This is a genomic window from Pseudonocardia sp. ICBG1142 (assembly GCF_020496255.1).
Classification (GTDB): Bacteria; Actinomycetota; Actinomycetes; order Mycobacteriales; family Pseudonocardiaceae; genus Pseudonocardia.
This window is the reverse complement of record NZ_JAHLJC010000032.1, coordinates 1-114,960: the sequence shown is the minus strand read 5'-3', so window position 1 is coordinate 114,960 and position 114,960 is coordinate 1. Positions and strand designations below refer to the sequence as shown.

Below are 114,960 nucleotides of genomic sequence, written 5' to 3'. Positions count from 1 at the left end.
CCCAGGTGGTGCCGCGCATGCCGCCGATGAGCACGTAGGCGATCATCACGACGCCGACGACGGCGATCACGACACCCTGGGCGAAGGCGCCGGAGATGCCGAGCAGCAGCGACACCAGCGCACCGGCGCCGGCCATCTGCGCGAGCAGGTAGAAGAACGACACCGCGAGCGTCGAGGTGGCCGCCGCGGCGCGGATCGGGCGCTGCTTCATCCGGAACGCCAGGACGTCGCCCATGGTGAAGCGGCCGGTGTTGCGCATCAGCTCCGCCACCAGCAGCAGCGCGACCAGCCACGCGACCAGGAACCCGATCGAGTAGAGGAAGCCGTCGTAGCCGTTGATCGCGATGGCACCCGCGATCCCCAGGAACGACGCCGCCGACAGGTAGTCACCGGCGATCGCGAACCCGTTCTGGGTGCCGGAGAAGCCGCCGCCCGCGGTGTAGAAGTCGGCCGCGGTCTTCTTCGCGTGCCGGTTGTTGACGTAGAACACGATCCCCAGCGTCACGACGACGAACGCCAGGAAGATCGAGATGTTGAGGGCGGGGTTGCTGTCCGCCGTCGCCGCCAGGACTGTCGTGCTCATCGGGTCCCCTCGATCTCGCCGCGGAGCTTCGACGACAGTGGGTCGAGCACGCGGTCGGCGTAGCGGATGTAGACCACGGTGATCGCGAAGGTCGACACGAACTGCAGCAGCCCGAGGATCAGCCCCAGGTTGATGTTGCCGAGCACCGGGGTGGCCATGAAGTCCGTCGCGAAGCTCGCGAGCAGCACGTACAGCAGGTACCAGGCCAGGAACCCTGCGGTCACCGGGAACACGAACCCGCGCAGCCGCCTGCGCAGCTCCTGGAAGTCGGGGCTCGCCTGTGCGGCGGCCCAGTCGGGAGCGCCCGGCGTCGGATCGCCGGGCTGCTCGTCGGACTCGGTCGTACTCACGTATGCCTCCTTGCACAAGCCACGCACGGCCACGGGACCGGACCCAGGAAAGGGCCTTCGGGCCGTGTGCGGAACCCCACACGCACGCTCCGGGCGACCCAAGATGCAAGCGGCCGACGACCGGACGATCGAGCGCGGCACCGGACGACGAGCGGTCTTGACGACGATGTCGCCGCTACGCTAAAGCGCTCACTCTCGATCGGCCAGATGGAGCCGTAGCATCGTAGCTTCCGCGTCCGACGGAGCGTGATCGCCCAGTGACACTGCGATCATGACGAGGAACGCGCAGGGCACCGACCACAGCGCCGGCTGGGCGAGCAGCATCCCCGCGGTCCCGCCGAGCCCGAGCGCGGCACCCAGTGCCATCGAGCCGAGCGTCGCGAGGAGCCCGGTGACCATCCCGGCGTAGGCGCCCCGCGCGGTGAGCCCCTTCCACCACAGGCCCAGCACCAGCAGCGGGCAGAACGTCGACGCCGCGACGGTGAACGCCGAGGTCACCGCCGCGCTGACGTCGACGCGCACCATCAGCAGGGCCGCCGGGACCACGGCAGCCGACGCGGCCAGCGCGGTCAGCCGCAGCCGGCGCAGTCCCGAGGGCATGAGGTCGTGCGCGAGCGCGCCGGACAGTGCGAGGAGCAGCCCGAGCGAGGTGGCCAGGAACGCGGCGAAGGCACCCGCGGTGAGCATCGCGGTCAGTGCCGCCGCGGTGCCGCCGCCGGTGACCCGCCCGGGCAGCGTGACGATCGCGGTGTCGGTGCCCTGCGAGAGGTACAGCTCGGGGGTGAGCACCGTGCCGAGGAGCCCGTAGACGATCGGGAACAGGTAGAACGCGCCGAGCATCGCGACGGTGATCGCCGCGGTCCGCCGGGCCCCGCGCCCGTCCGGGCTGGTGTGGAACCGCACGATGATGTGCGGCAGCCCCATCGTCCCCAGCGCCGTCGCGACCAGCACCGACCAGGTCGTCAGCAGCGGCGAGGTGTCGGCGGCGCCGAGCAGCGGCAGCGCCCACTCGGCGCCGCCGGGCACCGGCAGCGACGCGTGGTCGCCACCCAGCTCGGGCACAGCGGCGCCGTCGGGGAAGACCCAGACGGAGTCGGCGGCGGCGTGGTGCGGGCCGGGGGCGAGCGGGACCGGCGCCCCGTCGACGACCACGACGGTCGGCTCGGTCAGCACCAGCTCGGTGTCGAGCCGGAAGTCGACCGGGGTCGCGGCGGTGAACCGGGTGAACTCCGGCGGTGCGGCCATGTCGGCCCGCAGCGCCGGGCCCGCGAGCAGCAGCAGCCAGATCGCGGGCCCGGCGAACAGCAGCAGCTTGAGCGCGAACTGGAACGCCTGCACGTAGGTGGCCGCGCGCATCCCGCCCAGCGCCAGGGTCAGCCCGACGGCGAGCCCGGACACCACGACCCCGACCCAGTAGTCGACGCCGGACACCAGCGTCAGCAGCTGCCCGGCCGCGACGATCTGCGGCACCAGGTAGAGGACCGCGATCACCACGACGACCACCGCGCAGAACCGGCGCAGCGACCGCGACCCGAGGCGGGCCTCGGCGAACCCGGGCACGGTCAGCGCGCCGGAGCGGCGCATCGGCGCGGCGACCAGCGCGAGCATCAGCAGATAGCCCGCCGCGAACCCGACCGGGTACCAGAGCGCCCCGGTGCCCTCCTTGATCACCAGCCCGGCGACGCCGAGGAACGAGGCCGCCGACAGGTACTCCCCGGAGACCGCGGCCGCGTTGAGCATCGGCGAGGTCCGCCGGGACGCGACGAGGAAGTCCGAGGTGGTCCGCATCGCCGCGACGCCCCGTGCCCCGATCAGCACCGTGACCAGCAGCAGGGTGACGACTGCGGCGGCCGTCACGGGCGTTCCGCGCGTTCGGCCCGGCGCAGGTGCCACCACGCCAGCAGACCGAGCAGCGGGTACGGCAGCCAGGCGACCGCGATCCAGCCCAGCGGGAGCCCGCCGACCCGCCACCGGGCCAGGTCCGGCGCGAGCCGCAGCAGCACCGGCAGCCCGAACAACAGCACCGCGGCGCAGGCCAGGGTGACCACGGCCCGGCGCAGCTGGGCCCGGCGCAGGCCGCGGGCCCGCTCGGCCAGCCCCGGGTCGAGCGCCGCGGCCGGCTGCGGGCGCGGTACGGCCGTGGCCCGCTCGGGCGGTGCGCTGACCGCGACCCGGCGCGGGCGGGAGCTCACGGCAGCCCCCGGCCGCTTCCCTGGCCCCCGCTTCCCTGGCCGCCGCCGTCGCCGTCGGGGCCGCGGTGGCCGTCGAGCGCCCCGGCGGTGGCCGCGGCGAGCAGCTGGTCGCGCAGGTCCCGGGCGTGGCGACGGCTGACCGGCACGTCACCGGCGTCGGTGTGGGCGAGGAGACCGCCGCCGGCGTCACTGCGCAGCTCGCGGACCGCGGGCAGGTGCAGCAGGAAGCTGCGGTGCACCCGCACGAAGCTGTGCGGGTCCCAGTGCTCCTCCAGCCGCGACAGCGGGATCCGCACCAGGTGCGAGCCCTCGGGCAGGTGCAGTCGCACGTAGTCGCCGTGGGCCTCGACGAAGCGGACGTCCTCGCGGCGGACGTAGCGGCTGCGCCCGGCGGCCTCCACCGGCAGCACCGCGAGCTCGTCGACACGGGGCAGCGCGGGCCCCGGCGGCTCCGGAGAGCGCGCACCGGGGGCGCCCGGCCGGGCGGCCGAGCGGCCCGCCCGGGCCCGGTGCACCCGGCCGAGCGCGTCCGCGAGCCGGTCCGCACCGACCGGCTTGAGCAGGTAGTCGACGGCGCCGAGGCCGTACGCGGCGACGGCGTGCTCCTCGAACGCCGTCACGAAGACGATCTCCGGCGGGGTGGCCATCGCGGCCAGCACGCCACCGAGCTCCAGGCCGTCCATCCCGGGCATGGTGATGTCGAGGAAGACGGCGTCGAACCGGCCGGTGGGGATCGCGCGCAGCGCCTCGACCGCGCCACCGGCCCGGGCGACCTCGCCGACGTCGGGCGCGTCGGCCAGCAGCGCGCAGATCTCGTCGAGGGCGGGGGCGACGTCGTCGACGGCGAGCACCCGCAGCGGTGCGGCGGAGGGGACCACCTCAGATCACCACCCCGGGCTGGAATCGCGGGATCCGCAGCACGATCCGGGTGCCCGCGCCGGGCGCGGTCTCGATGACCAGGCCGTGGTCGGGGCCGTAGACCGCGCGCAGCCTGCGGTCGACGTTCACCAGCGCCAGCCCGGCCCCCTCGGCGGTCCCGGCCAGCACGTCGCGGGCGTGCTCGGGGCTCTTGCCCGGACCGTCGTCGTCGACGGTGATGACGCAGACGTCCCCCTCGGCCTCGCCGCTGACCTGCACCAGCCCGCCGTCGGCGGAGCGCTCGACGCCGTGCTGCACCGCGTTCTCCACCAGCGGCTGCAGCGCCAGCACCGGGACCGGCACCGGCAACACCTCGGGCGCCACCCGTACCTGCACCCGCAGCCGCTCGCCCAGCACCGCGCGGGCGAGGGTCAGGTAGGCCTCGACCGACCGGAACTCCCCGGCCAGCGGCACGTAGTCGCCGCGTGCGGCCAGCGAGTGCCGGATGAACTCGGCGAAGGTCTCCAGCAGGTCGCGGGCGCGCGCCGGGTCCGAGCGGACGAACGAGGCGATCGTGGTGAGCGCGTTGTAGACGAAGTGCGGCGAGATCTGGGCCCGCAGCGCGCGCAGCCGGGCGGCCTCGGCCTCGGCCTCGCCGTCGGCGAGGCGGGCGCGTTCGAGGGCGTCGGCGACGAAGGCGGCGGCCCGGCGGGCGGCGGCGGACCCGACCTCACCGGCCAGGACGAGCACCGGCCCGTCGCCGACGGGCAGTGCGGTGCGGCCGGCCTCGGTGAGCCGCCGCCCGCGGGTCCGCCCGGCGAGCGCGAGGCCGTCCGAGCGGCCGGGGCCCCACCAGGAGTCGGGCAGGCCGGGCCGGACCAGGCCCGCGGCGTCGGCACCGCAGAGCCCGGCGAGCCTGCGCAACGCCTCGGTCGCGGCAGGGGACCCGGCCGGTTCGCGCAGGCCCGCGGCCACGGCGACGCCCGTCTCGAGCGTCTCGGTCGGGTCCGGACCCGGTGCGGCGGCGCCGCGGAACCGGCGTGCGCTCAGCCGCGGCCGCAGCGACGTGCGCGCGGTCGGCGTCGCACGTTCGTGGTCCCCGTCGGCCGACACCTGAGTGAGGATAGGGCCCGCGCGGTCGGTGCGGCGCGACCTGGGCGCTAGCCTGCGCAGGTGATCGGCTCCACCCGGCTCAGCGCACTCGACCCGCATGTCGAGGGTGCGCTGCGGATGCCGGACACGCGGTCGGGTCCGGTGCGCTCGCTGATGACCCGCCTGGTGATCGCGGTGTTCGCGCTCGGCGCGACGACGTTGATCGTCTTCTTCGGGCGCGACGGCTACCTCGACAACAACGGTGCGGGCGAGATCTCGCTGCTCGACGCCCTCTACTACGCGACGGTGTCGCTGTCGACGACCGGCTACGGCGACATCGTCCCGGTCAGCCCGATGGCCCGCGGCATCAACATCGCGGTGATCACCCCGTTGCGGGTGCTGTTCCTGATCGTCCTCGTCGGCACGACCGTCGAGCTGCTCACCGAGCGGTCTCGGCAGTCGTTCCGGATCCAGCGCTGGAGGTCGCGCGTGCGCGAGCACATCGTCGTCGTCGGCTACGGAACCAAGGGTCGTGCGGCGGTGGAGACGCTGCTGGGCGACGACGTGGACCCCGGGAAGATCGTCGTCGTCGACACCGACCGGGCGCGGCTGGACGTGGCGTCGGGGCTGGGGCTGGTCACCGTGTCCGGCAACGCGACCCGGTCCGCGGTGCTGCGCATCGCCGGGGTGCAGCTGGCGACGACGCTGGTCGTCGCCCTGGACCGCGACGACACCGCGGTGCTGGTCACCCTGACCGCCCGCGAGCTGTCCAAGTCCATCTCGATCGTCGCCGCGGTGCGCGAGGCGGAGAACGTGCACCTGCTCCGCCAGTCCGGTGCCAGCTCGGTCATCGTGTCCGACGAGACGGCCGGCCGGCTGCTGGGCGTCGCGACCCGCTCGCCCGCGGTCGTCGAGGTGGTGGAGGACCTGCTCACCCCGGACGCCGGCTTCGCGATCTCCCAGCGCCAGGTCGAGCCGACCGAGGTCGGCGGCTCGCCGCGGCACCTGCCCGACATCGTGCTCGGCGTGGTGCGCGGCGAGCAGCTCCACCGGGTGGACTCCGCCGCCGTCGACGCGCTCGAGCGCGGCGACCAGCTGCTCTACGTCCGCAAGGCGACCCCGCCGGACGAGGAGTAGACCTCTCGGCCTGAATCGGCCCCTTGACCTGAATCGGACTTCAGGTCGCACGGTGGTGACCATGCGATCACCGACCGGCTACACCGACCTCCCCGGGCTGATGACCCGGTTGACCGGCGACGAGAAGCACGAGGCCGCCGCGACCTCCACCCTCGACGTCCTCTGGGTCCTCTACGACCGCATCCTGCGCGTCGACCCGCAGCACCCGGACGACCCCGACCGCGACCGGCTCCTGATCTCCAAGGGGCACGGCCCGATGGCGCTCTACGCCGTCCTCGCCGCCCGCGGCTTCCTCGACCCCGCGACCTTCGACCGGTTCGCCGCGTTCGACTCGAACCTCGGCCACCACCCCGACCGCACCCTCGTGTCCGGCGTCGAGATCTCCTCCGGCTCGCTCGGGCACGGGCTCGGCCTGGCCGTCGGCACCGCGCTCGGGCTGCGGCTGGCCGGGCGCGACGCACGCACCGTCGTACTGCTCGGCGACGCCGAGTTCGACGAGGGGTCCAACGCCGAGGCCGTCCAGTACGCCGGCCGGGCCGGCCTCGCCGGGCTGACCGCGGTCGTCGTCGACAACAGCTCGGCCTCGCACGGCTGGCCCGGCGGGATCGCCGCGCGCTTCGCGGTCGAGGGGTGGGCGACCGTCGACGCCGACGGCCGCGACCACGACGCGCTGGAGCGGGCGTTCCGCACCGACCACGCCGACCGGCCGCTCGCGGTCGTCGCCCACGTCGAGCCGAAGGGGAGTGTCCGATGACCGGCTTTGCTCTGCTCACCGATACGCAGCACGCCACCACCTCCGAGCCCACGACCCCGCCCGACCTGCGGGAACGCTTCTACGGCCTGCTGCCGGAGCTGCTCGCGTCCGACCCGCGGGCCGTCGCGCTGCTGGCCGACATCGGCGCCGGCTACATCGAGGCACCGGCCGCCGTCGCCGACCGGGTGATCAACCTCGGCATCCGCGAGCAGCTGCTGGTCTCCGCCGCCGGTGGGCTCGCGCTGGCCGGGATGCGCCCGGTCGTCCACACCTTCGCGCCGTTCCTCGTCGAACGGCCCTACGAGCAGCTCAAGCTCGACCTCGGCCACCAGGGGGTCGGTGCGGTGCTGGTGTCGGCCGGCGGGTCCTACGACATGGCGGGCGCGGGGGAGACCCACTTCGGCCCGCGCGACGTGCCGCTGCTCGACACCCTCGAAGGCTGGACCGTGCACGTGCCCGGGCACGCCGACGAGGCCGAGGCGCAGCTGCGCGCCGCCCTGCCCGGCGACGACCGGGTCTACCTCCGGCTGTCGGGCGCGTCCAACGCGCGGCCGTACGGCACCGGGCCGTCGATGACGGTGCTGCGCCGCGGGAGCCGGGGGACGGTCGTCGCCGTCGGGCCGCTGGCGGACCGGACGCTCGCCGCCGTCGAGGGGCTCGACGTGACCGTGCTCTACGCGCCCACGGTGCGCCCGTTCGACACGGCGACGGTGCGCGCCACCCTGTCCGAGCCGGACGTCGTGCTCGTCGAGCCGTACCTGGCCGGGACCTCGGTGCGGCCGGTGGCCGAGGCTCTGCGCGACGTGCGGCACCGGGTGCTCGGACTCGGGGTCGGCGCGGCCGAGCTGCGCCGCTACGGCAGCCCGGACGACCACGACGCCGCCCACGGCCTGGACGTCGCGGGCATCCGGCGATCGGTGACGCGCTTCCTCTCGTAGGGTCGGGGCCGTGCGTCTGGCCACCTGGAACGTGAACTCCGCGAAGTCCCGGCTGCCCCGGCTGCTGCCGTGGCTCGACGAACGGGAACCCGACGTCGTCTGCCTGCAGGAGACCAAGCTCTCCGACGACGACTTCGCCGCGAGCTTCGACGAGGCACTGGCCGAGCGCGGCTACGCGTGGGCGCACCACGGCCAGGGCCGGTGGAACGGTGTCGCCCTGCTGTCGCGGGTGGGGCTCGACGACGTCGTCCGCGGCCTGCCCGACGAGCCCGTCTTCACCGAGGGCGGGCTCGCCGAGCCGGACGCGCGCGCCGTCACCGCCACCTGCGGCGGACTGCGGGTCACCTCGGTGTACGTGCCGAACGGCCGCAGCCCGGAGGACCCGCACTACGCCTACAAGCTGCGCTGGCTCGCCGCGCTGCACGACCAGGTGGCGGCGGGCGACCCGGACTCGACGGTCGTCGCCGGGGACGTCAACATCGCCCCCACCGACGACGACGTCTGGGACCGGTCCCTGTTCGACGGCGCCACCCACGTCACCCCCGCCGAGCGGGCCGCGCTCGCTGCGCTGCTCGGGACCGGGCTGCGCGACGTCCTGCGCGAGCGCTGGCCCGACGAGCGGGTCTTCAGCTACTGGGACTACCGGGCCGGCCGCTTCCACCAGGACCAGGGGATGCGGATCGACCTCGTGCTGGCCGGATCGGGCCCGGCCGACCGGCGCGCCGCTGTGTGGGTGGACCGCAAGGCACGCAAGGGGAAGCTGCCCAGCGACCACGCCCCGGTCGTCCTGGACCTGGACGAAGCCCCCGACGGCGACGTCGGGCCGGTCGTCCCGCCGCCGTCGGCCCCGGCGCCGCTCAGCCGTCGGCGATAGCCACTCGCCGCCCGCCAGGTCCGCCGCGCGGTTGGAGCTGCGCCACATGGGGTAGGGCGATAGCCCATAAGGCCTAGCAGTGACTCCCGGGGGATGACTCGCATGACGCGTAGGACCATGACCAGCCCGCGCCGGATCAGCCGCACCGTCGGTGCCGCCGTCGCCGCGGCCGCGCTCGTCGGACTGACCGCCTGTGGTGGCGAGACTCCGCAGGTGCCGAACCTGCCGGACAACCTGCCGCAGGTCCCGGGCGTCGGTGACCCGCGCCAGGCGTTCGGCGACGCCCACCAGAAGGCCCTCGGGCTCGCCGCGCTCGGCGGCATCGGCCTGGAGCAGGGTGTCGGGAACACGGTCAAGGAGCTCGCGCCGCAGGTGCAGGGCGAGGGCCAGCAGCTCAACGACAAGCTGCGGGGGCTGGCGTCGGCGATCGGCGTCTCGCTGCCCGACCAGGTCTCCCCGGAGATCCAGGCCCAGGTCGACGACCTGAAGGCCCGCACCGGTGAGCAGTTCGACCAGGGCTGGCTGCAGGCCGCGCAGGCCCAGGTCGGAGCGCTCAGCGACCAGGCCCAGCAGCTGCTGAACGTGCCCGGCCTGCCGCCGGAGCAGCTCGACCAGGCCCGGGCGCAGCTGACGAACCTGGGTGAGCTGAAGACCAAGCTGGACCAGACCGCGGCCGAGGCCGGCGCCACGACCCCGGGCTCGGGCTCGGGCTCGGGCTCGGGCTCGGGCAATGCTGACGGGAACGGCGCCGACGGGAACGCCGCCGGAAACGGGACCGCGCCCGGCAACGGCTCCGGCAACGGCTCCGGCGACGGGACTGCCTCCGGTTCCGGCTCGCCCGCCGTCGACGCCGGTACCGGCGGCCAGGCGGCGTCGGCCTCCGACGTCGCGCTGCCGGTCGCGCTCGGCGGTGCCGGGCTGCTGCTGCTCGTCGCCGGCGCCATCCGGCTGCGTCGCGCCCGCGCGTGACCCGTCGGCGCCGGCGCCCGGCCGGGGGCGTCCGGGGAGCGGCCGCGCTGCTGCTCCTCGGCGTCGTCCTGCTGGGCTCCGGCGCCGGTCTCGCGCTCGGCGGTGACTCCCGCCTGGAGGCGAGCGACCTCGGCGCGGTCCCCGCGGAACCCACCGCCGCGACGCGCGCGGTGCCGGCGGCCCGGGTACTGCCGGTCCTGGCGCCGCCCGACCCGGTCGCGGTGCCCGGGGCCCCGGCCCCGATCGCGCCGCGCGAGCCGTGGACCGTCTCGGCGGTCTTCCCGCGCCCCGCGGCCGGGCCCGGCGCCGCGGCGCCGCCGGTCGTCCCGGCCGTCCTGGAGCTCCCCGCGCGCGGCCTGGCCGCACCCGTCGACGCGGTCGGCACCGCCCCGGACGGCGGGATGGTCGTCCCCGAGCAGGTGCGCACGGTCGGCTGGTGGGCACCCGGCGTCCTGCCGGGCGGCACGACCGGGAGCGCCGTGATCGCCGGCCACGTCGACTCCCGCACCCAGGGCATCGGGTTCCTGTCGGTGCTGCCGCAGCTCGTCGTGGGCGAGCCGGTCGTCGTGCGTGGTGCCGACGGCCGCACCGCCGGCTACCGGGTCGTCGCGCGTCGCGAGTACGGCAAGCACGACCTGCCCCGCGAGGTGTTCCGCCGCGACGGCGACCCGCAGCTCGTCCTGATCACCTGTGGCGGGGTGTTCGACCCGGCCGCACGGAGCTACGAGTCGAACATCGTCGTCTACGCCGTCCCGGAGCCCTGATCCGTCGCCGGCCCTGCTGCGTCACGGTGAGCAGAGCGGCCTCACCGGATACCCGGTCGGCCCCTCGCCGGCGACCGCCTACCCTGACCTGCGTGAGCAGCACCGTGACCGCCCCGCAGGAGACGACCGAGGCCCCGGAGTACGCCGCCGTCCGTGAGGCCGCGCAGCGCGCCCGGGCCGCCGCCCCGGCCGTCCGCGCGGCGGGCGAGGGCCGGATCGACGACGCCCTGCGCGCCGCCGCGTCGCTGATCCGGGACCGGGCGCACGAGCTGCTCGAGGTCAACGCCGCCGACGTCGCGACGGCCGAGCGGAACGGCATGGCCGCGGGTCTGCTCGACCGGCTGCGCCTGGACCCCGAGCGGCTCGCCGGCATCGCCACCCAGCTCGAGGTGCTCGCCGCGACCCCCGAGCCGCCCACCGAGTGGCCGGTCCGCACGCTGGAGACCGGCGAGCGGGTGTTCGAGCGACGCATCCCGGTCGGCGTCATCGGCGCGGTGTTCGAGGCCCGACCGAACGTGACGGTGGACGTCGCCTCGCAGGTCCTCAAGGCCCGCAGCGCCGCCGTCCTGCGCACCGGGTCGGCCGCGCTCGGCAGCGCCACCGCACTCGTCGAGCAGGTGCTGCGCCCCGCACTGGCCGACGCCGGGCTCCCCGAGGCCGCCGTCCAGCTCGTCCCGCTGCCCGGCCACGCCGGCGCCGAGGCACTGGTCGGGCTGCCCGACCTGGTGCCGCTGGTCGTCGTCCGGGGTTCCGGGGACGTCACCCGCAAGCTGTCGGTGCTCGGTGCGACCGCGGGCACCCGGGTGCTCGCCCACGCCGACGGCGGCGGGGTGCTCTACCTCGACGCCAGCGCCACCGAGGCCGACGTCACGCGGCTGGTCACCGACTCGACCGACCGGCTCGGCGTCTGCAACCGGCTGAACCTGCTGCTCATCGACCGGCCCGTCTACGACACCCTGCTGCCGATCGCGAAGGCCGCCCTCGTCGCCCGCGGCGTCGCGCTGTCGCTGCCCCCGCACGACCACCCGCTCGGCCACGAGTGGGCCCTGGACCCCGGGGCGGAGGCGCACGTGACCGTCGCCGTCGTCGACGGGCCGGACGACGCCGCCGACACCGCCGCCCGGGAGACCTCCGGCCTGGCCGCGACGATCTGCGCCGCCGACGAGCAGGTCGCCCGGCGCTTCATCGACCGCTACACCGGCACCGGGGTGTTCTGGAACGCGCCGTCGCGGCTCCTCGACGGCTACAAGCTGCTCGGGCTGCCCGAGACCGGCATCAACGTCGACCACACGCCCGGCCCGCGCGGCCCGGTCACCTACCGCGACCTCGGACTGCGCCAGTTCGTGATCCTGCCGCCCGAGCACGCCTGACCGGGCAGGTTGTCGGGGGTGGGGGATAGCCTCGCTCCCGTGTCCGTGATCGCCGACAAATCCGCTCTCGAGCTGCACCGGGCCACGCTGGCCAACGGGCTGCGCGTGCTCGTCGTCCCGGACCCGGCCACCCCGGTGGTCGGGGTCTCGGTGCACGTCGACGTGGGCTTCCGTTCCGAACCGGAGGGCCGCACCGGCTTCGCGCACCTGTTCGAGCACCTGATGTTCCAGGGCAGCGAGAGCCTGGAGAAGCTGGAGCACTTCCGGCAGGTCCAGTCCGCGGGCGGGATCTTCAACGGCTCGACCCACCAGGACTACACCGACTACTTCCAGGTGCTGCCCGGCGCGGCGCTGGAACGGGCGCTGTTCCTGGAGGCCGACCGGCTGCGGGCCCCGAAGCTCACCGTCGAGAACCTGCGCAACCAGGTCGACGTCGTGAAGGAGGAGATCCGGCTCAACGTCCACAACCGCCCCTACGGCGGGTTCCCGTGGATCCTGCTGCCCCCGGTCCTCTACGACACCTTCCCGAACGCGCACAACGGCTACGGCGACTTCTCGGAGCTGGAGCAGGCGAGCCTGGACGACGCGGCCGCGTTCTTCGACACCTTCTACGCGCCGGGCAACGCCCTGGTCACCGTGCACGGCGACCTGTCCGAGCACGGTGTCGACGGCACCCTGGCCCTGGTCGAGCGGCACTTCGGGGACATCCCCGCCCGGCCGGTCCCGCAGCGGCCGTCGTTCGCCGAGCCCGCTCCCGGTGCCGAGCGCCGGCAGGCGGTGGCCGACGCGCACGCCCCACTGCCCGCGCTCGCGCTCGGCTACCGCGTCCCCGACCCGGCCGCCGAGCCCGACGCGTACCTCGCCCACGCCATGCTCGCCACCGTCCTGGCCGACGGCGAGGCCTCGCGGCTGCAGCGCCGCCTGGTCCACGGCGGCGCCGACGGGGCGGCCCTGGTCACCGACGTCTCGGCGTCCAACGGCCTGATGGGCGGCCCGTTCGACGCCCGCGACCCCGACACCTTCACCATCACCGCGGTGCACCCGGCCGAGGTGTCCGCGGACCGGGTCACCGCCGCGGTCGACGAGGAGCTGGACCGTCTCGCCGAGCAGGGCCCCGACACCGAGGAGCTGGCGCGCCAGACCGCCCGCTGGGTCGCCGCCCTGCACCGCGAGGACGACCGCGTCATGTACCGGATGCTCGGGCTCGGCGCCCGCGAGCTGCTCTACGGCCGCGCCGAACTCGCCGTCGAGCTCCCCGGCAGGCTGGCTGCGCTGACCGGTGCCGACGTCGCCGCCGCGGCCGCCCGGCTGCGGTCCTCCGGGCGGGCCGTCCTGCTGGTCGAGCCGACCGCCGAACCGGCCGGGGACGGCGACGCGTGAGCGCCCCGACCCGTCCCGGCACCGTGAACCACACCGAAGGGGGCCCTGCGTGAGCGCCGCCCGCACCCACCGCAGCGCGGAGGAGATCGGCCGCACCGAGCGCGGCCCCCGCCCGCTGCCCGCGCTCGGCCGGACCAAGGAGGTGCCGCTGCCGGACGTGCTCACCGAGACCCTCCCGAACGGGCTGACCGTCCTGGCCGCCCACCGCCCGGGGGTCCCGCTGGTCGAGACCGTCCTGCGGATCCCGGCCGCCTCTCCGGAGCCGGTCGCCGACGCCGCCCGCACCGCGGGCACCGAGGTGCTCGCCGAGACCGTCCTGACCGGCACCGCGGGCCGCGACCGGATCGGCATCGACGACGCACTGGCCTCGGTCGGCGGGGAGCTCGGCGTCGCCGTCGACCCGGAGTACCTGCAGGCGGGGGGCTCCGCGCTGGCCACCGGACTGCCGACGGTCCTCGACGTCCTCGCCGACGTCCTCACCGGCGCCACCCATCCCGACGCCGAGGTCGCCCGTGAGCGGTCCCGGCTGGCCGAGCGGATCGCGGTCGCCCGCGCGCAGCCCCGCACCGTCGCCCGCGAGGCGCTGATGCGTCGCCGCTTCGGCGACCACCCGATCGTCTCGGAGATGCCGACCGCCGAGGCGGTCGCCGCGGTGACCCCGGAGCGCGTGCGGGAGCTGCACGCCGACGTCGTCGTCCCGGACGGCGCGAGCCTGGTCCTCGTCGGCGACATCGACCCCGAGGCCGCGATCGCCGAGGTCGCCCGCCGGCTCGGGGGATGGACCGGCGACCACCCCGCCCGCTCGCTGTCCGCCCCGCCGATGCCGCAGGCGGGCGACCTGGAACTGGTCCACCGGCCCGGCTCCGTGCAGTCCCAGCTGCGCCTCACCGCGCCCGGCCTGGACCGCACCGACGAGCGCTACACCGCCTTCCAGCTCGCGAACCTCGTGTTCGGCGGCTACTTCTCCTCGCGCTGGATGGAGAACATCCGGGAGGACAAGGGCTACACCTACGGCGCGCACTCCGGCCAGGAGTTCGTGCCCGGCGGCGCGGTGCTCGGCCTCGACGCCGACGTCGCCTCCGACGTCACCGCCGCCGCCCTGCTCGAGACCCGCTACGAGCTCGGCCGCATGGTGGCGGTCCCGCCGGCCGAGCAGGAGGTCACCTCGGCTCGTCGCTGCGCGATCGGCTCGCTGCTGATCTCGTTGGACAGCCAGTCCGCGCTGGCCGGCACCCTGTCCGCGCTGCACGCCGCGGGGCTCGACGTCGACTGGCTCCGGGACCGGCCGCGCCGGCTGGAGGAGGTGACCGTCGACGAGGTCGCCGAGGCCGCCACCGCGCTGTTCGCGCCGACCCGGTTCACCGGGGTGATCGTCGGGGACGCCGACGTGATCGGGCCACCGCTCGCCGCGCTCGGCGGCGTGGTCCGCGGAGGCGGGCGATGAGCCGCGGGGACTTCTCCCTGACCGAGGAGCCAGTGCTGTCGCGCAACGCGCTGTCCCGCGACGAGAACCGGCGCCTCGACCCCGGCTACGTGCGCGACACCTGGGCGACGGCACGCGTCGTCGTCGTCGACGAGTCGGGCCGCACCCCGGTCGACTGGGAGGTCGAGCCGGGCCGTGAGTTCCGCGAGGTCGACGCCGCCGCCTGGGACGACGCGGCGGGCCGCGGCGGGCACGTCCGCACCCGCGCGGGCACCGACGTCGCCGTGGAGCCGCCGGCCGAGGCCGTGCTGCTCGGCGAACGCGACGGCGTCCCGTACTGGGCGGTGCGTGTCGGGACCGAACGCACCGCCGACAGCGACATCTTCACCGGCGAGGGGGAGTGGGCCGACCTGCGCGCCGCCGGCGCGTTCCTCGACCCGCTCGGATCGGGGCTGCTCACCGGTGCGGTCGCCACGCTGAACTGGCACGACCGCGCCCGGTTCTGCGCGATCGACGGCACCCGCACCCGCCCGCACAACGCGGGCTGGGCCCGGGTCTGCGACAACGGCCACGAGGAGTACCCGCGCACCGACCCGGCGATCATCTGCCTGGTGCACGACGGCGCGGACCGCGTCCTGCTCGCCCGCCAGCCGATGTGGCCGGCCGGGCGCTACTCGGTGCTCGCCGGGTTCGTGGAGTCCGGCGAGTCGCTGGAGGCGTGCGTGCACCGCGAGATCTCCGAGGAGGTCGGCATCGCGGTGTCCGACGTGCGCTACCTCGGCAGCCAGGCGTGGCCGTTCCCGCGGTCGCTGATGGTCGGCTTCCACGCGATCGGGGATCCGGACGTGCCGCTGACCCCGCAGGACGGCGAGATCGCCGACGCCCTGTGGATCACCCGGGACACGCTGCGGGCGGCGCTGGCCCGCGGCGACTGGGGCTCCCGGGACGAGCCCGACCCCGGCGACGGCCCGGTCGTCATGCTGCCGGGCAAGGTCTCGATCGCGCGCACCATGCTGGAGTCCTGGGCAGCCGCCGGGGGCTGACCCTCAGACGAAGCGACGGCCCGCCCCGGTGAGGTACCGGTGGCGGGCCGTCGCGCTCCGTGGTGGGAGATCAGGGGAGGTGTCAGACCCCGAGTCGGGTCTTCACCTCGGAGAAGCTGGGGTTCGTCGCGACCGACTCGTCCGGGAACACGACGGTCGGCACCGTGCGGTTGCCGCCGTTGGCCTTCTCGACGAACGACGCGGCGTCCGGCTCGCGCTCGATGTCGATCTCGCGGTAGCCGATGCCGGCCTGGTCGAGCTGCAGCTTGAGCCGACGGCAGAAGCCGCACCAGCTGGTCGTGTACATCGTCAGGTCCGCCATGTCGGGTACAACCGGCCGGCTCCGCGGATTCTTCCCCGCCGGCTGTGACCTGCCCGGCACCCGGACGGGCGGGACGGGCGACCCGTGACCGTCGGGGGTGGGTGTCAGGATGGGTGGGTGCCGTCCCGATCCGCCGCCCGCCCCGCCCGTGCGACCCGCGCCGTGCCGGACCCGGCGGCCCCGGTCGGCGCGGACGGTCTGGACCCCGAGCAGCGGGCCGCGGTGTACGCACCGCGCGGCCCGGTGTGCGTCCTCGCGGGGGCGGGCACCGGCAAGACCCGCACGATCACCCGGCGGATCGCGCACCTGGTGACCTCGGGCCACGTCGCCGCCGGCCAGGTACTGGCCGTCACCTTCACCGCCCGGGCCGCGGGGGAGCTGCGCACCCGGCTGCGTGCCCTGGACGCGTCCGGGGTGCAGGCCCGGACGTTCCATGCCGCCGCGCTGCGTCAGCTGCGCTACTTCTGGCCGCAGATGGTCGGTGGCAGCCCGTGGCCGCTGCTCGACGGCAAGCTGCGGCTCGTCGGCCAGGCCGCCGCCCGCGCGCGGGCCGGAACCGACTCCGATGCGCTGCGCGACCTCGCCTCCGAGATCGAGTGGGCGAAGTCCACGCTGGTCGCCCCGTCGGACTACGCGGCCGAGGCCGCCCGCCGCCGTCGCGACACACCTGGCCCGGCCGAGCAGGTGGCCGCCGTCTACGCCGCGTACGAGGAGCTGAAGAACGCGAGCGAGCAGCTCGACTTCGACGACCTGCTCCTGCACACCGCGATCGCGCTGGAGGAGCACGGCGGCGTCGCCGAGGAGTTCCGGTCGCGCTACCGGTGCTTCGTCGTCGACGAGTACCAGGACGTGACCCCGCTGCAGCAGCGCCTGCTCGACGCCTGGCTCGGCGACCGCGACGACCTGACCGTCGTCGGCGACGCCAACCAGACGATCTACACCTTCGCCGGCGCCTCACCCCGCTACCTGCTGGAGTTCCCGCGCCGCTTCCCCGACGCCGCCGTCGTGCGCCTGCAGCGCGACTACCGCTCCACCCCACAGATCGTCGGCTGCGCGAACCAGCTGATCGGCGCGGCCCGCAACCGGCCCGCCGGGTCCCGGCTGCAGCTCGTCGGGCAGCTCCCGCCGGGGCCCGACCCGGACTTCTCCGAGCACGAGGACGAGGCAGGGGAGGCCGCCGCCGTCGCGGGCCGGATCCTGACCCTGATCAACGACGGCACCGAGCCGTCGGAGATCGCGGTGCTCTTCCGGATCAACGCCCAGTCCGAGGCGTTCGAGCAGGCCCTGTCCGACGCCGGGGTGCCCTACCAGATCCGCGGCGGCGAGCGGTTCTTCAACCGCCCCGAGATCCGCCGGGCGATGCTCGCGTTGCGCACCGCGGCGCCGGACCAGCGGCCGGGCACCGACCTCGTCGACGTCACCCGCGCGGTGCTGACCGCGCGCGCCGGGCTGACCGACGAGCCGCCGAAGGGCGCCACCCTGCGCGCGCAGTGGGAGTCGCTGCTGGCGCTGGTCGGCGTCGCCGAGGAGCTCGCCGCGGTCGAGCCGCAGGCCGACCTGCACCGGCTGTGCGTGGAGCTGGAGACCCGCGCCGACCACGCGCAGGCGCCGGTCGTCAACGGCGTCACACTCGCCTCGCTGCACGCCGCGAAGGGCCTGGAGTGGGACGCGGTGTTCCTCGTCGGGCTCGCCGACGGCACCCTCCCCATCGGCCACGCAGGTGACGACGAGGCCGCCGTCGAGGAGGAACGCCGGCTGTTCTACGTCGGAGTCACCCGCGCCCGGCGGGTGCTGTCGATGTCGTGGTCGCTGTCCCGGGCCTCCGGGCGCGGACCGAAGCGACGCCGCTCGCGGTTCCTCTACGGACTGATCCCGGACTCGCACCCCGCGTCCCGTGTGGCCGGCGAGCGCCGCCCCGGGGGCGCCCGGCCCAAGTGCCGCGTCTGCGGGACCCCGCTGTTCGGCACCACCGCCACCAAGCTCCTCCGCTGCGACGACTGCCCGTCCGATGCGGACCTGGAGCTGCTGGACAGGCTGAAGCAGTGGCGGGCGGCGGAGGCGAAGGCGCAGGACGTGCCCGGTTTCGTCGTGCTCACCGACGCCACGCTCACCGCGATCGCGGAGCAGCGGCCGGCCGGCCCGTCGGCCCTGGTCGGCATCCCGGGGATCGGTGCGGCCAAGCTGGACCGCTACGGCGACGAGGTGCTCCGGGTGCTCGCCGAGCACGAGGCGGAGGGGGCGCGACCCCCTCTTCGGTAGGGATCTGCGTGAACTTCCGGCGAGACTTCGAATAATCGGTTGCCGTGCCGTGTGCGGCACTTCTAGTGTCGTCGGCACCAGGTGGAGCGCCACGCTCCCGACACAGACGCGTCGCGCGGGAGACCGCGGGCGGAACCGGAGGAGGTGACGAGATGGGCACGATCAACACGACCGACCTGATCGGCACCGCCCTGTCCGTTCCGGCCCCGGTGTGCGTCCCGGAGCAGACCGTCGTCGCGCACGACGTCGCTCACGCGGGCATCGCGGTCACCGCGGAGTCCGGCGTCCGTCGTCGTCAGCAGGGGGTGGCGCTGCTCGCGCCGTCGACGCCCCGTTCCACGGGTGAGGTGTACCCGCAGGGCGGCATGTCGGTCGCGGTCGCCGGCCCGATCTTCGATGACAAGTGCACAGCTGCGTTCGTTCCCGGGCGCCGAGGGGGTACCTGACCTCCTCAGCACCCAGCGAGTCCCATCGGGGCCGCGGAACCCACGCACACGGGTTCCGCGGCCCCGATTTTTTTGTCCCAGATTCCGTCCCGAGAGATGACACACCCTGACCAGACCGGTCCTGACCTGTAGCAGAGAAGTTCGATCGAGGAGGTCGATCGTGTACGTGCGATCCGTTCCGTGTGACGGCGGAATGATCACCGAGCAGTCCGGCGCCGGCGTCGGACCCGACCAGGTGCGGCTCCGGTCGGTGCCGAGCGGGCCGTCCGGCCGCGGCTCGGCCCTGCCCTGCCGCAACGGCGACGCCGACCTGTGGTTCGCCGAGGCCCCGGCCGAGCTGGAGGAGGCCAAGTCCCGCTGCGGCGGCTGCCCGCTCCGGCAGGCCTGCCTGGACGGCGCGCTGGAGCGTGCCGAGCCGTGGGGCGTGTGGGGAGGCGAGATCTTCGACCACGGTCGGGTGATCCCGCGCAAGCGCCCGAGGGGGCGTCCCCGCAAGGCCGACCTGGAGCGCGACCGGGCACTGGCCCTGGCCGCGAGCCGCTGACCACAGCACCACCGGCGCGACCCGCACCGCGGCACCGCCGACCCACCAGACCCGAGGAGACCGACATGAACGACCTGAAGCCGGCACCGGCCGTGCGACCGATGTCCCACACCGACCGTTCGTCCCACCTCGTGAACCAGGAGAACGTGATGACGCTCATCCAGGAAGCGTTGGCGAGATCCCATCAGCAGGAAGCGCAACGGGTGGCGGCCGAGCACCGGCTCGCGCGCCGGATCACCGCGGGCCGCGGCTGGTCCTGGATCGCGGCCTGGGCCGCCTCCCGAGCCGAGCGGGCGCGGCTGCGCGCCGGCTGATCTGCGGCCGACCCCTCGGTGCCCCGTCCGGACTTGCGTCCGGGCGGGGCACCGTCGTGTCCGGGGCCTGCCGTGCCGCGGGTGGGAGGGTGCCTGCTCGTCGCTGTGCTCTGCTCACCGATACGCAGCACCGCAGCTCAGGGGGCCTGCGAGCCGGCGAAGGCGTCGGCGAACTCCGGCGACGGGGCGATCTCGGTGATCACGTCGACCAGCACCCCGTCCGGCCCGGCGACGATGAAGTGCCGTTGTCCGAAGGCCTCGTCCCGCAGCGGGAGGAGGGCCTCCAGGCCGCCGCGGACGACGAGGCGGTCCCATTCGGCGTCGACGTCGTCGACCTCCATGTTCACCAGCATCCCGCCGGCCGACCGGCCGCGGTACGCCGCCGAGATCGTCGGATGGTCCCGGTCGAGCAGGGCGAGCTCGAAGCGCCCGCGCCGAAGACTGACGTACCAGTCGGCGTCGAAGACGCTCTCGAATCCCATCGGCCCGGTCCAGAACGCGCGGGCGGCCGGGAGGTCGGCCGTCGCGAGGACCGGGTAGCAGCTGTGGAGCACGGTGCACCCTCTTTGCGTACCGTCGGTATGTGAGCAGAGTCAGCATACCATCGGTATGTCAATCGGGTGATGGCGCAGCCGCCCGGTCCGAGTGAACCGGATGCCGAGTCGTCGGGGTGGCACCTGGCCGACGCGCCGGGAGAACCCGGCGGGCGCGCAGTGGTGGCGGGCCGGGCGGGCCGCGCTCGACCGGGCGTCACTGGCTCCGCGACGAACCCGGAAACAGCGCTCACCTGCAGTGCTGCGTATCGGTGAGCAGAGCAAAGCGACGACAGCACACCCCTGCCCGGAGGACCGGTGGAGCGAGGGGAGGGGTCAGCCCGTCGGGGCGTCCGGCTCGAACATCTCCGGCTGCCACTCGGCGACGATCTCCCGCAGCCGCACGTGGGAGTCGAGCTGGCACAGGATGCCGACGGTCCCCATCGTCACCCGGTGCACCAGCAGGAACCGCGGGGGCAGGTTCAGCGACCGGCCGATGGCCGCCTCCGGGCTGCGGAGGTCACCGACCCGCTCGGCCTGCTGCTGGATCCACCGGCGGCTGAAGTGGAACTCCTCGGTCCCCAGCGGTTCGGTGAAGGGCGCGAGGTAGCCGAGGATCTGGTCGGACTCGATCCGGGCGCCGTCGCGGACGAACCCGGCCGAGCGCATCAGGGACATCAGGTCGCCGCTGCGCCTCTCGAGCGCGTACTTGGTCATCGTGACCAGCTCGGGCGGCATGCCGTCGGGCATCCGGGCGACAGCACCGAAGTCGAGGACGAGCAGGCGGCCGTCGTCGAGGATCCCGAAGTTGCCGGGGTGCGGGTCGGCGTGCAGCAGGTGCGCGCGGTCCGGCGCGGAGTAGTGGAAACGGGCCAGCTGGTTGCCCGCGTGGTCGCGCTCCTCGCGGGTGCCGTCACGGATGATCGAGGCCAGCGGACGGCCCTGCACCCACTCGGTGATGACGGCCTTGGGCGCGGACCCGACCACGCGGGGGATCTTCACGTCCGGGTCGTCCTCGTAGAACGCGGCGAACTCGCGCTGGTAGGCGGCCTCGTCGCGGTAGTCGAGCTCCTCCTCCATGCGGTCCTTGAGCTCCGCGACCAGCGGCTTGATCTCCATCCCGGGGACCAGCGGCTGCAGGATGCGGCTCATCCGCCCGAGCTGGCGCAGGTCCGAGCGCAGCGCCTCCTCGGCGCCGGGGTACTGCACCTTGACGGCGACCTCGCGGCCGTCGCGCTTCCAGACCGCGCGGTGCACCTGGCCGATGCTGGCCGAGGCGGCAGGGGTCTCGTCGAAATCGGCGAACCGGGACCGCCACGACCGCCCGAACTGCTGGGTGAGCATGTAGTCGACGTCGGCCATGGGCATCGGCGGCGCCGCGGCCTGCAGCTTGGTGAGTGCCTCGCGGTAGGGCTCGGCGTACTCGTCGGGTACGGCCGCCTCGAACACGCTCAGCGCCTGCCCGAACTTCATCGCTCCGCCCTTGAGCTCGCCGAGCACCTCGAACAGCTGCTCGGCGCTCTTGGCCGCGAGCTGGGCGGCGATCTCGTCGCGGTCACCACCGGTGAGACGGCGCCCGAATCCTGCCGCGGCACGTCCGGCGACGCCGAGCGGGAGGCCGGCGAGCTTGGCGGTGCGCGAGACGGTCCGTCGGGGAATGTCGCTCACACCATGATTGTCCACCCGGCCGGGGTGGTCCCGCACGGCGCGGTGGGCCCCGACGCACCGTCCGGTACCGGCCCGGCCGCTGTGCCGCAGGGGCAGCCGGGGCGTCGGAACCCCGGTCGGGTGACGACCGTCGCCGCCTCCGCGTCGACCTCCAGCACCGCGCCCCACGACGCGGGCGGCGCCCCGCCGCGTACCGGCCCGTCGACGGCGGCGAGCACCTGACCGACCGCCACCGCCGCCGTCGCGACCAGCACGTGCGGTGCCGCCGACGACGGCACCCCGGCCGTGCCGGGCGCCCCGGCGCAGTCGGGACACGGCCCCCGGCCGGGCAGGACGAGCGGCCCGACCGCGCCGCAGCCGTCGCGCAGGGCCACGAACAGATGCTCCATCGGCGACTCCGGCTGCAGCGGTCCGTCGCCGACGAGCACCACCAGGTCCGCGGGGACCCGCCGGGGCGGATCGGTGCCGACGCCCGCGTCGCGCAGGAAGGCACGTAGCTCGACCTCGCGGTCCCGGCCCGGCCCCACCGGCAGCCCGGCCAGGACGTCGTCGGCGCCCGTCACGCCGTGGACCTGCGGGTACAGCTGTCCGATCCCGGCCCGGGCCAGCCCGGCGACGACCGCCACGGCGAGTGCGTCCGCGCCCCGGACCTCGACGAGCGTGCCCTCCCGGCGCCGCCGGACCCGGTCCTCGACATCGGGGTCGGCGAGCAGCCCCGCCCGCCACAGGACGGCGAGCAGCACCGCGACCTCGTCGTCGCCCCGGGTGAGCGCACCGGTCGCACACGGCCCGTCGACGAGCCGGTCCAGTGCGGCGACGGCGGCGGGGGACAGCTCCTCCAGCAGCCGGGCGCGCGGTGGACCGGACCCGATCCGGCGGGCCCGCGGCCCGGCGGGGAGGACGGCGAGGTGGGCGGCGAGCGCGAGCCGTGGGGGCAGTCCGGTCACCCGGGCCACGGTGCCCGGTCCGCGTGGCGACGGGGCCGGAACGCGTCCGCGCCGTTCGCACCCGCGAACCGCGGCGGCCTACCCTGGAGCCATGGCGAGTCCCCCGGTAGAGGTCCGACGCAGCGCCCGCCGGAAGCGCATGGTCAGTGCCCGACGGGAGGGGGAGCGGCTCGTCGTGTTCATCCCGGGCTGGATGTCCGCCGAGCAGGAACGCGACTGGGTCGCGGAGATGGTGAAGCGGGTCGAGGCGAGCGAGGCACGTCGCCGCTCACCGGGCCGCGACAACGACGAGGCCCTGATGCGCCGCGGCCAGGAGCTGTCGAAGCGCTGGCTGGAGGGGCGGGCGCGGCCGTCGTCGATCCGGTGGGTGCCGGTGATGCGCACGCGCTGGGCATCCTGCACCCCCGACGACGCCACCATCCGGATCAGCGAACGCCTGCGGGACGCACCGGGCTGGGTCGTCGACTACGTGCTGGTGCACGAGCTGGCCCACCTGCTGTCCGCCGCGCACGACGACGTCTTCTGGTCCTGGGTGCGCCGCTACCCGCGCACCGAGCGGGCCATCGGCTACCTGGAGGGCCTCAACGCCGCCGCCGAACTCGGCATCAGTGGTGTCGACGGCGACCCCGCCACCGCCGACGAGACCGACGGGTCCGCCGACGCGGACGGAGAGGTCGGCGGGTTCGGCGGGACCGGCCCCGGGGTGGAGCCGGTCCGCGCGACCGGGACCTGAGCCGGGCTCAGGAGCCCGACCGGCCCGGCCCGTCCTCGCCGTCGGTGCCGTCGGTGTCCTCCGAGGAGGGCTTCTCCGACGGCCCGGACGCCTCGGCCCTCTTGTCCGCGTCGTTCTCCGCGTCCTTCTCCGCGTCGGCCGCCATCTGGCGCTCCAGCTCGGCGATCGGGTCGTCCGGGACGGCCCCGCCGGCCGTACCGCCGCGCACGAAGGCGGCCGGGTCGTCCAGGTCGTCGGCCGACGGGATCAGGTCGGGGTGCGCCCAGACGGCGTCGCGACCCTCGACGCCGCGCTCGGCGCCCAGGAGCTTCCACAGGTCCGCCGCGGCCCGCAGCTTCCGCGGCCGCAGCTCCAGCCCGACGATCGTCGCGAACGCCTGCTCCGCGGGTCCGCCCGAGGCGCGACGGCGACGCATCGTCTCGCGCATCGCCTCGGCCCCGGGCAGTCGCTCGGACAGGGCCTCGGCGACGACGGTGTCCACCCAGCCCTCGATCAGGGCGAGCAGGGTCTCGAGCCGGGCCAGCGCCGCCTTCTGCGCCGGGGTGTCCTCCGGCTCGAACATGCCGGACTGCATGGCCTCCTGGATCGACTCCGGGTTCGACGGGTCGATCCCGCGGGCGAGCTCCTCGATCCGTGAGGTGTCCACGGTGATGCCGCGGGCGTACTCCTCGACGGCGCCGAGCAGCCGCTCGCGCAGCCAGTGCACGTGGGTGAACAGCCGCTGGTGGGCGGCCTCGCGCGCGGCGAGGAAGAGCGTGACCTCGCCGGCCGGGCGGTCCAGGCCCTCGGTGAACCGGGCGACGGCCTCGGGCAGCAGGGCCGACGTGCGCTCCGGGCCGACCGGGATGCCGAGGTCGGTGGAGGTCAGCACTTCCTTGCCGAGCTGGGCCAGGCCCTGGCCCAGCTGGCTGCCGAACGCCATCCCGCCCATCTTGCCGAGCATCCCCAGCATCGGGCCGGCCGCGCCGCGGACCTCCTCGGGCAGACCATCGACCCAGGCCGAGGACAGCCGCGTCGCCACCGGGTCGCAGAGCCGCTTCCAGGTCGGCATCCCGGCCCGCACCCAGTCCGAGGGCGTCCAGGCCTTCACCTCGCCGCCGGAAGAGGGGAACGACGTCGCCGGGTCGAGCCACAGCTCCGCGAGCTTCACGGCCTCGGCGACCCCGCTGCGCTGGGCGTCGGTGAGCGACGACGTCGACTGCGCGAGCTGCTGGGTGGCGATCTGGGCGGCGAGGTCGTAGTCGACGGGCCCGCCGTCGCCCGAGCCGCTGCTGGAGAGCATCTGGCCGAGCTGGGACAGCATCTGGCCGAGCTGGCTCATGTCGAACTGGCCGCCGCCGGGCATGCCCGGCATGCCGGGGAGCCCGCCCATGCCGAAGGCCGCGAACGGGTTCTGGCCCGCGCCGCCGGACGGCCCCGAGGGGTCGTCGGACTGCGGGTGCGACCCGAAGCCGAACGGGTCCTTCGGGCCCTCGGGCTCACCCTTCCCACCCGTGCCCGACGCACCCCCGTCCTTGCCGGAGGCGTCGCCGGAACCCGAGTCGGGCTGGTCGCCGGGCTCGCGGTCGGGGTCACGGTCGGCGGGGCCGAAGCCGAAGGGGACGTCGCTCATAGCGTCCACCGTACGCGGGGCCGGGGGGTGGTCGCCGCCCCACGGCCGGTGGATCGGGCCTGGTGGGGCCGTGTTCGCTGCGGGCGGACCGGGGAACTAGGAGCATCCGGCGGGCGTACCGCCGGTGTCGAGGGTGGTCAGCGCCCCGACCGCCTCGTCGAGGGTCCCGACCCGCACCAGCTGCAGTCCGTCGGGTGCGTCCTCGGCGGCCTCGGCGCAGTTCGCGGCCGGCACCAGGAACGTCTGCGCACCGACCTCGCGGGCCTTCAGCATCTTGAACCGGATGCCGCTGATCGGGCCCACCCGGCCCTCCGCGTCGATGGTGCCGGTGCCGGCGACGAACCGGCCGCCGGTCAGCGGGCCCGGGGTCAGCTTGTCGACCAGCGCCAGACTGAACATGAGGCCGGCCGAGGGGCCGCCGACGTCGCCCAGGGAGATGGTCAGCTTCTGCCCCTCGGCGGGGGAGGTGGCCGGGGTGATGCCCAGGAAGGCCCGCGCCGGGTCGTCCGGGTGGGCGGCCGGGGTGACGGTGACCCGGCGCGGCGCGGCGTCCCCGCGCCGGATCGTGAGGGTGACCGGCTCCCCGGGGCGCGCGGCACCCATCGCGTCGAGCAGCCCCTGGACCGAGGTCACCGGGGTCGCGCCGACGGCGCGGATCTCGTCGCCCGGCTCCAGCACCCCCGCCGACGGCGAGCCGGGGGTCAGCGCGCCGACCGTGACCCGGGTCGGCAGGTGGAGGTGGTTCAGCGCCGCGGCCTCGGCGTTCGCGATCGAGCCGTCGAACTCCTGCTGGTTGGCCTGCGTGACCTGCTCGGTGGACTCGCCGGGCGGGTACAGCGACCAGCGCGGTGCGAGCCGGTAGGTGCCCGAGGCCCACATGCCCAGGGCCCGCAGCGTCGAGATCCCGTCGGTGACGCCGACGGTGGTCATGTTCAGGTGCCCGGTCGTCGGGTAGGTCGGCAGCCCCTCCGCCGACACCACGGGCGTGCCGTCCACCTCGCCGAGGGTGTCGAACGTGGGCCCGGGCCCGAGGGCGACGACCGGCGCGGGGACCACCGTCCCGACCGCGGTGAGGGCCAGCAGCACGAGGACCGCGGTCACCCACGTCGAAGATCGAACGCCCACGGGACGGAACCCTACGATCGTGCGACGGCGGGGGTGCGCCCGACCCCGGTCCGTCCTGCGACGATGCGGGCCGGGGTGCCGGTGCCGAGCTGCCCGATGTGTCGTTTTCGTCCCGACACGCCGGGACCCGACGGCGACTTCACCGAACCTCCGTACAGTTGCCCTCGGAGAACCGTGCCGTCACCCCAGCCGGCCGCGCTCTCCACGTGTCGTACCCGAACTGTGGAGTGTGCCCGTGTCGTCCATGCGGCCCCCTGTGGGAGCGCCGTCGCTGACCCGCCGAACCCGGATCCTGCTGGTCGCCGCGGGCGTCCTCGTAGTGCTTCTGCTCGGTGGCTCGCGGCTGCTGAACTTCTACGTCGACTACCTGTGGTTCGGCGAGGTCGGTTTCCGGAGCGTCCAGCTCACCCGGCTGTTCACCCAGATCGTGCTCTTCGGGGTCGTGGCCCTGGTGGTGGGTGGTCTGGTCGCGCTGACGCTGTGGCTGGCCTACCGGTACCGCCCGGTCTTCGTGCCGGTGTCCGGCCCCGAGGACCCGGTCGCGCGCTACCGGACCACGATCATCCAGCGCCTGCGCCTGTTCGCCGTCGGCGTGCCGGTCGTGATCGGGCTGATCGCCGGTCTCGCGGCGCCGGCGCAGTGGGAGACCGTGCAGATGTTCCTGCACGGCACCCCGTTCGGCCGGGCCGATCCCGAGTTCGGCAACGACATCGGGTTCTACGCCTTCACCCTGCCGTTCCTGCGGATGAGCCTGAACTGGCTGTTCGTCGCCGTCGCGATCTGCTTCGTGCTCGCGCTGGTGACCCACTACATCTTCGGTGGCATCCGGCTGTCGGGCCGCTCCGGCTTCGTCTCCACCGCCGCGCGGGCCCAGCTCGCCGTGCTCGCCGGGGTGTTCGTGCTGCTCAAGGCCGTCGCCTACTGGTTCGACCGCTACGACCTGCTGTGGTCCAACCGGAACGCGCAGACGTTCTACGGCGCCACCTACACCGACCTCAACGCGGTCCTGCCCGCCAAGCTGATCCTGCTGGTCATCGCGGTGATCTGTGCGCTGGCGTTCTTCGTCGCGGCGTTCCGCCAGAACCTGCAGATCCCGGCCGTCGCCGTGGTCATGCTCGTCGTGTCCTCGATCCTGGTCGGAACGGCGTTCCCGCTGGTGCTGCAGCAGTTCGTCGTCGCGCCCAACGCGAACGTCAACGAGGCCCCGTCGATCGAACGCAACATCGCGGCGACGCGGGACGCGTTCGGCATCGGGCCGGACAAGGTCGACATCACGCCCTACGCGGGCACGTCGGAGGCCACACCGGCCCAGGTCCGGGCCGACACCGACACCATCCCCAACATCCGGCTGCTCGATCCGGGCAAGCTCAACCGCACGTTCACCCAGCTCCAGCAGCGACGGAACTTCTACGGGTTCTCGCCCAACCTGGACATCGACCGCTACACCGTCGGCGGCCAGACCCGCGACTACATCGTCGCGGCGCGCGAGATGAACGCCAACGGCCTGGTCAACAACCAGCAGGACTGGATCAACCGGCACCTGGTCTACACCCACGGCAACGGGATCGTGGCCGCGCCGGCGAACCAGGTGAACGAGGCGCTGGAGGACGCGGGCGGCTCCGGCGGCCTGCCGAACTTCCAGGTCTCCGACACCCAGCAGCAGGGCTTCGTGCCCGTCCAGCAGCCCCGCATCTACTACGGCGAGCTGCTCGACAACCAGTACTCGATCGTCGGCGCCGAGCCGGGCACCCCGCCGCGGGAGTACGACTCCGACGAGTCGCAGTACACCTACACCGGGGCCGGCGGCGTCCCGATCGGCGGGCTGTTCAACCGCACGGTGTTCGCGCTGGCCTACGGCGAGCGGAACATCCTGTTCAACAACTCGATCAACGCCGACTCGAAGATCATGTACGTCCGGAACCCGCGGGACCGCGTGCAGGCGGTGGCCCCGTGGCTGACGCTGGACAACGACCCGTATCCGGCCGTCGTCGACGGGCGGGTGCAGTGGATCATCGACGGCTACACCACGCTGCAGAACTTCCCCTACGCCGAGCGCGTGCAGCTGGGTGACGCCACGTCGGACTCGCGGCTCGGGCCGAACGGCCAGCAGCTGCCGAACGACACGATCAGCTACCTGCGCAACTCGGTGAAGGCCACCGTCGACGCCTACGACGGCACCGTGAAGCTCTACGCCTTCGACGAGACCGACCCGGTGCTGCAGACCTGGGAGAAGGCGTTCCCGGGCACGGTCGAGCCGCGCTCGGCGATCACCCCGGACCTGCAGGCCCACCTGCGCTACCCGGAGGACCAGTTCAAGGTCCAGCGTGAGCTGCTGACCCGCTACCACGTCGACGACCCGAACGAGTTCTTCTCCACCGTGTCGTTCTGGGACGTCCCGTCCGACCCGACCGTGCAGGGCGGCAACGGCGGCAGCCAGGACGCGCAGCCGCCGTACTACATCTACGCGGGGCTGCCGGGGCAGGAGGGCGCGTCGTTCCAGCTGACCAGTGCGCTGGTCAGCCTGCGGCGGCAGTTCCTCGCCTCCTACGTCTCGGCCAGCTCGGACCCCGACACCTACGGGAAGCTGACCGTGCTGCAGCTGCCGAACGAGACCCAGACGCTCGGCCCGCAGCAGGTCCAGGCCCGGTTCCTCGGCTCGCCCGAGGTGTCGTCGGAGCTGAACCTGCTACGGCAGAACCAGACCACGATCGACTACGGCAACCTGCTGACGCTGCCGGTGGCCGGTGGTCTGCTCTACGTCGAGCCGGTCTACATCGAGCGTGCGGGCGGGCAGGACAACTCGACCTACCCGCAGCTGGCCCGCGTCCTGGTGTTCTACGGCGACCGGCTCGGCTACGACGCGAGCCTGTCCCGGGCTCTCGACGAGGTGTTCGGCGCCGGCGCCGGTGCCGCCGCGGGCGGAACCGCCCCGACGACCGGGCAGCCCGGCCGGCCGACGACGCCCACGACCCCGACCACGCCGAACGGTCAGGGTGCCCAGACCCCGGCGGCGCCCAACGCGGCGCAGGCGACCGCGGCGCAGCAGATCCGCACGGCGTTGAACGACCTCAAGGCGGCCCAGCGGTCCGGTGACTTCGCCAAGCAGGGCGAGGCGCTGGCGGCGCTGGACCGTGCGGTCGCGGCGTTCCAGAGCGCCGGCGGCTGATCGCGGCTGGTCCTCGTCGGGCCGGACCCCCCTGCGGGTGGGGTCCGGCCCGGTGTGTAGGGTTGTGCCTACAACACAGACGGAATGCACGCGGTTCCGTTCGGCGCGGGGTGGAGCAGCTCGGTAGCTCGCTGGGCTCATAACCCAGAGGTCGCAGGTTCGAATCCTGCCCCCGCTACCACTCACGAAGGCCCCCGAGGACACCTCGGGGGCCTTCGTCGTTGCGAGGTCCCCGGACACCGGAACCGACCCCCCCGAGGGGCCGATGAGCGTCCGGTGTACGGTGGGGACACAACACAGACGGGATCGCACGCGGTCCCGGACGGCGCGGGGTGGAGCAGCTCGGTAGCTCGCTGGGCTCATAACCCAGAGGTCGCAGGTTCGAATCCTGCCCCCGCTACCACTCACGAAGGCCCCCGGGGACACCCCGGGGGCCTTCGTCCTGTCAGGGGGTCCGCGCGTACTCGGCGACGACCACGCCCGAGCGGTACGGCGTCGACCGCACCAGCTCCCAGGACCGCGGGTGGTACCCGCCGGCGTCGTCGAACAGGGACTTGCCCGCTCCGAGGACGACCGGGTTCACCTTGAGCACCAGCCGGTCGATCTCGCCCGCCAGCGCGGTCGCGAGTCGCCCGCCCCCGCAGAGCCAGATGTCGGCGCCGTCGCGGCGCCTCAGCTCGCGGACCAGCTCCACCGGGTCGCGCCCGGTCAGGGTGATCCCGGCGGGCACCGCGTCGGCGGGGCGGCTGCGGGACAGGACGTACTGCTCCAGGTGCGGATACGGGTCGACGGTGACCGACAGGCCTGCGGCATAGGTGTTCCACCCCATCAGTACGGTGTCGAAGCGGGTGTTGTCCGCGGTCAGCCCGAGCATCTCCAGCCCGACGGCCGGGATCGTGTCGGTCCAGTCGCGCAGGATCATGTCGATGTGGTCGCCGGTCTGCGGGAAGGCGTCGAAGGTGTCGTCGGGGGCCGCGATGCGGCCGTCGAGCGAAACCGCGACGTAGTAGACGAGCTCACGCACGGGCAGACCTCCGGGGTCGATCAACCACGACTGCTGTCGTGGTTGATCGAAAGTACAACAGGCGTCGTGGTTCGTCTACGGTGCCCGTATGGCACGCAACGACGACCGCAGGCAGCGGCTGGCCGACGCCGGGCTGGCCGTGCTGGCCCGCGAGGGCGCCCGGGGGCTGACCCACCGCGCGCTGGACCGGGAGGCCGGTGTCCCGACCGGCACGGCGTCGAACTACTTCCGGACCCGCGCCGAGCTCGTCCGTGCGCTGGCCGACCGGATCGGGCAGCGGCTGGCGCCGGACCCGGAGACCGTCGCCGGGCTGCGGGAGGGGGAGGCGGGGCCTGCGATGTTCGCCGACCACATCCGCGACGTCGTGCGCCGGCTCGGCGCCGAACCCGAGGTGACGCTGGCGCTGTTCGAGCTGCGCCTGGAGGCCGCCCGGCGGCCGGAGGTCGCCGAGGTCATGGGGGAGTGGCTGCGCGCGGGGTTCGCCGGCGACGTCGCCTACAACCGGGCCGCGGGGCTGCCCGGCGGGCCCGCGGAGATCGCGCTGTTCCACTACGCGGTCGACGGCCTGCTCCTGGACCGGCTGACCCTGTCCATCGACCCGGACACCCCGACCGACGCCGTCGTCGACGCGCTCGTCGACGGTCTGCTCCCGCCCTCTCAGGGCGCCGGTGCGACCTCCAGCACCCGGTAGCCGCGCTCGGAGGCGAGCCGGGTCGTCGGGAAGCCCTGCTCGTCGCTCAGCCACCGTTGCAGCGAGTCCGAGCCCAGGTTCTTCGCCACCACCAGGTAGGCCCGCCCGTCGGGGAGGAGCCGCGGGAGCCAGCGCAGCAGCAGCTCGTGCAGCGCGGCCTTGCCCGAGCGGATCGGGGGGTTGGAGTAGATCCCGGCGAAGGTCACGTCGTCGGGAACCTCCTCGGGCCGGCAGGCGGTCACGTTGCCCAGCCCGGCCGCCTCGGCGTTCTCCCGGGTGAGGCCCAGCGCGCGCTCGTTGAGGTCCACCGCCCACACGGGCAGCCGACGGCGCCGACTGGCCAGCGTGAGCGCGATGGGGCCGTAGCCGCAGCCGACGTCGAGCAGCGCCCCGCGGACCGGCGGCATCGGCGCGGTGTCGAGCAGCACCTTCGTCCCGCGGTCGAGGCGGCTGTGCGAGAACACCCCGGTGTCGGTCACCAGCGACAGATCCACGTCGGAGGTGTGCAGGCGGACCGACCCGCGGTGGCTCGCGACGGACGGCGTGGCGCTGAAGTAGTGGTCACCCACGCCGGGTGATGCTACGGCGGGGACACTGGGTGCATGCCGACACCACAGCCGATCCCCGAGGACGTCCCCATCCGTGAGGAGCCGATCCGGATCGGCCAGTTCCTCAAGCTCGCCGGACTGGCCGAGGACGGCGCGGATGCCCGCGAGATCCTCGAGGCGGGCGAGGTCACGGTCAACGGGGCGCCGGAGCACCGTCGTGGCGCCCAGCTCCGCCGTGGCGACGTCGTCTCGGTGGCCGGGCGGAGCCTCCGCCCGGCCTGAGGCTCACCAGCCGAGGTGGTCGAACGCCGTCGCCAGTGTGGGGGCGAGGGTCTCGGCGTAGGTCGCGGTCAGGTGGTTGTCGTCCATGTAGACGAGCACGTTGCCCACCTCGCTGCGGCAGAGCGCCGGGTCGCAGATGTCGTCGGACACGTCGGCGAACACCACGTTCGGCGGGACGCCCGGGACCACCGACCACGGCGGGTACAGCGCGTGCCGGTCGACGTCGCAGTCCGGTGCGCCCCGGCCCCGCGTGGCGACGCAGTCGACCACGTTGAAGTCGAACCGCGGGTTGTCGCGGACCGCGACGACCGGGATCCCGGCCGCGTCGAGCCGCTGCCAGGCCTGCACGAACCCCTCGGGGGTCTGCTCGTGCAGCCCGGGCCGGACGTCGCGGCTGGCGAGGGTCAGGACGGCGTCGGGGTGCATCTCGACCAGCTGGTCGTGCACCGCGGCGTTCCAGTCGGTGCAGCCCTGGTCGTCGGCGACGGTCTCCGAGCGCACCGACATCGGGCAGGCCCCGCGGAACATGCCCACCATCGACCAGTTGCGCTGCTCGGCGATCACCGCGAGCGCGGCGGCGTACTGCTGGGCGTGCGAGTCGCCGACCACGGCGACCGTCCGCTCCGAGGTCTCCGGGGCCGGCGCGGGCACCGTGCAGAGCTCCAGCTCCGCGCCGTGCTCGGACGGCCCGCAGTCCCAGCTGGTGCCGTGGTAGCTCCAGTCGTCGGGCGCCTGCACCAGCGACGGGGTCAGCTCGGCGTCGGCCGGGTCGAGCGAGGCGAGGTCGAACTGCGGGGACAGCGCCCCCGCGCCCGGGTGCGACGGCGAGCCCGCCAGCACCGGCGTCGACGCCCGCGCGGTGGCCAGCCCGTACCAGGACCCCGCGGCGACGAGCACCGTCAGCGCCAGCACCCCGCCGGTGCGCAGCGCGCGGCGTACGTCGAGCGCGGCGACCCGCTGCTCGACGAACCGGTGGGTCAGCCAGGCCAGCACGAACGACACCGCGATCACGCCGGCGCCCTGCTCCAGGTCCAGCCGGTCCTGCCCGGTGCGCACCAGCGTGAGCGTCAGGATCGGCCAGTGCCACAGGTACAGCGGGAACGAGAGGTCGCCGATCGTGCGCAGCACCCGTCCCGACAGCAGGTGGTCGACGCCGAACCGGTGCCCGGACCGCCCGGCGACCAGCACCATCGCCGCGGCCAGCGTCGGCCAGAGCGCGGCCCAGCCGGGGAACGCGCGGTCCACCTGCAGCAGGATCCCGCAGGAGACCAGCGCGACCACGCCGCCCCAGCCGAGCACGGCGCGGGTGCCGGGGGTCAGCTCCGGCCGGTCCTCGATCCGGGAGATCCACAGCGCCAGCAGCCCACCGAGCGCGAACTCCCAGATCCGCGTCGCGGAGTGGAAGTAGGCCAGCGGCTGGTTCACCAGCGTCAGGTACACCGAGTACGCGAACGAGGCCCCGCCGACGGCGAGCAGCGTGCCGGTGAGCCGCCGGTGCAGGTCGGCCCCGTCCCGCCGGGTCGCGATCGCGACGCCGGCCACGACCAGCGGCGCGAGCAGGTAGAACTGGCCCTGGATGGACAGCGACCAGAAGTGCTGGACGATGCTCGCCGCGTTGTCGCGGGCCGCGTAGTCGACCGAGTTGTGCGCCAGCTCCCAGTTCTGCAGGAACAGCAGCGACGCGACCGTCTCCCGGACGGTCGGCATCCACCGGTTCTCCGGCAGCAGCCAGAACCCGGCCACCACACCCGCGGTCAGGACCACCGTCATCGCCGGCAGGAGCCGGGAGAACTGCCGTCGCCAGGTGGCGAGCACGTCGATCCCGCCCCGCGCCGCGGCGCGGTACAGGCCACCGGTGATGAGGAAGCCGGTGATCAGGAAGAACACGTCGACGCCGCCGGAGACCCGGCCGACCCAGACGTGGTAGACGACCACCAGCAGCACCGCCAGGGCGCGCAGGCCCTGCAGCTCCGGACGGAACCGGGAACGCGTGGCACCGCCGGCGGTCGTTCCGGTGCGGGCGGCGGGTGCTCCACCGGGAGACGTCACGAGTGGCAGCTCCTCGTTCGGCACGGTCGGGTAAAGGAAAGTTTACGTTCCGGCCGCTCAACGACGACGGCGGTCACCGGGTTCCCCCGGTGACCGCCGTCATGGGTCAGGGTGTCGCTCAGTATCCGATGTATCCGCCGTGGCTGCCGACCCGGCCACCCGCGTCGAGGGTGTCGATGCCGTAGCGGTCGATCATGTAGCGGACGCCGGCGGTGATGTTCGCGATCGGGTCGGTGATCGACCGGTCCGCGAAGTCCGGGTGCACGTAGGCCGCGAACGTCGAGGGGATGACCTGCATGAGGCCCTCGGACGGGTTGCCGGCCGCGGCGTTGGAGTCCCAGTTGTTGATGGCGTTGGGGTTGCCGTTGGACTCCTTGAGGATGATCCGCTTGAGCCCGGCCGCGTAGGACTGGGACAGCCCCATGTGGTCCAGGGCCTCGGCGATCCAGCCGTCCAGCCCGCCCTTGGCGACGATCGCGTCGATCCGGGCCTTCTCGGCTGCGCGCGCCTGCTCGGCCGCGGCGGCCTTGGCGTGCTCGGCGGCGATCTTCGTCGCGATCTCGTGCGCCTTGCCCAGCGACGCGAGGTCGGCGTCGCTGGCGGGGGCCGCGGACTGCAGCGCGCCCGACGCGGCGGACGGCTGGGCGAAGGAGACCGGGCTGAAGAAGCCGGAGGTCGAGCCGTCGGTGGCCTTCGTGGCGGACGGGATGTTCGCGGAGTACGCGGCCAGCGTCGTCGCGGCGGTGGTGCCGCCCTCCTCGGCGTCGGCCTGCGCGGAGGTCCCGTCCAGAGTGGTCGGGACGATCGCGGCGAACGCACCGGAGGCGAGCACACCGAACGCGGCGCCGGTGGCGGCCGTGCGGGTGCCCGCACGGCGCGCGTCGTGCGCGGGGCCGCCGTGCCGCGGCGAGCGGAGGGACGGCGCAGCGGCCGTTGCTGCGGGTGTGGTCGCCACGGATCGGGGGAACCCGTGGTGGCCACCGGGGGAGCGGTGTCCGGTCAAGGAAACGCCTTTCAGATCACGGACGGCACCGCGCACGAACGGCCGGGTCGGGGGTCCCGGGTGAGCCGGTCGGGGAGTCCGGCTCCAGCCCGCTCGTGATCGGGCCGTGATGACTGGGGACAACCGTAGAGGCCCCCGCCCCGGGGGTCCAGCACCGGGGTTGTCGGTCGCCGCGCGACAGGCACCGTTCACCGGTTTCGTGATCTTGAGCGTGTGCGCGAGGCAACCCGATGGACGGTGCAACCCGGCCGACGGACGGTGGTCTCCGCAGGTGGCGGGCGGGCGACGAACGGCGCAATACTAGAGTTGGCTCAAGGTTTTCACGGGCCGTCCCCGTGCGCGGAGCGGCGCGCGGGGACGGCCGCGGCGGGGTGGCGGACGGGGGACGGGGATGGACACGGGTGACCTGTTGACCATCGGGGAGATCGTCGAGCGCAGCGGGTTCCCGCACTCGGCGCTGCGCTACTACGAGCGCGAGGGGCTGATCTCCGCGACCCGGACCTCGGGCAACCAGCGCCGCTACCGGCGCAGTGTGCTGCGCAGGCTCGCGTTCGTCCGGGCGGCCCGGTCCATCGGGATCGGGCTGGAGGAGGTCCGTACCGCCCTCGACGCGCTCCCCGCCGACCGCACACCGACCCGGTCGGACTGGGCGCGGCTGTCGCGGTCCTGGCGCGGCAGGCTCGACGAGCAGATCGAGGCACTGACCGCCCTGCGCGACGGCCTCGACGGCTGCATCGGCTGCGGCTGCCTGTCGATGACGACCTGCCGTCTGGTCAACCCCGACGACGCCGCCGCCGCGTACGGCGACGGCGCCCGGACGCTGCCCGCCGCGCTGCGTCGCCCGCCGGTGCACGGCCGGTGAACCCTGGGTCGCGACCGCTGCCGTGGCGGGCCGGGCTGCCTAACCTGGGGTCGTGACCGATCTCGTACCGGACCGCTGGTTGACCGTCGACGGACTCGCCAACGCCCGTGACGTCGGCGGCCTCCCGCTCGACGGCGGGGGCCGCGTCCGCACCGGCGTCCTGCTGCGCACCGAGTCCCTGGAGGGGCTGGGCCCGGCCGCCGTCGCGTACCTCACCGACGAGCTGGGCGTGGTCCAGGTGCTGGACCTGCGCACCGACCGCGAGCGCACGACCTACGGCCTCGGTGCGCTCGCCGACGCCGGGGTGCCGGTGCACCGGCTCAGCTTCATCCCCGAGACCGGCATCGCGCTGCCGGAGACCGGGGACGCCCACGCGGCGCTCGACCCGATGCTCGGCCACTACCTCGCCTACCTGGAGGGCCGGGGGGAGTACGTCGTCGACGGGGTCCGCCGGATCGCGGCCCTGGACTCCGGCACGACCGTCGTCCACTGTGCCGCGGGCAAGGACCGCACCGGGGTGCTCGTCGCGCTGGTGTGCGCCGCGGTCGGGGTGCCGCGGGAGGAGATCACCGCCGACTACGCGCTGTCCGCGACCCGGATCGACGCCCTGTTCGAGAAGTGGACGACCGCCTCCGGGGAGCCCATGCCGCCCGCCGACGAGCTCGACCGGCACCGCCCGCGGGCGGAGGTCATGGCCGAGTTCCTGCGGCTGCTCGACGAGCGCCACGGCGGCCCGGTCGGCTGGCTGCGGGAGAACGGCCTCACCGACGACGAGCTGGCGCGCCTGCGGGCCCGGCTGCGCGAGGAGAGTGCCTGAGCACCCTCAGGGCAGCTCCTCGATCGGCACCATCGGGTCGAGCTTGCGCAGCGACCCCGGGTCCCCGGTCACCGCGGGCCAGCCCCGGCGCCGGGCGGCGGTGACGACCTGGCCGGTCACGATGTCGTCGAGCCCCTGGGAGGCGAGCAGCAGCCCGGCCTCCTGGGCGCTCTCCGGGGAGAGTTCGTGGATCACGGTGTTCGGCAGGCCCAGCAGGACCTGCAACGCGGCGTGGTGCTCGGCGTCGACCATCGACCAGGCGCGGCCGAGGGCGGCGCTGGGCACCGCGAGCACGATGTTCTCCTCCACCGCGGCCCAGACCAGGGCGCGCATGTAGACGGGGCGACCGGTCGCGAAGGCCGCCAGAGCCGAGGCATCGAGGACGCGTCCGCCGATCATCGCGGGCTCAGCCGACGGCCACGGGCGGAACCGGGCGCAGCGAACGGCGCGCGGCATCCAGCTCGTCGGCCGGCGGGGGACCGCCGTAGAGGTCCGCGAGGGTGGCCAGGGAACGGTCCCGGTCCTGCCGTGCCTGCACGGCTTCCGCCACGTAGGCGGACAGGCTCGCCGCCGATCCGCGGGACACCGCGTCCCTCGCCTCTGCCACCAGCTCGGCCGGCAGCGTGACCGTCACCCGCTCGCTGCGCATACCGGAATGGTACTCCGCGCATACCGCCACCGGCCACGGGCACGCCGTGGGAAGCAGGTTACCGGCGGGTATGGAAGGCTCCGGGGCGGGACAGTGCCGACCTCACACGCAGAACGGGTGCATCCATGGACCTGACCTTCACCCCCGCCGAGGAGGAGTTCCGCGAGGAACTGCGCTCCTGGCTCCGCGCCCACATCCCCGACGAGTGGACCCGCCCCGGGTTCTGGGAGTCACTGGAGGACTCCGAGAGCTTCCGGCTGCGGCGCGACTGGGAGCGGGACAAGGCCGACGCCGGGTTCGCCGGCATCCAGTGGCCCGTCGAGTACGGCGGTCGCGGCGGCACCCCCGGCATGAAGGCCATCTACGACGAGGAGACCGTCCGCGCCCAGGCGCCGCGCACGGTCAACCCGCTCGGCCTGACCTTCCTCGCGCCGACGGTCATGGCGATCGGCACCGACGCGCAGAAGAAGGAGATCATCGGCCCGCTGCTGCGCAACGAGGTCGTGTGGTGCCAGGGCTTCTCCGAGCCCGGCGCCGGCTCCGACCTCGCCGCGCTGTCCACGAAGGGCGTGCGCGACGGCGACGACTTCGTCGTCAACGGACAGAAGGTCTGGACCACCAACGCCGTGCACGGCGACAAGATCTTCACCCTGGTCCGCACCGAGGCCGGGTCGGAGAAGCACCGCGGCATCTCGATGCTGCTGATCGACATGAACCAGCCCGGCGTCACCGCGCGGCCGCTGCGCCAGATGAGCGGGGCCAGCGAGTTCGGCGAGGTGTTCTTCGACGACGCCCGCGTCCCGGTCACCGACTGCCTCGGCGAGATCGGCGACGGCTGGCGCACCGCGATGCTGCTGCTGTCCTTCGAGCGCGGCGCGTCCGGCATCTCCCAGTACACCGAGTTCCGTCGTCAGTACGACGAGATCGCCGCCGTCGCGCGGAAGCTGGGCCGTGCCGACGACCCGGTGATCCGCGACGACCTGGCCCGCGTCCTGACCGAGCTGGAGTGCCTGAGGCTGCACTCGATGCACGTGCTCACCCAGGTCGAGCAGGGCCGCGACCTCGGCTTCGAGGCGTCGATGACCAAGCTGCAGTGGTCCGAGGCGTTCCAGGACCTCTGGGAGGTCTACGACCGGATCCTCGGCGAGGACGCCACGCTGGACGCCCTGCCCGACGGCACCGACCTGCGTCCGCTGCACGCCCAGGCCATGTGGTCGCGCTCGGTCACGATCTGGGGCGGCTCGTCCCAGGTGCAGCGCAACGTCACCGCCGAGCGCGTGCTCGGCCTGCCCCGCTGATCCGCAGGAGGAGCCACCGATGTTCTTCGCACTCACCTCCGACCAGCAGGAATTCGGCGCCGCGGTGCGCGACTACCTGGCGCAGCGGTTCGACCTCGCCGCCGTGCGCACGGTCGTCGAGAACCCGTCCGACGACGGCAACCCGGCGTCGCTGTGGCGCGCGGCCGGCGAGCAGGGGTGGACCGCGGTCACCGTCGACGAGGACCACGACGGCCTCGGTCTCGGCCTGGTCGAGGCCCAGGTGATCGCCCGCGCGCTCGGGGCGGGCGTCGCGCCCGGCCCGTGGCGCGGCACCGTGCTGGCCGCCGACGCGATCCGGCTCGCCGGCTCCGACGAGCAGAAGGCGGCCTGGCTGCCGAAGCTCGCCGCGGGCGAGGCGGTCGGCGCGTTCACCACCCGGGGCAGCGCCGCGTCCGGTCTGCCGGTGGTGGAGTACGGCGCCCTGGCCGACGTCGTCGTCGCGCCGGCCGAGGACGGCCTGCCCGGGCTGGCGCTGGTCACCGGCGCCACGGCGTCACCGGTCGGCAGCTACGACGGCACCACCCGGCTCGCGTCGTGCAGCGGCGGGACCGCCGAGGCGCTGCCCGGCACCACCGTCGTGCTGCAGCGGCTGCTCACCGACCGGGCGGCCGTGCTGGTCGCCGCGGACCTGGTGGGCATCGCCCGCGAGGCGCTGACCCGCACCGTCGCCTACGACCGCGAGCGCACCCAGTTCGGTGTGCCCGTCGGGTCGTTCCAGGCGCTCAAGCACGCGCTGGCCGACCTGCACGTCGGGGTCACGATGGCCGAGTACGCGGCGCTCTACGCCGCGCACGCGGTGGACACCGGGCTCGACGACGCCGAGCTCGCCGTCGCCGTCGCCAAGGCCAAGAGCAGCGACGTGGCGCTCCAGACGACCGCGGCGATGATCCAGTTCCACGGTGGCATCGGCTACACCTGGGAGCACGAGGCGCACTTCTTCTACAAGCGCGCCAAGCGGCTCGCCGGCCAGTACGGCGACGTCGCCGTCTCCCGCGAGCGGATCGCCTCCCTGACCGTCGGCGCCTGACCCGTCCTCGGGCCGCGCGTCGTCCGGCCCGGCCCGCTCACCGCGGCCGGGCCGGAGGCCCGCGCGAGGTCGGCGCGAGGCCACAGTGCACGCCGTCTGCTCAGGGCGGATGTGCGCTGTGGACTCGCGCGCCCGGCCCGGACGTGGGACCGTCGGACGATGGCACCCGTCACACCGGTCAACGCCACCGCCGCCGCTCTCCTCGGCCTGCTCCACGGAGGGCCGATGACCGGCGGGCAGCTGGTGGCAGCGGCCGGTGAGCGGTTCGGGCTGTTCTTCTCCGTCACCCGCAGCCAGGTCTACCGCGAGCTGCCCGCGTTGACCGAGGAGGCGCTGCTGCGTCTGGGCAAGCAGGGCCCGCGGGCCAGCCAGCAGTACGTGATCACCGCGGCGGGCAAGCGGTCGTTCAAGCACTGGCTCGCCACCGGCGGCGACGCCGACGCCGTCCGCAGCCCGCTGGTGCTGCGGCTGCTGCACGCGGGGACGCTGACGGTCAAGCAGCGCACCGAGCTGGTCGCGGCCGCCCGTGAGGCCTACGCCGAGCGGCTCGCGGTGGCGCGTGCCGCCGCCCGCGCGACCGACGACCCCTACGGCCGCCCGGTCGCGGACTTCGCCGTCGCCCACACCCGGGCGATGATCAAGCTGATCGACGCGATCCCCCAGGACTGAGCCGGGGCGCACCCCCGCGTACCCTCGACCGTTGTGAACTCCGACGTCCAGGCCGACCTGAAGGACCTCGACACCACGCTGTCCAGCATCGAGGCCGTCGCCGACGTGCCCCGGCTGCGCCAGGAGATCGAGGAACTGTCCGAGCAGGCGGGCCGGCCGGACCTCTGGGACGACGTCGACGCCGCCCAGCAGATCACCAGCCGGCTGGCCTACGCCCAGGGCGACCTGCGCCGGCTGGACGACCTGCGCCGCCGGCTCGACGACCTGCCCGTGCTCTACGAGCTCGCCGAGGACGAGGGCGACGAGTCCGCCGTCGCCGACGCCGACGCCGAGCTCGCGAAGCTCCGCAGCGAGATCTCCTCGCTGGAGGTCCGCACGCTGCTCTCGGGCGAGTACGACGAGCGCGAGGCCCTGGTGACCATTCGCTCGGAGGCAGGCGGGGTCGACGCCGCCGACTTCGCCGAGATGCTGCTGCGCATGTACCTGCGCTGGGCCGAGCGGCACGGCTACGGCACCGACGTCTACGAGACGTCCTACGCCGAGGAGGCCGGCATCAAGTCGGCCACCTTCGCCGTCCACGCCCCGTACGCGTTCGGGACGCTGTCGGTCGAGGCCGGCACCCACCGCCTCGTGCGGATCTCGCCGTTCGACAACCAGGGCCGGCGCCAGACCTCGTTCGCCGGTGTCGAGGTGGCCCCGGTCGTCGAGACCTCCGACCACATCGAGATCGACGAGAAGGACCTGCGGGTCGACGTGTTCCGCGCCTCCGGGCCCGGCGGTCAGGGCGTCAACACCACCGACTCCGCGGTCCGGCTGACCCACATCCCGACCGGGATCGTCGTCGCCTGCCAGAACGAGCGCTCCCAGCTGCAGAACAAGGCCTCGGCGATGGCCGTCCTGCAGGCGAAGCTGCTGGAGAAGCGGCGCCAGGAGGAGCGCGAGCTGCGCGACTCGTTCAAGGAGGCCGGGTCCTCCTGGGGCAACCAGATGCGCAACTACGTGCTGCACCCGTACCAGCTGGTGAAGGACCTGCGCACCGAGCACGAGGAGGGCAACCCCTCGCAGGTGCTCGACGGCCAGATCGACGAGTTCATCGAGGCCGGCATCCGCTGGCGCAAGCAGACCGAATCCGCCTCGTGAGCCGGGGTCGTCGCGCGGCCGCCGCCTGCGGCGCGCTCGTCCTGCTCGCGCTCGCCGGGTGCACCGGCGGTGCCCAGGAGCCTGCCGCGGACGGCGCCCCGCCCGCGGCCGTCGCCGCACCGTCGGCCCAGGACGCCGTGGCCGCGGCGGGCACCGCGCTCGTCGACGCCGGCTCGGCGCGGGTCGACGTCGAGCTGGACTCGGTCACCGGCCCGATGCGTGCCTCCGGTCCCGCCCGCTTCACCCCGTTCGCCGCGGACCTCACCGTGGCCCTGGGCACCCGTGGCGCCCAGGTCAGGGTGCTCGACGACCGTGCCTGGGTCCGCTTCGGTGGGAGCGACCGCTGGCAGCCGCTGTCCACGGGGCTCGTCCCGGTCGGCGCCGTCGGCGGGATGCTGCACGCCGCCCCCGGCCTGCGCGACGTCGTCGCCGCGCCGGGGACCACCGACGTCGACGGCGTCGCCGCGACGACCTACACCGGGTCCGTGGTCCTCGCCGCCGCACGGGCCGGTGCCCCGGACCCGGCGGTCGGGACCCGTCTCGACGAACTCGCCGGGCTGGTCTCGCCGACCCCGCGGTTCACCGCCTGGCTCGGCGCCCCCGACGCTGCCCCCGCCGACCGCGGACGGCTGCTCCGGCTGCGTCTGGAGCCGCAGGCCCCGGCCACCGGGACGCAGACCGCCGGTGCCGCCGTCCCGGGCGCGGTCACGGTCTCGTTCGCCGACCCCGGGCTGCCGGTGGAGATCACCGCCCCCTGACGGCGCTCCCCGCGGCCCGTCGCTCGCCCGCCTCGTCTCGCGCCTCGCGCGTCGCGGGGTGTGCGTCGCGGTCTGCGCCGGGCCCGGGGCGGGTGCGGTGCGCCGAGATGCACCTCAGCGGGCCGCAGAGATCGACAACTCCCGCTGAGCTGCATCTCGGCGCGCGTCCGACGCGCGGCGGGACGGTCGGCGGTGCGGCGGGTCGGCGCGGCCGGGCGGTGCCGCGGGCGAGCCCGGGCGGGGCTCAGTGGGCCGCGGTCGCCCCGCGGGTCAGGGCGGCGAGCGACACGGCGGAGAGCGAGGCCGCGGTCAGCATGGTCACGGCCATCGCCGTCGCGCTCGACCCGACCAGCGGCGAGACCAGGGCCCCGAGGCCGAACTGGGTGGCCCCCAGCAGTGCCGAGCCGGCCCCGGCGCGGTCGCGGACCTCCTCGGTGGCCAGCGCCGCGCTGTTGCCCATCACGAAGCCCAGCGTCGTCAGCGTCGCGAACAGCAGCACCAGCACCGGCCAGCGCGCCGCTCCCAGCAGCACGACGACCAGCAGGGCCGCGCACAGCACCACCAGTCCGCCGACGGCCGTCACGAGCTGGCGCCGCGGGGCGATCCGCGCGGCGAGCCGGCCGCTGACGACGTTGCCCAACACCAGGCCGGCCGCGTTCGCCCCGAAGGCGAGGGCGTACTGCGTCGTCGAGAGGCCGAGGGTCTGCTGCAGCACGAACGGCGACCCGGAGATGTAGGCGAACATCATCGAGAACGCCGTGGCGAAGGCCAGCACGTAGCCGACGTAGCGACGGCGGCGCAGGAGCGCGCCGACGTCGGCGAAGGTCCGTCGCACACCGCCGGTGCTACGGGCCGTGACCGGCAACGTCTCGTGCACCGCGACCAGCGACGACACCAGCATCAGCAGGGCCAGCCCGGCCAGCACCACGAAGATGCCCCGCCAGCCGACGACCCCGCCGAGCGAGCTGCCGATCACCGGTGCCACCACCGGCGCGATCCCGTTGATCGCCATCATCAGCGAGAACAGCTGCGCGGTCCGCGCACCGGTGGTGCGGTCGGAGATCATCGCCCGGCTCAGCACCAGGCCGGCCGCCCCGCCGAAGCCCTGCAGGAACCGGGCGACGACGAGCACCGCGACCGACGGCGCGACCGCGCTCGCCAGGCACGCGACGAACAGCAGCACGGTGCCGGCGAGGACCAGGCGTCGCCGCCCCCAGCTGTCCGAGAGCGGGCCGATCACCAGCTGCCCGACGGCCAGCCCCACCAGGAACGCGGTCAGGGTCAGCTGCGACGCCGACGCCGACGCCCCCAGCTCGGCCGCCACCGTCGGCAGTACCGGCAGGTACATGTCGGTGGCCAGCGGCGCCACGGCCGTCAGCAGCGCGAGGACGCTGATCCCCACACCGTCCGGGACGGTGCGGCCCCGCACCGTCCTCGGCGCGGCCTGCTCGGTACCCACGGTCATGACTGTCCTCTCCGGCGACGATTACCTATGAAGGTATATATGAACTGTCGCGTAGTATCGCGTCTGTGACCGAGGTCAAGGAGCGTGACGACGACTGGGCGGCCCTGGTGGACGCCGTGCACGACCTGTCGCGCGTGCTGCGGGCGGCGGGTGAGCGCGCGGTCGGGCTGGACTCGATCACCGGGTCCGAGCACGAGGTCCTGCGGTGGGTCGCCGCGCGTCCCGGGCATCCCGTCTCGACGGTGGCACGCGGGCTCGGCCTGCAGGCCAGCAACGTCAGCACCACCGTCCGGTCGCTGGTCGAACGTGACCTCGTGGAGCGCCGGGCCGACCCGGCCGACGGTCGTCGTGCCCTGCTCCACCCCACGGCGCGGGCCGCCCGGCACCGGGAGCTGCTGGTCGCGGCGTGGTCGCGGCAGATCCGGGTTGCCCTCGACGACCTCGACGACGCCGACGCCGTCACGCTGCGGGCGGCGGCCCCCGTCCTGGACCGGCTCGCCGGTGCGCTCGACCCGTCGCGGGCCCCGGTCGTCGCCGGACCGGACTGACGGGCGTGTCGTCACCGCCCGTGCACTCCGGGCGGCGGTACCGTCCCGCTCCGTGATCGAGCTGCGGGACGTCACCAAGCGGTACCCGACGTCCGGGCGTCCGGCGCTGGACCGGGTCTCCGCGACGGTCGGGGCGGGCGAGTTCGTGTTCCTGATCGGACCGTCCGGGTCGGGCAAGTCGACGCTGCTGCGGCTGCTGCTGCGCGAGGACGTCCCCACCTCGGGATCCATCCTCGTCGACGGCCTCGACGTCGCCGGGCTGCCCCGGCGCAAGGTGCCGCGACTGCGCCAGCGGATCGGCTGCGTGTTCCAGGACTTCCGGCTGCTGCCCAAGCGCACCGTCGCCGGCAACGTGGCGTTCGCGCTCGAGGTGCTGGGGCGCAAGCCGTCGGAGATCCGGATCGCGGTCCCGGAGCTGCTGGAGATGGTGGGGCTGCAGGGCAAGGCCGAGCGGCTGCCGCACGAGCTGTCCGGCGGCGAGCAGCAGCGCGTCGCGATCGCCAGGGCGTCGGTCAACCGGCCCCCGCTGCTGCTGGCCGACGAACCCACCGGCAACCTCGACCCCGAGACCGGGCGGGAGATCATGCAGGTCCTGGAGCGCATCAACCGCGGTGGCACCACGGTGCTGATGGCCACCCACGACTCGTCCATCGTGGACGCGATGCGCCGCAGGGTGATCGAGCTGGCCGACGGCGCCGTGCTGCGCGACGAGGCCCGCGCGGTGTACGGGGCGGGCCGGTAGATGCGCCCCGCCCTGCTCACCCGTGAGGTCTCCTCCGGTCTGCGCCGCAACGTCACGATGACCGTCGCGATGGTGCTGACCACCGCGGTCACCCTGATGTCGGTCGGTGCGGGCCTGCTCGTGCTGCGCACCATCGACGACATCTCCGCGCTCTACACGAACCGGCTCGAGATCCAGGTGGCGCTCACCCCGGACGTCTCGGAGACCGATCCCGACTGCAGCGGGCCGACGTGCGCGTCGCTGCGCAGCGCGCTGGAGGCCGCCCCGGGCGTCGGCGGGGTCACGTTCGAGTCCCAGCAGCAGGCCTACACCCGCTTCCGCGAGCTGTTCGCCGGACAGTCGGTCGCCGACGTCGCCCGGCCGCAGTCGCTGCCCGCCACCCTGCGGGTCACCCTCACCGACCAGCAGGCGGGCGCCGCGGCCGCCCGGGCCGCCGTCGAGGGCAGGCCCGGGGTGCGCGGGGTGATCGACCAACGCGACGTCGTCGGGACCCTGTTCGACTTCCTGAACGGGGTGCGCAACGTGGCGTTCGCACTCGCCGTCGTGCAGGCGCTCGCGGCGATCCTGCTGATCTCCAACACGGTCCAGGTGTCGGCGTTCATGCGGCGCACGGAGGTCGGCGTGATGCGCCTGGTCGGGGCGACGCGCTGGACCACCCAGCTGCCGTTCCTGGTCGAGGCCGCCATCGCCGGTGCCGTCGGCGGGGCGCTCGCCGGGATCGGTCTGGTCGCGGCCAAGTACGCCGTCGTCGACGACCTGTTCGCCGCGATGGGGCAGGCCGGGGTGATCCCGCCGGTCCGGATCACCGACGTGCTGGTGGTCTCGGCGCTGCTCGTACCCACCGGTGCGCTCGTCGCGGGGATCACCGGCTACGTGACGCTGCGGGCCTACGTGAAGGTCTGAGTGCTCAGCCCCGCGGGGGCAAACGCTGCGGCGTGGTCGCGGGCGAACTCCTCCAGGGTGCGGGCCGGGTGGCCGGTGAGGACGGCGACGGCGTCGTCCACCCGGGCCGCCTCGCCGCGCGCGTAGTGGGCGTAGTCCTCGACCAGTCCCGCGGCCTGCCAGGGTGGCAGCACCCCGTCCAGGGCGGCGGCGAACGCCTCCGGGGTGAGGTCGTCGAACGACACCGGGTGCCCGGTCGCCTCGGCCAGGGCCGCCGCGATCTCGGCGTGGGTGACGGCACGCGGTCCGGTCAGGTCGTGCACCGCGCCGTCGGGTCCGGCGCCGGTGAGTACCGCCGCGGCGGCGTCGGCGATGTCGCGCACGTCGATCGCGCTCACCGCGGCGTCGCCGATCGGGGCGCCGAACCGGCCGGTCGCCGCGACCAGGGGGGCGAAGGCCAGCAGGCCCTGCAGGAACAGGTTCGGCCGCAGCACCACGTGGCTGATGCCCAGGTCGCGGACGTGCTGTTCCACCGCGGCGTGCCAGCGCAGGAACCGCACCGGGGAGTCCGCCCGCGCCGCGAACTGGGACAACAGCACCAGCCGGTTCACCCCGGCGGTCGTGGCGGCGTCGGCCACCGCGATCTGGGTCGTTGCGGCGTCCGGAGCCGAGGGGGAGTTGAGGAACGCCGCGTCGACCCCGTGCAGCGCCGCGGCGACGGCGTCCGGGTCGCGCAGGTCGCCCCGCACGACCTCGACCCCGACGCCGGCACCGGCGAGGCGGTCGGGATCGCGGACCAGCGCCCGCACCGTCACGTCCCGACCGGCCAGCGCGGTCAGCAGGTGCCCGCCGATCCCGCCGGTCGCCCCGGTCACCAGCACCGTCGTCGTCATGCCCGCCTCCTGTGATCATTGGTCCGATATGAGAGCACTGCTCTCGATAAAGAGTCTGCACGCGGCGTCGCCGAAGTGCAAGAGCACTGCTCCGGCGATGCCGCGGTCGGATACCGGTGGCGCACCGCGGGTAGGCTGGTGGTGTGAAGGAACAGGGCCGGAAGGTGATCGCGCAGAACCGTCGGGCCCGGCACGACTACGCGATCCTGGAGGAGTTCGAGGCCGGGGTCGCGCTCAAGGGGACCGAGGTGAAGAGCCTCCGTCTGGGCCGGGCGTCGCTGGTCGACGCCTTCGCCACGATCGACGACGGCGAGGTCTTCCTGCGCAACCTGCACATCCCGGAGTACGTGCGCGGCAGCTGGACCAACCACGAGCCGCGCCGCACCCGCAAGCTGCTGCTGCACCGCGGGGAGATCGACCGGCTGATGGGCAAGACCCGCGAGGGCGGGCTCACCCTGGTGCCGCTGTCGCTGTACTTCAACGACGGCAAGGTCAAGTGCGAGATCGCGCTCGCCAAGGGCAAGAAGGACTACGACAAGCGCCGCGACCTGGCCAAGAAGGACGCCCAGAAGGAGATCGCGCGTGCCGTCGGCCGCGCGGCCAAGGGGCGGGCCCGGGACCTGCGCGGCTGAGCCACGGCCCGCCTAGGGTGGGGCCGTGGATCTTCCCGTCCCGCCGGTCGACGACGCCGACGTGCCTCGCTGGACCGCCGAGCTGGGCCTGCCCGGCCTGGTCGACGTGCACGTGCACTTCCTGCCCCAGCGGATGCTCGACAAGGTCTGGGCCTACTTCGACGCCGCCGAGACCCACTACGGCACCCCGTGGCCGGTGCACTACCGCATGCCCGAGGACGAGCGCTATGCCGTCCTGGAGCGGCTCGGCGTGCTCGCGTTCGCCCCGCTGACCTACCCGCACAAGCCGGGCATGGGGGAGTGGCTCACCGGCTGGGCGGGCGAGTTCGCCGACAGCCACCCGCGTGCGGTGCGTACCGCGACCCTCTACCCGGAGCCCTCGGTCGTGGACTACCTCGGCCGTGCCGTCTCCGACGGGGCGCGGCTGGTCAAGGTGCACGTCCAGGTCGGCGGGTTCGACCCGCGCGACCGCCTGCTGCGCGACGCCTGGGGGCTGCTCGCCGACGCGGGTGTCCCCGCGGTCGTGCACTGCGGCGACGGGCCGATCCCCGGCGAGTACACCGGGCTGCAGATCTTCGCCGAGGTGCTCGAGGCCCACCCGGACCTGCGGATCGTGCTCGCCCACGCGGGCATGCCGGACTTCCGGGGCGCGCTGGAGCTGCTCGACCGGTTCCCGAACCTGGTGCTCGACACGACGATGGTCGGCACCGCGTTCTCCCAGCGGCTCTCCCCGCTGCCGTCGGACTGGCCGGCACGCCTGGCCGAGCACCCGGGCCGGATCGTGCTCGGCACCGACTTCCCCAACATCCCCTACGCCTACGCCGAACAGCTCGCCGCGATCGCCGACTGGGCCGCCGCCGAACCCCGCCTCGGCACGGCGTTCCTGCGCTCGGTCCTGCACGACGCCCCGGCCGCGCTGCTGGGCGTCGACGACACGAGGAGTTCCTAGATGGTCAGCCCGCAGCACGACCCGACCGGAGGGGCCGCCCCGGGTGACCCGGTCGACATCGCCCTCTACGGCGCGACCGGTTTCGTCGGCGGCCTCATCGCCCGCCACCTCGCCGAGCACGCCCCGCCCGGGGTGCGCATCGCGCTGGCCGGGCGTTCGGAGGCCAAGCTCGCCGCGACCCGGGCGTCGCTGCCCGGGTCGGCCCGGGACTGGCCGCTGATCGTCGCCGACGCCGCCGACTCGGCCGCGACCGACCGGCTCGCCGCGGGCGCACGCGTGGTGCTGAGCACGGTCGGCCCGTACGCGAAGTACGGCCTGGGCCTGGTCGGGTCCTGCGCGAAGGCCGGTACCCACTACGCCGACCTCACCGGTGAGGTGCTGTTCGTCCGCGAGGCGATCGACCGCTTCCACGAGACCGCCCGCGCGAGCGGTGCGCGGATCGTGCACTCCTGCGGCTACGACTCCGTCCCCTCAGATCTGGGGGTGTGGCTCGCGCACCGGGCCGCGCAGGCCGACGGCGCCGGCGGGCTCACCGAGGTCCGCACGGTCGCGACGATGCGCGGCGGGGTCTCCGGCGGCACGGTCGACTCGCTGCGCGGGCAGCTGGACACCGTCCGCACCGACCGCGGCGCCCGGCGTCTGGCCGCCCGTCCGCACTCGCTGAGCCCCGACCCCGCGGCCGAGCCGACGCCGTCGCAGCCCGCGGACGCGGGGCCGCCGGCCCGGCTCCCGGACGGCACCTGGACCGCGCCGTTCGTGATGGCGTCGTACAACACCCGGATCGTGCGCCGCTCGAACGCGCTGCTCGACCACGCCTACGGCCGCGGCCTGCGCTACGGCGAGCTGCAGGGCTGCGGGCGCGGGGTGTCCGGCGCGGTCGCCGCGGCGGTGGTCACCGCAGGGCTCGGCGCGCTGGTCGGCGCGTTCATGGTCCGGCCGATCCGCCCGCTGCTCGACCGGGTGCTGCCCGCGCCCGGCACCGGGCCGTCGGAGCGGACCCGCGAGCGCGGCTGGTTCCGGATGGACGTCCGCGCCGAGACCGAGTCCGGGCGTCGCTACCGGGTGCGGGTGTCCGGCCCCGGGGACCCCGGCTACGCGGCCACCGCGGTGATGTTCGCCGAGGCGGGCCTCGCCCTGGCCCTGGGCGGGTCCGCGCTGCCCAACCGCGCGGGCTGCCTCACCCCGGCCACCGCGCTGGGCGACGTGCTGGTCGACCGGCTGCGCGCCGCGGGGCACACCTACGAGGTCGCGGCCGGGTGACACGCCACCCACCGGCAACCGGAATGTCCGGGCGGGCGCGGGGCGTTATGCTGTGCGTCCGTCCGGGTACGTCCGGGCGGAGTGCAGATGGACCGCGGGTCCCGCGGGACCCGACCAGGGGGTGAACGGTTTCGACTCCGATCGTTGATCGAGGTGAAGCGTGCCGAGGAAGGCGACGATGATCTCGTTAACCATGCGTCGCAAAAAAATAAGTGCCGACAACAGTCGCACTGCCCAGAGCGCTTACGCGCTCGCTGCCTGATCACCAGGTAGGGGCTGTCGGGCCGGAGGCGTCCCCGCTCCGGGTCCCGACATCATTCAGGGGACTCACCCTGCGGTTCGGCCGCGGAACCGCAGGGGACATCCAACAGCGGCTGGGATCGTCACACCGGCTTGTTCGCGTGACCGGTGGATCCGAGTAGAGACACAGCGGACTGCGCACGGAGAAGCCCTCGTGAACCGACGGAGGACCCGGGTTCGATTCCCGGCACCTCCACCTCCCAGCGGCCCCGTCCCGACCCCGGGACGGGGCCGTTCTCGTCTCTCGGGAGGGTCGCTCCCCGGGAAGGATCGTTGCGCGACGAAACTATGCATTGCTAACATCTCCGGTGGGAGTGATGCCGATGACCGCCGTGACCCGACCCGTGCCCACCTACCCGATGGCGCGTGAGTGCCCCTTCGACCCGCCCGCCGAACTCGCCCGCATCCGTGAGGACGAGTGCCCCGCCGGGGGGCCGGGCGTCGCCCGCGTCCGGATCTGGGACGGCAGCACGCCGTGGCTCGTCACCCGCTACGACGACGTCCGCACCGCGCTCGCCGACGAGCGGCTGTCCGCCGACGCCGACCGCGAGGGCTACCCGGCCACGTCGCGGTCGCGTCACGTGCGGTCCCAGGGGCGCCGCCGCAGCTTCATCATGATGGACGGTCCCGAGCACGCCCGGCACCGGCGGATGCTCATCGGCGAGTTCACCGTGCGCCGCATCGAGCGCCTCCGGCCGCTGATCGAGCAGACCGTCACCGAGCTGCTGGACGCCATGGAGGCCGGGGAGAACCCGACCGACCTGGTGCAGGCGTTCGCGCTGCCGCTGCCGTCGCTGGTGATCTGCCACCTGCTCGGGGTGCCCTACGCCGACCACGCGTTCTTCGAGGCCCAGAGCCGGATCATGGTCGACCTCACCTCCAGCGCGGAGGCCTCGGCCGCGGCGTCGGACGCGCTGCAGGACTATCTGGCCGGACTCGTCAGGGCCCGGCTGGCCGAGCCGCGCGACGACGTGCTCGGCGGCATGGCCGCCCGGGTCGCGGCCGGGGACCTCACCGTCGACGAGGCGAGCGCCTCGGCGCTGCTGCTGCTCGTCGCCGGGCACGAGACGACGGCGAACATGATCGCCCTCGGCACGCTGACCCTGCTGCACCACCCCGACCAGCTCGCCGCCGTCCGCGACGGCGACGCCACGCAGGTCCGCGGCGCGGTCGAGGAGCTGCGTGGCGTCGCCGTCACCCACATCGGCCGTCGCCGGGTCGCGACCGAGGACCTGGAGATCGGCGGCGTCACGATCCGGGCGGGGGAGGGCGTGGTGCTCGCCGCCGAGGCGGCCAACCGCGACCCGCGGCAGTGGCCGCACCCCGACGAGGTCGACGTGTCCCGCGGGACGAACCGGCACGTCGCGTTCGGGTTCGGGGTGCACCAGTGCCTCGGGCAGCCGCTGGCCCGCCTCGAGCTGCAGATCGCCTATCCGGCGCTGCTGCGGCGCTTCCCGGGGCTGCGGGTCACCGTGCCGGACTCGGAGATCGCGTTCCGCGACGACATGGCCGTCTACGGCGTGCACGCGCTGCCGGTGGCATTCTGATGTCCATGCGCGTGATCGTGGACAAGGAACTGTGCATCGGGGCCGGCCAGTGCGTGGTGACCGCGCCCGACGTCTTCGACCAGGACGACGACGGAATCGTCGATCTGCTGACCGACTCGCCCGCCGAGGGCGACCGGGACGCGGTGAAGGAGGCCGAGCACGTGTGCCCGGCCCGCGTGATCAGCGTCGAGGACTGAGCCCGCTCAGGCGGCGCTGACCCCGATGAGCATCCCGACCAGGTAGGTCGCACCGGCCGCGATCGCGCCGAACGCCAGCTGGCGCAGCGCCGCCGCCCACCACGACCGGGAGGTGAACCGCGAGGTCAGCGCCCCCGCGACGAGCAGGCCGAGCCCGCCGACGGCGAGGCCGAGCGCCAGTGAGCCGTAGCCGAGCAGGAACGTCAGCAGCGGGATCAGGCCACCGACCGCGAACGCGGCGAACGACGACGTCGCCGCCACCCACGGCGAGGGCTTGTCGTCCAGGCTGACGCCCAGCTCCTGGCTGACGTGCATCCGCAGCGCCAGCTCAGGGTCGCGGTGCACCTCGCGCGCGACGGCGTCCGCCGTCTGCCCGGTCAGTCCCATCTCGCGGAACCGGACGGCCAGCTCGTGCTCCTCGGCGCGCGGGTGCAGCACGAGCTCGCGGCGTTCGACGGCGGCCTCGGCGTCGAGCGCGTCGTTCTGGGTGCCGACCGAGGCGAACTCGCCCAGGGCCATCGAGAACGCCCCCGCGACGACGCCCGCCAGTCCGGTCAGCACGATCAGGTCGCGGTCCGCCCCGCCCCCGCCGACGCCCGCGATCAGCGCGATGGTGGTGACCAGGCCGTCCATCGCGCCGAACGTCGCGGCGCGCAGCCAGCCGCCCGAGACGTCCCGATGGGAGTGGTCGTGGCTGTGGTCGGCGAGTTCCGCCTCCAGCTCCGGATCGTTCACGCCCGCAACGATAGGACGGATGCGGTCGCCGCGCGGCGGTGCGCGACCGGCCCGACACTGGGTCGATGTCGTCCGATGACACGGCTCCGCTCTGGCTGTTCGCCGACCAGCTCGGTCCGCACGTGTGGGACACCGAGGAGTTCGCCGACCGCGAGATTGTGATCGTCGAGTCCGCGCGGGCGCTGGGCAGGCGTCGCCACCACCGTCAGAAGCTGCACCTGGTCCTGTCCGGGATGCGTCACCTCGCCGAGCAGCTCGGCGACCGGGCCACCCACCTGCGCACCGACACCTACCGCGAGGCACTGGAACGGGTCGGCCGCCCGGTGGTGGTGCACCAGCCGACGTCGTTCCCCGCCTCGGACATGGTCCGCCGCTTCGTGCGGGAGGGGCTGGTCACCGAGGTCCGGCCCACCCCGACCTTCGCGCTGGGGAAGGATGAGTTCGACGCCTGGGCCGGGGACCGCGAGACCTTCCGGATGGAGGACTTCTACCGCGCCCAGCGCGAGCGGTTCTCCGTGCTGATGGACGGGGAGAAGCCCGTCGGCGGGACGTGGAACTACGACCACGACAACCGCGAGTCCCCGCCGAAGGGCGCCCGGACACTCGACGTCGAGCCGCCCTGGGAGCCCCGCGAGGACGACGTCGACGCACGCGTGCGGGCCGACCTCGACGCGGCCGGGTACCCCACCGTCGGCCGGGACGGACCGCGCCGCTTCGCCGTCACCCACGAGGAGGCGACCGCGGCCCTGCGGCACTTCGTCCGGCACCGTCTGGACACCTTCGGCCCGTACGAGGACGCGGTGCTGGAGCAGGACTGGGCCATGGCGCACTCGTTGCTGTCGGTGCCGATGAACCTGGGTGCGCTGCACCCGCTGGAGGCGGTGCACGCCGCCGAGCAGGCCTACCGCGACGGGGACGCCCGGCTGTCCAGCGTCGAGGGGTTCGTCCGTCAGATCCTCGGCTGGCGGGAGTACGTCTGGCAGCTGTACTGGCGTTTCGGGCGCGGCTACACGCGTCGCAACCACCTGCGGGCGCGCACGCCGCTGCCGGACTGGTGGACCGACCTCGACGCCGACGCCGTCACCGCGAACTGCCTGTCGCACGCACTGGGCGGGGTCCGCGACCGCGGCTGGACCCATCACATCCCGCGCCTGATGATCCTCGGCAACCACGCCCTGCAGCGCGGCTACCGGCCCGCGGAGCTCAACGACTGGTTCGCGACGGCGTTCGTCGACGGGTTCGCCTGGGTGATGCCCGCCAACGTGATCGGGATGAGCCAGCACGCCGACGGCGGGCGGATGGCCACCAAGCCCTACGCCTCCGGCGGCGCCTACATCAACCGGATGACCGACCTGTGCTCCGGCTGCGCCTTCGACCCGAGGGTGCGGGTGGGGGAGAAGGCCTGCCCGTTCACCGCGGGCTACTGGCAGTTCGTGCACCGCCACGAGGAGACGATGGCGGGCAACAACCGCACCGCCCGTGCCGTCGCCACGATGAAGCGGCTGACCGACCTCGACGCGCTGCTGGAGCAGGAGTCCGCCCGCGAGGAGTTCTGACCCGGCGGGATCGCTAGGCTCCCCCGTCGTGACCGCAGCCCGCCCGCTCGACGTGCTGGGCACGGTGCTGCGGCTGGGACTCGCCGCGGTCTGGCTGGTGTCGGGAGCGGTGAAGCTGACCGAGCCGTTCACCACGGCCGTCGCCGTCGCCGCCTACCGGGTGCTGCCGGACGCCCTCGTCGTGCCGGTGGCGACCCTGCTGCCGCCGCTGGAGATCGCGCTCGGCCTGCTGCTGCTCGCGGGCCTCGCCACCCGGCTCGCCGCGGTGGTGGGCACCGTGCTGCTGCTCGCGTTCGTCGCGGGGCTGGTGCAGGCGTGGGCCCGCGGGCTGGCGATCGACTGCGGCTGCTTCGGCGGCGGCGGTCCGGTCGACCCCGGCGACACGAGCTACGGCCCGTCCCTGCTGCGCGACCTCGCCTTCACCGCGGCCGCGGTGTTCCTGGCGGTGCGCCCGCGGACGCTGTTCTCCCTCGACGGGCGCGGGGACCGGGCCGGGACACACGACCACGACCGGCGGGCGCCGGCGGACGCGACGGAGGAGCACTGATGGGACAGAGTGAGCGCGAGCGCCGGCAGGCCGCGCAGGCCCGGCTGCAGGCGGCCGGGATCAGCCCGCCGCGGACCTCGGGCGGGCTCGGTCGCAACCTCGGCATCGGCGCCCTGGTGCTGGTCATCGCCCTGGCCACCGGCGTCTACGTGCTGTACCAGAACTACCAGGAGGCGACCGTCGCGACGTACCCCGTGACCCGCGACGGCGTCGTCGTGAAGGCCGGGAACCAGGCCGCCCCGGTGGCCGTGGACCTCTACGAGGACTATCTCTGCCCCGCCTGCAAGCAGTTGGAGAGCGGCGTCGGGAACCAGCTCACCACCGCGGTGAACGAGGGCAAGGCGAAGATCAACTACCACCACATCGTCATCCTCGACGAGCGCTCGACCCCGCCCGGTTACTCCACCCGCGCCGGCAACGCCGCACTGTGCGCCGCCGACGCCGGGATCTTCCCCGCCTACCACTCCCGCCTCTACACCGACCAGCCCGCCGAGGGCAGTGCCGGGAAGTCGGTGCAGGAACTGATCGCGCTCGGCACGGAGCTGGGCGCGAAGGGCGACTTCGCCGGCTGCGTCACCCGCCAGGCCAACAGCCAGGCGATCGCCGACGCGACCAGGGCCGCCGTCGCCGACCCGGCGGTGGCGCCCGGTGGCCGGTTCGGCACCCCGACCGTGATGGTCGACGGGGTCAAGATGGATCTGAGCAACGGGAACTGGCTGTCGAAGGTGACGGGCTGACCGCACCCACGCTCACACGCGGCAGGAACCACTGCACCAGCGGTCCGACGGCGAGCGCGTAGACCACCGTCACCGGGCCGAAGACACCGCCGAGCGACCACCCGACCAGCACGACCGTCACCTCGATCGCGGTCCGCACCAGCCGCACCGACAGGCCGGTGCGGGCCGCGAGCCCGGTCATCAGCCCGTCCCGCGGGCCCGGTCCCAGCCCGACCCCGATGTAGGCGGCCGTCGCCACCGCGTTCAGCACGATCCCGGCGACGGCGAACCCCATCCGCAGCCACAGCGCCTCCGGGGCGGGCAGCACCGCGAGCGCCAGGTCCACCGTGACCCCGATGACGACGACGTTCGCCACTGTCCCGAGTCCCGGCCGTTCCCGCAGCGGGATCCACAGCAGCAGCACCCCGACCGCGACGACCACGGTGACCGCGCCCACCGACAGCGCGGTGCCGCCGGCGACGCCCTGGTGGAACACGTCCCACGGCATCGAGCCGAGGGCCGCGCGCATCATCAGCGCCATCGAGACCGCGTAGCCGACCAGGCCGGCCACGAGCTGGGTGAGTCGCCGGGTGCGCCGCGGCATCCGCAGCGACCAGCGGGAGTTGTCGATCGTCACGAGATGGCATGCTGCTTCCATCGGTGGTCTGTCGTCACCGTGCCACTCGAGCGAAAGTGGATCGGGAATGACGCAAGGGATCGGGGCGGAGCGCCTCGCCGCGCTGTGCGGCGACGTCCACGGCGGGCGCGGCCCGGCGTACCGGGTGCTGGCCGACGCGGTGCGGGTGCTGACCGGCGACGGTCGGCTGCCCTCGGGCACCCGACTGCCGGCGGAGCGGCCGCTGGCCGAGGCACTGGGCGTCAGCCGGGTGACGGTCGCCCGTGCCTACCGCGAGCTGCGCGACGACGGCTGGGCCGAGGCCCGGCACGGGGCGGGCACCTGGGTGCGGCTCCCGGACCGGACCGGTGGCGTCGACGGGGTGTGGGCACCCGGGCCGGTGGACCGTGGCGCGATCGACCTCGCCCACGCCGCCCCCGCCGCGCCCGCGGTACTGCCCGACCTGGTCGCCCGCGCCGTCGAGCGGGGTGCCGCGGAGCTGGCCGGACACGGCTACGGGCCGGACGGCCTGCCTGCGCTGCGGGCCGCGATCGCCGACCGGTTCACGACCCGGGGGCTCCCGACCGGGCCGGAGCAGGTCGTCGTGACGGGCGGGGCGCTGCAGGCGATCGGGATCGTCCTCGCCGAGCTGGCCGGGCCGGGGGACCGGGTGCTCGTCGAGCATCCCACCTACCCGTCGGCGCTCGACGTCGTCGCCGACGTGGGAGCGGTCGCCGTCCCGGTGGCGGTGGACGGCGCCGGCGCGACGCCCCAGACGGTGCTGCCGCGGGCCGCCCGGCAGACCGCGGCACGGGCCGCGTACCTGATGGCGGACTTCCAGAACCCCACCGGCCGTCTGCTCGACGACGACGCCCGCGCCCGGCTGGTGCAGCGCCTCGCCCGCCAGGGCACGGTCGCCCTGGTCGACGAGACCTTCGCCGAGCTGGACCTGCGCGGGGGCGCCACGGGGCCGCTGCCGTGTGCCGCGCACGCCGCCGGACCCGACGACGTCGTTACCGTCGGCGGACTCAGCAAGATCGCCTGGGGCGGGCTGCGGATCGGGTGGGTCCGGGCCGGCCGCGAGCGCGCGGCCCGGTTGCGACGACGGCTGGCCAGGGCCCAGCTGGCGCTGCCGGTGCTGGAGCAGCTGGTCGCCGTCGAGGTGCTGGAACGGCTCGACGTGCTGCGGGCCGAACGGGTCGGGGTGCTGCGCACCGGGCGCGACCTGCTGGCCGCCGAGCTCGCCGCGACCCTGCCGGACTGGCGCTTCACCGTCCCCGACGGTGGGCTCGCGCTGTGGTGCGACCTCGGTGCCCACGTCTCGACGGCGCTGACCGCGGCGGCCCCGCGGCACGGTCTGGTGCTGGCGCCCGGCCCGCGGTTCGGGGCCGGGCACGCGTTCACCGACCGGCTGCGGGTGCCGTTCACCCACCCCGGACCGGTGCTGACCGAGGCGGTGCGCCGGCTCGCCCGCACCGTCGCCGACGTCGACGGACCCGGGTCCCGGGCGACGGTCGCCGACCCGGCGACCCGGGCCGGCGTCGTCGTCTGAGTGGGGTCAGATCACCAGGTCGATGAGCAGCACCAGGACCAGGCCGGAGACCGAGATGACGGTCTCCATGATCGACCAGGTCTTGATGTTCTGGCCGACGGTGAGCCCGAAGTACTCCTTGACCAGCCAGAACCCGGCGTCGTTGACGTGGGAGAAGAACAGCGAGCCCGCGCCGATCGCCAGCACCAGCAGTGAGGTCTGGGTCGGGTCGAGCGTCGGCAGCAGCGGCACGAGGATCCCCGCGGCGGTCACGGTCGCGACGGTCGCCGACCCGGTCGCGAGCCGGATCGCCACCGCGACCAGCCAGCCCAGCAGCAGTGCGGAGATGCCGGCGCCGGTGGCCCAGCCCGCGATCATCGCGCCGATCCCGGTGTCGACCAGGGTCTGCTTGAACCCGCCGCCCGCGGCGACGATCAGCACGATCCCGGCGATCGCGGGGAGCGACCTCTCCAGCGAGCCCATGATCCCGGCGCGGTTCATCCCCGAGCCGGTGCCGAGGGTGACCATCGCGACCAGCACCGACAGCAGCAGCGCGACCAGCGGCGTGCCGACGAAGTCCAGCGCGGCGCGCACCGGGTTGCCCTCGGGCGCGGCGATGTCGCCGACGGCCTTGCCCATCATGAGCACGACCGGCAGCAGCACCGTGAACAGGGTGGCGGCGAACCCGGGGCGCCGGGTGGGACCGCCGTCCGGCAGATCGCGGCCGGCACCGGCACTGGAATCGGCACCGGCACCGGCACCGGCACCGGACCCGGGTCCGGCGTCGGCACCCGCGCCGGTCCCGGTCGATCCGGCGGACGCGGTGGTGCTCCCGGCCGCGACCGGGGACTCGAACAACGCGGGCGGGGAGACGTCGACCCAGCGGGCCGCCAGCGTCGCGAACAGCGGCCCGGCCAGCACGACGACCGGGATCGACACGAGCACGCCGAGGACCAGGGTGATGCCCAGGTCGGCGTCGAGGATGCCGATCGCGGCGAGCGGGCCGGGGTGCGGCGGGACGAGACCGTGCATCGCCGACAGCCCGGCCAGCGCCGGGATGCCGACGGCGATCAGCGAGACCTGGGCCCGGCGCGCGACCAGGAAGATCACCGGCATCAGGATGACCAGACCGATCTCGAAGAACATCGGCAGGCCGATCAGTGCCCCGACGGCGGCCATCGACCACGGCAGGGTCCGCGGGCCGGAGCGGGAGACGATCGTGTCGACCAGCCGGTCGGCACCGCCGGAGTCGGCGAGCAGCTTGCCGAACATCGCGCCCAGCGCGATCAGCGTGCCGACGCTCGCGGCGGTCGAACCGAACCCGTCGGAGAAGGCCGCCACGGCGTCGCCCATCGACATGCCCGCCACCGCCGCGACCAGCAGCGAGCCGATGGTCAGGGCCAGGAACGGGTGCAGCGAGAACTGCGTGATCAGCAGGACCAGCGCGACGATCCCCACCAGCGCGGCGGTCACCAGGCGGCCGGCGGACGCGACCGGCTGGGCCTGCTCCGCGGCCAGGACGAGTGCGGGGTGCAGCGTCATCGCGGGGCCACCTCCGACCCGGTGGCGGCGAGGGCGCCCGCGACGATCTCGTCGACCGGCCTCCGGATGTCCAGGGTCGTCCCGGCCTCGTCGGCGGCCAGCGGCTCCAGGGTGGCCAGCTGGGAGTCGAGCAGCGCGGTCGGCATGAAGTGCCCGGAACGTCCGCCCATGCGCTCGGCGAGCACCGCCGCGTCGCCGGAGAGGTGCACGAACACTGTCGACGGCGCGTGGGCGCGGAGCCGGTCGCGGTAGGTGCGGCGCAGCGCCGAGCAGGCGACGACGAGCCCGGTGCCGGTGTGCTCGGCCAACCGGGCGCCGACGGCGTCGAGCCAGGGCTCGCGGTCGGTGTCGGTGAGCGGGATCCCCCGGGTCATCTTCGCGACGTTGGCGGCCGGGTGCAGACCGTCGGCGTCGGTGAACGGGACACCGAGTGCGTCGGCGAGGGCGGCACCGACGGTGGACTTCCCGGAGCCGGACACCCCCATCACGACGACGAGGGGGCGGGGTGGTGGCTGCTGTGTCGCCGGCTGTTGCGTCACTGCATCGGCTCCTCACGGTGTGGCGGCATCGGCACGCGGACCGGGAGTACCCGGGCCGTTGTGGGTCCAGGGTCGGTCATAAGTATTACTTTTTCAACACAGGATCGGTTCAGATATGCCTTTTCCGGTGTTCGGCATCGTGAGGTGGCACGATTCGACCGTGAGCGGCGCGACGGAGGGCACGGGACTGCACGCGGACGTCCTGGACCGGCTCGGGACCGCGATCGCCGCAGGCACGATCGGCCCCGGCGAGGTCCTACGGGCCGAGGAACTGGGCGACCGCTACGGGGTGTCGCGGACCGTCGTCCGGGAGGCCGTGCGGGTGCTGGAGTCGATGGGCCTGGTGCGCAGCAGGCGCCGGGTCGGCACCACCGTCTCCCCGCGCGGGCAGTGGAACGTGCACGACCCCAGGGTGATCCGCTGGCGGCTCGACGGCCCGGGCCGCGACGAGCAGCTGCGGTCGCTGTCCGAGCTGCGCTGCGGCGTCGAGCCGCTGGCCGCCGAGCTGGCGGCCGACCGGGCCACCCCGGAGCAGTGCGGGGTGCTGGTCGGTGCGGTGATGGACATGACCGCGCACGGCCGCGCCGGGGACCTGTTCGCCTACCTGGAGGCCGACCAGCTCTTCCATCGGACCCTGCTCGCGGCCTCGGGCAACGAGATGGTCGCGGCGCTGGGCGACGTCGTCGCCGAGGTGCTCGCCGGGCGGACCCGGCACCACCTGATGCCCAGTCGTCCGGAACCGGAGGCGATCCGGCTGCACCGCGACGTCGCCGACGCCGTCCGGGCGGGTGACGCCCCTGCCGCCGGAGCGGCCATGCGGGAGATCCTCCGTGAGGCGGATGCGGCGATGCGGGCCGGCGTGACGCGCGCGCCCGATCAACGATTGTGATGATGGTGCGGATTCGGGCGTATCGATCGGTCGCCCGCGATCGACCTGGGGAGTGGGCGCGGCGAGATGTCGCGGGACGGTGACGAACGATTGAGATGATCTTGTAATGGCCGTACGTCGGGTGACGGAAGAGCTCCAGCGACTGGGCTTGTCGGGCTACGAGGCCAAGGCCTACGTGGCGCTGGTCAGCGCGGGCGAGGCGGTCAACGGGTACGAGGTGGCGAAGCGGTCCGGGGTGCCGCGCAGCACCGTCTACGAGACGCTGGGCAAGCTCGTCGGCCGCGGCGCGGCATTCGAGGTCCGGGCCGCCGAGGGCACCGGCTACGTCCCGCTGCCGCCCGCGACGCTGCTGGAGCGGATGCGCCGCGACTTCGACCGCACGCTGGGCATCCTGCAGAACGAGATCCCGCGGCTGACCGCGCCGCCGCAGGTGCGGCTGGTGCACTCGCTGACCGAGCGCCGGATGCTGCTCGAACGGGCCGAGGACGTCGCCGCCGCGGCCCGCTCCGAGCTGTACGTGCTCGGCTGGCCGGAGGACGTCGAGACCCTCAAGCCCACGGTCCGCCGAGCCGAGGAGCACGGCGTCGACGTCGCCACGGTCGTCTTCGGCGTCGACGACGACCCGGTCGGCTGGCACACCGAGCACCGCTACTCGGCCCCGTCGGCGGTCGAGGACAACCTCGGCCGGCGGATGCTCGTCGTCGTCGCGGACCGGGACCAGGCCGTGATCGGGGGCCTCACCGCCGACCGCACCTGGGGCCTCTACACCGACGACCCGGCCGCGGTGCTGCTCGCGCACCTCTACGTGCGCCACGACATCGCGATGCACCGCGTCGCCGAACGGTTCGCCGAGCACGGGTTCGACGAGTTCTGGGCCGACGACCCCGCCCTGCGACGGCTGCGCGAGCCGGTCGGCGAGCCGGTCCGGGCCGCCGACGGTGCACCGCGCTCGGTCGGCCCGGAGACCGACCCCGACGGGGACGACGGCCGGAGCCGGGCCGGCTGAGCACGGCCCCGCGACCTCAGCCCGAGACCTTAGCCCGCGGGCACCTGCGCCGGCCTGCGCCCGCCGAGGTGCCGGCCGAAGAAGTCGAGGATGATCTGCGCCCGCTGGACGCGGTGGCGCGGCGACCCGTCACGCGACATCCCGTGGCTCTCCTCCGGGAACCGCCAGTACTCCACCGGCCGCCCGAGCAGCCGCAGCGCGACGAACAACGCGTCGGCCTGCTCGACCGGGCACCGCAGGTCGTCCTCGGAGTGCAGGATCAGCATCGGTACGTCGATGCCGCGGACGTGGTGCAGCGGGGACATCCGCCGGTACTCCTCCGGCGCGTCCAGCCACGAGCGGCCCAGCTCGTGGCTGAACCACCCGGCGACGTCCGAGCTCCAGTCCAGCGACTCCAGGTTGTTCACCGCCCGCTCGCTGCAGGCGGCGGCGAACCGGTCGGAGTGGTGCGCGGCCAGCCACGAAGTGAGGTATCCGCCGTAGGACCCGCCGAGCACGCCCACCCGCTCCCGGTCGAGCTGGTCGAACTCCGCGAGGGCGCCGTCGAGCGCGGCGATCACGTCGTCGGCGTCGATCCCGCCCCAGCCGGTCCCGGGCGCGGTCTCCGCCAGCGGGCTGCGGATCGCCCGTACCCGGTCCTGGGTGTAGCCGGTCGATCCGTGCGGGTTGCACCACACGACGGCGTAGCCGGCGCCCGCCCACAGCCGGAACTCGTCGAACCAGGCGTCGGCGTACTGGGTCATCGGGCCGCCGTGGATCGACAGCAGCACCGGGAGCCGGCCGCCGGCGCCGGTGGCGGGCTCGTCGGGCAGCAGCACCCAGGTGTCGATGTCGCCGTCCCCGGCCGGGGACGGCACGGCCAGCCGGTACGGGGTGCGCCCGCGCGGCACGGCGTCGTGGAAGGGCTCGGTGAGTGCGGTGAGCCGGCGCAGCGACCCGCCGTCGGTGACGTGCAGCTCCCCGAGGTGGTCGTGGTCGGTGACCAGTACGACGGTGCTCCCGCCGGCGCGGTCGTAGGCGGCGACGGCCCGCGCGCCGGTCAGCAGCGCCTCCGCGGTGCCCGCACCCGGTCCGTCGGCCGCGACCCGGTACAGGTGCACCCCGCCGCGGTCCTCACAGGACACCAGCAGGTGCCCGTCGTCCCAGATCGGGGCGCGGGCGCCGGGGAAGGGCCGCCAGGTGCGGTCGATGCCGGTCGCCAGGACGTCCTCGCGCCCGGTCGCGACGTCGACCAACGCCGGCGACGCGTGTGCCGGGGATGCCAGGTGGTCGTCGGACGCCAGGGTAGCCAGCCGGGTGCCGTCCGGCGCCCAGGACGGGTGCGTGTGGTGCCGCCCGCTGCGGGTGAGTAGCCGCGGCTCGCGGCCGCCCGCCGCATCTCCGCCCGCCGCGTCTCCGCCCGCCGCGTCGACGAGGTAGATCCGCGCCGTCTCGTCCAGGTCCCAGTCCGGCTCGCGGTCCGCGACGACGGCGAGGGTCCGCCCGTCCGGCGACCAGGCGGGCGACGAGTGCTCGTACGGCCCGCCCGCGACGGCCACCGGGTCGCCGCCCCCGGCGTCGACGACGAACACCGTCGACGGACGGTCGATGATCCAGCCCTCCCCGTCCAGCCGGCTGAACAGCCGGTCGATCCGGCGGGGTTCGCGGGCCCGGTCGTCGTCGCCGGTGGCCCACCGGGCCGCCCGCTCCCGGGACACGAACGCGATCCGGGTGCCGTCCGGCGACCACACCGGCTCGGAGATCCCCTCCGGACGCTCGCAGACCACCACCGGCTCGCCCGGGACGCCGATCGGCAGTACCCGCAGCTGTCCGCCGCCGCCGTCGCGCCCCGTGACGACGGCGAGCCGCGTCCCGTCCGGTGCCCAGGCGGGGGAGGAGTCACCGTGCTCGGAGCCGGTCAGCCGCCGCGGCGGACTGCTGCCGTCGGTCGGCGTGAGCCAGATCGCCGTCCGGTACCGGTTGGCGCCGAGGTCGACGCGGCGGACCGCGCCGGCGACGTGCGCGCCGTCCGGGGACACTGCAGGGGGACCGAGGGTGACCAGTCGTCCGATGTCAGAGGGCTGCACGGGGTCGACGGTAGGGCGCGACGCCGGGAGGGGCACCCCCCTTTCCGGGCCGGAAACCGGCCGGTGTAGTGTTCTTCATGTCGCAAGGGGCTGTGGCGCAGCTGGTAGCGCACTTGACTGGCAGTCAAGGGGTCAGGGGTTCGAATCCCCTCAGCTCCACCCTTCGGAGCAGGCGGTATCATCTACTGGTGGTGCCGCCTGCTTCGCGTTTGACCTGCGGTTCTGTCCCAAACCTTGATCATAAGAGGATCGTCTTAGTTGATCATGGTTGTATTCACTGTGGTCTCATTGTGGAGCTATCGTGGAGCGCGCTGCTCCACGGTGCGAAATGGGGTCAGGGTTCTGCTCCACGATCGTTGTGTCGTTCGGGCGAATCTGGCGTGGTTTATTGCGGTTGGGTGCGGTACGGCGCTGGGGTGTGGCCGCGGGCGTCTCATGATCGTTTCGGCGTCGTCGGCCGGTAATGGGGTCAGCGGTTGGTGGGCGCTTTCCAACCTGGTAATCATGAGGTTGGGCGGGCCACGGCGTGGTGTCGCCGAACTAGGTGAAGCTCCTGGTAGATGGGTGATTGCCTAGATCAACCCGCGCCAACCAGGAGCTTCACCGGTGCTTGTCTACCCGTCATCGATGCCCGTGTCCAACCGCGCCCTGCACACCCTCACCGATGCACTACGCCGGCACCGCAAGAACCTCGGCAGCCGATGGCGCCGGCTCCCGCCCGGGCAGCAGGCGCTGTTGGTGCTGGCGCACCTGAACAAGGGCGAGACCTACACCGTGCTGGCCGGTGGATTCGGCATCGGGACCACGACCGTGTTCCGCTACGTCCGCGAGGGCGTCGACGTCCTCGCCACGGTCGCGCTGAGCCTGGACGAGGCCCTCGACGTAGCCCGGCGCAAGGCGTTCGTGATCCTCGACGGCACGCTGCTCTCGATTGACCGGGTTGGGATGGGCTCGGGCTATTGACTCGCCCTGGGTTCGGTGGAGGCATCTGGGATGCCCCGGGTTCTGCGGAGTCGCGTAGCTGGAATCTCTAGGCCACGACGATCTTGCTCTGCGTCTCGAACTCTAGCGGTGAGAGCCAGCCCAGGGCGCTGTGTCGGCGGCGCCGGTTGTGCCAGATCTCGAGGTACTCGAAGATCGCATTGGCCAGCTCAATGCGGGTCTTCCACCGCCGCCGGTTGAGCAGCTCGACCTGCATCCGCGACCAGAACGACTCGATCACGGCGTTGTCGAAGCAGCCCGCGATGCTGCCCATCGACGGCACCAACCCGGACGCGCGCGCTCGGTCGGTGAACGCCCAGGATCCGAACTGCGTCCCACGGTCGGAGTGGATCACCGCCCCGGCTGGCGGGGTGCGGGACTCGATGGCCATCCCGAGCGCGTTCGTGACCAGCGCCGCGGTCGGCGAGGCATCGATCGACCACCCGACCACGCGCCGCGAGTACACATCCAGGACGGCGGCGCAGTACACCTTGCCCTCCCGAGTCGGGTGCTCGGTGATGTCGGTGACCCACAGCTGGTTCGGGCCCTGGCGGGCAAAGTCCCGATCCACCAGATCCTTCGCGATCAGATCCGGGCGCGGACGCTTCCACCGCGGCCGCCCGGTCACCCCGCGGATGGCGTTCCGGGCCATGAGCATCTCGACCGCGTTGTGCCCGACCGCGATGCCGCGGCCCAAGACGAGCTCGGCGTGCACCCGCCGGGCTCCGTAGGTCCCGCGCGAGGCGACGTGCACCTCGCGGATCTGGTCGAGCAGCCAGGCATGACGGATCGAGCGGGCCGACGGCGCGCGGGGCAGGGCAGCGTAGTAGCCGGACTCCGCCACTCCGAGCACTCGGGTGGCCATCTGCACCGGCAGGTCCTCGCCGGCCATCACCGCGATCGCTTCGTAGATCCTTTTGGGGGCACCACCTTCCCCAGCAGCTCCGAGGCCCGGCGGTGGATCGCCAGCTCGGTCTCCAGCTCCGCGATCCGCCGGTTCGCCGCGGTCAGCTCGGCCTTCTCCGTGCTGGCCAGGCCTGGCTGCAGACCCTTGTCAACGCGGTCCTGGCGTCGCCAGGTGTAGATCGACTGCGCGCTGATCCCAAGATCGCGCGCGACGTCGACGACCGGCCTGCCGGCCTCCACAAGATCGAGCACCTTGCGCCGAAACTCCGGCGGATACCCACGCCTGCCCACGAACCCTCCTCCAGGGTCACGTGACCAGAATTCCAGCTACCCGACTCCACCGAACCCGGGGCCAACCACCTCCACCAGACCCAGGGCGAGTCAGTACTCGCAACGGCCGCTCACGCGGCCTGAACCAGCTACCCGACACGGGGCAACCAGAGTCTGGGCAGTCCCCTCGCATCGTCGAGGATCTGCACCGGATGCACGGCGGACGGTGAGCGGGTCGAGGTTAGGAAGAGCCCGATCGCCCCCGGGCCTCCAGGGTCAGATGGATCGCCAGTAGCGAGCGGTTCAAGCTCGCGACCCGAGCCAGGTAGCCCCCGGTTGCCCCGATGAGCTCCTCGACCGCCGAAGGGGTGAGGGAATCGGTGAGGTCTCGCTGAAGCACCGACATCGCCCTGATCGCGGTGGTGGCGACTGCTGCCAGTTCAACGTCGAGTGTCGAGAACAGGGACTCCGTGGACGACGAAGATAGCGCGAGGATCTGCTCGCGGGTCTGCGCCAGCTCGCTGTGATGGCGGGCCCGGTCGCGGTGCATGAGCAGAGTCACCGCGTCCGAGGCTAGCTGCGGCTTCAGACTGAAGTCAGGTTCGACAGCGGGTTTAGGGGTGCTCGCAGCGTCCTCCTCGTGTCCGTGTTTCGACTCGCCGTGGTAGACGCGTGGTGTTGCAGTGGGCTGCTTGGCCACGGCACGTACCTCTCTCCGCTAAGCTGCCAACAACGATCAACAGCAGTTGATACTGGAGGGCGAGACGGCTCTTTGTCAACCTGTGCTGTTGGTCTGCGAAGACGGGGGCAGCAATATGCCTGTTCATTGAGGTATCGGGGTGACCTCGGAACGAGACTTGGCTCGGATCGCTATCAACCAGTCAACATGAGTTACGGTGTCCATGTGCTTCGTACCTGGCGTCAACGGATGCCTTAGCTCCGCTCGTGTTGGGCACGTCGAAGTAGGAGGGCTGTGTCGCTGTCCCGGCTTGAGCTGAGTGGTGCATTGACCTGCTGGCTTCAGTTGTCTGCCCACCGGGGCTACGTGGGGAGGCGGTGTTCTCTCAGGCTCGGTTGCCTCCGAGGCCAGCGAGGCGGAGCGAGAACGTGTCGCGCTCCGCTACGGAGCTCCGCGCTGGTTCCTCACCGCACGGGCGAGGCAGTTGGGGGCAGCTGCAGACGCACGCGGCTCTGCATCGGTGGGACGACATCCGGTCGAGTGCGGTGCTCGGACGAACGGACGGGGCATTCCTCATTCGAGCCTCGAGAGATCGAACTAGAGGTTCGGAAGATCCGGACAGAAGTTCTAGGCTCATGTGGTGTCCTGTCTGTCTATGATTGGTACCGCGATGGACACCCGTGGAGGATGAGCTGAGACGCGCGCGAACACGCGACGCGAGCTTGTGGCGTCGCTGTCGGAACCAGGTGCGAGAACTTGACCGAGCCGTTGGTCTAACTGGGCCCCTGGAACCGGAAGACTTCATCGGCCGGCTTGCCTCACATAGAGGCCGCCCGATCGAGCTACGGCCATTCCAGCACACCGACGTGCCCGGTGGCGTCTGCGGCCTCTGGATCGATCGAGTCGACAGCGATGTCATCGGCTACCCGGTCGACGCTCGGCACGCGCTACATATCGTGCTGCACGAGGTCGGCCACATGCTGCGTAGCCACCGCGGCCGGGCGCCGGTGGCCGACTCGCAGCTCGCTAGCTTCATGCCCGACCTCGACCCGGTGATGGTTCGAGCGGTGTTGGGCCGTTCTGTCTACAGCGACGTCGAAGAGCGGGAGGCGGAGCTGATCGCCTCCCTGATCATGCACCGCTGTGGTGGACGGTCGCTCAGTAGTCCAGTGCCGGCTGCCGACGACCCGATCGCGCACCGCGTTCGGCGGGCGTTCGGGGGATGAGGCTCTGCCCACGATGCTCGTCTGGCCCTAGTACGACACAGAGTCGGCGTCCCCGGCCACCTCCCTGAGGTCATAGGGGACCAGGCGTCCACCTTCCTCGTTTGGAATATCGAATTGGTCGGTTAGCTGAGTTTCGTTCTAGACGGCGCGGTTTGAGCACGAGTTGTTCTCTCCGCGCGGGGCTCAGCTGGACAGGACACTCCGGCTACTCACGGTACCGACGGCTATGGCCTTCTATATCCAAAGTGAATCAGAATCGCGGAGGTGCTGTTTCGGGTCGACTGCCACGCTGATGATGCTGGAATCGACCATTCTCGGCGGTGGTCCGATGAGAAGCCCGAGCTGAGCAATGGGCGCCCAGCTGGCCAGTCTCTGCCGCGACATTCGTGCCCGTTCCCATCCAGGCGAAGCACTACTTCGCAGGGCGTCCGCGGACCGGCAAGGTTTCAAGGCCTCGAACGAGCATGCTCCGGCGGTAGCGTAAGGGCTGACTGTCGTCGAGTTGTAGCTCCGGCACCGCGGTCAGAAGCTCAGTGAAGAGGATCTGGGCTTCCACCCGGCCCAGGGCGGCCCCGAGACAGTGGTGGATACCGTGGCCGAAGGGGATCGCACCGCTGGTATCGCGTTCGATGTCGAGGGCGTCGGGAGCGGGAAACCGGACAGGGTCCCGGTTCGCTGCCAGCGGGGAGACCACGACGGGGTGCTCGGCCGGGACGACAACTCCATCCAGGTCAATGTCATCGGTGGTGAACCTGAAGGTGACAGTATTTGTCGGACCGTCGAAGCGTAAGAGCTCGTCAAGCGCGGCGGGGAGCCGCGAGGGCTCGGCGCGAAGCGAGTCAGCGACGGCCTGATTTTCCAGCAAGGCGCGCATCCCGTTGCCAACCAAGTTAACCGTGGTCTCGTGACCGGCGATCAGCAGGAGCATCGCCATCGAGACCATTTCGCGTCCGGTGAGCCGGTCGCCGTCGTCCTCGGCAGTCATCAGACCGGTGAGAAGATCGTCCCCGGGCGTGCTCTTCTTCTGCTCCAGGGTCTGTACGAGCAGGCCTGCCAACGTCTGGGACGCTCGGTCGATCCTGGCCGGGTCCCCGATGGACAGCATGTCGGCGATCGCGCCACGCAGCACGTCCCGGGCTGGCTCGGGGATACCCAGGAGTTCGCAGATCACTGCGGTGGGTACGGGGAGCGCGAACGCGTCGAGCAGGTCCACTGGCACGCCCGCGTCGAGTCGCTTCCTCAGCTCTACGACCTGAGCAGCAGTGATCTCGGCAATGCGCGGCTTAAGCGTGTCGACCACACGCGGGGTGAACGCTGTCGAGACCAACTTCCGCAAGCGGGTGTGCTCGGGAGGGTCGGTGTTGAGCATGTGCGCGCTAAGACTTTGAGAGAAGTCCCGATCGCGCACCGAGGGTTCCGTGTGGCGCTCGTAGACGCGCTGAGCGACCGTGACGTCCTTGCTCAGCCGAGGGTCGGCGAGCGCGGTTCGTGCTGCCTGGTGGCCAACGACGAGCCACACCTTCTGCTGGTTGGGGGTGATCACGTTGTGCACGGGTGCCTCAGCGCGCAGGCGCGCATAGACCCCGTGAGGGTCGGCGAAGAAATCGTCAGTGAACACGTCGTCACGGACCTGCGCAGGGTGGGCCACATGAACTCCAGCCAGCTCGGGATCGCGGGATGGGGACAAGCGAGGTCACCGTACCGCAGGCGATCAATGTGAGTTGTTGTGGGCAGGGGCAAACGCCGTGCATGAGTTGGAAGGGCCCGCTAAATGAAGCAGCTGACTCCTCCGAGTTCAGCGACCGGAGTCGGCTGCAGCGGCCAGCTCGGTGACGAGGGGAGAGTGTCGGTACGCCTCGGCAACTCGTTCCAAGCGTGCGGCCTCTCGATCGAGATCCAGCCGCTCGATCTCCATCCGTAGCTCGCGGCTGCCTTGCGCTTCCTGGAGCTCTGGCGCGGTGTGCCTGCGCAGTGCATGTAGGCCGGCCATCAGCACGACTGCGTCGGCCACAGCCAGGGCGTCCTCGCCCTCGAGACCGCGTGCATGGAGGCTTATTCAGGCTCCGTCAGGTAAGTGTGTAGAAGATGAGTCCGATGACTGCCGAGATTGTCGTTTTAAATGTGGCGTAGGGCCGCCGGTAGTCTGTGTGGAGAACTTTCCACGTTTTGATATGGGCGATGACTCGTTCGATGGTGGCGCGTGTGTGGTTGAGGCTCTTGTTGAATGTTTTTTGCCAGTCGAGAAGTTCCCGGCCGGGTGGTTTTTTGAACGGGGTGAGCATGCCGCGCCCGATGTATCCTTTATCGCCGATCGGGGGGTATGTGGCGAGGTGGTCGAGGGCGCCGGATTGGTCGAGGCAATATAGGTCGTGTCGGGAGCCTGGGGTCGGGTCGGAGATCCACGACAGCTGCCCTTCCAGGGTGGCTGCGACCTGGACGACGACGCCGGTGGTGCGATGCTTGCCCGACCACAGACCCGGCACCGCGGCCCATGACCAGCAGGGCAGCAAGGTTCCATCGATGATGTACTGCCGATCGGCACGAAGCTCCTCTGCCGTCGGAACGACACTCCGCAGCGCCTGTGCCAGCAACGGTGTCACCCCCGTGATCGCTCGACTAACCGTCGACTGCGACACCCCATAGGTTTCCGCCAACTCCCACTGCACACGATTCCCGCGCAGATACGCCAACGTGATCACCACCGACCAGAACAACCCCAGAACCGGCGGCCAAGACAAACGTGCCTCCGTCGCGTCCCGCTGATCCTGCTCATACACTATAGCGACAAGATCCTGAATTTCATCACGCCGGAAACCAGTGGTATAGTACATACTGCGGCAGCCCGTTCATCTCGGATTGATTCGGCAAACCAATATTCGCGATGGACGGGCTGTCGCCCAACCCGACACGCCGGGCTAGATCGTTATTTCACGGGGCCTGAATAAGCCTCATGGGCCTCAGCGAGGGCGGACCCGTGTTGGCCTGAGGGGACGAAGGGCGAGGCGAGCATCTCCGCGTCGCAGATCTCGATGACCCGGCCATAGAGCTGCAGGCTTGGCCGGGTGCGGCTGTCGCGATCCGGCAACGAGATCCGAGGGAGGACTTGGTGGACTTCTGTCCAGAGTGATTCCAGTCGAGCATACGCCGCACGGTGTCGGCGCATCCGGTTAAGTGCGATGATTGGCGCGAGAACCGTTGGGGCCCACTGTCGGAAGGTGAACCCTGCGATCGCCATCATCACCGCGACGGTGGGAAGCACCGTGGCAACAATGAACTCCAGCAGCCCGTAAGCCACATCGTCGCCCGACACCACCTCCACGCCGGAGTGATCGACTGTCAGGTTGAACATCCGCCCGGCTGTGTACAGAAGAGCGACAGCGCACGCGGCGGACACCAGCTGCATGCCTGATCGCACCCATCGATCGGCCTCGCCAGAAGCGCGGCGCCGGATCAATAGAGTCAGGTCGACGAGGGCGACCGCGAGGTAGATCAGGTAAAGGAAATAGTAGGCAATGATGCCCGCCGGTGCAGCAGGATCGGTGAACTCCTCCGGCTCGGCAGGGTTAGTCCAGAAAAGCCCCGTCATGACCACGAGCGTGATCGTGAGAAGGGTGCCGCGCCTTCGTAACCTGCGGAGCGCATTCGCCGGTTCGTAGAGGATAAATAGCACCATAGCTGTTGCAGCAGTCGCTCCTAGCAGGGTGAAGCCGTTACCCAGAAGCTGCCCTAGGTTCACTCGGAGCAGGTTCAGGATCTCTCGCGCGGCTGGAGCCTGGACCGCGAACGAGATGGAGAGAAAGCTCAGCAGCAGTACCAGAGCAATGACATCCGGAGGGCGCGGCGTGCTACGAAGACTGCGGCCGCGGTAGACCGCGGTGGCCAGCAGGGCCAATGCCACGGCGAGGAAGACGGCACTGATGACCGCCCGGCTGGGCACACCACATCACTCCCAGAGTCGTCGAGACCAATTCTGGCCAGGTTCTGGCGGAGTCAGCTATCATCGGCGCCGCCGAACCGTTTCACAATCCCAAGGATCGTGGATCGGTCCGGTTTCGACAGACGAGTGCTGCGCATCATGATCTCGCGGACCTCGGCATCACGGGCAGCACTGAGCAACTCGAGCTGCTCAGCTATCTCATGCGCCTTGTCATCGTCGAAGAAGAACGCCGGCGGCACGCCGAAGAACTTCGCTAGCGCCTCAAGATGGCGCATCGTGGGGTTATCCCGCTGTCCCGTACGGAGCAGCCAGAGGTAGGCAGCCGAGATGCTGACCCCTGTATCGCTGATCGCGGAGGCGACCTCTGGATTGCTGTAGGCCTTGCGGCCCGACGGGTAGACCGTCTCGAACAGGTAGTTGAGACGATCGGCGAACGTTGAGAAAGTCCGATCGGCTCCCCTCTCGCTCATTTGGCGGAACCCCGTCGGGAGGTGCGCGCGGACGCGAGAACCGCCGTCGCCTGCAGGCACAGATACGCACTGAGCACTCGCTCACTCCTTCAGCCACGTCTACTCATGTTCACACGCTAGGCCCCGCAGGGCTACACCCGGCGGTGTGACTGGTCGCTGAACGGCGAGGTCATCGCGTTCAGCTGCGGGATTCACGCCTACTCGTCGTCGCTTGCTGATCGACATGGGTCGACAAGGTACTTATCGATCGGCTGGGAGTGCTCGGAGGCCGTTGGCCGTAGCGAGCAGGGTAGTCAGCGATCGTTCCGCCTCTCCGCAGCGCTGTGTCACCCACCGGCCCCGGAGCGGTGGGTGACACAGGGAAGTCCACCGGCACGGTCGGGACCGTGCCGGCTCGACGGCGGATCCACGAGTTCCGCCCTCGACGGCAAGGACGTAGTCCCGGTAACCGCCTCGGCCTCTGGGGGACGACTACAGTCGACGGCGACGCGGTCGAGTGGGCGCCTGCCGGGCAAGATGTTGAGGGGCATCGTGGGTGAGCTGAGGAACGAGGAGTTCGCGCGGTCACTCGCGGATAAGATCAACTACCTGGCTGGTGTTGCCCAGTACAGGGTGGTGCCTGTGTTAGGGGGCCGCGAGCAGACGGGGAGGTACTGCTGTTCGGAGCGGCAGGATCGGCCCGTTGGTCGTTGAGGGGGCTGTCGACCGTGTGACCGGTGGAGGTGTCGATGATCTCGCGGCCGGCCCCAGGATTTCTCCACGGTGCTCGCATCGACCAGCGCGTGTGGACGCGCCGACCGACCTGACAGCTGTGCTGGCGACCTGGCCGAGGCTGCCCGGTCGTCGGCGAGGGCCGCGCTGCGCAGCGCGGCCTTGGGAGGGGCATGACCTTCGCACCGAACAGCAGCAGCGCCCTCACAACCGCGGTCGTGTAGGAGGTTGGCTCGGTGGCTGGGACGACACCTGTGCAGGCCCGGCGTCGAGCGCTAGTGAGGGCAGAAGTTATAGAACTACCGTCGCCCTCTCGAGAATCGGGTACGGGCCGGATAAGGGGGCAGAGTGAGGTCGCAGGGTGACTCCACGCGGTCGCGGTCTCTGGCGGACAAGCTTAACTACTTGTTCAGCACACTCGAGGCGGAAGGACGGCCCTCCACCCTGGACGAGGTGGTCGCGGGCATCCGAGCGTCCGGTGGGTCGGTGTCGCGAGGGACGTTGAATCACCTGCGTCTGGGACGTACCACGAACCCGTCGAAGGCGACGCTGGAGGACATCGCCCGGTTCTTCCGGGTGCCGGCCAGCTACCTGCTCGACGACCCGTACGCGCAGGTCAGCACTGAGGATCTCGAGGTACTGCAGGTCGTGCGCCAGGCAGAGATCGCCGACCTCGTCCGGGCTATCGGTCACCTCCGGCCAGCGACCCGTCGAGCGCTGGAGCAGGTCGTCGCCGATCTGCGGGCCATGCAAACGTCCGGATTCACGGAGCGCACGGACCGCCGCTGATGGCCCCTCTCTTCCGGCGGTGGGGCTCTCGGTTGGCCGGGACGGCGGTAGTTCGGTCGCTGGTCCTGCGTCGCCGGAGTGTCGGCTCCCACCGCGAAGTGCTCGTTGGCCAGCGGCAGAGCCGTCACCTCAGAGGCGACCCTGTCCTGGCCGGTCCGACCGTCGAGCACCAGCGGCCCGGCGTCGATGCAGCCATAGACCATGCCGTGCCAGGCGGTGGTGACCGTCGGGGGGATCCGCCCAAAGCCGTGGGTGATCCGCCACAGCTCCGCGCCGGTCGCGTCGAGTCTCTGACGGCGTCGGTCCCGAAGTAGAGGGCGAGAGAGCAGACCGTGAGTGCCTGGTCATCGGAGCGGCGGGACCAGCCCGGCTGGCCGTTGAACGGGCTGTCCACCGGTCGCGAGGTCCACGACCTGACTGCCTCCGGCCGACCGCGAGAGGCTGCTCCGGTCGACCAGCATCCGAGCTCGGCCGACCGGGCAGACCGCGCTGCCGGTGAGCCTGGCCCAGCGGGTCCTGCCGTCGTTGATGCTCAAACCGCGCTGTTCCCGCTCGATGAGATCGTCGACGACGGTGCCGTCGCCGACAAGCACGGCGGCGACGCCGGGCGCGGGCCAGCGCACGGTCCCGCTCGACAGATCGATCGTGGCGGTGCGGGCGGAGGTCGCGGTCGAGGATCTCACGATGGCCGTGGTCCCGACGACGCCGGCGACCGAGACCGTGAACCCCGTCAGCGGCCCTCGAGCCACCCGGGCGGCAGCGGGACCGCGATGGAGGAGGACGTGCAGGCGGAGCTCGGATCCGCGGCGACGAGCTCGATGCCGCGGCGGGCCGGGGTGGTGCCCTGGCCTAGCTGCTCGACGGGCCAGGACGCGAGGACCCGACGGCTCTCGGACAGGTCGGCCTGCACAGGAGTGTCAAGGAGCGGTGGGGCGCCGATCGCCGTCTGCCGGGACACATCGAGCCCGCTCAACAGCGGGGCCTGGGCGAAGCCGCCCATGATCATCTCGCCCGAGGTCAGATTGACCCGGGTTAGGCCTGTGTCGGCCAGCTACCGGCCATAGACGCCGTCGAGGACCTGCGGGGCTCGGTGTCCCCGCCGATGGGCAACGCGGCAGCCCGAACGCCGTCGGAGGGGCGAATGCCTACCTGGTGGCCCCCAGCCACCAGGCTGACCAACCTTCCTGGACATCACACTTAGGTGCGAAACCGCAGAGTCTGATCGGGCCGGGCGGAACACCTGCCGGTCAGCCGACCGCGACCCAGCTCAGGGGGGTTCGTCGAGGATGAGCAGTCGGGGTGGGGTGAGCGGCCCAGGCGATCGCGGTCTTGGGTGGTCCGGCCTCCCCGCGAAGCGCCTCTCAGACTGTGGCCGGCGCTTGAGCGGAGGCGGGGTGCGGGAAGCCGCCGACCGCCCCGGCCGCATCGTCTGGCGCATCCGTATCGGCCCACCGCGACCCGCCTGAAGACCGTTCACCGGGTCGAACAAGTAGCACCCGTCGTAGTCGTCGTGCCGGGACCAGCCATGGCGACAGTTCGGGCACGAGTCGCCGGCCGCGGGCATCACCAGGAACTCAGTCGACGTCGTCACTGTCCGGGTGACGACGACGTCGGTGCCTGCGACGGGAAGACCGGCCGTGACGATCGTGGCGGAACCGGCGAGCGCACCCATGAGTGGCCGCCTACACCACAGTCGGGGTCCCGCCCTCGTCGCGTTCATCCATCGATCGAGATGAAGATGCTAAGATGTCTAGCATGATAGATCAACTGATGTCCACCTCAGGCCTGGACGGACACCACCGGGATCTCCGTGAGCACGGCCCCGTCGCGCCGGAGACGCCAATCCCGCACGAACGTCGCCTCGAACCCGCACACCACGGTGTACGGCGCTAGCCGCAGCCCGCGCATCCGTGCGGACGCGTTGCCAGTCCACATCCGTCGGTGCTCCGCCGCTCATGCTTTCGGAAGACGAATACGCGGGAGGGTTCAATTGGCTCGGAACGAGATCTCGACCGATGACATCCGCACGACCTACGACGAGTTCACCGGCACGTACGCGCGCATCTGGGACGACAACCTCCACGTCGGCTACTGGAGCGACGACGCACCGGACGCCCCGGTGCCTGTGGCAACGGACCGGCTAAACGGTGAACTCTTGACCAGGCTTCTGACGCAACCCGGGGATCGTGTGTTGGACGTGGGCTGCGGGATCGGGACACCTGCCATGCGTCTGGCGCGCGAGCGCGACGTATCGGTGGTCGGCATCACGATCAGCGCGTACCAGGTCCATCGGGCGACTGAAGCCGTGCAGGCAGCGGGTCTTGCAGATCGCGTCTCATTCACCGAGGCAGATGTGCGATCCATGCCTTTTGCGGACGAGTCGTTCGATGCCGTGAGGCTTATTCAGGCCCCGTGAAATAACGATCTAGCCCGGCGTGTCGGGTTGGGCGACAGCCCGTCCATCGCGAATATTGGTTTGCCGAATCAATCCGAGATGAACGGGCTGCCGCAGTATGTACTATACCACTGGTTTCCGGCGTGATGAAATTCAGGATCTTGTCGCTATAGTGTATGAGCAGGATCAGCGGGACGCGACGGAGGCACGTTTGTCTTGGCCGCCGGTTCTGGGGTTGTTCTGGTCGGTGGTGATCACGTTGGCGTATCTGCGCGGGAATCGTGTGCAGTGGGAGTTGGCGGAAACCTATGGGGTGTCGCAGTCGACGGTTAGTCGAGCGATCACGGGGGTGACACCGTTGCTGGCACAGGCGCTGCGGAGTGTCGTTCCGACGGCAGAGGAGCTTCGTGCCGATCGGCAGTACATCATCGATGGAACCTTGCTGCCCTGCTGGTCATGGGCCGCGGTGCCGGGTCTGTGGTCGGGCAAGCATCGCACCACCGGCGTCGTCGTCCAGGTCGCAGCCACCCTGGAAGGGCAGCTGTCGTGGATCTCTGACCCGACCCCAGGCTCCCGACACGACCTATATTGCCTCGACCAATCCGGCGCCCTCGACCACCTCGCCACATACCCCCCGATCGGCGATAAAGGATACATCGGGCGCGGCATGCTCACCCCGTTCAAAAAACCACCCGGCCGGGAACTTCTCGACTGGCAAAAAACATTCAACAAGAGCCTCAACCACACACGCGCCACCATCGAACGAGTCATCGCCCATATCAAAACGTGGAAAGTTCTCCACACAGACTACCGGCGGCCCTACGCCACATTTAAAACGACAATCTCGGCAGTCATCGGACTCATCTTCTACACACTTACCTGACGGAGCCTGAATAAGCCTCCGTATGGGCGCTAGAGTCGCTGCATCATGTGCCGGACCGCAGGGCCGCTCTCAGGGAGCTTCACCGCGTGCTGCGGCCCGGAAAGTGTCTCGCGCTCGGCGACTTCGCGCTTCGACACGCTCCTCGCGGCTCCGACGCGGAAGTAATCGACGGGTTTCGCGCGGCAGGTGGGGTAGCGACGCTGACAGTCATCGAAGATATTCTGGCCGATCTCCGATCCGCTGGATTCGAACTGCAGTCTCTCGTCGATATCGGGGATCATGTGCGCCCTACGATGTTGCGGCACGCTGAACTGTTCCGAGCGGCTCGACCAGACCTGGAGTCTCAAATGGGTGTTGTCGGGTTGGACGAGATGATCTCCCGGAACGAGCAGTTGGCGGATAGTAGGGCGTTCAGCTACATCCTACTGGGCGCCCGCCGCTCACCGGTGTGAGTGTGCTCCTGGCTCGCTCTGTATCACTTCCAGGTTCCGCAGTGCTCCGGTCGCCGACTTCTTGGCCTCCACGGCCAGCCGTGATACCCGTTGCTTGACTTGGCCTCTCTGTGCTCGCCCGGGTACAGACCTCAGCCTGCCATGATGCTTTGTGAAATAGGTGGAGCATGATTTCATCCATATGCCTCGTGGTGCAAGCGAAGTGGCAAGGGGTAGTAACGTAGAGCTGCCCCTGTTAAAGCAGTCGGAGAAAGAATGCTATGAATGGTCGTTGCTTGCATGGCGATTTGGTGCAGGAAATAACGACCGGTAGTCCTATCTTAGGGGGAGGAGCGCACCGCGGCCGACCGCCGGTGTGCGAGATCTCAGGCGTGATCGGAGAGTCAGGCGTCCGGGGGTGGACAGGTAGCAGCGGAGTATGAGGAATTGCTCCGCATGGGCTCGTGCATCGGCGGCCAGGTTGTGACGGAAGGATGCATGGGCGTCAGAAATCGGGGATTCTGGACTGGGAATCGTGACTGCTCGGGAGACGTATGGGGAACGCCAGCCTGAGGTTCAAACAGCGGAAAGGGCGACACTGGCCTACGGAGATAGCGGTGCGGCCTCTGCGGGGTCGCTCGACTGAGCTTAAAGTCCTGACGGAACTGCTGCATACCCGAGTTGCGGATGCCGGCGTGGCGCTCGTCGAGGGACCGGCTGGCAGCGGCAGGTCGCGGCTGCTCGCGGAAGCGGAGCGGATCGGTCGTCGGCACCAGCTCGGCCTCGTGAGGGTGGGTGGGGATCGAGCGTCGGACCAGGCGGCCGTGGCCCCGCTGGTGTCCGCCACCGCGTACACCGGTGCGTCGGACGCGGTGGACCCGCCTGCGCCGGGCCACCGGCTCCCGGTCCACCTCGAAGGCCTGCGTCGTCGGATCGGTGAGATGAGCCGGCGGAACCGCTCGCTGATCGTGTTCGACGACCTTCACCGGGCCGACCCTGCTCTCCTCCTCGCTCTCCAAGACCTCGTCCACGAGTTCGCTGAGCGACCTCTGACGTGGGTCCTGGCCCGCCGCGCTGACTCATCTGCGGACAGCGGCGACGCTGCTTCCGATGTTTTCGACCGACTCGCTGCGGCAGGCGCGCGACGGCTGGTGCTCCATCCACTCGCTTCCGCGGACCTGAGGCGAATCGCTGGCGACGTCTTCGGTTGCACGAGCCTGGACGGCCGCCTCGCCGAGCATGCCGAGGCGGTTGACGGCAATCCTGCACTCCTGCTCGGGCTGCTGATCGGACTTCTGGAGGAAGACCGCGTGCGGGTGCGCGACGGTGTCGCGGGCCTCGTCGATGGGGAGGACAATGTCGGCAGCAGGTTGTCGCGGTGGAGTCTGCCCGTCCCGGAGGGGTTCCGACGCCTCGTCGCCGGGATGCTGCATGAGCTGGGTCCGGAGACCCGGCGCCTGATTGAGGTTGGCGCGGTCCTGGGGATCTCATTCGCTCCCGACGACGCCGCCGAAATCATGGGCACGACGGCCGCGGCGCTGCTCAGCGCCGTGCGCGAGGCGCTGAGGGCCCGGATCCTCGCCGCAGCGGTCGACGATTTGACGTTCCGCAGCGAGGCCGTGCGCCAGGCGATCCTCCAGGGCATCCCAGCGCCGCTGCGCCCGGCGCTGCACCGGCAGTACGCTGCCGTGCTGGCCGAGCGCGGCCGCCCGGCGAGCGAGATCGCCGTGCACCTCGCCCGCGGAGCGCGTCCCGGCGACCGCGCCGCCATCGGGGTCCTGCGGGCCGCCGCCGAGCGCATGGTCACCAGCAACGCTGCGACCGCAGCTGAGCTCGGACTACGCGCCCTGCACCTCACCGGAGAGGACGAACCTGACCGCGTGGCGGTGGCTGGGACGGCTGCTAGGGCGCTCGTCCGTGTCGGCCCCCTCGCTCAGGTGGTCGAGCTCGGTGAAGCTATGGCTCGGCGGATCACCGGCGGGCCACCCTCTGAGGAGCTGCGCGCTGCGGTCGCCGTCGCTCACTTGCTACAAGGCCGACCTGACCGGGCTCTCGCCGAAGGCGGCGATCCCGGCGAAGAGGGCGAACTCGGTCGGGTCTTGCTGAGCGCGCTCTCCCACGTCGACCCCGTCACCTCCGAACGCCGCGCCCGCGCACTCATCGATGACCCGGCCGTCGATCAGATCACCCGCGACCACGCTCAGACCTGCCTCGCGCGAGCCCGTTGGCATGCCGGTGACATCGAAGCGGCCCTGGTATTGGCTAAGGCTTCCGCGGCGGCGTCGTCCGCGTGGTTCGATCCGCCGCTCCTCCTCGTCGCTGCCCTGCTAATCCGTGTGGGTGAGCTGGAAGAGAGCCGCTCCGCGCTGGAGACGGCCCATCACCAACTGCGCGTCGACGGGGCCGCGGTGCTGGGAGGGGCGCCTGACCTGGTGCGATCATCACTTGAACTGGCGGCTGGCCGCCCAGCCGCGGCCATCGCCGCAGCCACGGCCGGACTGGCGGCGGTGCCCGGGTGCGAACCGACCGGGCTCGCGGCCCCGGCCCGGCGTAGCCTCGCGGTCGCTGCGCTGCGCGCGGGCGACCTGGCTACGGCGACCGAGCAGCTGGAGCAGCTGGAGCAGCTCGTCCCGGGTGGCCCCGCGGCCTGCTGGCTCCGCGTGCAGGTCGTCGCCGCACAGCCCGACGGTGCGGCGCTGACCCACCAACTGCTCGGGGTGTGCCGGGACCCCCACCTGCTACGGGCCGTGGTCCTTGACGACGAGACCGCGGCCCCTTGGCTGGTTCGACATGCCGCCCAGGAGCTCCCGGCTGCGGTGCTCCAGGTGCTCGATGCGGTCGACGAGCTGTGCGCCACTAACCCGGGCGTCGAGGTGGCCACGGCCGCTGCCTTTCACGCTCACGGGCTGGCGGGCGACGATGTACACCGGGTTGCCCTGGCCGAGCAGGCCTACCGGGATATCTGGTCAGCGGCATCGGCCGCCGAGGACCTTGGCCGGCTGTCCGCCGCCGACCGCGAGCGTGCGATCGCGCATCTAGACAGGGCGTTGAAGCGGTATGAGGCGTGCAACGCGACGCGCGACGCGGCACGGGTTCGGCAGCGGCTGCGCCGACTGGGGGTGCAGAGACGGCACTGGAACACGGAGCAGCGTCCGGCCATCGGGTGGGGCAGCCTCACCAGTACCGAGCGACGAGTCGCCGAACTGGTCGCGTCGGGCCTGACCAATCGACAGGTGGCACACAGCATGTACCTGTCGCCACACACCGTCGGCTTCCACCTCCGTCAGATCTACCGCAAGCTCGAAGTCCGTTCGCGGGTGGAGCTCGCCGCGCAGTCGCGGAGACGTTCGTGAACGCCGGTGCCGCCGACGAGCGGTTCGCTGCGGCCTCCGCCTCGCCCGGGAGCGGTCCACCCGGCGATGCGCAGCGCCTGTTCATGAGTATGTTCCCCTCGGGGGTCGCGGTCGTCACGGCGACGGACGGCGGTGGCGTGCCCCACGGCCTCACCTGCACCGCGATGACGAGCGTGTCCCTGGAACCACCGACGCTGCTGGTCTCGCTCAATCACGCGAGCGGGACGCTCGCCGCGTTGCGTGAGAGCGGACGGTTCGCGGTCAACCTGCTGCGGGCACGATCAGAGCGGACGGCAGAGATCTTCGCCGGGCGGGTGGCCGACCGCTTCGACGCGACGATCTGGACACCGTCGGTGTCCACCCGTCAGCCGCGCCTGGTCCGGGACGCGTTCGCGTTCGCTGGCTGCACGGTCCACCAGGCGATCAGCGTGGGCGACCACGAGCTCGTTGTCGGCCGGATCCAGGAGATCGAGGTCGCAGAAGACGTCCCTTTGCTCTATGGAATGCGGCGCTTCGCCCGCTGGCCGGTGCAGCAGCTATGAGCCGCGGCCCGGGTCGGAACCTGCGCGTCCGCGCAGTGCTTTGCGCACGTCGTTCCGCTGCTGGCCCGCGCCGTATCGAATCGTCATCGGGACCGCGAGAACAAGGAGCGCCATGGACGAGCCGATCCGCAGGATCGTGATCATCGGCGGGGGGACGGCAGGGTGGATGACTGCCACCTACCTCGCCCGTGCCCTCGACTCGACGGTGGACATCACCGTCCTGACCGCGCCGGACGTGCCAACGCTTGGGGTCGGTGAGGCCACGATCCCCAATCTGCAGACGGCGTTCTTCGACTTCCTCGGCATCGAGGAGGACGAGTGGATGCGAGAGTGCAACGCGAGTTACAAGGTCGCGATCAAGTTCGTGAACTGGCGCACCGGCGGCCCAGGCGAGCCGCTCCCGCGCATCGACGAGCACGGCGCGAGCGATCACTTCTACCACGTCTTCGGCCTGCTGCCGAATTCCGATCGGTTGCCCCTGTCGCATCACTGGGTGCGCCGGCGTCACCGGACCGGTGACGGCGAGCCGTTCGACTACGCGTGCTATAAGGAGCCGCCTCTGCTGGATGCGCTGCGCGCGCCCCGCTTCGCCGATGGGCGCCGGGCCACGAGCTACGCCTGGCACTTCGATGCCCACCTCGTCGCGGACTTCTTGCGCCGGGTGGCCACTCAGCGGTTCGGGGTTCACCACGTCGAGGACAGAATCAAGTCCGTAGCGCGGCGTACTGATGGCGGCATCCGATCTGTGACGGGCCGGTCGGGTGCCACTGTCGAGGGCGACCTCTTCGTGGACTGCGCCGGATTCCGGGGCCTGCTGATCAACCAGGTGCTGGGTGAGCCGTTCCTGGACATGAGCGACCAGCTGTTGTGCGACAGCGCGGTGGCGACGGCCGTTCCACATGACGACGCCGTCCACGGTGTCGAGCCCTTCACCTCGGCCATCGCCATGCCGTCCGGCTGGACCTGGAAGATCCCGATGCTCGGCCGGTTCGGGAGTGGCTACGTCTACTCCAGCCGGTATGCCACCGAGGACGAGGCGGTGCAAGGCTTCTGCGCGCTATGGGGCCTCGATCCGGCAACCGCTTCGCTGAATCGGATCCGGTTCCGCGTCGGCCGCAACCGCCGGGCGTGGGTCCACAACTGTGTAAGCATCGGGACGTCATCATGTTTCGTCGAGCCCTTGGAGTCCACGGGCATCTTCTTCATCTACGCCGCGTTGTATCAGCTGGTCAAGCACTTCCCCGACACGGGATTCGAACCAGTTCTCAGGGACCGGTTCAACCGCGAGATCGAGCTGATGTTCGACGACACACGAGACTTCATCCAGGCGCACTACTACTTTTCGCCGCGGATCGATACGCCGTTCTGGAAGGCTAGTAAGGAGCTCGTGCTGAGCCCCGACATGCAGGAGAAGATCGAGACCTACCGGGCTGGCCTCCCGGTCAACCCGCCCGCGAACGACGACGCGCAGCAATACTACGGCAACTTCGAGGAAGAGCTGCGCAACTTCTGGAACAACAGCAACTACTACTGAGCCTTTCCCAACCTGTTTCCGCTGGTCAGGTGGGGTCGGAGCGGAGGAGCTGGGGCGCGATATCGCGTTGAACCCGTCTTCGCCGCTGGTGTGGGTGCCGTTCAGCACTTCAGTGCGGCGTTGACCTGCTCCTGGGGAGGGATCGGCGGCTGGGTGCCGCGGCGGCGACCTTCTGGGGCGGCGCCAGGGGCCATCGCTACGGGCTTCGGGTCCTCCGACCAGGGCAAACAGGTTGGGAAAGGCTCACTGTGTACTTGCCGGGCTTGGTTTGGTCCCCGGGCGGTCGTTGCCCCGTCTGGAGCACCTCCCTAGCGCAGCGGAACGCGCCGACCGGCAGTTCGCGGAGGTGCGGCGCCAACAGCAGGAACTGCTAGGCACCCTGCCGACCTGCTACGAGTATCTGAGTCGGCAGCACAGCTGAAGCCACCTCGGAGTGGGCCCCGGACGCTGCTCACCCCGAGGTGGCGGCCCGGTGCGGCGCCGCGGGTCTCGTGACCGCTTGGCCAGTGAGCGTCACCTCACCGCACGAGCTCCTCGATGTAGTCGACCGCTAGCGGGGCGCCCCCATGCTCGCGGTAGCTCGCGCGCAGGGTGGCGGCCCGCTCTCGGAACGACGGCTCTCTCAGCACCCGGTCCACCGCCCGTCTGATGCCTGCGGCGAGATCACTCCGGCCACGCACGTGCAGGCCAACCCCCGCCCACGCAACGTGTGCGGCGACCTCGTGCTTCTCCTCGGTGGCCGCCGCGACGACGAGCGGGACGCCGTGGGCGAGCGCTGCGGCAACCCCGCCGTAACCGCCGTTGGTCACCATGAGGTCGGTGTGCGGGAGCAGGTGGGTGTGCGGGACGAACCGCTCCACCCGAGCGTTGGCAGGCAGGGGCCCGAGGTCGAGTAGCTCGGGCGGGACTCCGGTTGTGACGACGAGCAGGGCGTTCAGGTCGGCTAGCGCGTGCAGACACGGCAGCAACAGGCGGTCGACGTCGTTGGCCACGGTGCCCTGCGTGACGTGCAGCACTGGGCGCCCGGCATCCAATTCATCCCACCAGCTAGGCAGCATGCCCGCGGGCGGCGGGTCTTGTAGCGCACCGACAAACCGGACGGCCTTGTGCAGATCGCTCCGCGGGTACTCGAACCCGGGCACGGTACCCATGAGGTAGAGGTCCGGCGGCTCTACGATGTTGGTGAACGCCCCACCGGGTAGCGGCGCCAGGCCCAGCTCGGCCCGCAGCGCCGACCCGGCATTCCGCAGTCGTCGCAGAACCAGTTGGTCAGCGGTCCAGCGCAGCGCGCGGTTGCGCAGGCGCCCCGACACAGAACTGTCCGGGCCGAGCCCCAGCCCGATCGGCGCGGTGTCGCGGCTGTCGAGGATGTAGACCGAGGTGGCCACCCACACCAACGGCACACCGCGACGCGCCCGCAGGAAGCCCGCCGCGAAGCAAGTCTCGTCGCTGATCAGAGCGTCCACCGGAAAGCGTGCCGTGATGCGCTCCAGGTCGCGCAGCTGCGCCGGAGCGGTGTCCAGGAACACCTGCTGGAAGCCAGTCGTCATTCCCCGGATACCAGTGAGGCCGGCATGGTGGGGGAAAGCCCGCTCCCGGGGCATCCCGCCATAGTCGTAGGCGTCGACCATCGCCTCGTGCACTGCGCCGGTCCGCTCCACCCGATCCTGGTAGGCGCGGCCCGTGTACCAGCGCACGTCGTGCCCGCGCCCAACGAGCTCCCGCGCGATCGGCAGGAGCGGGTTGACGTGCCCGTCACCTGGTGCCGTCGCGATCAGTAGCTTGGCCATCGGATCGCCTCCTCGTTCTTATGCCGCCCGGCGGTCGTGCCGGGCGGACCCGACCCAGGAACCCGCCAACCGCGCGTACGGGCAACGCACGGGACAAGAACCGCCTGGATGCGCGGGGTGTCCGGTAGCGGCACCGGTAGCGGCTCCGGTTGTGGCACCGGCGCACTGCCGCACCCCGCGTGCGGCGAGTGATGTGCCCGGGGCGGCGCGCCGCCGACGATGAACGCACCCGACCACTCGCGGAGGTGCCCTCGTTGAGCAGCACGGACCACACGGCAGCGACCGACGTCGTCGTGATCGGTGCCGGGATATCCGGTCTCGTCGCCTCCTACGAACTAGAACGACGCGGCCTCGCGGTGGAGGTGCTGGAGGCGGCCCCGCATATAGGCGGCCGGATTCTCACCCACCGCTTCGGCTCCGGAGAGCGGGCGCCGTTCGTCGAGCTGGGCGCCATGCGTATCCCGACAGACCATCAGAACACCCTGCATTGCGTCGCCGAACTCGGGCTGTCCACGAAGCTGAGCACGTTCCGAACTCTCTTCTCCGAAGAGGGCGCTTACCACACCACGAGCGCCGGGTTCGTTCGGGTCCGGGATGCGGCGGCCGACCTGGTCGCTGACTTCCGTGACCGACTCGACGGCGCCCACTACCCGGAGCAAGCGATCCTGTTCGGAGCCTGGCTAACGGCGATCGGTAACGCTATCGCTCCGGCGAACTTCCGGGACAGCCTTCGCAACGATGTGAGTATGAAGCTGCTGGCACTCGTGGACGGTGTGGACTTGACGCCGTTCCTCGGAGGCGAGCGCGGCGACCGGTTCGACCTGCACGCGTTCTTCGCCGCGCACCCGCAGCTGCGCGCTACCTCGGACGGGCGGCTCAACCGCTTCCTCGACGATGTTCTCAACGAGACGAGCTCGGACCTACTGCGGATCGATGGAGGCATGGACCAGCTCTGCGACGCGCTGCACAGCCGCCTGGTCGGTCCGGTCCGGTGTGGGCACGAGGTTGAAGGGTTAGCGGTCGGAGGCGACGGCGTTGTCCTGCGGATCCGGCACGACGGGGGGACGACTGTCCGCCGGTGCGCCCGGGTGCTGTGCACTATCCCGTTCTCGGTCCTGCGCGGCCTCGCCTTAGAGGGGCTGTCCCCAGACAAGCGCGCGATCATCGACGAGGTCCAGTACTGGTCTGCGACCAAGGTCGCGTTCCTGTGCCGGGAGCCGTTCTGGGAGCAGGACGGCATCTACGGTGGGGCGTCGTTCAGCGGTGGTCGCGTCCGACAGACCTACTACCCGCCCGTCAACGGTGATCCACACCGCGGCGCCGTCCTACTGGCCAGTTACACGATGGGTGACGACGCAGACGTGCTGGGTGAGCTCGACGAGAACCAGCGCCACCGAGTGGTGCTGGAGGAGGTCGGTGCAATGCACCCCGAGCTGCACGAGCCCGGCATGGTCCAGGAGGTCGTCAGCCGGGCCTGGGGCCAGCACCGGTTCAGCCTCGGAGGCGGGGTGACCCGGTGGGGCAAGGACACTGCGGCGTGCATTCGGGAGCGGGACCGAGCCGCGGCGCCGGAGGGGCGGCTCTACTTCGCTGGCGAGCACTGCTCGTCGACCACAGCATGGATTGACGGAGCGATCGAGTCCGCTGTCGGCGCCGCCCGGAGGATTGTCACCGACGCCGCGGCCTCGGACCTGCAGGGGGCAGGGGGGAGTGCCTCGTGAGCGTGTTCGACCTACCGCGACTGCACTTCGCGGGAACCGCGACGACTAGCTTGCCCACAGGGCCCCGGTTCTCCCGGCTGTTGGACCAGGAGACCAACACAGTGCGCACTGACGACGGCCCCTTTCCCATCGACCGCCCGCCCGCGGAGTTCCACGACTACCTGCGGAGGCGGACCCCGCGCTTCGATGCCGCAGGACGCCAAGACCCTGATGGGCAGTTCAACTCGACCACCGGCTGGAACCTCGGGGGCAGCGGACACTTCGGTGTCGAGGCCGTCTTCATCGGCGTGGAGCTTGCACCTGGTCAGCCGGACACCGCCGACCCAGTGGTCGGGCGCAGCCTTGACATGTGGGGGCACTACAACCCCTACCTCGCGACGACGTTCAACAAGGCACGCATTTTCGACGTCGACCCGGCATCGGAGTGGACCAGCACCCTCATGGTCGGGCAGCTCAGCTGCGGCCGCCTGGGGCGCTCCCATGAAGCTGGCTACCTGTTGACCGCACCGGTCTCCGGGTACCACCCGCCACGTTGGCACGACTTCCGTCACGTCCCCGCCACCGATGACCACCCGTTCGCGAGTTACACCCGGCGATCAGTGCTGCACCAGTTCGTCGTGCGCGAAGGCGTGGAGTTTCCCACCCCTCCAGTGGTCTCTCCGGCGCTGTCGCGGTTACGGGAGCTTCTCGACAACGGGCGTGCCGGCGGGCTGGTAGTACAGTTTGTCCTGTCTAACATGGCGACCCCGGTGGTGGCGGACCGCCCGGACCGGTGGGATCTGCATGGCACTGTCGCGCCGTGGTTCCCGGGGGAGATGACGACCTACCCTGCGGGCCGGTTGCTGGTACCGGGCCCGGGCCACTGGTCGCCGCTCCGCACGCTGTCGCTGGCCGTGCACGACGAACACGTCGTGCTGAACATGGTCAACGCACGGCCCCGGACCCACCGCGCGGCGGAAGCTGGACCGCGGGGCACTCACCCGGTGGGTCAGCCCGTGGACGTGGGGGAGCTGGAGCTGCGAACAGTCGACGGGGATCGCCTGGTCGCCGTCGTCACGCCGGAGGCCTACCGTGCGGCGGACGCCACGTGCGGCGTCGTCACCGCAGCCCGCACCGACTGCGGCGCGGTCGACGGGTCGCTGCACTTGGTCGGAGACTTGCCCGGGGGCGGTCGGGGCCCGCTGCTGCGGGAACGTGAGATCAACATCCAGAGCGACGACGCCAGCCTGATCCTTGAGCACCCGCGCACCTCTGAGTGCGAGGAGCACGACCACCTCGTCGAGATCCGCTCCTTTGTACGCGGCCGCCCGGCTGCGGTGGCCGAGGTCCGGGTCACACAGTACCCGAACCCCGCTGCGTTCCCCGCCGACCCCGCGGCGCGGGAACCCGGGGTCGCAGCGACCGCTCTGGCCGTCGCGGCGCTGTCGGATGCGACGGGGCTAAGCGGAGGATTGGGCACGCCAGCACCGCACACCGTCGTCGCGACCGACGACCGCGGCATCGGACGGATCCGCATCCACGGCATGCGGCCGGGATCGTGCCGGCTCCTGCTTACCACGGGCGAGGCCCCCCTCCCGCCGGATCCGGACGGACCCGGGTCCGCTGTCGAGGGCTACGACGACGGCGACGCCCTCGGTGTCTGGTCACCGGCCGGCGCGATCGCGCTCCGGATCCTTCCCGACCACTGGCACTTGGAGCAGCTGCCGCAGGACGACGTCTCCGTCGATGTTCTCTATCGGGAGGTGTTCGCCTACTACGAGCTGCTGTTCACATTCATGAAGTCCGATGTGTTCAGCCTCGCTGACGACTTCCGCGTAGCTACTCACCCGCGGCTGATCTGGAACATGTGCGATCCCCGCAACAAGGCGACGACGTACTACATGCCACCGTCGCGCGACCTCACCGAGCCCCAGGCCGGACTGCTGCTGAAGTTCTTACGAGCCTCGCATGCTGCGGCCGAAGCCCCGGTCGAGGTGCCGGTCACCACCCCACGCCGCTCCAGCACTCCCGGACGCGGTGAGCTGATCGCCGCCCTGCGGCAGGCGGCGACGGCCGAGCTGGCCGTGATGCTGCAGTACTTGTACGCCGTGTACTCGCTGCCCACGCTCGGTGCGGGCAGCCGGCTGGTGGAGCGCGGCGACTGGACCGCGGACCAGCTGCAGATCATCTGCGGGGACGGCGGGGAAACCCTCGACGGCGGCCTCCGCGCGACGTTGCTCGGCATCGCCCGTGAGGAGATGATTCACTTTCTCGTCGTCAACAACATACTGATGGCGATCGGCGAGCCGTTCACAGTGCCGGGAGGCTTATTCAGGCCCCGTGAAATAACGATCTAGCCCGGCGTGTCGGGTTGGGCGACAGCCCGTCCATCGCGAAGATTGGTTTGCCGAATCAATCCGAGATGAACGGGCTGCCGCAGTATGTACTATACCACTGGTTTCCGGCGTGATGAAATTCAGGATCTTGTCGCTATAGTGTATGAGCAGGATCAGCGGGACGCGACGGAGGCACGTTTGTCTTGGCCGCCGGTTCTGGGGTTGTTCTGGTCGGTGGTGATCACGTTGGCGTATCTGCGCGGGAATCGTGTGCAGTGGGAGTTGGCGGAAACCTATGGGGTGTCGCAGTCGACGGTTAGTCGAGCGATCACGGGGGTGACACCGTTGCTGGCACAGGCGCTGCGGAGTGTCGTTCCGACGGCAGAGGAGCTTCGTGCCGATCGGCAGTACATCATCGATGGAACCTTGCTGCCCTGCTGGTCATGGGCCGCGGTGCCGGGTCTGTGGTCGGGCAAGCATCGCACCACCGGCGTCGTCGTCCAGGTCGCAGCCACCCTGGAAGGGCAGCTGTCGTGGATCTCTGACCCGACCCCAGGATCCCGACACGACCTATATTGCCTCGACCAATCCGGCGCCCTCGACCACCTCGCCACATACCCCCCGATCGGCGATAAAGGATACATCGGGCGCGGCATGCTCACCCCGTTCAAAAAACCACCCGGCCGGGAACTTCTCGACTGGCAAAAAACATTCAACAAGAGCCTCAACCACACACGCGCCACCATCGAACGAGTCATCGCCCATATCAAAACGTGGAAAGTTCTCCACACAGACTACCGGCGGCCCTACGCCACATTTAAAACGACAATCTCGGCAGTCATCGGACTCATCTTCTACACACTTACCTGACGGAGCCTGAATAAGCCTCCGGACATCGACTTTGGTCGGATCAACGGCGAACTGCCTATCCCGCTGGACTTTGCACTGGAGCCGCTGGGCGTCGGCAGCCTGGACCGCTTCCTAGCCATTGAGAGGCCCGCCCACCACGCCCGCGGTGGACGAGCCGTGCTCGACCTGTGCGACCCGCAATGCCGGTACAGCTCGCTCAGCGAGCTGTACGCGGCGATCCGAGACGGGCTGCAGCGCGTGCCGGACCTGTTCCTCGTCGAGCGTGGCCGCGGGGGCGGTGAGCACCACCTGTTCATGCGCGAGTCGATGAACACCGCCCATCCCGACTACCAGCTGGAGGTGGATGATCTGCCGAGCGCGCTGTTCGCGATCGACTTCGTGACTGAGCAGGGCGAGGGCGGCGTGCTCAGCGGAATGGCGGCCAGCCCGCCTGATGACTCCCACTACGAGACATTCCTCCGGGCCTATCGCGTCGTCGCGGGTGAGCAACTCCGCTCGGCCGTGACGAGCCCGTGGTCGCCTGCCTACCCCGTGCTGCGCAATCCCACCGTCATCGCCGGTCGCGACGGTAACCGTGAGCTGATCCTCGACGAGACCGCCCGTCAGGTCGCGGTGCTATTCAACCGGTCCTACTTCCTGATGGTTCAGCTGATGGTCAACCACTTCGGCCGCGCGCCGAACTCAAGCCTGCGCCGCTCGGACCTCATGAACGGGGCGCTGGAAGTGATGACCGGAATGATGCCCTGGCCGAGCTATTGGTCACCCTTCCCTCCGGACGCACTGGCCGGACAGCAGGCCCGACGTTCGAGCTGGAGGAGATGCCACGCATGGAGCCACGGACGGACGTCGCGATGAGGACACTGGCGCTGCGTTTCCACCACCTGGCCGAGGCCTGCCGCTTGTGCAGTATCGTCCCGCCCTCGGTCGCGGGCACTGCCCAACATCTCGGCACGTACTTCGGGAGCCGGGCATGACGACGACCGATGTGCTGATTGTGGGCGGTGGGCCGGTCGGTCTCGCTCTGGCGCTGGACCTCGCGCACCGGGGAGTGGACTTTGTGCTGGTGGAGGCCGGCGATGGTGTCGTCGACCACCCCCGCGTCGGCAGCGTGGGTATCCGGTCTATGGAGCTGCTGCGCCGCTGGGACCTCGCGCACCGGGTACGGGACGCGGGCTGGCCCGCGGACCATTCTCTCGACGGTGCCTGGGTGACGTCGGTCGGAGGACACGAGATCTATCGGGTCCACATGGGCACGGTTGCCACCCGTCCGCGCTCCCCGCACAGCCCGGAGCTGGAAGCCATCTGCCCCCAGCACTGGCTGATGCCGATCCTGTTGGGGGCGCTGGAGGAGCGCGTTCCGGGACGGGTCCGGCTGCGCCACCGCTTGGACGGCCAGCGGCTGTTCCCGGACCGGGTTGAGGCGACTGTCACCGATCTTGCGGCCGGGACTTCCCATCCGGTCACAGCCCGCTGGATGGTGGCGGCCGACGGCGCCGGCTCCCCTGTGCGTAAGAGCCTGGGTATTCCGGCGCCCGCCGTTCATGAGACCCGGGTCTTCCGGAACATCCTGTTTCGGGCGCCGCAGCTACGAGCACAGCTTGAGCATCGGAACGCGCTCTTCTGGTTCCTTATGTCGCCCCCCGGACTCCGCTTCCCGATGCGCGCGATCGACGGTCATGGAACGTACCGAGTGACGGTCGGTGTCACGGAGGGCGAGCCGCAACCGCCCGCGGACGAGCTGGTGCGCTCGGCCGTGTCCCCCGCGTTCCGCAGTTGATGGGCACATGAGCGGGGTCCGCGGGGAGTAAGGCCTGGTCAGCGTGCTGCGCCTGCGTGAGAGTGCTCGAAAACGTGGGCACACGTTTTGGCGGGTTGAGGCTTGTGTGAGCTGCCCGGAGTGTGATCGGCTGCGGTCATGTATCTGCGGACGACCGAGCGGCGGAACAAGGACGGCTCGGTCGTGCGCTACCTGGCCCTGGCCCACAACCAACGCGTCGGTGCCACCACGAAGGCGAACGTGCTGCTCAACCTCGGCCGGGAGGACCGCCTGGACCCCGACGGGCTGCGCCGGCTGGTCCGCTCGATCAACCGCTACCTGGGCGAACCCGGCACCGACGCCGGCACGGACGCCGCTGAGTCCGCGGGCGCCGGTACCGCGGCCGAGGGGCTGCGGTTGATCGCCTCCCGCCCGGCCGGGGCGGCGTGGTTGCTGAACGGGCTGTGGAAGGCCCTGGACGTCGAGGCCGCCCTGCGCAAGGTGCTGGGTGGGCGCCGGTTCACCACCGATGTCGAGCGGGTGCTGTTCGCGCTGGTGGCGAACCGGGCGATCGACCCGTCCTCGAAGCTGGCCGCGGCCGAGTGGGTCGGCCACGACGTGGCGATCCCCGGCCTGGACGCGCTCAGCGAGGATCAGGCGTATCGGGCGATGGACCTGCTGATCGAGGCCGACACCGACGCGAAGGTGCAGGAGGCGGTGTTCTTCGCGGTCGCGGACCTGCTCAACCTCGAGGTCGACCTGCTGTTCTTCGACACGACCAGCACCTACTTCGAGCGCGACACCGAGGACCCCGACCCCGCCGAGGGCACCGACAGCAGCACCGACAGCAGCGTCGACGGATCAGACGCAGTGGCAAGCCCAGGCGGCCCGGGCGGGTTCCGGCGCTACGGGCACTCCAAGGACCACCGCCGGGACCTGCCGCAGATCGTCATCGGGCTGGCCGTCACCCGGGAAGGCATCCCGGTCCGGTGCTGGTGCTGGCCCGGCAACACCAACGACCAGGCGATCCTGCCGCAGGTCAAGGACGACCTACGGGGGTGGCGACTGGGCCGCGTGGTCACCGTGGTCGACCGCGGGTTCTCCTCCCGGGACAACCTGGCCTACCTTCAGCGCGCGGGCGGGCACTACATCGCCGGCGAACGGATGCGCGACGGCAGCCCGCACGCCGCCCAGGCACTGTCCCGCCAGGGCCGCTACCAGCAGGTTCGGGACAACCTGCGCGTCAAGGAAGTCCGGATCGACTCCACCCCCGGCGTCCGGTGGATCATCTGCCACAACCCCGACGAGGCCGAACGCGACCAGGCCGCCCGCGAAGCCGCGATCGCCAGGATCTCCGCCGAGCTCGACCGCATCGCGTCCGCCCGCACCCGAGCCCGCGAGGCCGCCCGCACCCGCCGCGCCGCCACCACAACCAGCAAGGCCGCGTGGCGGCACGCCGCCCGGGCCGCCGAACGTGAGGAGGCCGCGCACGTCAAGGCCGAATGCGCGCTGCGTGAACACCCGGCCCTGGGCCGGTGGCTGCGCCAGACACCGTCCGGGCGGCTGCAACTGGACCGGACCAAGATCGCCGCCGAAGCGAAGCTGGACGGGAAGTACCTGCTGTCCACCTCCGACCCGGACCTCTCGGCCGAGGACGTCGCCCTGGGCTACAAGAACCTGCTGGAGGCCGAGCGCGGGTTCCGCGACTTGAAATCCACCATCGAGCTGCGGCCGGTGTTCCACCGCCTCGAACTCCGCATCCGCGCCCACGTCCTGCTCTGCTGGCTGGCGCTGCTGCTGATCCGGGTCGCCGAACGCCGCACCGGCCGCACCTGGCGCACCATCTCCCGCGAGCTGGGCCGGCTGCACACGATCACCCTCACCGGCCCGGCCGGCACCGTCGTGCAGACCACCGAGCTCACCACCACCCAGGCCGGCATTCTTCGGGCCTGCGGGGTCACCCCACCACCCCGGATCACCACCCTCGACCCCGCCTAACCAGCCCAAACAGCGCCAACAGGCACCGCGGCGGGCATGGACACACGCCCACCCCGCTCCCACACCAGCGGTCCTGCAGGTCAACCCCCGAATTCAGCCCTCACATCTGCCCACGAACTGCGGAATCCGGGTGTCCGTGGACACCTCGTTGGAGGTGCTCTCCGACAACCTATGGCACCTAACGCACCGGGTCGCGGAGCGGCTGCGGTCCGGCCGGGTCCTCCTACTCGGCGGCGCGGCGCACACCCTGTCGCCCTCCGGCGGATTCGGGATGAACACGGGCATCGCCGCCGCAGCCAATCTGGGTTGGAAGCTCGCGGCGGCCCTGGCGGGCTGGGCTGGGCCGGACCTGATGGACAGCTACGCCGCGGAGTGCGGTCCGATCGCAGTGCGGAGCCTGGAGGAGGCGAACCGCAACCTCAGACGGACCCTGGACCGGTCGCTGCCGCCGGAGCTCGACCACGACGGCGTCGACGGCCGCGCCGTGCGCGCGGCAATGGCTCGGCGGCTGGAGCAGTCGGGTGTTGACCGGGAGTTCCGCTCGGTATGGGTGCACCTCGGCACCCGGTACCGCTCGACCGTCGTGGTCGATGACGGCACACCGGAATCCCCGCCCGGCCCGGACGGCTGGTCTCCGAGTGCGGCCCCCGGATGTAGGGCGCCGCACGTCGACCTCGGCGGCTCGTCGACGATCGACCTGTTCGGTGCCGGCTACCGCCTCGTCGTCTGCGACGGGGCCGGGCCCGGAGCGCTCGCCGGTGCCGAGGAGCTGGCCGCAGCGTTCGCCGAGCGGGCCGTGCCGTTCCAGCTTGCGCCGCTCCCTGGGCAGCGGGTCCGCGACGCCTACGGAGCACCACTGGTGCTGGTCCGACCGGATGGCCACGTCGCGTGGCGCGCCGCCAGCGTTCCGGACGACCCCGGGGCGCTCGTCGACACTGTTCGGGGAGGGGCGTGGTGAACGCTCCTGCACCGCTCTCGCCCTTCTCTGTACACGGGTGGTCGCCCGAAACCCTGGCCGACCCCTACCCGATCTACCGGCTCTACCGGGAACGCGAACCGGTGCACCGCGGCGCCAGCCCGGATCCCGACGGCCCGACCACCTGGTATCTGTTCCGCCACGCCGACGTCGTCGAGGTTCTCACCTCGCCGCTGTTCGACCGCGGCCCGACGACGCGTAGCGGCCCGTTAGTCCCTGACGGGCACCCGAACCTGCGGGCGCTCGTCGACAACTGGCTCGTGTTCCTTGACCCTCCCCAGCACACTCGGCTGCGAGCGTTGCTGAACAAGGAATTCACGCCACGGATCATCGCCGCGATGCGGCCCCGGATCGCGGACGTGGCCCAGCGCCTGGTAGACCGGATGCGCGGCCGGGACGAGGTGGACCTCGTGCAGGCCTTCGCTGCGCCGTTCCCGATCATGGTGATCGCCGACCTGGTGGGCGTCCGGCCTGAGGACCAGGAGTGGTTCAGGGAGCAGGTGCTGCTGCTGCGCGAGGGCATAGCCTCCCGCACTGGCCGGCGCACCGACGGGTACACGGTTGCCGAGGCCGCGGCGACCGAACTCGTCACTCACTTCCGGCGCGAGATCGTCCGCAGGCGCAAGGGGGACGGTGTCCGGCACGACCTGCTCGCGCTCCTGGTCGACGCGCAGCGACGCGGTGAACCGCTGACCGATGACGCCCTGGTCGGCACAGCGGTCCATCTCCTCATCGCGGGCCACGAGACCACTACGAATCTCATCTCGAAGTCCATACTCGCCCTGCACCGCCACCTGGAGCTGGCCGACGGGCTCCGCGGTCGCCCCGATGTCGTGTCAGCGGCGATCGACGAGCTCGTCCGCTACGACCCACCGGTGCAGATGATCACGCGGTGGGCCCGCCCAGGGGCGCGCGTTGCGGGCCTCCGGGCTCACTCCGGCGACAAGGTCGTTCTCGTCCTCGGCTCGGCCTGTCGTGATCCCGATCGGTTCCCTGATCCGGATCAGCTCCAGCCCGACCGCGCTGCGTCCCGTCACAGCGCCTTCGGCGCCGGCATCCACTACTGCCTGGGCACTCCCCTCGCTCGCCTCGAGGCGGAGATCGCCCTCAACCTGCTGCTGCACACCCTGCGGCTGGACCGGCCGGTCCGCGTTCTCGGCTATGCCGAGGACATCGTTTTCCACGGCCCTACCTCGGTCCTCGTCCGGACGCACGAGGCCGAACCGGTCAGAGGAGGTACGCCATGACCCCGTCCGTCGTGATCGTCGGCGGAGGCACCGCCGGCTGGATGACCGCCAGCTACCTCGCGGTGGCATTCGGTCCGCGCCTATCCATTACGCTCGTAGAGTCCGAACAGGTGGGCACGATCGGAGTCGGCGAGGCGACGTTCAGCACAATCCGTCACTTCTTCGACTACCTGGGATTGGAAGAACAGGACTGGATGCCGCAGTGCGCGGCGTCATACAAGCTGGCCATCCGTTTCCAGGACTGGCGCGCTCCAGGCCACCACTTCTACCACCCGTTCGAGCGTCCTGAGACCGTTCAGGGATTTACGCTCCTGGACTGGTGGCTTAGGGGGGAGGCCGGACGGCGACCGTTCGACGAATGTTGCTTCCTCACCTGGTCGATGTGTGAATCCCGCCGCTCCCCGCGCCAGCTTGATGGGTCGCTGTACGTCGGCGGACTCGACGGCCCCCTTGGTCGGTCGACGCTGTCCGAGCAACGAGAGCAGTTCCCGTATGCCTATCACTTTGACGCCGACCTGCTCGCGAAGTTCCTGCGGAGCCACAGCACCGCTCGGGGTGTGCGGCACGTGGTCGACGACGTGGTCGAGGTAGGCCAGGACACGCGCGGCTGGATCACCCATGTGCGCACGTCCGAGCACGGTGACCTCGCTGGCGATTTGTACGTCGACTGCACAGGGTTCCGCGGCCTGCTCATCAACCGGACGCTCGGCGAGCCCTTTCGCTCGTTCTCCGATGTGCTGCCCAACAACAGGGCAGTGTCGCTGCGAGTCCCGCGCGCACCGGGGGCCCGGGATGTGGCGCCGTACACGACGGCGACCGCTATGCCGGCGGGATGGATCTGGACGATCCCGCTGGACCGGCGCGACGGCACTGGTTATGTGTACTCCGATCAGTTCTGCACGCCGGAGGAGGCCGAGCGGACCCTGCGGGAGTTCGCCGCGCCGGGCAGCGACGGCCTGCTGGCCAACCACGTCGAGATGCGCATCGGACGCACCGAGCGCCCCTGGGTGAAGAACTGCGTGGCGATCGGGCTGGCTGCCGCGTTCGTCGAGCCCCTGGAATCGACGGGGATCTTCTTCATTCAGCACGGCATTGAGGAGTTGGTCAAGCACTTCCCCAAAGGCGACCCCGACCCCATGGTCGTCGCCGACTACAACCGGCGGGCCGCATACGTCGTCGACGGGGTGAAGGAATTCCTTGTCCTGCACTACCGAGCGGCCAAGCGCGACGACACCCCTTACTGGAAGGAGGCCAAGATTCGGCCGGCCCCGGACGGGCTCCTCGAGCGCATGACCTACGGATCCCGCACTTTGCTCGATGAGTCCGGCATTTACCCGCACTACCACGGGTTCGAGGCCTACTCCTGGAACACAATGCTGCTCGGTCTCGGCAGCGGGCCGCAAACCTCGCGACCGGCGGTGGGCCTCATGGACGGGGGACGGGCGCTCGCGGCGTTCGAGGCGCTGCAGGCGCAGGCTCAGCGCACGGTTGCGGCGCTCCCCGGGTGCGGGGACTACCTGGACCGGCTGGCGGGACGATCGTGAGCGGCGAGCGGATCGCGGTGGTGCGGCGATGGCTCGAGGACTACGCACCGCACCCGCACCCCCAGCTCGGGCGCGACGGCGTGGTGTGCCCGTATATGGTGCGGGCCCTGCGGCGCGACTATGTCCGGATCTACGACCTCGACGTCGCCAGCTACCAGCCGGGGGATGTGGCCGCAACCGACCTCCTCGTCGTCACGGCGCACGAGGAGCTGCGGACCAACCTGCGCCGCGCCGACGCCCTGGGAGCGGACCGTACATTCATCGTGTCGATGATCGTGCCGCACGGCTGGCCGGACGCCGCGCTGCGCGTGCTCGTCGCCCAGGCCCACGACCGGCTCAAGCCGTACTTCGTTCCGTCGGGGTACATGGCCGGCGACTTCTGGCCCGACCATGAGACTGTCGGCCTGCACAACCCCGACTTCCGGCCATTCACCAGCCCGGTGCCGGTGCTCGGCATGCGTCCACTGGTGCCCGCCGACCTTGCGTTCTTCGTCAAGCACGAGCCGACGCCGCAGTCGCGCTTGCGCTACTTGCGCCACTACGCCGAGGTTTTCCGAGGGGCCCTCAACGCGCACTGGGAGGCGCGCCTGACCGCGGAGCTCGCGACGGCCGAGCGCGACGTCGCGGCCACGCTGCGGGAGCCGGGCTGACGGGGGGGCGGGCGAGCCCGGATGCTCACTCGTCCGCTAGGGCGGCTCGCCAGATGTAGAACCCCGCCGGATCGAGCGCGGCTAGGGGGACCGGACCCGGGCCGTCGTCGGCGGCTGCTGCGCGGACCCAGCCGCGCAGCGCCAGCGCAAGGGCCGGCTCTTCGTCGATCCGCTGCACCAACGCATACAGGACGGCGAGCTGGTGTAGGCACGGTCGGCGCCGCTCCCTGCACCGACACGTGGCCTCGATGTCGTCCGTGTCGGGCGCGACGTCGCCGACCGTGGCCGCCAGCTCGTCGGGTGCGTCCCCGCCGGACAAGGCCTGCCACGCCGCGGGGTTCTCGTCCAGAAACGCGTCGGCCCGCTCCCGGGCGGCGTCGTCCCACAGGGGGAAAGCTAACTGGATCGAGTGCTTGGCGTCCTTTGCTCGCACGACCGCGTCGATCCGGCCCGGTGCGGTCGCCAGGTACTCGACCCGGTCGCGCCGGGCGAGCGCTCGGGCCTTAGGCAACCTGGCGTCGACGGTGGTGACTGCGGTGGGCTCGGCCAGCCTCAGCCACGCCCGCCCCCATGCGGTCACACCGAACTCCGGGATCACGGGGCGGACCCCGGGACCGCGAGGTCGAGGACCTCTCGCAGCACGCGGTCGTCGAGGGCGGCCAATCGCGCCTCGCCGCCCTCGGCGATCACCGCCGCGACACCGCGCTTCTCCTCGTGGATTCGCGCGACGTGGTCCTCGACGGTTCCGGCGGTGACCAGCGTGTAGACGGTGACCGGTCGTTCCTGGCCGATACGATGCACGCGGTCGCTGGCCTGGTCCTCCACGGCCGGGTTCCACCAGCGGTCGTAGTGGATGACGGAGCTGGCTCGGGTCAGAGTCAGCCCGAACCCGGCCGCTCGCAGGCTCACGACCATCACCGGGGCAGCTCGCGGCGACTCCTGGAACTCCACGACCATGCTGTCCCGCTGGCGTCCGGTGAGTCCCCCGTGCAGGAACGGTACGCCGCGACCGCCCAGCACACCGTCGAGGTGCGCGACGAGCAGCTCGCCCATCTGCCGGTACTGGGTGAATACCAGGGCGCGTTCCCCCGATGCGGCCAGCTCCGCCACTATCTCGCCGGTGCGGTCGAGTTTGCCGGACCTGCCAGGCAGCGGTCCGTCCTCGCCGAGCAGCTGCGCCGGGTGGTTACATATCTGCTTGAGCCGGGTGAGCAGTGCGAGCACTCGGCCCCGCCTGCCGATCCCGCTGCCCAGACCCTCACGGAACGCCTGGTCCACGGTGTGCCGGTAGAGCCTGGTCTGCTCCGCGGTGAGCGAGCAGTACACCGGAACCTCCTGCTTCGGTGCGAGCTCCGGAGCCACCTCCAGCTTGGTCCGACGCAGCACGTGCGGCGCCACCAACTCGGCGAGCCGGTCCGCCGCGGCCCGGGACCGGCGCTGCTCGATGGGGACGACGAACCGGCTGCGGAACCTGCTGCGTGTTCCCAGCAGCCCCGGGTTAGTCAGCGACAAGATCGACCACAGGTCTTCCAGCCGGTTCTCCACGGGGGTCCCGGTCATCGCCAGCCGAACCCGTGCCGTCAGACGCCTGGCCGCCTGCGCAGCCTTGGTGCGCGGGTTCTTTACTTGCTGGGCCTCGTCGAGCACGAGCACGTCCCACTCCCACGCGGTCAGCCGGTCGGCTTCCGTGCGCAGCACCCCATAGCTGGTGAGCACGACGGTCCCGGGAGCCAGCCTGTCTAGGAACCGACCGGTCCCGTGAAAGCCAAGCGTCGGCAGCTGTGGTGCGAACCGCGCGAGCTCCCGCTCCCACGTGCCGAGCAGCGACGTCGGACACACGACTAGGGTGTGTCCTGTAAGGGTTCTGATCTGCGGTCGGCGATCATGGCCGGGTGGTAGGACGTGGTGAGTTGACCGACGAGGCCTGGGCACGGATCGAGCCGCTGTTGCCACCGGTCGCGAGTGGGGGCCGTCGGTGGCGCGATCACCGCCAGGTGATCAACGCGATCCTGTGGAAGCTCCGCACCGGCGCGCCCTGGCGGGACCTACCCGAGCGCTACGGGCCATGGAAGACCGCGCACGAACGACTGCGGATCTGGACCAAGGACCGAACCTGGGAACGCATCCTCGACCACGTGATCGTCAAGGACGACTCCGTGGGCGTGGTGGAGTGGACCGTCAGCATCGACTCCAGCAGTGTTCGGGCCCACCAGCACTCCGCCGGTGCCCGGAAAAAGGGGGCTGCACCACCGCGTGGGTTGAAGCCATCGCCGTCGACGGAGAAGCCCGTGGACGGTCTCGCGGCGGGCTGACCAGCAAGATTCACCTCGCCGTCGACGGACGCGGCCTGCCGATGTCGATCATCCTGACTCCCGGTCAGGCCGGGGACAACCCGCGCCTGTTGCCCCTGCTCGACCAGATCTCGGTCGGTCGCGACGGCCCGGGCCGGCCCCGCAAGCGCCCGGACCGAGTGCTGGCCGACAAGGCCTACTCCCATCCCTCGACCCGAGCCGCGTTGCGGCGTCGAGGGATCGCGTTCACCAGCCCGGAGAAGTCCGACCAGATCGCCCGCCGCGCGGCCAAGGGCAGCCGTGGTGGGCGACCACCGACGTTCGACCCGTGGCTCTACACCAACCGCAATGTCGTCGAGCGCTGCTTCAACCGGCTCAAGCAGTTCCGCGGCCTGGCCACCCGCTACGCCAAACGAGCCGCCTACTACCGATCCGAGATCATCATCGCGACCATCGTGTTGTGGCTGCGCACCGACTTACAGGACACACCCTAGATGCGGCCGGTCGCCGCGTCGCAGCGAGAGCAGGCAGATCGCCTGCAGCGTTTTACCCAGCCCCATCTCGTCGGCGAGGATGCCCCCGGCCTCGAGCCCAGCCAACCAGACGACCCCCTGGCGCTGGTAGTGCCTCAACTGCGCTCTCACCTCCGGACGCGGGTCGCAGCGGATCGCGAGCGCGGTCGCCCGGAACCCCTCCAGCACAGTCACCGCGGGATCGATGCTGGTCTGGTCCGGGCGCAGGGCCGCATGCGCGGCGATTGGCATGCGCTCGGCGAGCCGGCGGAACTCCTCGTCGCCCGCGCCGGATCGCAGCAGCGCGACCGCCTCCGCCCAGGCGTGGACGGAATCGCCGATCCTAGGGTCTTGGCCGCCGGCGGTTGCGGCGTGAGTGTGGGCTGCGACCGGTCCTTGCCCCTCATCATCGTGCGTCTTCAACCCGGCCAGTGACCCGAGCACCTCCTCGACACCGACCAGCCGGGCCGGCATTCGCGTACCGACCATTTCGCCACGCGTCAGCCCGGCGGGCAAGGCGAGCGCCAACGCCCCGGGTTGCCCGACTGGCAGGCCGAGGCTGCGCAGCGTCACGTCAGGGTTCTCGCCGCCCCAGAAACACAGCTGAGCAGACCGCGGATCGTACGTCGCTTGCAGGTCGGCCGGCCTGAGTGCGCGTGCGGCGCCCTGCTCGGCTGCCACCGACCCCCTAGTTGTCCCAGCCCTCCCGTCTCCATTCATCCGCTCACCTCACCTCCCGGCCGCTCGCCCCGCCGGCTGGGGGCCCGGCGTGGTGCGCCGCCCTGCACGCCCGCGCGGGTTCGACCGGTACGACGGCTTCGCCGGCCCGCCCGTGCCAGGGTTGGCGCGTCCCAACCAAGCCACGATTGGACCGCGATGCCCGCTGCGCCGGACACGCCGATACCGCCGTCGCCAGACGACGCGCTCGCCGCTCGCCGGCTCGTCCTGGGGCGGTTGGCCTCTGCCGCGGTGCACGCCGCTGTCGTTCTCGGGATCCCCGGCGAGATTCGAGACGTTCCTACCGCGGCGCCCGAGCTGGCCGACCGGCTCGGTGTCGACACCGGGGCGTTGCGGCGGCTGCTCGACGCCCTGGTCGCGCTGGGCGTCGTGGATCGTCGCCCGCTCGACCGGTACGGGCTGACGGGGATCGGGCGATCGCTGCTCGAGGACGCGTTCGGTACTGCCGCTCCCTCAGCGTTGCTCGCGGGCAGCGAGATCGGACGGGCCTGGGACGGGCTAGTATACGCTGTGCGCACAGGGACCTCGGCATTCGTCGCCAACACCGGCACCAATGTGTTCGCGCACCTCTCTTCCGCCCCGGCGGTCGAGGCCGTCTTCTACCGCTCGCAGGCGGCCGACCTGCAGCTGACCCTTGAACGGCTTAACGGCGTCGACTTCGCCCGATACGCCACGATCGTCGACGTCGGAGGCGGCGACGGTGCGCTGCTGGCGCATGTACTGCAGCGGTACCCGTCGGCGCGCGGTGTCCTGGTAGACACTGCAACGGCCGCCGCGGCCGCCCGTGATCGTTTCGCGGCTCCAGAGTTCGCAGGGCGCATCGCGGTCGTCACCGGAGACTTCTTCGCAGCCCTGCCACGCGGCGGCGACCTGTACATTCTGCGAGACGTCGAGGCTTATTCAGGGACGCTCAACAGACTGCTGCGTTGAGACGCTGGCCTGGGGAAGCGCCTTGCTTCATGATCATCCTGAATAAGCCTCGTCCTGCACGATTGGTCCGACGAGCGCTGCGCCGACTTGCTCGAGGTCTGTCGGCGCGACATGCCGCCGACCGCCACCCTGCTGGTGATTGAGCGCAGCGTTCAGCGCGACGAGAGAGGTGGGAGCGACGGCGACACGATGAACCACCTCATGGACCTCTACATGCTCAGCGTCCTCGGTGGTGGGCGCGAGCGCACGGCGGCCGAGCTCGACGAGCTTCTGGGCTCGGCAGGGTTCCGGGTCGGTCGGCGACACTGCCTCGGCCTCGCCACGGTCATCGAGGCGAGGCCGGCCGAAGCGGCGGCCTGAGCAGGGCATCAGGACGTCCTCGCTTCGGCCTCGGCGGCCCCCGACTCGGCGAGGTATCGGCGGGGGAGGGTGAACGCGACGGCTGCGGCGAGTACGGCGACGGCGATCCCCACGGTGAGTGCGACCGCGAGCGCCTCCGCGTAGGCCTGGGAGGTGCTGGCTGTCGACAGCACAAAGTAGGCGCTTCCGACCGTGGCGAAGCCAAGGCTGGCCGAAAGCTGGCCGACGCTGTAGAAGAGTCCGGAGGCGTCGGAGGCGTGCTCGCGGGTGACCTGGGACACCGACATCTCGGTCAGCGGTCCGACGACCAAACCCATCCCGAGCCCGCCGACGGCGCTCCCAGGCAGGAGCTGCCAGAACGCCGGGTCACCCGCGGTGCCGACCACCGCTACGATGACAAGGGCCATGCCCGCGGACATCACGACCAGCCCGGCCTGGACGACCGTGCGGCCGATGCGGGGGAGCAGCACCGTCGTCCCAAAACCGGCGCCGATCCCGGTGAAGATCGCCCAGGGGATCACAACCACGCCGGCGAGCAGCGCACTGTAGCCGAGGCTGCTCTGCACATACTGCGTGACGACCAGCGAGAAGCCCATAACCGGGACGAAGAACAGGATCTGCACCGCCATCGAGGCCCGGAACACCCCGCGTCGTCGCAGCGCGCCGGGCACCAGTGGCTGTCCACCGCGGCGTTCGGCGAACCGCTGGTGCGCGATAAACGCCATGAACAGGGCAGCCCCGGCTGCGGCTGTAACCAGCCCGGAGACCGCCTGCCCGCTCTCCGCCATCGTCGAGAGTCCATAAATCACCATGAACAGCGACACAGCCGAGAGCAGCAGTCCGGGCAGGTCCAGCTGAACCCGTTCCGGCGGTGTCGCCGGGAGCGTACGCAGCGCCAGGACCAGGATGAGCGCGCCGAGTGGAACGTTGATCATGAAGACACCGCGCCAGCTGGAGCCGAACAGGTCCAGCCCGATGATCAGGCCGCCGAGGACGGGTCCCGCGGACGCGGCGATCCCGAGCAATGCAGAGAAGGCGGCCATCGGCTTCGCTCGCTCCGCCGGCTCATACATGAGCTGGATGGTCGCGAGCACCTGGGGGATCATCAGCGCCGCGAACGCGCCTTGGACGATCCGCGCGCCGACGAGTAGCGAGGTCCCAGTCGCCAGCGCGCACGCCAAGGAAGCGAGCGTGAAGCCGACGCAACCGATGAGGAAGGCGCGTCGCACGCCTAGCCGCCGCCCCAGGCGAGCTCCGGTGATAAGTCCGACCGCGAAGGTAAGGGTGTAGGCGGCGAGCACTGCCTGCGTCTCGGACGCGCCCGCAGCGAGGTCCTCGGTGATCGTTGGCAGCGCCACCGTCACGATTGTGACGCCGAGCAGGTCCAGGAAACCGGCGAGGAGGAGAGCTGAGAGCGCGATCGTTCGCTGCTGCATGCCACGATAATACCTGAATGACTAAGATAAGTGGGCCCCGGCTACCCTGAGGCGTGTCCTCCGAGGAGGCCGTCGAGCTGATCGTGCGGCTGCTGCCGCCGTGGCTCTCCGCCGTCCAAGCAGTTAACGAGGTGATCGCCCGTGAGGCCGGTGTCGGGGCGTCCGACCTGCGGTGCGTGCATGAGCTCGTCGTCGACGGACCGCTGCCGGCGGGGGAGCTCGCCCGCCGGCTCCACCTGACCTCCGGCGCTATCACCCACATGGTCGACCGACTCACGGCGGCTGGCCTGGTCTGTCGGGTCCAGGACCGCCGCGACCGGCGCCGTGTGCTGGTCGAGGCTGACCCGGTGGCCCGCGAGCGGCTGATCAAGCGATACACGATGTTGGACGAGCAGGTCCGTCGCACCCTCGCGCAGTTCACCGCCGCGGAGCGAGCGGTGGTCGCCCGGTTCGTCGAGGCCAGCGTGCGTGATATCCGAGCCTTGCTCGGGTGACCACGGCGGGGACCTACTTCCCTGCGTCGGAGGTGCGGGAGGGCGCGGATCGCGGCAGGGTCCGCTCACCACCGACCGGTCCGGCAGAGCCGCCGGCCGACGCCGCACCGGGGCAGTGGCCTACGGGGCTGGCGGTGGTCCGCTGTCTGGTGGACGGACGGGGCTGGTGCCCGACCACGTGCTGTGCGTGACCGCTCGCCGTAGCTCCTCCTCGCTCTGCTCGACGCGGCCCATCGCGCAGCGGAGCAGCGGCGGGGCCATCAACGAGGTCACGATCGCGACCACCACGATTACGGTGTAGCCGGCGGTGTCGAGCACCCCCAGTCGCAGCCCGACGATGGCGACGATCACCTCGACGACGCCGCGGGCGTTCATGCCGGTGCCGAGAGCGATCCCCTCCCAACGCGACAGGCTCGACAGACGTGCACCGAGGTAGGCGCCGGCGAACTTGCCAATAATCGCCACGGAAAGCACGGCGAGCGCGGCGAGCAAAACGTCGGGACGGGTCAGGGCGGTGAGGTCCATGCGCAGGCCCGCCGTAGCCAGGAAGACGGGGGCGAGCACGGACAGGACCACGATGCGCAGAGGGCCGAGACGACGTTGTACCTCCGGGCCGGTGGTGGACAGCAGGAGCCCGGCGATGAACGCGCCGAGGACGGCCTCCAGGTTCAGGGCGTGGGTGATGGCCGCCGCTGAGAAGACGATGATCAGAGCGAGCGTTATGGTCGGGCCGGGAGCCTCGCTGCGAATGGCGCGTGCCGTGGCCCATTGCACGACCGGGCGCCCAACGACGGCAGCTACCAGCACGAATCCGACCATGGAGACAACGGAAAGGGCGACGGTCCCAGTGGCTACGCCGGTGGTCGCCGCGGCGGCGACGACAGAGAGTAGCAACCAGGCCACCGCGTCATCGACCATGGCTGCGGCCAGAATGAGTTGGCTGAGGTCGCGGTGCAGCAGATTCATGTCGGACAGGGTCTTGGCAACCACCGGGATGGCAGTGACGCACATCGCGACGCCGAGAAAGAGCGGGAACACTGACCCAGCGACCGGGGACGAGCCGGCGCCGGTGGCGGCCAGAGCGTTCGTTAGGCCGAACCCGAGGGCGACGCCGAACACGAGAGGGATGAGCAGCCCGGTGAGACTGACGGTGATCGCCACACGGCGTTGTCTGCTCAGGAATCGCAGATCGAGGTGGGCGCCGGCGAGTGCGACTAGGAGCAGCAGGCCGATCTGACCGACGCCGTCGAGTAGGTGCATCTGCTCGGGTTCGGCGGGCAACAGCCAGTTCGCCAGGTCCGGGGCCAGCCATCCCAGCAGCGACGGACCGAGCAGCACTCCGGTGAGCAGCTCTCCGACGACAGCCGGCAAGCCGACGCGTTCGGCCAGCGCGCCGAGCAGACGACTGATGGCGAGCAAGAGCACAAGACCGAGTAGGAAATGCAGGAGGGTGTCTGCGGACAGGGGCGGTACGGGCGCCGTGTCTGACATGGCCGGCTCCAGAGATGAGGATCGGGCGTCGAATGTCGGGACCGGTCGACCACGCTCTCACCTGTCCACCGATCGAGTTGGCTGACCGTTCGGGTGGGTGCCGCGAAATCTCCGTCGGACGCCGAGCCGGGTCCGGGGGGCGCGGGTGACCGCAGCTTCGCGGGCCTCGCCGGGACGGGGAAGACGGAGCCCGACGCGGGCGGTGCGCGCGGCATCCCGGTCCGGGCTCCGGGTGCCGTCCGGATGTACATGGTGCTCCCGCCTAGAGCCGCGACAATCACGCCACCGTGGCACGAGCTGCCCGTCAGGCAGCCAGCACCGGTGGAACCTGCGCGTGTGTGCGGGGAGCCACGTCCGGTGTGGACCGCGGTCGGCGATGTGGTCGTTCAACCGGGTCGCCCAGCGCGCATTGGCGAAGGGTCTCGGTGGCCGACAACGCGGACCGCGCCCCTCGGGTCGTCGAGGGGTACTCCGTCCGCTGCCGTTGTCCCTGAACGCGTCGGCCCACTGGTTGGCTGCAGCCCGCAGGAGCCGCCGTCATTCGGGGCGGTCGGGGACTGCTAGGGCGTGTCTCCCAAATAGGCGGACCGGGGTGCGCGATGCTTGATCGGTGCCGCGCACCGCTGTCCTGACCGATGCCCAGTGGGCCCGTCTGGCGCCGCTGTTGCCCTCCTCCGAGGGGCGTCGCGGGCGCCCGTTCCGCGATGACCGCCGGGTGCTCGAGGGGATCATCTACCGGTATCGGTGCGGGCTTGCCTGGCGAGACGTCCCGGCCGAGTTCGGGCCGTGGCAGACGTTGTGGAAGCGGCACCGCCGCTACAGCGGAGACGGCACCTGGGACCACATCCTGGCTGCTCTTCTGGTCGAGGCCGACGCCGCCGCGGTGCTCGGGTGGGCGGTCAGCGTGGACTCCACGATCATCCGTGCCCACCAGCATGCCGCGACCCTCAAGCGCGACACAGGGGGCCGGATCGAACTACACGAATCTGCTCGCCGAACCAGCAGATCACGCGCTGGGACGGTCCCGCGGAGGGCTGTCGACGAAGATCCACCAGCTCGTTGACGGGCACGGCCGCCCGCTGGTGGTCCTCCTCGGCCCCGGCCAGGGCGGCGACTCGCCAGTGTTTCCGCACCTGATGGCGCACCTGAGCATCGCCCGACCGGGCCCGGGACGACCCCGGACCCGGCCCGAACGCGTGCGCGCGGACAAGGCCTACTCCTCACGCGCGATCCGCCGGCACCTGCGCGAGCGCCGGATCATCGCTGTCATTCCGGAGCCCTCTGACCAGCAGGGGCACCGCAAACGACGCGGCTCACGCGGCGGCCGACCGCCCGCATTCGATCCGGTCGACTACCGAAACCGCAACGTCGTCGAGCGCGGGTTCTGCCACGTCAAGCAGTGGCGCGGTCTGGCCACCCGTTACGACAAGCTCGCCCTGACCTTCCGCGGCGGCGCCGTCCTGAAAGCGATCCTCACCTGGCTCCGCGCATTGGGAGACACGCCCTAGACCGCTAGGTCGACGATGTGGAGGCGCTCGCATCCGGGGTACCCCGTCGCGAGCTCACAGCAGAAAGAATGCGCGCGTTGGTGCGCGACGGCCGGGGAAGCGTACTGGTGGGTCTCGCGGAGGACGCCAGTCTCGAGGTGAAACGTGAAGTGCACCTGGGCGCCAAGGCCGTGGAGATCTAGCTGGCGAAGGACGTCGCATCGTTCGCGAGTACTGGCGGCAGCGGCCTGGTCGTCATCGGCCTCGCCACGAAATCCCGTCGTGAGTACGACGAAATATCCCGGGTCCACCACGTCGACCCGCGACTGACCGTTAGCGCCATTCGTCGGGTTGTGGATCGGAACACGTTCCCGAGGATTGAGGGTCTTGAGGTAAAGCGAGTTCCGGCAGAGCCGGACGGAGCGGCCGAGCTTATATACATCTTCGTTCCACCTCAGCCTCGCCCTCTTCTCCCATTTCTTGTGGCTGGCACCGTTATCCAAGACAGGGTCGAAGCTATCTGCGCAGGAATTCCGACACGGAGAGACGACGAGACGGCGATGATGTCCGTCCAGGAGTTGCACTCGATTCTGTGGGTAGGGGTAGCGCTATATGAGCAAGACCGCCCGGTACTGCACTTGCGGCGTCGCGTTGCCGGCGCAGCGCAGAATCTCCAGGGAAGCCCTGACCGCAGCCACAGCGGGCTGAGCCCGGGCGCATGTTGGAGAAGTAGCGAGCGATATCGCGATGGTTCAAGCTTCGTTGGTGTCGTCCCGGCCCAGCGGCGCCAGCGCGACCAGGTCGGGATCGTGGCTGTGAAGGTTCTTCTTATGCTCGGCGGCGATAACGGACCGACCGCACTGGGTTCGCCCAGCGCGTCAACGAAGACGGCGTCCTCGATAAATGCCTCCGCCCGCCGGTCGCCGTCACCGGCGTTCCACGCTTCGGTCAGCTTCGCAACTATCTCACCGGCGTCATGCCGACCACTGTGCACTCTCAAGCCAGGTTGAGATCAAGAGGCTTATTCAGGCTCCGTCAGGTAAGTGTGTAGAAGATGAGTCCGATGACTGCCGAGATTGTCGTTTTAAATGTGGCGTAGGGCCGCCGGTAGTCTGTGTGGAGAACTTTCCACGTTTTGATATGGGCGATGACTCGTTCGATGGTGGCGCGTGTGTGGTTGAGGCTCTTGTTGAATGTTTTTTGCCAGTCGAGAAGTTCCCGGCCGGGTGGTTTTTTGAACGGGGTGAGCATGCCGCGCCCGATGTATCCTTTATCGCCGATCGGGGGGTATGTGGCGAGGTGGTCGAGGGCGCCGGATTGGTCGAGGCAATATAGGTCGTGTCGGGAGCCTGGGGTCGGGTCGGAGATCCACGACAGCTGCCCTTCCAGGGTGGCTGCGACCTGGACGACGACGCCGGTGGTGCGATGCTTGCCCGACCACAGACCCGGCACCGCGGCCCATGACCAGCAGGGCAGCAAGGTTCCATCGATGATGTACTGCCGATCGGCACGAAGCTCCTCTGCCGTCGGAACGACACTCCGCAGCGCCTGTGCCAGCAACGGTGTCACCCCCGTGATCGCTCGACTAACCGTCGACTGCGACACCCCATAGGTTTCCGCCAACTCCCACTGCACACGATTCCCGCGCAGATACGCCAACGTGATCACCACCGACCAGAACAACCCCAGAACCGGCGGCCAAGACAAACGTGCCTCCGTCGCGTCCCGCTGATCCTGCTCATACACTATAGCGACAAGATCCTGAATTTCATCACGCCGGAAACCAGTGGTATAGTACATACTGCGGCAGCCCGTTCATCTCGGATTGATTCGGCAAACCAATATTCGCGATGGACGGGCTGTCGCCCAACCCGACACGCCGGGCTAGATCGTTATTTCACGGGGCCTGAATAAGCCTCAATATAGGTCGTGTCGGGAGCCTGGGGTCGGGTCGGAGATCCACGACAGCTGCCCTTCCAGGGTGGCTGCGACCTGGACGACGACGCCGGTGGTGCGATGCTTGCCCGACCACAGACCCGGCACCGCGGCCCATGACCAGCAGGGCAGCAAGGTTCCATCGATGATGTACTGCCGATCGGCACGAAGCTCCTCTGCCGTCGGAACGACACTCCGCAGCGCCTGTGCCAGCAACGGTGTCACCCCCGTGATCGCTCGACTAACCGTCGACTGCGACACCCCATAGGTTTCCGCCAACTCCCACTGCACACGATTCCCGCGCAGATACGCCAACGTGATCACCACCGACCAGAACAACCCCAGAACCGGCGGCCAAGACAAACGTGCCTCCGTCGCGTCCCGCTGATCCTGCTCATACACTATAGCGACAAGATCCTGAATTTCATCACGCCGGAAACCAGTGGTATAGTACATACTGCGGCAGCCCGTTCATCTCGGATTGATTCGGCAAACCAATATTCGCGATGGACGGGCTGTCGCCCAACCCGACACGCCGGGCTAGATCGTTATTTCACGGGGCCTGAATAAGCCTCAATGCTCGCGCGCAGATTCTTGATGCCCGCCGGAGTCGTGAATCAGATTCTAGGTTTGCGAAGAAGAGTGCGCGGTAGTCGCGGTGACCTCATCATGAGAGGTGGGGCCACCGCGACTACTTCGCTTGCGCGGGTCGCCGAGTTAGCTGCGACGAACGCCAGCCAGCAGTGCGGCTAGTCCGATGAGGCTGGCGGCCGCAATGAAGGCTCCGACGGCAGATGGAGTGTGATCATCGCGCAGGTTGGTGAAACCGCTATACACCATGAAGCCGGCGCACGCGAGCAGAAGCAGTAGAGCCCATCGTGGAGGGCGTCGCTCCTGCACTAATATCCCCCGCATTCTCGTGCCAGGTCGAGTCCGACGTTCAACACGCCCCCAGCTACGGCTCCGAACAGAGTGTAACCGGCGACCGCCTGGGTCACCGCAAGCGATGCGCCTGCTACGGCAGTGACTGGGAAGAAGTAGATCGCGCCGGCGACTCCCGCTACTAGTCCGACCCCAGCGCCAACCGCCTTCGCGCACCCGAGAGCGTCCAAGCCACTTGGATCGCTGTAACTGCAGGGGTTCGCCAGCCCGTAGGTGTAGGGATTGGGCTCAGCCTGGGACGGATCAGGCTGAGTGAAGCGAGCGAGGATGGGGTTGTGCTGGCGGTACCCGGTCAGGTATGTGCCGTGGTTGTCGGCGAGCTGCTGAGCGCCGATCCAGCGGAACGGGTTGCCGGCCGCAGCGGTGCCGGTGGAGGTGGTGTCGCCGTAGGGCTTGTAGTCGTACTTGGCGGCGAGGGCGCCGTTGCCGTCGATGAGGGCGAGTGTGGAGCCCTGGTAGTCGGTGACGGCGTAGAGGTTCTGCCCGTTGGGGGCGGTCTGGCCGATGAGGCGGCCGGCGGGGTCGCGGGTGAACTCCGACCGTGCGCCGTTGGTGGTGATGGCCGTGACGCCGATGGCGGTGTTCTCGAGGCGCTGTTCGGTGACGACGCCGCCGGCGTTCTTGGAGATGACCGCGCGCTGGGCCTGGTCGACCGAGTCGTAGGTGAAGTCGATCGTGCCGTTGCCGGCGGTGGTCGAGCTGCGGAGCTGGTTGGTGGGGCTGTAGGTGTTGTTGATCAGCCCGTTGGAGCCGGTGGTGAGGTTGCCGGCACCGTCGTGGGTGTAGGTGGTGTTGTTGCCGGATGCGACCTGTCCGGCGGAGTTGATCCCGAAGTTGCGTCCCTCGGCGGAGGTGAGGTTCGAGGCTCCGTCGAGGGCGTAGGTGAGGTTCCCGGCTGAGCTGTTGCGGGCGGTCAGCTGGTTGAGCGTGTCGTAGGTGTAGGAGAACGCGGTGCCCTCGCGGGTCTCGCGCTGGAGCTGGGTGGTGTCCTGGTTGTTGGCGTTCGTCCAACGGTAGGTGCGGTCGATCCGCTTGGTTCCGCCGCTGGTGGCTGCGACGAGTGCGGTCTGGCGACCGGACTTGTCGTAGGTGGTCGAGACCGTGAAGTTGCCGGGGTAGGTGGTCTTCGTCCGCTGGTCGTTCTTGTCGTACTGGTGGCTGGCCTCCATGCCGGTCTTCGGGCCGCGCTGGAAGGTGAGCCGGTTGGCGGCGTCGTAGTCGTAGAAGGTGTGGCCGCCGTCGTTGAACAGGTCGGTGACGTTGTTGCTGGCGTCGTAGCGGTAGAAGACGCGGTAGATGACGCCGCTGCGGGTGTTGTGCGCCTCGGTGACCTGGTTGCGGGGGCTGTAGGCCAGCTGCAGGCCGGTGTCGCCGAAGTATCGGCCGACCATGTTGCCTTCGGCATCGAAGTTGTTGTACTGCAGGGGCACGTAGGTGCCGTTGTTGTCGCGGCCGATCTCGACGAGGCGGTCCATCGCGTCGTAACGGTAGAAGATCTTGCTGCCGTTGCCGTCGACGATCTGGGTGACGCGGTCGAGGTTGTCGTAGCCGATGACGCGGGGCTGCATCGGCGTCGGCGGGGTCTCGACGGTCATACGGCCGCCACCGCCGTACTGGTAGGTGGTGACCCGGTTCGCGCCATCGGTCTTCTTGGTGGGCTGGCCGGCGGCGTTGTACTCGAACTTCACGACATCGCGGTTCTGCTGAACCGAGCGGACCGAGGTCAGGTCACCGGCGGCGTTGTAGAGCCGGGTCATCTGGTTGCCCTGGGCGTCGGTCATCGACGTCGGGAAGTACGGGTGGGCAGCGTTGGAGTAGCCGACCGAGTTGCTGGCCCCGGTGGGCAGCGTGGCGCTGGTGGGGCGGTTGTTGGCGTCGAAGGCGTAGGTCAGGTTCGACCCGAGCGCGTCGGTGGTCGAGGCGACGTCGCTGTTGGCGGTCCAGGTCTTGGACTGCTCGTTGCCCAGCTGGTCGACGGCCTTGGTCTGGCGGCCCTGGCTGTCGAAGTAGTAGTTCGAGACGCCCCCGCGGGGGTCGGTCTCGGTGGTCCGCCCGGAAGCCGGGTAGGAGTACTGGGTGGTGGCCGGAGTCTGGCCGTTCGGCTCGTTGATCGAGGTGACGCGCCGCTGGGCGTCGTAGCCGATGGTGTAGACGTCGCCGTTGGGGCTGGTGATCGAGGTCAGGTTGCCGTTCGAGTAGCCGAACTTGACCTCGTTGTCGAGCTGGTCCTCGAAGGAGACGAGGTCACCGGCGGCGTCGTAGTTGAACGGTCCGTGCTCGCGGCCAACCGGGTCGGTGTAGGACAGGACCCGGTCCTCGGAGTCGTAGTCCTCGAACTTGGTGACCCGGCCGATCGAGTCGTAGATCGCTGCGACGCGGTCGTTGTTGGCGGCGTCGTAGTTGAGCTTGGTGCTGACGTTGTTCTTGGTCAGCTGCTCCTTCATGACGCCGTTGGGGTGGAACAGCCAGCGATCCTCGGTCTTGTCCCACTTGATGGTCCAGACACCGTCGCTGGCGCGCGTCAGCTTGGAGTTCGCGCCCGAGCTGCCGGTGTAGGAACCGTTGGACTGGCGGGTGTAGGTCACGACGTAGCCGGTGGGGCCGTGCAGCTTCACCGTGGCGCCGCTGTTGATGATCTCGAGGCCGACGTCGAGGCCGGTGGACATCGCCCAGCCGCGGCCGAACGCGCCGGAGCCGGTGGACATGTTGTTGTAGACGTGGGAGACGTCGGAGGCCTGGCCCTCAGCGGCGACCACCGAGTTCGTGTAGCGCACGACGATGTTGCCGTTGGCCAGGTTGGTCAGCAGCTGCAGCTTGTCCGAGATCTGGCGGACCTCGACCGGGGAGAAGTCCCGCAGCCCGATTCCCGCCGCGCCGGCGTTCGGGCCGGGGCCGACCTTCTGCGTCTGCATCTGCGGGGAGATGGCGCCGCCGGGGTCGGTCGACTGCCCGGAGACGACACCTTGCCCCGGGTCGGCAGACACGACAGCCGGCGTCCAGGGCTCCGGCGACGGTGCGCCGCCGACGTTCGGGGTCGTGTCAGCGTCGCCAGGCTCGTAGGTCTCTGGCTTGTGGTCGGCGGTCAGCGCCGACCCGGGCTGGTTGGGATCCGGCGGGGGCGCAGGGGGCTGGGCTGCGGCCAGACCTCCGAACGCTCCCGAGCCGGTGGCAACGACCGTAGCCATTGCCACCAGCATGGTTCGTAACCGAAAACGCGCAGCATTGAGGCTTATTCAGGGCCGCCTGGCGGGCTACCTCGCTGCGGTCCCGACCTGGAGAAACACCGCACTTCATGATCACCCTGAATAAGCCTCTATACCACTGGTTTCCGGCGTGATGAAATTCAGGATCTTGTCGCTATAGTGTATGAGCAGGATCAGCGGGACGCGACGGAGGCACGTTTGTCTTGGCCGCCGGTTCTGGGGTTGTTCTGGTCGGTGGTGATCACGTTGGCGTATCTGCGCGGGAATCGTGTGCAGTGGGAGTTGGCGGAAACCTATGGGGTGTCGCAGTCGACGGTTAGTCGAGCGATCACGGGGGTGACACCGTTGCTGGCACAGGCGCTGCGGAGTGTCGTTCCGACGGCAGAGGAGCTTCGTGCCGATCGGCAGTACATCATCGATGGAACCTTGCTGCCCTGCTGGTCATGGGCCGCGGTGCCGGGTCTGTGGTCGGGCAAGCATCGCACCACCGGCGTCGTCGTCCAGGTCGCAGCCACCCTGGAAGGGCAGCTGTCGTGGATCTCCGACCCGACCCCAGGCTCCCGACACGACCTATATTGCCTCGACCAATCCGGCGCCCTCGACCACCTCGCCACATACCCCCCGATCGGCGATAAAGGATACATCGGGCGCGGCATGCTCACCCCGTTCAAAAAACCACCCGGCCGGGAACTTCTCGACTGGCAAAAAACATTCAACAAGAGCCTCAACCACACACGCGCCACCATCGAACGAGTCATCGCCCATATCAAAACGTGGAAAGTTCTCCACACAGACTACCGGCGGCCCTACGCCACATTTAAAACGACAATCTCGGCAGTCATCGGACTCATCTTCTACACACTTACCTGACGGAGCCTGAATAAGCCTCATTCATCGAGGCTTATTCAGGCCCCGTGAAATAACGATCTAGCCCGGCGTGTCGGGTTGGGCGACAGCCCGTCCATCGCGAATATTGGTTTGCCGAATCAATCCGAGATGAACGGGCTGCCGCAGTATGTACTATACCACTGGTTTCCGGCGTGATGAAATTCAGGATCTTGTCGCTATAGTGTATGAGCAGGATCAGCGGACGCGACGGAGGCACGTTTGTCTTGGCCGCCGGTTCTGGGGTTGTTCTGGTCGGTGGTGATCACGTTGGCGTATCTGCGCGGGAATCGTGTGCAGTGGGAGTTGGCGGAAACCTATGGGGTGTCGCAGTCGACGGTTAGTCGAGCGATCACGGGGTGACACCGTTGCTGGCACAGGCGCTGCGGAGTGTCGTTCCGACGGCAGAGGAGCTTCGTGCCGATCGGCAGTACATCATCGATGGAACCTTGCTGCCCTGCTGGTCATGGGCCGCGGTGCCGGGTCTGTGGTCGGGCAAGCATCGCACCACCGGCGTCGTCGTCCAGGTCGCAGCCACCCTGGAAGGGCAGCTGTCGTGGATCTCCGACCCGACCCCAGGCTCCCGACACGACCTATATTGCCTCGACCAATCCGGCGCCCTCGACCACCTCGCCACATACCCCCCGATCGGCGATAAAGGATACATCGGGCGCGGCATGCTCACCCGTTCAAAAAACCACCCGGCCGGGAACTTCTCGACTGGCAAAAAACATTCAACAAGAGCCTCAACCACACACGCGCCACCATCGAACGAGTCATCGCCCATATCAAAACGTGGAAAGTTCTCCACACAGACTACCGGCGGCCCTACGCACATTTAAAAACGACAATCTCGGCAGTCATCGGACTCATCTTCTACACATTACCTG

At 71.0% G+C, this 114,960-nt stretch carries 106 protein-coding genes, 3 tRNA genes, 1 other RNA gene and 4 pseudogenes (1 of these 114 only partly in view); 71 read left to right on the top strand and 43 right to left on the bottom strand.

The features are described from left to right. The 6 genes from KPL59_RS30880 to KPL59_RS30855 form a co-directional block, all read right to left on the bottom strand. Nucleotides 1-583 carry the 5' end (the start) of a cation acetate symporter gene (locus KPL59_RS30880; protein ID WP_020622901.1) on the bottom strand. The gene continues 1,040 nt to the left of window position 1, outside the view, so 583 of the gene's 1,623 nt are visible here — the first part of the coding sequence; it begins with the start codon at nt 581-583; the stop codon falls past the left edge of the window. Then, the gene (locus KPL59_RS30875; protein ID WP_060713141.1) at nt 580-933 is read right to left on the bottom strand and encodes a DUF485 domain-containing protein; all 354 of its coding nucleotides are present in this window, start codon (nt 931-933) and stop codon (nt 580-582) included. The genes KPL59_RS30880 and KPL59_RS30875 overlap by 4 nt, the downstream gene beginning before the upstream one ends. 189 nt (nt 934-1,122) lie before the next feature. Next, on the bottom strand, nt 1,123-2,790 hold the full coding sequence (locus tag KPL59_RS30870; protein ID WP_226362932.1) for a cation acetate symporter: 1,668 nt from the start codon (nt 2,788-2,790) through the stop codon (nt 1,123-1,125). Continuing rightward, nucleotides 2,787-3,125, bottom strand: coding sequence for a hypothetical protein (locus KPL59_RS30865; RefSeq protein WP_060713139.1), 339 nt, complete (start codon nt 3,123-3,125; stop codon nt 2,787-2,789). The genes KPL59_RS30870 and KPL59_RS30865 overlap by 4 nt, the downstream gene beginning before the upstream one ends. Further along, nucleotides 3,122-4,003, bottom strand: a complete 882-nt coding sequence (locus KPL59_RS30860) for a LytTR family DNA-binding domain-containing protein (protein ID WP_226362931.1) — start codon at nt 4,001-4,003, stop codon at nt 3,122-3,124. Before KPL59_RS30860 ends, KPL59_RS30865 begins: the two co-directional genes overlap by 4 nt. A gap of 1 nt (nt 4,004) precedes the next feature. Next, nucleotides 4,005-5,096 carry a sensor histidine kinase gene (locus KPL59_RS30855; protein ID WP_226362930.1) on the bottom strand — a complete coding sequence of 364 codons (1,092 nt, stop codon included), beginning with the start codon at nt 5,094-5,096 and terminating at the stop codon, nt 4,005-4,007. A gap of 117 nt (nt 5,097-5,213) precedes the next feature. Here KPL59_RS30855 and KPL59_RS30850 point away from each other — a divergent pair, with 117 nt between their 5' ends. The 10 genes from KPL59_RS30850 (at nt 5,214) to nudC (ending at nt 15,727) form a co-directional block, all read left to right on the top strand. Beyond that, nucleotides 5,214-6,212, top strand: coding sequence for a TrkA family potassium uptake protein (locus KPL59_RS30850; RefSeq protein ID WP_226363087.1), 999 nt, complete (start codon nt 5,214-5,216; stop codon nt 6,210-6,212). 61 nt (nt 6,213-6,273) lie between these two features. Further along, nucleotides 6,274-6,966, top strand: coding sequence for a transketolase (locus tag KPL59_RS30845; RefSeq protein ID WP_226362929.1), 693 nt, complete (start codon nt 6,274-6,276; stop codon nt 6,964-6,966). Continuing rightward, complete coding sequence (locus KPL59_RS30840) at nt 6,963-7,904, top strand: transketolase family protein (protein ID WP_226362928.1); 942 nt, start codon at nt 6,963-6,965, stop codon at nt 7,902-7,904. The genes KPL59_RS30845 and KPL59_RS30840 overlap by 4 nt, the downstream gene beginning before the upstream one ends. A gap of 10 nt (nt 7,905-7,914) precedes the next feature. After that, nucleotides 7,915-8,778: an exodeoxyribonuclease III gene (locus KPL59_RS30835; protein WP_226351387.1), complete on the top strand. Its 864-nt coding sequence runs from the start codon at nt 7,915-7,917 to the stop codon at nt 8,776-8,778. Between the two features lie 102 nt (nt 8,779-8,880). Continuing rightward, a complete protein-coding gene (locus KPL59_RS30830; protein WP_226362927.1) occupies nt 8,881-9,747 on the top strand; it encodes a DUF4142 domain-containing protein in 867 nt (288 codons plus the stop codon). Further along, nucleotides 9,744-10,511, top strand: coding sequence for a class F sortase (locus tag KPL59_RS37290; protein ID WP_226362926.1), 768 nt, complete (start codon nt 9,744-9,746; stop codon nt 10,509-10,511). The genes KPL59_RS30830 and KPL59_RS37290 overlap by 4 nt, the downstream gene beginning before the upstream one ends. A gap of 92 nt (nt 10,512-10,603) precedes the next feature. Beyond that, nucleotides 10,604-11,881: an aldehyde dehydrogenase family protein gene (locus KPL59_RS30820; protein ID WP_226362925.1), complete on the top strand. Its 1,278-nt coding sequence runs from the start codon at nt 10,604-10,606 to the stop codon at nt 11,879-11,881. 39 nt (nt 11,882-11,920) lie between these two features. Continuing rightward, nucleotides 11,921-13,261 (top strand): pitrilysin family protein, encoded by a 1,341-nt coding sequence (locus tag KPL59_RS30815; RefSeq protein ID WP_226362924.1) that lies wholly within the window; start codon nt 11,921-11,923, stop codon nt 13,259-13,261. A gap of 49 nt (nt 13,262-13,310) precedes the next feature. Further along, nucleotides 13,311-14,705, top strand: a complete 1,395-nt coding sequence (locus KPL59_RS30810) for a pitrilysin family protein (RefSeq protein ID WP_226362923.1) — start codon at nt 13,311-13,313, stop codon at nt 14,703-14,705. Continuing rightward, nucleotides 14,702-15,727, top strand: a complete 1,026-nt coding sequence (gene nudC, locus KPL59_RS30805; RefSeq protein ID WP_226362922.1) for an NAD(+) diphosphatase — start codon at nt 14,702-14,704, stop codon at nt 15,725-15,727. Before KPL59_RS30810 ends, nudC begins: the two co-directional genes overlap by 4 nt. Before the next feature lie 82 nt (nt 15,728-15,809). Here nudC and KPL59_RS30800 read toward each other — a convergent pair whose 3' ends face one another. Beyond that, entirely contained in the window at nt 15,810-16,034 is a 225-nt protein-coding gene (locus KPL59_RS30800) for a mycoredoxin (protein WP_304442433.1), read from the bottom strand. A 177-nt stretch (nt 16,035-16,211) separates the two neighbouring features. On the opposite strand from KPL59_RS30800, the gene KPL59_RS30795 reads away from it, so the two are divergent. The 4 genes from KPL59_RS30795 to KPL59_RS30780 all read left to right on the top strand — a co-directional run bounded on the left by KPL59_RS30795 (nt 16,212) and on the right by KPL59_RS30780 (nt 19,612). Next, the gene (locus KPL59_RS30795; RefSeq protein WP_226363086.1) at nt 16,212-18,308 is read left to right on the top strand and encodes an ATP-dependent DNA helicase UvrD2; all 2,097 of its coding nucleotides are present in this window, start codon (nt 16,212-16,214) and stop codon (nt 18,306-18,308) included. Between the two features lie 152 nt (nt 18,309-18,460). Continuing rightward, nucleotides 18,461-18,754, top strand: a complete 294-nt coding sequence (locus tag KPL59_RS30790; protein ID WP_020621759.1) for a hypothetical protein — start codon at nt 18,461-18,463, stop codon at nt 18,752-18,754. 160 nt (nt 18,755-18,914) lie between these two features. Continuing rightward, nucleotides 18,915-19,298, top strand: a complete 384-nt coding sequence (locus KPL59_RS30785; RefSeq protein WP_308187986.1) for a WhiB family transcriptional regulator — start codon at nt 18,915-18,917, stop codon at nt 19,296-19,298. Nucleotides 19,299-19,363: 65 nt separating this feature from the next. Next, a complete protein-coding gene (locus KPL59_RS30780) occupies nt 19,364-19,612 on the top strand; it encodes a hypothetical protein (RefSeq protein ID WP_060713129.1) in 249 nt (82 codons plus the stop codon). Nucleotides 19,613-19,749: 137 nt separating this feature from the next. On the opposite strand, the gene KPL59_RS30775 is transcribed toward KPL59_RS30780, so the two are convergent. The 3 genes from KPL59_RS30775 to KPL59_RS30765 all read right to left on the bottom strand — a co-directional run bounded on the left by KPL59_RS30775 (nt 19,750) and on the right by KPL59_RS30765 (nt 22,760). Further along, nucleotides 19,750-20,166 (bottom strand): VOC family protein, encoded by a 417-nt coding sequence (locus KPL59_RS30775; RefSeq protein ID WP_226362921.1) that lies wholly within the window; start codon nt 20,164-20,166, stop codon nt 19,750-19,752. Between the two features lie 315 nt (nt 20,167-20,481). After that, nucleotides 20,482-21,813 (bottom strand): AarF/ABC1/UbiB kinase family protein, encoded by a 1,332-nt coding sequence (locus KPL59_RS30770; RefSeq protein WP_226362920.1) that lies wholly within the window; start codon nt 21,811-21,813, stop codon nt 20,482-20,484. Then, the gene (locus KPL59_RS30765) at nt 21,810-22,760 is read right to left on the bottom strand and encodes a hypothetical protein (RefSeq protein ID WP_226362919.1); all 951 of its coding nucleotides are present in this window, start codon (nt 22,758-22,760) and stop codon (nt 21,810-21,812) included. The genes KPL59_RS30770 and KPL59_RS30765 overlap by 4 nt, the downstream gene beginning before the upstream one ends. Before the next feature lie 91 nt (nt 22,761-22,851). Here KPL59_RS30765 and KPL59_RS30760 point away from each other — a divergent pair, with 91 nt between their 5' ends. Next, a complete protein-coding gene (locus KPL59_RS30760; protein WP_149662938.1) occupies nt 22,852-23,493 on the top strand; it encodes a M48 family metallopeptidase in 642 nt (213 codons plus the stop codon). A gap of 7 nt (nt 23,494-23,500) precedes the next feature. On the opposite strand, the gene KPL59_RS30755 is transcribed toward KPL59_RS30760, so the two are convergent. Beyond that, nucleotides 23,501-25,105, bottom strand: coding sequence for a zinc-dependent metalloprotease (locus KPL59_RS30755; protein ID WP_226362918.1), 1,605 nt, complete (start codon nt 25,103-25,105; stop codon nt 23,501-23,503). A gap of 96 nt (nt 25,106-25,201) precedes the next feature. Beyond that, nucleotides 25,202-26,206 carry a PDZ domain-containing protein gene (locus KPL59_RS30750; protein ID WP_226362917.1) on the bottom strand — a complete coding sequence of 335 codons (1,005 nt, stop codon included), beginning with the start codon at nt 26,204-26,206 and terminating at the stop codon, nt 25,202-25,204. 268 nt (nt 26,207-26,474) lie between these two features. Between KPL59_RS30750 and KPL59_RS30745 the strand changes: the two genes are divergently transcribed. The 3 genes from KPL59_RS30745 (at nt 26,475) to KPL59_RS30735 (ending at nt 29,799) form a co-directional block, all read left to right on the top strand. Next, nucleotides 26,475-29,396 carry a UPF0182 family protein gene (locus tag KPL59_RS30745; protein WP_226362916.1) on the top strand — a complete coding sequence of 974 codons (2,922 nt, stop codon included), beginning with the start codon at nt 26,475-26,477 and terminating at the stop codon, nt 29,394-29,396. A 104-nt stretch (nt 29,397-29,500) separates the two neighbouring features. Continuing rightward, nucleotides 29,501-29,577: transfer RNA gene (locus tag KPL59_RS30740), tRNA-Met, on the top strand. Between the two features lie 145 nt (nt 29,578-29,722). Then, a tRNA-Met gene (locus tag KPL59_RS30735) sits at nt 29,723-29,799 on the top strand. A 42-nt stretch (nt 29,800-29,841) separates the two neighbouring features. Here the strand turns inward: KPL59_RS30735 and KPL59_RS30730 are convergent. Continuing rightward, nucleotides 29,842-30,420: a dihydrofolate reductase family protein gene (locus tag KPL59_RS30730; protein WP_226362915.1), complete on the bottom strand. Its 579-nt coding sequence runs from the start codon at nt 30,418-30,420 to the stop codon at nt 29,842-29,844. An 88-nt stretch (nt 30,421-30,508) separates the two neighbouring features. Between KPL59_RS30730 and KPL59_RS30725 the strand changes: the two genes are divergently transcribed. Next, nucleotides 30,509-31,111, top strand: a complete 603-nt coding sequence (locus KPL59_RS30725) for a TetR/AcrR family transcriptional regulator (protein WP_226362914.1) — start codon at nt 30,509-30,511, stop codon at nt 31,109-31,111. Here the strand turns inward: KPL59_RS30725 and KPL59_RS30720 are convergent. After that, the gene (locus tag KPL59_RS30720) at nt 31,078-31,680 is read right to left on the bottom strand and encodes a class I SAM-dependent methyltransferase (protein ID WP_226362913.1); all 603 of its coding nucleotides are present in this window, start codon (nt 31,678-31,680) and stop codon (nt 31,078-31,080) included. The two genes, KPL59_RS30725 and KPL59_RS30720, sit on opposite strands and share 34 nt — an antisense overlap. Nucleotides 31,681-31,713: 33 nt before the next feature. Here KPL59_RS30720 and KPL59_RS30715 point away from each other — a divergent pair, with 33 nt between their 5' ends. Then, nucleotides 31,714-31,941, top strand: a complete 228-nt coding sequence (locus KPL59_RS30715) for an RNA-binding S4 domain-containing protein (RefSeq protein ID WP_020621772.1) — start codon at nt 31,714-31,716, stop codon at nt 31,939-31,941. Between the two features lie 3 nt (nt 31,942-31,944). On the opposite strand, the gene KPL59_RS30710 is transcribed toward KPL59_RS30715, so the two are convergent. Next, on the bottom strand, nt 31,945-33,990 hold the full coding sequence (locus tag KPL59_RS30710) for an acyltransferase family protein (RefSeq protein ID WP_226362912.1): 2,046 nt from the start codon (nt 33,988-33,990) through the stop codon (nt 31,945-31,947). Nucleotides 33,991-34,108: 118 nt separating this feature from the next. Next, entirely contained in the window at nt 34,109-34,945 is an 837-nt protein-coding gene (locus KPL59_RS37285) for a transglycosylase SLT domain-containing protein (protein WP_226362911.1), read from the bottom strand. 439 nt (nt 34,946-35,384) lie between these two features. On the opposite strand from KPL59_RS37285, the gene soxR reads away from it, so the two are divergent. Together soxR and KPL59_RS30695 are read left to right on the top strand one after the other, a co-directional pair. Beyond that, complete coding sequence (gene soxR, locus KPL59_RS30700; protein WP_020621777.1) at nt 35,385-35,855, top strand: redox-sensitive transcriptional activator SoxR; 471 nt, start codon at nt 35,385-35,387, stop codon at nt 35,853-35,855. Between the two features lie 52 nt (nt 35,856-35,907). Continuing rightward, nucleotides 35,908-36,672, top strand: coding sequence for a tyrosine-protein phosphatase (locus tag KPL59_RS30695; protein ID WP_226362910.1), 765 nt, complete (start codon nt 35,908-35,910; stop codon nt 36,670-36,672). Nucleotides 36,673-36,678: 6 nt separating this feature from the next. Here KPL59_RS30695 and KPL59_RS30690 read toward each other — a convergent pair whose 3' ends face one another. Next, on the bottom strand, nt 36,679-37,071 hold the full coding sequence (locus KPL59_RS30690) for a hypothetical protein (RefSeq protein ID WP_020621779.1): 393 nt from the start codon (nt 37,069-37,071) through the stop codon (nt 36,679-36,681). A gap of 7 nt (nt 37,072-37,078) precedes the next feature. Next, the gene (locus KPL59_RS30685; protein WP_020621780.1) at nt 37,079-37,321 is read right to left on the bottom strand and encodes a hypothetical protein; all 243 of its coding nucleotides are present in this window, start codon (nt 37,319-37,321) and stop codon (nt 37,079-37,081) included. A gap of 125 nt (nt 37,322-37,446) precedes the next feature. On the opposite strand from KPL59_RS30685, the gene KPL59_RS30680 reads away from it, so the two are divergent. From KPL59_RS30680 to KPL59_RS30660, 5 genes are all read left to right on the top strand, one after another. Continuing rightward, nucleotides 37,447-38,619 carry an acyl-CoA dehydrogenase family protein gene (locus tag KPL59_RS30680; RefSeq protein WP_020621781.1) on the top strand — a complete coding sequence of 391 codons (1,173 nt, stop codon included), beginning with the start codon at nt 37,447-37,449 and terminating at the stop codon, nt 38,617-38,619. Between the two features lie 19 nt (nt 38,620-38,638). Further along, nucleotides 38,639-39,667 (top strand): acyl-CoA dehydrogenase family protein, encoded by a 1,029-nt coding sequence (locus KPL59_RS30675; RefSeq protein ID WP_226362909.1) that lies wholly within the window; start codon nt 38,639-38,641, stop codon nt 39,665-39,667. Between the two features lie 159 nt (nt 39,668-39,826). Further along, nucleotides 39,827-40,336 (top strand): helix-turn-helix transcriptional regulator, encoded by a 510-nt coding sequence (locus tag KPL59_RS30670; protein ID WP_020621783.1) that lies wholly within the window; start codon nt 39,827-39,829, stop codon nt 40,334-40,336. Between the two features lie 33 nt (nt 40,337-40,369). Next, the gene (prfB, locus tag KPL59_RS30665) at nt 40,370-41,476 is read left to right on the top strand and encodes a peptide chain release factor 2 (RefSeq protein ID WP_226359386.1); all 1,107 of its coding nucleotides are present in this window, start codon (nt 40,370-40,372) and stop codon (nt 41,474-41,476) included. Next, the gene (locus KPL59_RS30660) at nt 41,473-42,234 is read left to right on the top strand and encodes a hypothetical protein (RefSeq protein WP_226362908.1); all 762 of its coding nucleotides are present in this window, start codon (nt 41,473-41,475) and stop codon (nt 42,232-42,234) included. The genes prfB and KPL59_RS30660 overlap by 4 nt, the downstream gene beginning before the upstream one ends. A 244-nt stretch (nt 42,235-42,478) precedes the next feature. Here KPL59_RS30660 and KPL59_RS30655 read toward each other — a convergent pair whose 3' ends face one another. Continuing rightward, the gene (locus KPL59_RS30655) at nt 42,479-43,699 is read right to left on the bottom strand and encodes a multidrug effflux MFS transporter (RefSeq protein WP_226362907.1); all 1,221 of its coding nucleotides are present in this window, start codon (nt 43,697-43,699) and stop codon (nt 42,479-42,481) included. Between the two features lie 65 nt (nt 43,700-43,764). Here KPL59_RS30655 and KPL59_RS30650 point away from each other — a divergent pair, with 65 nt between their 5' ends. From KPL59_RS30650 to ftsX, 3 genes are read left to right on the top strand one after another with little or no spacing between them, the layout of a single operon-like run. Beyond that, nucleotides 43,765-44,247: a MarR family winged helix-turn-helix transcriptional regulator gene (locus KPL59_RS30650; RefSeq protein WP_226359383.1), complete on the top strand. Its 483-nt coding sequence runs from the start codon at nt 43,765-43,767 to the stop codon at nt 44,245-44,247. 52 nt (nt 44,248-44,299) lie between these two features. Then, nucleotides 44,300-44,989, top strand: coding sequence for a cell division ATP-binding protein FtsE (gene ftsE, locus KPL59_RS30645; RefSeq protein WP_043280365.1), 690 nt, complete (start codon nt 44,300-44,302; stop codon nt 44,987-44,989). After that, nucleotides 44,990-45,892 carry a permease-like cell division protein FtsX gene (ftsX, locus tag KPL59_RS30640; RefSeq protein WP_060713109.1) on the top strand — a complete coding sequence of 301 codons (903 nt, stop codon included), beginning with the start codon at nt 44,990-44,992 and terminating at the stop codon, nt 45,890-45,892. Here the strand turns inward: ftsX and KPL59_RS30635 are convergent. After that, on the bottom strand, nt 45,877-46,764 hold the full coding sequence (locus tag KPL59_RS30635; RefSeq protein ID WP_226362906.1) for an NAD(P)H-binding protein: 888 nt from the start codon (nt 46,762-46,764) through the stop codon (nt 45,877-45,879). The two genes, ftsX and KPL59_RS30635, sit on opposite strands and share 16 nt — an antisense overlap. Before the next feature lie 143 nt (nt 46,765-46,907). Between KPL59_RS30635 and smpB the strand changes: the two genes are divergently transcribed. From smpB to KPL59_RS30605, 6 genes are all read left to right on the top strand, one after another. Then, nucleotides 46,908-47,396: an SsrA-binding protein SmpB gene (gene smpB, locus KPL59_RS30630; RefSeq protein WP_043280662.1), complete on the top strand. Its 489-nt coding sequence runs from the start codon at nt 46,908-46,910 to the stop codon at nt 47,394-47,396. A 25-nt stretch (nt 47,397-47,421) separates the two neighbouring features. After that, nucleotides 47,422-48,345 (top strand): amidohydrolase family protein, encoded by a 924-nt coding sequence (locus KPL59_RS30625; RefSeq protein WP_226362905.1) that lies wholly within the window; start codon nt 47,422-47,424, stop codon nt 48,343-48,345. Beyond that, nucleotides 48,346-49,605: a trans-acting enoyl reductase family protein gene (locus tag KPL59_RS30620; protein ID WP_226362904.1), complete on the top strand. Its 1,260-nt coding sequence runs from the start codon at nt 48,346-48,348 to the stop codon at nt 49,603-49,605. Nucleotides 49,606-49,722: 117 nt separating this feature from the next. Beyond that, nucleotides 49,723-50,104: a transfer-messenger RNA gene (gene ssrA, locus KPL59_RS30615) on the top strand. 124 nt (nt 50,105-50,228) lie between these two features. Beyond that, nucleotides 50,229-51,452, top strand: coding sequence for a cytochrome P450 (locus tag KPL59_RS30610; RefSeq protein ID WP_226362903.1), 1,224 nt, complete (start codon nt 50,229-50,231; stop codon nt 51,450-51,452). A 5-nt stretch (nt 51,453-51,457) separates the two neighbouring features. Continuing rightward, a complete protein-coding gene (locus KPL59_RS30605; protein WP_043280175.1) occupies nt 51,458-51,649 on the top strand; it encodes a ferredoxin in 192 nt (63 codons plus the stop codon). A gap of 6 nt (nt 51,650-51,655) precedes the next feature. On the opposite strand, the gene KPL59_RS30600 is transcribed toward KPL59_RS30605, so the two are convergent. Next, the gene (locus tag KPL59_RS30600; protein ID WP_226362902.1) at nt 51,656-52,384 is read right to left on the bottom strand and encodes a VIT1/CCC1 transporter family protein; all 729 of its coding nucleotides are present in this window, start codon (nt 52,382-52,384) and stop codon (nt 51,656-51,658) included. Nucleotides 52,385-52,449: 65 nt separating this feature from the next. Between KPL59_RS30600 and KPL59_RS30595 the strand changes: the two genes are divergently transcribed. Genes KPL59_RS30595 through KPL59_RS30585 form a run of 3 tightly spaced genes read left to right on the top strand, consistent with a single transcriptional unit; the run spans nt 52,450 to nt 55,224 of the window. Next, nucleotides 52,450-53,940, top strand: a complete 1,491-nt coding sequence (locus KPL59_RS30595; RefSeq protein WP_226362901.1) for a cryptochrome/photolyase family protein — start codon at nt 52,450-52,452, stop codon at nt 53,938-53,940. A 28-nt stretch (nt 53,941-53,968) separates the two neighbouring features. After that, the gene (locus tag KPL59_RS30590) at nt 53,969-54,487 is read left to right on the top strand and encodes a MauE/DoxX family redox-associated membrane protein (RefSeq protein ID WP_226362900.1); all 519 of its coding nucleotides are present in this window, start codon (nt 53,969-53,971) and stop codon (nt 54,485-54,487) included. Beyond that, nucleotides 54,487-55,224 carry a thioredoxin domain-containing protein gene (locus tag KPL59_RS30585; RefSeq protein WP_226362899.1) on the top strand — a complete coding sequence of 246 codons (738 nt, stop codon included), beginning with the start codon at nt 54,487-54,489 and terminating at the stop codon, nt 55,222-55,224. Before KPL59_RS30590 ends, KPL59_RS30585 begins: the two co-directional genes overlap by 1 nt. Here the strand turns inward: KPL59_RS30585 and KPL59_RS30580 are convergent. Then, nucleotides 55,175-55,807 (bottom strand): YitT family protein, encoded by a 633-nt coding sequence (locus KPL59_RS30580; RefSeq protein WP_226363085.1) that lies wholly within the window; start codon nt 55,805-55,807, stop codon nt 55,175-55,177. The two genes, KPL59_RS30585 and KPL59_RS30580, sit on opposite strands and share 50 nt — an antisense overlap. 100 nt (nt 55,808-55,907) lie before the next feature. Between KPL59_RS30580 and KPL59_RS30575 the strand changes: the two genes are divergently transcribed. Beyond that, the gene (locus KPL59_RS30575) at nt 55,908-57,371 is read left to right on the top strand and encodes a PLP-dependent aminotransferase family protein (RefSeq protein WP_226362898.1); all 1,464 of its coding nucleotides are present in this window, start codon (nt 55,908-55,910) and stop codon (nt 57,369-57,371) included. A gap of 6 nt (nt 57,372-57,377) precedes the next feature. Here KPL59_RS30575 and KPL59_RS30570 read toward each other — a convergent pair whose 3' ends face one another. Together KPL59_RS30570 and KPL59_RS30565 are read right to left on the bottom strand one after the other, a co-directional pair. Further along, nucleotides 57,378-58,892, bottom strand: coding sequence for an SLC13 family permease (locus KPL59_RS30570; protein ID WP_226362897.1), 1,515 nt, complete (start codon nt 58,890-58,892; stop codon nt 57,378-57,380). Next, complete coding sequence (locus tag KPL59_RS30565) at nt 58,889-59,377, bottom strand: gluconokinase (RefSeq protein ID WP_226363084.1); 489 nt, start codon at nt 59,375-59,377, stop codon at nt 58,889-58,891. Before KPL59_RS30565 ends, KPL59_RS30570 begins: the two co-directional genes overlap by 4 nt. A gap of 214 nt (nt 59,378-59,591) precedes the next feature. Here KPL59_RS30565 and KPL59_RS30560 point away from each other — a divergent pair, with 214 nt between their 5' ends. Together KPL59_RS30560 and KPL59_RS30555 are read left to right on the top strand one after the other, a co-directional pair. Beyond that, entirely contained in the window at nt 59,592-60,320 is a 729-nt protein-coding gene (locus tag KPL59_RS30560; protein ID WP_043280180.1) for a FadR/GntR family transcriptional regulator, read from the top strand. A gap of 106 nt (nt 60,321-60,426) precedes the next feature. Next, nucleotides 60,427-61,326 (top strand): TrmB family transcriptional regulator, encoded by a 900-nt coding sequence (locus KPL59_RS30555; RefSeq protein ID WP_226362896.1) that lies wholly within the window; start codon nt 60,427-60,429, stop codon nt 61,324-61,326. Between the two features lie 29 nt (nt 61,327-61,355). On the opposite strand, the gene KPL59_RS30550 is transcribed toward KPL59_RS30555, so the two are convergent. Further along, nucleotides 61,356-63,392, bottom strand: a complete 2,037-nt coding sequence (locus KPL59_RS30550) for a S9 family peptidase (RefSeq protein ID WP_226362895.1) — start codon at nt 63,390-63,392, stop codon at nt 61,356-61,358. An 86-nt stretch (nt 63,393-63,478) separates the two neighbouring features. Here KPL59_RS30550 and KPL59_RS30545 point away from each other — a divergent pair. After that, nucleotides 63,479-63,551: transfer RNA gene (locus KPL59_RS30545), tRNA-Ala, on the top strand. A gap of 468 nt (nt 63,552-64,019) precedes the next feature. Further along, nucleotides 64,020-64,355 carry a transposase family protein gene (locus KPL59_RS30540; protein ID WP_226358547.1) on the top strand — a complete coding sequence of 112 codons (336 nt, stop codon included), beginning with the start codon at nt 64,020-64,022 and terminating at the stop codon, nt 64,353-64,355. 67 nt (nt 64,356-64,422) lie between these two features. On the opposite strand, the pseudogene KPL59_RS30535 reads toward KPL59_RS30540, so the two are convergent. Then, nucleotides 64,423-65,570: pseudogene (locus KPL59_RS30535) on the bottom strand (IS3 family transposase). 220 nt (nt 65,571-65,790) lie between these two features. After that, complete coding sequence (locus KPL59_RS30530; RefSeq protein ID WP_226362894.1) at nt 65,791-66,249, bottom strand: hypothetical protein; 459 nt, start codon at nt 66,247-66,249, stop codon at nt 65,791-65,793. Nucleotides 66,250-67,094: 845 nt separating this feature from the next. Between KPL59_RS30530 and KPL59_RS30525 the strand changes: the two genes are divergently transcribed. After that, on the top strand, nt 67,095-67,454 hold the full coding sequence (locus tag KPL59_RS30525) for a hypothetical protein (RefSeq protein ID WP_226362893.1): 360 nt from the start codon (nt 67,095-67,097) through the stop codon (nt 67,452-67,454). A gap of 412 nt (nt 67,455-67,866) precedes the next feature. Here the strand turns inward: KPL59_RS30525 and KPL59_RS30520 are convergent, their stop codons facing one another. The 5 genes from KPL59_RS30520 to KPL59_RS30500 all read right to left on the bottom strand — a co-directional run bounded on the left by KPL59_RS30520 (nt 67,867) and on the right by KPL59_RS30500 (nt 71,861). Further along, entirely contained in the window at nt 67,867-69,072 is a 1,206-nt protein-coding gene (locus KPL59_RS30520) for a cytochrome P450 (protein WP_226362892.1), read from the bottom strand. Between the two features lie 177 nt (nt 69,073-69,249). Further along, nucleotides 69,250-69,510: a DUF6545 domain-containing protein gene (locus KPL59_RS30515; RefSeq protein ID WP_374111690.1), complete on the bottom strand. Its 261-nt coding sequence runs from the start codon at nt 69,508-69,510 to the stop codon at nt 69,250-69,252. A 10-nt stretch (nt 69,511-69,520) separates the two neighbouring features. Continuing rightward, entirely contained in the window at nt 69,521-70,285 is a 765-nt protein-coding gene (locus KPL59_RS30510; RefSeq protein WP_226359944.1) for a transposase, read from the bottom strand. 92 nt (nt 70,286-70,377) lie between these two features. Further along, entirely contained in the window at nt 70,378-71,391 is a 1,014-nt protein-coding gene (locus KPL59_RS30505) for an MAB_1171c family putative transporter (protein ID WP_226362890.1), read from the bottom strand. Between the two features lie 53 nt (nt 71,392-71,444). After that, on the bottom strand, nt 71,445-71,861 hold the full coding sequence (locus KPL59_RS30500; protein ID WP_226362889.1) for an XRE family transcriptional regulator: 417 nt from the start codon (nt 71,859-71,861) through the stop codon (nt 71,445-71,447). 1,116 nt (nt 71,862-72,977) lie between these two features. Here KPL59_RS30500 and KPL59_RS30495 point away from each other — a divergent pair. Then, entirely contained in the window at nt 72,978-73,361 is a 384-nt protein-coding gene (locus KPL59_RS30495) for a hypothetical protein (RefSeq protein ID WP_226362888.1), read from the top strand. Nucleotides 73,362-73,705: 344 nt separating this feature from the next. Here the strand turns inward: KPL59_RS30495 and KPL59_RS30490 are convergent, their stop codons facing one another. Both KPL59_RS30490 and KPL59_RS30485 read right to left on the bottom strand, forming a co-directional pair. Next, a complete protein-coding gene (locus tag KPL59_RS30490; protein ID WP_226362887.1) occupies nt 73,706-74,044 on the bottom strand; it encodes a hypothetical protein in 339 nt (112 codons plus the stop codon). A gap of 47 nt (nt 74,045-74,091) precedes the next feature. Continuing rightward, the gene (locus tag KPL59_RS30485) at nt 74,092-74,361 is read right to left on the bottom strand and encodes a hypothetical protein (RefSeq protein WP_226362886.1); all 270 of its coding nucleotides are present in this window, start codon (nt 74,359-74,361) and stop codon (nt 74,092-74,094) included. Nucleotides 74,362-75,351: 990 nt separating this feature from the next. Between KPL59_RS30485 and KPL59_RS30480 the strand changes: the two genes are divergently transcribed. From KPL59_RS30480 to KPL59_RS30455, 6 genes are all read left to right on the top strand, one after another. After that, entirely contained in the window at nt 75,352-75,777 is a 426-nt protein-coding gene (locus KPL59_RS30480) for a cyclopropane-fatty-acyl-phospholipid synthase family protein (protein ID WP_226362885.1), read from the top strand. Nucleotides 75,778-75,874: 97 nt separating this feature from the next. After that, a complete protein-coding gene (locus tag KPL59_RS30475) occupies nt 75,875-76,639 on the top strand; it encodes a transposase (RefSeq protein ID WP_226359944.1) in 765 nt (254 codons plus the stop codon). 47 nt (nt 76,640-76,686) lie between these two features. Beyond that, the gene (locus KPL59_RS37885; protein ID WP_374111685.1) at nt 76,687-77,091 is read left to right on the top strand and encodes a hypothetical protein; all 405 of its coding nucleotides are present in this window, start codon (nt 76,687-76,689) and stop codon (nt 77,089-77,091) included. Nucleotides 77,092-77,624: 533 nt separating this feature from the next. Continuing rightward, entirely contained in the window at nt 77,625-80,423 is a 2,799-nt protein-coding gene (locus tag KPL59_RS37280; RefSeq protein WP_374111684.1) for a LuxR C-terminal-related transcriptional regulator, read from the top strand. Next, nucleotides 80,420-80,965, top strand: a complete 546-nt coding sequence (locus KPL59_RS30460) for a flavin reductase family protein (RefSeq protein ID WP_226362883.1) — start codon at nt 80,420-80,422, stop codon at nt 80,963-80,965. The genes KPL59_RS37280 and KPL59_RS30460 overlap by 4 nt, the downstream gene beginning before the upstream one ends. Before the next feature lie 112 nt (nt 80,966-81,077). After that, nucleotides 81,078-82,499, top strand: a complete 1,422-nt coding sequence (locus KPL59_RS30455; protein ID WP_226362882.1) for a tryptophan halogenase family protein — start codon at nt 81,078-81,080, stop codon at nt 82,497-82,499. A 518-nt stretch (nt 82,500-83,017) separates the two neighbouring features. Here the strand turns inward: KPL59_RS30455 and KPL59_RS30450 are convergent. Beyond that, nucleotides 83,018-84,289 (bottom strand): glycosyltransferase, encoded by a 1,272-nt coding sequence (locus KPL59_RS30450; RefSeq protein WP_226362881.1) that lies wholly within the window; start codon nt 84,287-84,289, stop codon nt 83,018-83,020. 254 nt (nt 84,290-84,543) lie between these two features. Between KPL59_RS30450 and KPL59_RS30445 the strand changes: the two genes are divergently transcribed. The 10 genes from KPL59_RS30445 (at nt 84,544) to KPL59_RS30400 (ending at nt 97,366) form a co-directional block, all read left to right on the top strand. Then, nucleotides 84,544-86,010, top strand: coding sequence for an NAD(P)/FAD-dependent oxidoreductase (locus KPL59_RS30445; protein WP_226362880.1), 1,467 nt, complete (start codon nt 84,544-84,546; stop codon nt 86,008-86,010). Nucleotides 86,011-86,111: 101 nt separating this feature from the next. After that, nucleotides 86,112-88,346: a ferritin-like protein gene (locus KPL59_RS37275; protein ID WP_226362879.1), complete on the top strand. Its 2,235-nt coding sequence runs from the start codon at nt 86,112-86,114 to the stop codon at nt 88,344-88,346. Nucleotides 88,347-88,430: 84 nt separating this feature from the next. Beyond that, nucleotides 88,431-89,195 (top strand): transposase, encoded by a 765-nt coding sequence (locus KPL59_RS30435; RefSeq protein ID WP_226359944.1) that lies wholly within the window; start codon nt 88,431-88,433, stop codon nt 89,193-89,195. A 6-nt stretch (nt 89,196-89,201) separates the two neighbouring features. Further along, nucleotides 89,202-90,050 (top strand): ferritin-like domain-containing protein, encoded by an 849-nt coding sequence (locus KPL59_RS30430; RefSeq protein WP_308187991.1) that lies wholly within the window; start codon nt 89,202-89,204, stop codon nt 90,048-90,050. A gap of 115 nt (nt 90,051-90,165) precedes the next feature. Further along, on the top strand, nt 90,166-90,972 hold the full coding sequence (locus KPL59_RS30425; RefSeq protein WP_226362878.1) for an FAD-dependent monooxygenase: 807 nt from the start codon (nt 90,166-90,168) through the stop codon (nt 90,970-90,972). Between the two features lie 138 nt (nt 90,973-91,110). After that, nucleotides 91,111-92,949: an IS1634 family transposase gene (locus KPL59_RS30420; protein ID WP_226359530.1), complete on the top strand. Its 1,839-nt coding sequence runs from the start codon at nt 91,111-91,113 to the stop codon at nt 92,947-92,949. 130 nt (nt 92,950-93,079) lie between these two features. Further along, nucleotides 93,080-93,907 (top strand): FAD-dependent monooxygenase, encoded by an 828-nt coding sequence (locus KPL59_RS30415; RefSeq protein WP_226362877.1) that lies wholly within the window; start codon nt 93,080-93,082, stop codon nt 93,905-93,907. Further along, on the top strand, nt 93,904-95,172 hold the full coding sequence (locus KPL59_RS37270) for a cytochrome P450 (RefSeq protein ID WP_226362876.1): 1,269 nt from the start codon (nt 93,904-93,906) through the stop codon (nt 95,170-95,172). The genes KPL59_RS30415 and KPL59_RS37270 overlap by 4 nt, the downstream gene beginning before the upstream one ends. Beyond that, nucleotides 95,169-96,716 (top strand): tryptophan halogenase family protein, encoded by a 1,548-nt coding sequence (locus KPL59_RS30405; protein ID WP_226362875.1) that lies wholly within the window; start codon nt 95,169-95,171, stop codon nt 96,714-96,716. The genes KPL59_RS37270 and KPL59_RS30405 overlap by 4 nt, the downstream gene beginning before the upstream one ends. Continuing rightward, nucleotides 96,713-97,366, top strand: a complete 654-nt coding sequence (locus KPL59_RS30400; RefSeq protein ID WP_226362874.1) for a DUF6875 domain-containing protein — start codon at nt 96,713-96,715, stop codon at nt 97,364-97,366. Before KPL59_RS30405 ends, KPL59_RS30400 begins: the two co-directional genes overlap by 4 nt. A 25-nt stretch (nt 97,367-97,391) precedes the next feature. On the opposite strand, the gene KPL59_RS37265 is transcribed toward KPL59_RS30400, so the two are convergent. Further along, nucleotides 97,392-97,964, bottom strand: coding sequence for an SWIM zinc finger family protein (locus KPL59_RS37265; protein WP_226362873.1), 573 nt, complete (start codon nt 97,962-97,964; stop codon nt 97,392-97,394). Then, nucleotides 97,961-99,298 carry a DEAD/DEAH box helicase gene (locus KPL59_RS37260; RefSeq protein ID WP_226362872.1) on the bottom strand — a complete coding sequence of 446 codons (1,338 nt, stop codon included), beginning with the start codon at nt 99,296-99,298 and terminating at the stop codon, nt 97,961-97,963. The genes KPL59_RS37265 and KPL59_RS37260 overlap by 4 nt, the downstream gene beginning before the upstream one ends. Here KPL59_RS37260 and KPL59_RS30385 point away from each other — a divergent pair. Further along, a pseudogene (locus KPL59_RS30385) lies at nt 99,259-100,151 on the top strand (IS5 family transposase). The gene KPL59_RS37260 and the pseudogene KPL59_RS30385 sit on opposite strands and share 40 nt — an antisense overlap. On the opposite strand, the gene KPL59_RS37255 reads toward KPL59_RS30385, so the two are convergent. Further along, a complete protein-coding gene (locus KPL59_RS37255) occupies nt 100,134-100,850 on the bottom strand; it encodes an SNF2-related protein (RefSeq protein WP_226362871.1) in 717 nt (238 codons plus the stop codon). The pseudogene KPL59_RS30385 and the gene KPL59_RS37255 overlap by 18 nt on opposite strands. A gap of 195 nt (nt 100,851-101,045) precedes the next feature. Here KPL59_RS37255 and KPL59_RS30375 point away from each other — a divergent pair. After that, nucleotides 101,046-102,197, top strand: a pseudogene (locus KPL59_RS30375) (methyltransferase). A gap of 8 nt (nt 102,198-102,205) precedes the next feature. Here the strand turns inward: KPL59_RS30375 and KPL59_RS30365 are convergent. Continuing rightward, nucleotides 102,206-103,633 carry an MFS transporter gene (locus tag KPL59_RS30365; RefSeq protein ID WP_226360128.1) on the bottom strand — a complete coding sequence of 476 codons (1,428 nt, stop codon included), beginning with the start codon at nt 103,631-103,633 and terminating at the stop codon, nt 102,206-102,208. 53 nt (nt 103,634-103,686) lie between these two features. Between KPL59_RS30365 and KPL59_RS30360 the strand changes: the two genes are divergently transcribed. After that, a complete protein-coding gene (locus KPL59_RS30360) occupies nt 103,687-104,127 on the top strand; it encodes a MarR family winged helix-turn-helix transcriptional regulator (RefSeq protein WP_226360129.1) in 441 nt (146 codons plus the stop codon). Between the two features lie 120 nt (nt 104,128-104,247). Here KPL59_RS30360 and KPL59_RS30355 read toward each other — a convergent pair whose 3' ends face one another. Next, nucleotides 104,248-105,618: a cation:proton antiporter gene (locus tag KPL59_RS30355; RefSeq protein ID WP_226360130.1), complete on the bottom strand. Its 1,371-nt coding sequence runs from the start codon at nt 105,616-105,618 to the stop codon at nt 104,248-104,250. A gap of 610 nt (nt 105,619-106,228) precedes the next feature. Here KPL59_RS30355 and KPL59_RS36185 point away from each other — a divergent pair. Then, nucleotides 106,229-106,681: an IS5 family transposase gene (locus KPL59_RS36185; protein WP_374111683.1), complete on the top strand. Its 453-nt coding sequence runs from the start codon at nt 106,229-106,231 to the stop codon at nt 106,679-106,681. After that, entirely contained in the window at nt 106,605-107,126 is a 522-nt protein-coding gene (locus KPL59_RS30350; protein ID WP_374111689.1) for an IS5 family transposase, read from the top strand. The genes KPL59_RS36185 and KPL59_RS30350 overlap by 77 nt, the downstream gene beginning before the upstream one ends. Before the next feature lie 1,014 nt (nt 107,127-108,140). Here the strand turns inward: KPL59_RS30350 and KPL59_RS30345 are convergent. The 3 genes from KPL59_RS30345 to KPL59_RS30335 all read right to left on the bottom strand — a co-directional run bounded on the left by KPL59_RS30345 (nt 108,141) and on the right by KPL59_RS30335 (nt 112,966). After that, nucleotides 108,141-108,905, bottom strand: coding sequence for a transposase (locus tag KPL59_RS30345; RefSeq protein ID WP_226359944.1), 765 nt, complete (start codon nt 108,903-108,905; stop codon nt 108,141-108,143). Between the two features lie 117 nt (nt 108,906-109,022). After that, the gene (locus KPL59_RS30340) at nt 109,023-109,496 is read right to left on the bottom strand and encodes a transposase family protein (RefSeq protein ID WP_226360131.1); all 474 of its coding nucleotides are present in this window, start codon (nt 109,494-109,496) and stop codon (nt 109,023-109,025) included. Nucleotides 109,497-109,939: 443 nt separating this feature from the next. Further along, the gene (locus KPL59_RS30335) at nt 109,940-112,966 is read right to left on the bottom strand and encodes an RHS repeat-associated core domain-containing protein (RefSeq protein ID WP_226360132.1); all 3,027 of its coding nucleotides are present in this window, start codon (nt 112,964-112,966) and stop codon (nt 109,940-109,942) included. 378 nt (nt 112,967-113,344) lie between these two features. Here KPL59_RS30335 and KPL59_RS30330 point away from each other — a divergent pair, with 378 nt between their 5' ends. The 4 genes and pseudogenes from KPL59_RS30330 to KPL59_RS37880 all read left to right on the top strand — a co-directional run. Then, nucleotides 113,345-114,055, top strand: a complete 711-nt coding sequence (locus tag KPL59_RS30330; RefSeq protein WP_226359770.1) for a transposase — start codon at nt 113,345-113,347, stop codon at nt 114,053-114,055. 145 nt (nt 114,056-114,200) lie between these two features. Beyond that, a complete protein-coding gene (locus KPL59_RS36180) occupies nt 114,201-114,335 on the top strand; it encodes a hypothetical protein (RefSeq protein ID WP_255678122.1) in 135 nt (44 codons plus the stop codon). Next, the gene (locus KPL59_RS30325) at nt 114,293-114,433 is read left to right on the top strand and encodes a transposase family protein (RefSeq protein ID WP_226362869.1); all 141 of its coding nucleotides are present in this window, start codon (nt 114,293-114,295) and stop codon (nt 114,431-114,433) included. Before KPL59_RS36180 ends, KPL59_RS30325 begins: the two co-directional genes overlap by 43 nt. After that, nucleotides 114,430-114,960, top strand: a pseudogene (locus KPL59_RS37880) (transposase family protein); the annotation flags it as partial. The gene KPL59_RS30325 and the pseudogene KPL59_RS37880, both read left to right, overlap by 4 nt.

What these genes read in the sequence shown, in the direction of transcription:
- KPL59_RS30755 (WP_226362918.1), bottom strand. Translation starts at nt 25,105, where the DNA reads ATGAGCGACGTCCCCTTCGGCTTCGGCCCCGCCGACCGTGACCCCGAC.
- KPL59_RS37280 (WP_374111684.1), top strand. Translation starts at nt 77,625, where the DNA reads ATGGGGAACGCCAGCCTGAGGTTCAAACAGCGGAAAGGGCGACACTGG.
- KPL59_RS30595 (WP_226362901.1), top strand. Translation starts at nt 52,450, where the DNA reads ATGTCGTCCGATGACACGGCTCCGCTCTGGCTGTTCGCCGACCAGCTC.
- KPL59_RS30455 (WP_226362882.1), top strand. Translation starts at nt 81,078, where the DNA reads ATGGACGAGCCGATCCGCAGGATCGTGATCATCGGCGGGGGGACGGCA.
- KPL59_RS30585 (WP_226362899.1), top strand. Translation starts at nt 54,487, where the DNA reads ATGGGACAGAGTGAGCGCGAGCGCCGGCAGGCCGCGCAGGCCCGGCTG.
- KPL59_RS30790 (WP_020621759.1), top strand. Translation starts at nt 18,461, where the DNA reads ATGGGCACGATCAACACGACCGACCTGATCGGCACCGCCCTGTCCGTT.
- KPL59_RS30725 (WP_226362914.1), top strand. Translation starts at nt 30,509, where the DNA reads ATGGCACGCAACGACGACCGCAGGCAGCGGCTGGCCGACGCCGGGCTG.
- KPL59_RS30435 (WP_226359944.1), top strand. Translation starts at nt 88,431, where the DNA reads ATGTACTATACCACTGGTTTCCGGCGTGATGAAATTCAGGATCTTGTC.
- KPL59_RS30845 (WP_226362929.1), top strand. Translation starts at nt 6,274, where the DNA reads ATGCGATCACCGACCGGCTACACCGACCTCCCCGGGCTGATGACCCGG.
- KPL59_RS30840 (WP_226362928.1), top strand. Translation starts at nt 6,963, where the DNA reads ATGACCGGCTTTGCTCTGCTCACCGATACGCAGCACGCCACCACCTCC.
- KPL59_RS30745 (WP_226362916.1), top strand. Translation starts at nt 26,475, where the DNA reads ATGCGGCCCCCTGTGGGAGCGCCGTCGCTGACCCGCCGAACCCGGATC.
- KPL59_RS30690 (WP_020621779.1), bottom strand. Translation starts at nt 37,071, where the DNA reads ATGATCGGCGGACGCGTCCTCGATGCCTCGGCTCTGGCGGCCTTCGCG.
- KPL59_RS30670 (WP_020621783.1), top strand. Translation starts at nt 39,827, where the DNA reads ATGGCACCCGTCACACCGGTCAACGCCACCGCCGCCGCTCTCCTCGGC.
- KPL59_RS30780 (WP_060713129.1), top strand. Translation starts at nt 19,364, where the DNA reads ATGAACGACCTGAAGCCGGCACCGGCCGTGCGACCGATGTCCCACACC.
- KPL59_RS30510 (WP_226359944.1), bottom strand. Translation starts at nt 70,285, where the DNA reads ATGTACTATACCACTGGTTTCCGGCGTGATGAAATTCAGGATCTTGTC.
- KPL59_RS30685 (WP_020621780.1), bottom strand. Translation starts at nt 37,321, where the DNA reads ATGCGCAGCGAGCGGGTGACGGTCACGCTGCCGGCCGAGCTGGTGGCA.
- KPL59_RS30405 (WP_226362875.1), top strand. Translation starts at nt 95,169, where the DNA reads ATGACCCCGTCCGTCGTGATCGTCGGCGGAGGCACCGCCGGCTGGATG.
- KPL59_RS30425 (WP_226362878.1), top strand. Translation starts at nt 90,166, where the DNA reads ATGACGACGACCGATGTGCTGATTGTGGGCGGTGGGCCGGTCGGTCTC.
- KPL59_RS30675 (WP_226362909.1), top strand. Translation starts at nt 38,639, where the DNA reads ATGTTCTTCGCACTCACCTCCGACCAGCAGGAATTCGGCGCCGCGGTG.
- KPL59_RS30830 (WP_226362927.1), top strand. Translation starts at nt 8,881, where the DNA reads ATGACGCGTAGGACCATGACCAGCCCGCGCCGGATCAGCCGCACCGTC.
- KPL59_RS30450 (WP_226362881.1), bottom strand. Translation starts at nt 84,289, where the DNA reads ATGGCCAAGCTACTGATCGCGACGGCACCAGGTGACGGGCACGTCAAC.
- KPL59_RS30850 (WP_226363087.1), top strand. Translation starts at nt 5,214, where the DNA reads ATGCCGGACACGCGGTCGGGTCCGGTGCGCTCGCTGATGACCCGCCTG.
- KPL59_RS30555 (WP_226362896.1), top strand. Translation starts at nt 60,427, where the DNA reads ATGGCCGTACGTCGGGTGACGGAAGAGCTCCAGCGACTGGGCTTGTCG.
- KPL59_RS36180 (WP_255678122.1), top strand. Translation starts at nt 114,201, where the DNA reads ATGTACTATACCACTGGTTTCCGGCGTGATGAAATTCAGGATCTTGTC.
- KPL59_RS30655 (WP_226362907.1), bottom strand. Translation starts at nt 43,699, where the DNA reads ATGACCGTGGGTACCGAGCAGGCCGCGCCGAGGACGGTGCGGGGCCGC.
- KPL59_RS30500 (WP_226362889.1), bottom strand. Translation starts at nt 71,861, where the DNA reads ATGAGCGAGAGGGGAGCCGATCGGACTTTCTCAACGTTCGCCGATCGT.
- KPL59_RS30475 (WP_226359944.1), top strand. Translation starts at nt 75,875, where the DNA reads ATGTACTATACCACTGGTTTCCGGCGTGATGAAATTCAGGATCTTGTC.
- ftsX (WP_060713109.1), top strand. Translation starts at nt 44,990, where the DNA reads ATGCGCCCCGCCCTGCTCACCCGTGAGGTCTCCTCCGGTCTGCGCCGC.
- KPL59_RS30565 (WP_226363084.1), bottom strand. Translation starts at nt 59,377, where the DNA reads ATGGGGGTGTCCGGCTCCGGGAAGTCCACCGTCGGTGCCGCCCTCGCC.
- KPL59_RS30580 (WP_226363085.1), bottom strand. Translation starts at nt 55,807, where the DNA reads ATGCCGCGGCGCACCCGGCGACTCACCCAGCTCGTGGCCGGCCTGGTC.
- KPL59_RS30355 (WP_226360130.1), bottom strand. Translation starts at nt 105,618, where the DNA reads ATGTCAGACACGGCGCCCGTACCGCCCCTGTCCGCAGACACCCTCCTG.
- KPL59_RS30680 (WP_020621781.1), top strand. Translation starts at nt 37,447, where the DNA reads ATGGACCTGACCTTCACCCCCGCCGAGGAGGAGTTCCGCGAGGAACTG.
- nudC (WP_226362922.1), top strand. Translation starts at nt 14,702, where the DNA reads ATGAGCCGCGGGGACTTCTCCCTGACCGAGGAGCCAGTGCTGTCGCGC.
- KPL59_RS30635 (WP_226362906.1), bottom strand. Translation starts at nt 46,764, where the DNA reads ATGACGACGACGGTGCTGGTGACCGGGGCGACCGGCGGGATCGGCGGG.
- KPL59_RS30620 (WP_226362904.1), top strand. Translation starts at nt 48,346, where the DNA reads ATGGTCAGCCCGCAGCACGACCCGACCGGAGGGGCCGCCCCGGGTGAC.
- KPL59_RS30605 (WP_043280175.1), top strand. Translation starts at nt 51,458, where the DNA reads ATGCGCGTGATCGTGGACAAGGAACTGTGCATCGGGGCCGGCCAGTGC.
- KPL59_RS30365 (WP_226360128.1), bottom strand. Translation starts at nt 103,633, where the DNA reads ATGCAGCAGCGAACGATCGCGCTCTCAGCTCTCCTCCTCGCCGGTTTC.
- KPL59_RS30540 (WP_226358547.1), top strand. Translation starts at nt 64,020, where the DNA reads ATGCCCGTGTCCAACCGCGCCCTGCACACCCTCACCGATGCACTACGC.
- KPL59_RS30485 (WP_226362886.1), bottom strand. Translation starts at nt 74,361, where the DNA reads ATGGGCGGCTTCGCCCAGGCCCCGCTGTTGAGCGGGCTCGATGTGTCC.
- KPL59_RS30760 (WP_149662938.1), top strand. Translation starts at nt 22,852, where the DNA reads ATGGCGAGTCCCCCGGTAGAGGTCCGACGCAGCGCCCGCCGGAAGCGC.
- KPL59_RS30800 (WP_304442433.1), bottom strand. Translation starts at nt 16,034, where the DNA reads ATGTACACGACCAGCTGGTGCGGCTTCTGCCGTCGGCTCAAGCTGCAG.
- KPL59_RS30610 (WP_226362903.1), top strand. Translation starts at nt 50,229, where the DNA reads ATGACCGCCGTGACCCGACCCGTGCCCACCTACCCGATGGCGCGTGAG.
- KPL59_RS30570 (WP_226362897.1), bottom strand. Translation starts at nt 58,892, where the DNA reads ATGACGCTGCACCCCGCACTCGTCCTGGCCGCGGAGCAGGCCCAGCCG.
- KPL59_RS30340 (WP_226360131.1), bottom strand. Translation starts at nt 109,496, where the DNA reads ATGTACTATACCACTGGTTTCCGGCGTGATGAAATTCAGGATCTTGTC.
- KPL59_RS30345 (WP_226359944.1), bottom strand. Translation starts at nt 108,905, where the DNA reads ATGTACTATACCACTGGTTTCCGGCGTGATGAAATTCAGGATCTTGTC.
- KPL59_RS30715 (WP_020621772.1), top strand. Translation starts at nt 31,714, where the DNA reads ATGCCGACACCACAGCCGATCCCCGAGGACGTCCCCATCCGTGAGGAG.
- soxR (WP_020621777.1), top strand. Translation starts at nt 35,385, where the DNA reads ATGGACACGGGTGACCTGTTGACCATCGGGGAGATCGTCGAGCGCAGC.
- KPL59_RS30575 (WP_226362898.1), top strand. Translation starts at nt 55,908, where the DNA reads ATGACGCAAGGGATCGGGGCGGAGCGCCTCGCCGCGCTGTGCGGCGAC.
- KPL59_RS30420 (WP_226359530.1), top strand. Translation starts at nt 91,111, where the DNA reads ATGTATCTGCGGACGACCGAGCGGCGGAACAAGGACGGCTCGGTCGTG.